Here is a 115,343-nt window from a genome sequence, read left to right as displayed (position 1 = left end):
CGCCGAGATCGGCGTGGTCGAGGGCGGCGCGACCCGGCACGGCTCGGAGTGGAACGCGCTGCGCGCCCTGGCCGCCGAGGTCGAGGACGGCGGCATCGACGTGATCGCGATCCACGACGGCGCCCGGCCGCTGGCGGGCCCCGACCTGTTCCGGGCCACCATCGCCGCGGCCCGGTCCCGGGGCGGGGCGATCCCGGTCGTGGCGCTGCGGGGCCTGCTGGCCCTGGACGGCCGGGCGCTGCCGGAGCTGGACGGCGTGCAGACGCCGCAGGCGTTCCGGGCGCGCGAGCTGGTCGCCGCCTACGCCCGGGCGGAGGCGGACGGGTTCGACGGCACCGACACCGCGACCTGCTGGGCCCGCTACACCGACCTGCCGGTGGTCGCCGTACCGAGCACGTCGCACAACCTGAAGGTCACGTTCCCGGAGGACCTGGCGGTCGCCGACCGCCTGCGGTGAGCGCCTCCAGCAGCCGGACGTCGTCCACCGACCCGACCCGGCGCGCCCCGGGCGGGGCCTCGACCAGCTCGACCGGGTGATCGCGGCGCAGTGCGGCGACCAGCTCGACCAGGTCGTGGGAGGGCAGCCCGTCGAGGGCCGCCACCACCGACGCCGGCAGCACGACCGGCGCGGCCACCGAGACCAGCGCGTCGCGGTCGACGGTCTCGCCGACGATCCCGTCGGCGACCACCGTGACCGTGTCGGTGACCGGCCGGACCCCCACCACCACGCTGCCGTCCTCGACGGCGCGCCGCACGCACGCCGCGACGAACTCCGGCGGCGTCATCGGGCAGAGCGGGTCGTGTACGACGAGCGGCTCGCCGGTGGCGACCACGGCCGACCACTCGACGCCGTCGTCGATGGGCAGCACGCCCGCCTCGCCGAGCGCCCACGCCGCGCAGGCGACCAGTGCCTCGCCGTGGATCAGCGCGAACGGCAGCGACCCGCGGCCGTCGACCAGCACGGTCCCGAGTGCCGGCGGGGCGTCGTACTCCGCGTCGTCATGCGTTGGGGTTGTCATCGCGACCACAACGTACGACGTCCCGGGCCCCGGGACGCAGCGAGGCCCCCGGGTCACACCCGGGGGCCTCGTCGCGTCGAACGACAGCTCAGGAAGCGAGTACCTCGTCGAGGAGGGCCTCGGCCTTGTCCTCGTTGGTGTGCTCGGCCAGCGCCAGCTCGGAGACCAGGATCTGGCGGGCCTTGGCCAGCATCCGCTTCTCACCGGCGGACAGGCCGCGGTCGCGCTCACGGCGCCACAGGTCGCGCACGACCTCGGAGACCTTCATGACGTCGCCGCTGTGGAGCTTCTCCAGGTTGGCCTTGTAGCGGCGCGACCAGTTGGTCGGCTCCTCGACGTGCGCGGCACGGAGGACGTCGAACACACGGTCCAGGCCCTCCTTGTCGACGACGTCACGCACCCCGACCAGGTCGAGGTTGCAGGCGGGCACTCTGACCACCAGGTCCTGCTGGGCGACGATACGGAGTACGAGGTACTGCCGGTCCTCTCCCTTGATCTTCCGCATCTCGATGTCCTCGATGACTGCGGCTCCGTGATTCGGGTAAACAACCGTTTCGCCGACGGTGAAAGTCATATGTCAAGTACCCCTTCCTAGGGGGCTATCTTAACACGCGCTGAGAAACCTCTCCGCGCTGTTTGCGCAGGTCAGGGGCACAATCGGGGCTTGACAGATCTGTGGCCCGTGTGGTGGCGGCCCGGGTCGGCCCGCCCGCGGACGCACCTGGGGACGCCGAATCCCTGCCCGGGAGCGGTCCCTGGCTGATACTGCGGGGTATGTCGCCGCCCCTCCGCCACCGCTTCCGTCGCGGTGCCGCCGCGGACCCCGACGAGCCGCCCGGGCCGGAGTCGGCGGCGGGCCCGACCCGCGAGCCCGCACCGGCGCCGGACCCCGCTCCCGCTCCCGAGCCGGATCCGGGCCGCGCGCCGACATCGGAGCCCCGGCGGCGCGCGGAGCGGCGCCGCACGCTCGCGCACCTGACGCCGGTGCTGCTGCTGCGCACCGCCCACCCGCGCCAGGCCCTGCTCACCGCGACCGGCCTCGCGGTGGCCGCGGCGATCAGCGGTCGGGCCGGGCGCGAGGTCGCCCTCGTGTTCGCGACCGTGCTCGTCGGCCAGGCCGTCCTCGGCTGGCACAACGACCTGGTCGACCGCCGCCGCGACGAGCGCCGGCTGCCGAGCGGCAAGCCGATCGCCGACGGCTACCTCGACCCGGGCACCGTCTGGTTCACGCTGGTCTGCGGCGTCCTGCTGCTGGTGCCGCTGGCCATCTCGAACGGCGTCACCTCCGGCAGCGTGTACCTCGCGACGATCGGCGTCGGACTGGTCGCCAACGTGGTGCTGCGCCGCAGCTGGTTCTCCTGGGTGCCGTGGGCGGTCGCGTACGCCGGCTACCCGGCGTTCCTGTCCTACGGCGGCTGGGGCGGCGAGGCGGACGGGGCGCCGCCCCAGGTCGCGATGGTGGTGCTGGCCGCCGCGCTGGGGGTCGGCGTACACGTGCTGTGCGCCCTGCCGGGCCTGGTCGCCGACCACGAGGACGGGCTGCGGCACCTGCCGCTGCGGGTCGCGCTCCGGATCGGGGCGACCCGCCTGCTCGTGCTCGCGCTGGCCTGGACGGTGCTCGCGCTGGCGGGCCTCCTGGTGGTCGGGAACAGCGTCGGCCTGAGCCGCTGACGCGAGGCCCGGACCGGCTCCCAGGGCGCCGTCACCGCAGCGAGCCAGACCGCTAGGCTGTGCCTCGCAACCCGCCGTAGACCCGTGAAGGCCAGAAGATGCAGCTTCGCATGTCCGCCCGCCTGCTCGCCTCCGCCGGCGCACTCACCCTCGCCGCGACCCTGTCCTCGTGTGGCTTCGACTACGCCACCGACCGCGAGTACACCCCCACCGCGGGCATCAACGACCGCGACGCGCAGGTCGACGTGCTCAGCGCCGTCGTCGTCGCCGACCACGAGGGCGAGGGCACGTTCGTGGCGTCCTTCGCGAACAACGACCAGCAGGACCCGATCACCGTCGAGTCGCTGGCCGGCGCCGGCGAGTCCACGCTGACCGCCACGGACTTCAGCCCCGTCGAGGTGGCCCCCGGCCAGCTGGTCAACCTGGCGACCGACGGCGGCGTCACGGTCACCGGCGACTTCGGGCCCGGCACGGTCGTGACGGTCAAGATCGGCTTCGACAACGGCGAGAACGTCGAGATGTCGGTCCCGGTCGTCGCCCCGTGCGACGAGTTCGAGGGCCTCGCCCCGTCCACCTCGGGGAGCTCCTCGGGCGAGAGCTACGAGTGCGACATCCCGGCCCCGGTCACCGGAGAGCACTGACCCGAACCTCGGCCGATCCCAGCTCCCGGACCCGACTTCTCGACCCGACCCCCAGACCCAGTTCAGCTCAGCTCAGCCCAGCCCAGAGGAAGGGACCTCATGGCCCACACGCTCATCCTGCTCCGCCACGGTGAGAGCGAGTGGAACGCGAAGAACCTCTTCACCGGGTGGGTCGACGTCAACCTCACCGAGAAGGGCCGCGCCGAGGCGGTCCACGGCGGCGAGCTGATGCGCGAGGCGGGCGTCCTGCCCGACGTGGTCCACACCTCGGTCCAGCGCCGGGCCATCAACACCGCCTGCCTGGCGCTCGACGCCGCCGACCGGCACTGGATCCCGGTGCGTCGCTCCTGGCGGCTCAACGAGCGTCACTACGGCGCGCTGCAGGGCAAGAACAAGAAGGAGACGCTGGCGGCGTACGGCGAGGAGCAGTTCATGCTCTGGCGGCGCTCCTTCGACGTCCCGCCGCCGCCGATCGAGGAGGACAGCGAGTTCTCCCAGTTCGGGCTCCCGCAGTACGCCGGCCTCGGCGCCGACATGCCGCACACCGAGTGCCTCAAGGACGTCATCGCCCGGTTCCTGCCGTACTGGGAGTCCGACATCGTCCCCGACCTTCGGGCCGGCCACACCGTGCTGATCGCCGCGCACGGCAACAGCCTGCGGGCGCTGGTCAAGCACCTGGACGGGATCAGCGACGAGGACATCGCGGGCCTGAACATCCCCACCGGCATGCCGCTGGTCTACGAGCTCGACGAGGACCTGCGCCCCACGGTCCCGCACGGCCGCTACCTCGACCCCGAGGCGGCCGCGGCCGCGGCGGCCGCCGTCGCCAACCAGGGTCGCTGACCACCCCGACCCGGGCGGCCACGCACCTGACGCTCCTGTCGTCGAAAGGGCCGCGGGACGACCGTTTCGTCAGGTGCGCGGCGGCGCCGCGGTGCGGGCGCCGGGCGGATGGTCGGCTCAGCCCTCGAGCGTGCGCGGGTTCTCGCCAGTGACGACGAACACCACCCGGTTGGCGACCGAGACCGCGTGGTCGGCGATCCGCTCGTAGTACCGGCCGAGCAGGGCGACGTCGACCGCGGCCTCGACGCCGTGGCTCCAGTCGGCCGACAGCATCTCGGCGAACGTCGTACGCCGCAGCTTGTCCATCTCCTCGTCCATGTGGACGAGGGCGCGGGCCGCCTCGACGTCGCGGTCGGCGATGATCCGCGAGACCCGCCGCACCATCTCCTCCGCGACGTGCGCCATCCGCTCGATGATCGGCGAGACGGCCCCGGGGACGGCGAGGTTCGGCACCCGCAGGCGCGCGATCTTGGCGACGTGCACCGACAGGTCGCCCATCCGCTCGAGCTCGCTGACCATCCGGAGCGCGGCGACCACGGTGCGCAGGTCGCTGGCGACCGGCTGCTGCAAGGAGAGCAGCAGGAACGCCGAGTCCTCGACGCGCTCGCGGGCCTGGTCGATCTCGGCATCGGCGGAGATCACGCCCTCGGCGATCGTGGCGTCGCCGGACAGCAGCGCCTCGGTGGCGAGCCGCACGGCGGTCTCGACGTTCTCGCAGATGCTCGCCAGGTCGCCGAACATCGCGTCGAGCTGTTCGTGGAATGCCTCTCGCATGCGGATCACCCTAGGTGGCCCAGGTTGCCGGCCGGGGCCGGAACGTGAACGAGGGATGAACATCGCGAAGCCGACGCTCCGCGGGCGAACCAGCGATGAAATGGCTCGTACGATTCAGGGGTGGATGCGACGACGCAGGCGTTCCTCGCCGCGCTCATCGGAGCCGTCGTCGCGGGCGGCGCGGTACTGGCGTGGCACCTCAGCGACCGCCAGCAGCACCACGTCCCGGCCGTGGAGGACCCGGTGGTGCCGATCGGGGTCGCCGCGGTGCTCTCCGTCCTGCGCAGCAGCGCGGTCGTCGTGGACGACGCCGACGTCGTCCTGAAGGCCTCCGCGCCGGCGTACGCCATGGGCCTGGTGCGCGGCACCTCGCTGCTCTCCGGCGACCTCGCCGACCTGGTCCACCAGGTGCGCCGCGACGGCCAGATCCGCGAGACCGAGCTGCTGATGAGCCGACCCGGCCTGCCGTCGCGCCACGTGACGGCGCGGGTCGCGCCGCTCGGCTCGCGGCTGGTGCTCGCGCTGGTCGAGGACCGGACCCGCGAGCGGCGGGTCGAGGCGGTACGCCGGGACTTCGTCGCCAACGTCAGCCACGAGCTGAAGACGCCGGTCGGCGCGATCCGGCTGCTGGCCGAGGCGGTCCACGACGCCGCGGAGGACCCGGAGGCGGTCAAGCGCTTCTCCGACCGGATGCTCACCGAGAGCGACCGGCTCTCCCGGCTCGTGCAGCAGGTGATCGAGCTGTCCCGGCTCCAGGGCGACGAGCCGCTGGAGCAGCCGATGCCCGTCGAGCTCGACGAGGTGATCAAGGTCGCGGTGGACACCAGCGCGATCGACGCCGACTCGAAGCGGATCTCGATCGTCACCGGCGGGGTCCCGCGCCTGCAGGTGCTCGGCAGCGAGGAGCAGGTCACCGCGGCGGTCGCGAACCTGGTGGCGAACGCGGTGTCGTACTCCGAGTCCGACGCCACCGTGCTGGTCTCGACGAAGGCCGACGACGAGACGGTGGAGATCTCCGTCGTCGACCAGGGCATCGGGATCCCGCCCGGCGAGATGGACCGGATCTTCGAGCGGTTCTACCGGGTCGACCCGGCCCGGCACCGCTCCACCGGTGGCACCGGCCTCGGCCTGTCCATCGTCAAGCACGTCGCGGCCACGCACGGCGGAGAGGTCCGGGTGTGGTCCGTGGAGGGGCAGGGGTCTACGTTCACCTTGACCCTCCCCCGACATGTCTCGGCCCGGAACACGTCGAACCAGGAGGCTGGCCAGTGACCCGTGTACTCGTCGTCGAGGACGAAGAGAGCTACAGCGACGCTCTCGCCTACATGCTGCGCAAGGAGGGCTTCGAGGTCGCGATCGCGGCGAACGGCAACGACGCGCTCGCCGAGTTCGACCGCAACGGCGCCGACATCGTGCTGCTCGACCTGATGCTGCCCGGGCTGCCCGGCACCGAGGTGTGCCGCCAGATCCGGCAGACGTCGAGCGTCCCGGTGATCATGGTCAGCGCCAAGGACGACGAGGTCGACAAGGTCGTCGGCCTCGAGCTCGGCGCCGACGACTACGTCACCAAGCCCTACTCGCCGCGCGAGCTGGTGGCCCGCATCCGCGCCGTACTCCGTCGCGGGCAGGAGCCCGAGCTGGCCCCGGCGACCCTCGAGGCCGGCCCGGTCCGGATGGACGTCGAACGGCACGTGGTGACCGTCGACGGCCAGGCGCAGCGGCTGCCGCTCAAGGAGTTCGAGCTGCTGGAGATGTTCCTGCGCAACCCCGGCCGGGTGCTCACCCGCGGCCAGCTCATCGACCGGGTCTGGGGCTCCGACTACGTCGGCGACACCAAGACCCTCGACGTCCACGTCAAGCGGCTGCGCGCCAAGATCGAGCCCGACCCCGGCGAGCCGAAGTACCTCGTCACCGTCCGCGGGCTGGGCTACAAGCTGGACCTCTGACGCAGCCGCGCCAGCGGCTCCGTCGACGGGGGTCGACCTGCGTGTCGAGACCGATCCGGCGCCCCGTTGGTTTCCCCGGGTACCCGGGGAAGTTGGCACTTATCGGCCGAAGTTTCGGCCTAGAAGTACTGGTTTCCCCGGGTACCCGGGGAAACCGCCGGCTGGCGGCATCTCGCGCATCGACGTCCGAAAACCGCGTGTCGGCGGTCGGTGGGGCTCTCTAGGCTGGGTCGGTGACGAGTACGACGGCCCCGACCACGCCCACCGAGGCCGGCGCTCCCGCCCCGTGGCTGCCGGTGGCGGCGGTGGCGGTGACCCTGGTGTTCTGGGCGTCGGCGTTCGTCGCGATCCGCCACCTCGGCCACGACTTCTCCCCCGGCGCGCTGTCGCTGGGCCGGCTGCTGGTCGGCACCCTCTGCCTGGGCGTGGTGGCGCTGAGCCGCGGCGTCCCGCGCCCCACCGGGCGCGACTGGGTGTCGATCGTCGCGATCGGCGTGCTCTGGTTCGGCGTCTACAACGTCGCCCTCAACGAGGGTGAGCACCGCGTCGACGCCGGCACGGCCGCGATGCTGATCCAGGTCTCGCCGGTGCTGATCGCGTTCCTGGCCGCGGCGTTCCTCGACGAGCGGTTCACGCTCTACCTCGGCGTCGGCCTCGCGCTCGCGTTCAGCGGCATCGGCCTGATCAGCCTGGCCACGTCCGAGGGCGGCGGCAGCGACGTGGTCGGCGTGCTCCTCTGCCTGGTCTCGGCGGCCGTCTACTCCGTCAGCCTGATCCTGCAGAAGCCGCTGGTCGCCCGGCTCTCCGCGATCCACGTGACGTGGCTGGCCTGCACCGTCGGCGCCGTGGTCTGCCTCCCGTTCCTGGGCCAGCTCCTCGACGAGACCGGCGACGCGCCCGCGTCCTCGATCCTGTGGGTCGCCTACCTCGGCGTCTTCCCGACGGCGATCGCGTTCACCACCTACGCCTACGCCCTGCGCCACATGTCGGCGAGCAGCCTCGGGGTGACGACGTACCTCGTGCCCCCGATCACGATCGTGATGGGCCTGGTGTTCCTCGACGAGGCACCGCCCGCGATGGCGTACGTCGGCGGTGCCCTCGCCCTGGTCGGCGTCGCCGTCGCCCGGCGCAAGCCGCGCACGCTCGCCGAGGAGGTCAGCCCGCCGGCCTAGGCCGGTCGTGCTGGTCACACCGGACGCACGCGTGCCGGGGCCGCCGATCGGGAACGGTGCGGCCATGATCTCCTCCTCGTCGGCGCCGCTGGCGCGCTACACGGCCCTGGCGCGGCTGCTGGTCCGGCACCGTCGCAGCGACCTCCTGTCCGGGATGGGCCTGGACGGCTTCCCGCGCGACGACGACGCCCCCGAGGGCGACGAGGCCCTCGCGGAGCGGTTCGCGGCCGACCTCGAGGAGCTCGGGCCGACGTTCATCAAGGTCGGCCAGCTCCTCTCGACCCGGTTCGACCTGCTGCCCCCGGCGTACACGACCGCGCTCGCACGCCTGCAGGACGACGCGGAGCCCGCAGACTTCGAGAGCCTCCGCGAGGTCGTCGAGGCCGAGCTCGGCGGCCGGATCGGCGACCTCTACGGCTCGTTCGACCGCGAGCCGCTGGCGGCTGCGTCGCTCGGCCAGGTGCACCGCGCGACGCTGCGCAACGGTCGCGAGGTCGTCGTCAAGGTGCAGCGCCCCGGCGTCCGGGAGCAGGCGCGCGAGGACATGGAGACCCTGGCGCGGCTCGCGGGCCTGGCCGACCGGCACACCGACACCGGGCGCCGGTTCGGCTTCGAGCAGCTGCTCGCGGAGTTCCGGCGGTCGTTGAGCGGCGAGCTCGACTACCGCCGCGAGGCGCGCAACCTGCGGCGGTTCCGTGAGCTCACCGCCGACTACGACCTGTTGGTGGTGCCCGCCCCGGTCGAGGAGCTGTCGACGTCGCGGGTGCTGACGATGGACCGGATCGACGGGCGCAAGGTGACCGACGTCGGCCCGCTCGGCCTGCTCGACCTCGACACCCGGCCGATGGTCGAGCAGCTGTTCGGCTGCTACCTGGACGCGATGCTGCGGCACGGGTTCCTGCACGCCGACCCGCACCCGGGCAACATGCTGGTCACCGACGACGACCGGCTGGCGCTGCTCGACCTCGGAATGGTCACCAACGTGTCGCCGCGGCTGCGCGACCAGGTCACCAAGCTGCTGCTCGCCCTGGGCGACGGGGACGGCGACGAGGCGGCAGCGGTGCTGGCCGCCCTCGGCCACCCGCTGCAGGACTTCGACGCCGCCGCGTTCCGCGCGGACGTCGGGCAGCTGGTCTCGGAGGCGACCAGCGCCGGGTCCGACGTGCAGGCCGGCTCGGCCCTGGTCCAGCTGAGCCAGGTCTCCGGACGGCACGGGCTGCGCCCCCCGGCGGAGATGTCGATGGTCGGCAAGGCGCTGCTGAACCTGGACCAGGTCACGCTGCACCTCGACCCGACGTTCGACCCGGCCGCCGCGGTGCGCGACAGCCTGGTGTCGCTGCTGCGCAGCGGCCTGAGCGTCAGTGCCGCCGGGGTGATGAGCGCGGCGCTGGAGGCGAAGGAGTTCACCGCGAACCTGCCGCGCCGCGGCAACCGGATCCTGGAGGCGCTCTCCGAGGGCGAGCTCAGCATCCGGGTGCACGCGGTCGACGAGGAGCGGCTGCACACGGTGCTGCACCGGGTCGCCAACCGGCTCACCTTCGGGATCGTGATCGCGGCGACCGTGATCGGGGCGGCGATGATGATGCGGGTGCCCACCGAGCACCGGGTGCTGGGCTACCCGGCGGTGGCGATGGTGTTCTTCGTGTTCGCGGTGCTCAGCGGCGGCGGGCTGATCGCGTGGGTGCTGCTCACCGACCGGCGGGTGGCCCGGGAGCGGCGTCAGGACCCGGGCTGATCGGACCCGGGCCGGCCCGACGCGGCGTCCGACCCGGCATCCGACTCGGCGTCCGACTCGAGCCAGCCGCGGAACGCCTCCAGGTTGTGGGTCGGCTCGCCGCGCAGCCTGCGCCACTCCCACTCCTTGCGGATCGAGGAGGCGAAGCCCAGCTCGAGGATCGCGTTGAACGACTCGTCGGCGTAGGTCAGCACCGAGCCGAGGAGCCGGTCCAGCTCGTCGGGGGTGACCATGCCGAGGGGCAGCCGCGCGTCGAGGTAGATGTCCCCCAGCGGATCCAGCGCGAAGGCGACGCCGTACATCCTCAGGTTGCGCTGGAGCAGCCAGCGGTAGACGCCCTCGTGGTTCTCGTCGGGGTTGCGGCACACGAACGCGTGCACGCCGAGCGCGTGGCCGCCGATGTCGAGGCGGACCGCGGTCTGCAGCTTCTTCTCGCCGGGCAGCGAGAACGAGAAGAGGCCGTCGGTGGCCTCGTCGACCTCGATGTCGTTCGCGGCGAGGTAGTCGCGCACGACCTGGCGGGGATCCGTGCCACCCGTGTTGCCCGTGCCGCCCGCGGCCGTCACACGGCCTCCCGGACCTCGGCGCGGGCCCGCCGGTACACGTCGAGCGTCTGCCGCGCGGTGTGCTCCCAGGAGAACAGCCGGGCCTGCTCGAGCGCGCCGGCGGCGAGCCGGTCGCGGAACGCGTCGTTCTCGACCACGCGGCGCAGGGCGTCGGCCCAGTCCCGCGGGTCGTGGGTGTCGACGAGCAGACCGCTGCGGCCGTGGCGGACCACGGTCGTCAGGCCGCCGACCGCGGCGGCGACGACGGGGGTGCCGGTGGCCTGAGCCTCGGCCGCGACCAGCCCGAAGGACTCGTTGTACGACGGCACCGCCACGAGGGTCGCGGCCGCGCACCAGCGGGCCAGCTCCTCCTGGGAGACCGGCGGCACGAAGCGCACCACGCCGTCGGTGCCGTCGGCGCCGTCGAGCCCGAGCTCGCCCGCGAGCTGGGCGAGCGACTCGGGGTGCTCGAGCCCGGTGCCCGAGGGTCCGCCGACGATCGGGACGACCAGGCGGGAGCGCAGCTCCGGGGTCTGGGCGAGCAGCTCGGCGACGGCGCGCAGCAGCACGTCCGGTGCCTTGAGCGGCTGGATCCGGCCGGCGAAGAGCAGGACAGCGGCGTCCGCCGGCAGCCCCAGCCGGGCCCGGGCGGCGGAGCGGTCCTGGGGCCGGAACACGCCGAGATCGACGCCGGGGTGCACGACCTCGACCCGGCCGGGGTCGGCGTCGTACAGGTTGATGAGCTGCTTGGCCTCGATGTCGGTGTTGGCGACGAGCATGTCGGCGGCCTCGACGACCTGCTCCTCGCCGATGATGCGGGCCGCGGGCTCGGGGGTGTCGCCCGCCGCGAGCGCGTCGTTCTTGACCTTGGCCATCGTGTGCATGGAGTGCACCAGCGGGACGCCCCACCGGTCGCGGGCCAGCGCGCCGACCTGCCCGGAGAGCCAGTAGTGGGAGTGCACGACGTCGTAGTGCCCGACCGGGTGCGCGGCCTCGGCGCGCAGCACCTCGCGGGCGAAGACGCATAGCTGGCCGGGGAGCTCGGACTTGGTGAGGCCCTCGAACGGGCCGGCGGGGATGTGGCGGACCTGTACGCCGTCGCAGGCCTGGACCAGCGGCGGGACGGCCGAGCTGGTGGCGCGCGTGAAGATGTCGACCGCGATGCCCTGGGCGGCCAGGCGCTTGGAGAGCTCGATCACGTACACGTTCATCCCGCCGGCATCACCCGTCCCCGGCTGGTCGAGGGGCGAGGTGTGCAGGCTGATCATCGCCACACGCCGGATCGGGTCCACTGCCACCTCGGGGTCATCGCGCTCGTCGGGTCCAACCACGGTGAACATGCCGGAGCCCGGATTGATTCCCCTCGTGCGGTGCCACTGCGGCTCAGCGGGCATGCGAGCCGCGGTTGCTCCGGGGCGGCGGCGCCGGGGCGGTACGGCGCCCGCGGGCGAGCAGGGCCGCCGCGACCACGACCGCGCCCGCACCGAACACCGCGTCCACGGTCACCGGGTCCCCACCCTCGCGCACCACCTCGAGCACGGAGCCCGCGAGCAGCGCGAAGCAGACCGCGACGAGCACCCGCAGCCAGGTGGCGCTGCGGCTGACCAGGCTGGCGCCGGCCACGAGGGTCGCCACGACGAGCAAGGCGACCCCGGCCCAGGTGAGCGCGTCGACGAGGCCGGCTCCGGCGCCGGCCGCGTCCGCGGCGTACGCACCGAGCCAGCAGAGCCCGCCGAGGAGACCGGCCACTGCGGCAGGTACGCGCATGCCACCATCCTCCCGACCGGCCTTCCTGGACGACAGGCCAGTGTGCCACCGTCCGAGGCCGGCCACCACGGCCGTCCGGCGACCGGCACAATGGCGCCGTGAGCCACCCCCGCACCGCCGTCGTCACCGGAGCCAGCAGCGGGATCGGCGCCGCCACGGCGCGCCGCCTCGCCGCCGAGGGCTTCCACGTGTTCTGCGCCGCCCGGCGGCGCGACCGGATCGAGGCGCTCGCCGCGGAGATCGGGGGTACGCCGGTCGAGTGCGACGTCACGTCCGCCGAGTCGGTCGCCGGCCTGGCGGCCGCGGTCGGCGAGCGGCTCGACGTACTCGTCAACGACGCCGGCGGCGCGTTCGGCTCCGGCCCGGTCGCCGAGGCGGACACCGAGGACTGGCGGCGGATGTACGAGGTCAACGTGATCGGCCTGATGCAGGTCACCCGTGCGCTGCTGCCGGCGCTGCTCGCCAGCGGCGCGGGCGCGATCCTCAACGTCGGTTCGACGGCCGGCCGGACCGCCTACGAGGGCGGGGCGGGCTACACGGCCGCCAAGCACGGCACCAAGGTCGTCACCGAGACGCTGCGGCTCGAGCTCTGGGACCAGCCGGTGCGGGTGATGGAGATCGCGCCGGGGATGGTGAAGACCGACGAGTTCGCGCTGGTGCGCTTCGAGGGGGACCGCGAGCGGGCCGACGCGGTGTACGCCGGGGTGGCCGAGCCGCTCACCGCGGAGGACATCGCCGACGCGATCGGCTGGATGGTCACCCGGCCGCCGCATGTGAACATCGACGAGCTGGTCATCAAGCCGCGCGCCCAGGCCGCCCAGCACAAGGTGCACCGCCAGGGCTGAGCGGCCCGACTCTCCACAGGCCAGGATCCGGGGCAGTTCGCCCTCGCCCCACCTCGATCCACGCCTGGCGCCCGTCCCACGGCTCCGAACTGCCCCGCCGGGTGGCCCCCCTAGCCGCCGATGAGCACCGGCCGGGCCGTCACGACCCGCAACGACTCCGCATGGCCCGGGATCGTCACCGTCCCGTCCACGTGCCGCCAGCCACCAGCACCGACCCGGAAGTCGGCCGCATACGTCGTGTCCACACTCACCGCCACCCGACCCTTCGCCAGGTACCGGTGGGTGATCTCCAGATCCGGATACGGCGACCCCGCACTACTGGTCCGCTCACTCGACCCGTCCCCGTAACGCCACGTGAACGTCTCCGGCCAGATCCGCAGCTCCACCCGCCGCCCCAGCAACCGCACCACCCGGGTCAGCTCCCCCCGCTCGGTGTAGAAGTTCGTCTCGAAGTTCACCAGCGTCCGGCCACCCGGCGGCTGCACCACCAGCTCGGACGCCGGCAACGGGATCCGCCGCAACGCCCGCAGCACCAGCCCCGGCGTCACCGCCGGCAAAGCGGCAGCGACTGCGTCGGCCGGACAGTTCGTGTGCTGGTTGAAGACCTCGCCGCTCGTCGTCTGAAACCAGGTCAGCGTCATAGCGGTGCCGTCGTCACACAACGCTGTCTCTCCGCATGTCTCAAGCCCGCCGATGCTGCAGACCACGACCTCATGAACTGCACCCGACACTCCGTTCGATGCGACGGCGACTCCGGCGCCCCCAGACGTCGGCGGCGACGCATGCGTTCCGTACGCGAGGAACCCGGTGTCACCCGTGACCACATCGTGGTCGTCCGCAGCGGCCGATGCGGGAAGCCCGACGAGGAGCAGGAGGACGACAAGGACGTGGCGTCTCATTCGTCGTTCCAGGAGCTCATCAGCCATGTGCCAGCATGCGGGATCAAGATCGCGCTCAGCCGCGTGACCCCGCCGGGATAGGACTCATCACGCCGATCGCCCGGATAGTCGACCCTTTGGCGTGTACTGCTCACGTCGAAGACCACGACAGCGTTCGATCGACCCTGGTCCTTGACGAAGCCGGTCGTTCTGACCCGGACCGTCGCCGCGCCGCCAGAGATCTCACCGCCGTCGCTGAATACACGTTCCAAATACGAGGTTCCCTCTCGGCATGCGGCACAAGACGCATCCGCCAGCGACTGCAAGCCGTCTAGGTCCCCCGTCGCCTGGGCGTAGTTGACCATCTCCCAGTAGAACCTCACGAACGCCTCAGCCGCGGCCGCATCGCTCCCCTTCGCGGCGGCCGGCATCGTCGGCTCGACCAGCCCGGAGACGGCCGTGGTGGACGGCGAGGTGGGCGCCGAGGTCGACGGCGGGGCGAAGCGGGGCTCGGGGTCGTCGCCGGAGCAGGCGCCGAGCGCCAGCACCGACACGACACACAGGGCGGCGATCACCGTCCGAGACCGGGTCACGGCGACGATCATTCCCCGTCCGGACGCGCAGCGAAACTGTCGTACCGCCATCTGTGGATGATCTGACAGGATGCGGCTCATGCAGACCATCGGACTCGTCGGCGGGATGAGCTGGGAGAGCAGCGCCGCCTACTACGAGGCACTCAACCACGGCGTCGAGGAGCGGGTCGGCGGGCTGGCGTCCGCGCGGACCGCGATGGTCTCGGTGGACTTCGCCGAGGTCACCGCGCTGCAGGAGCAGGAGCGCTGGGACGACGTCGCCGAGATCCTGGCCGGCGCCGCCCGCGGGGTCGAGGCGGCCGGGGCCGACTTCCTGCTGCTGTGCACCACCACGTTCCACCGGGTCGCCGACCAGGTGGCCGCGGCGGTGGACATCCCGCTGCTGCACCTCGCCGACGTGGTCGCCGACGCCTGCAAGGCCGAGCGCCTCGAGTCCGTGGGCTTCCTCGGGACGACGTTCGCGATGTCGCGCTCGTTCTTCACCGACCGGATCGCCGCGCACGGCCTGACCGTGCACATCCCCGAGACCCGCCACCACGAGACCCTCAACCGGGTGATCTACGACGAGCTCGTGCACGGCAAGGTGCTCGACAGCTCGCGGCGCACCGTCGTCGGCCTGATCGACGAGCTGTGGGACGCCGGCGCGGGCGGTGTGGTCCTCGGCTGCACCGAGCTCGAGCTGCTGGTCCACCAGGCCGACGCCGACATCCCGGTCTTCCCCTGCACCACCCTCCACGTCGCGGCCGCCCTCGACCGCGCGCTGGCCTGACCCGCCTGATCCGCCTGACCCCGACTGACCCCGCCTGACCCCGACTGGTCCGCCCGGGCATCGTCGTACCTGACGGATCCGCTGCGTGGGAGCGCGCCCAACCGCAGGTACGTCAGGTGCGAGGCCCGAGGAGCAGCTCGACCAGGCGCGCGAGCTCGGGGGTGAGGTGCTGCTCGGGCACGGTGGCGCAGGAGCCGCAGAGGTCGAAGGCGTAGACGTACCGGTCCGGGTGCGGGTCGCCCGAGCCCACGACGCCCAGGTCCACCCGGCCGACCAGGTCGGCGACCTCGCGGGCCCGCGGGTCGTCGCCGTCGAGGTCCAGCTCACCGGCGGCGCGCAGCCCGGCGAAGCCACCGGTACGCCGCACGCTGACCCACCGCGACCCGCCCGAGGCACCGCCACCGCCCGCGGCACCGCCCGCGGCAGCACCACCACCACCGACACCGGCAACGTCGACCGTCACGCCCACCTCCGCCCAGGCCCCGCGCACCGCCTCGGCGTGCGCACCGGCCGCGGCGACCGTGGCCGCCGCGAAGCCCGCGAAGCCCGTGTCCGCGCCGACCCCGCCGCCGGTGAGCGCGTCGTACCAGACCCGCCCGGCGCCCTCCCACGTCGAGCCGCCGACGGCGGTCGCGGCGAGCTGGAAGGCCCGGTTCGGGATGCCGGAGTTGATGTGCACGCCGCCGTTGTCCTCGGCGGTGTCGACGTAGTCGCGCAGGTGGCCGACCTGCGGGTCGCGGCCCAGCGCGGGGTCGTCGTACGCCGTGCCGGGAGCGGCCATGTCGCGCAGCGCGCGGGCGTGGATGCCGGGCAGGAAGATCCCCGCCCCGATCAGCCAGTCGGCCTCGGCGGCGGTCTGCCCGAGCAGCCGCTGCTTGAGGCAGGCCGCGAAGACGTCCGAGACGGACTCGTTGAGCGCCCCCGGCTGGTCGCGGTACCGCAGCCCGGCCGTGTGCTCGGTGACCGCGTGCGTGAGCTCGTGCCCGAGCACGTCCACCGGCCCGGTGAACCGCCCGAAGACCCGCGCGTCCCCGTCGCCGAAGACCAGCTGCGTGCCGTCCCAGAACGCGTTGTCGTAGTCGCGGCCGTAGTGCACCGTCAGGCTGACCGGCGCGCCCGCGCCGTCGTACGACGACCGGCCGTAGACCTCCGCGAACAGCGCGAGCGCCCCCGTGATCCCGGCGGCCGCCTCGTCGACGGCGGCGTCACCGGCCTCGGGCTCCCCCGCCGAGCGCACCGCGCGCCCCGGCAGCGTCGTGGTGTTGTCCGCGGTGTGCACCGTCCACGCCGGACCGCCCGCCGGCAGGACCGCCCGCCGGTCGGCGGCCGGCACCCTGCGGCGGGCCCGCAGCTGCTCGTCGACGAGCAGGCCCTCAGGCGCGATCCGGCGCAGCAGGTACGGCGGCACGAAGCGGCAGCTCATCCCGCCAGCGTGTCACCCGCCGGTCCGGTCCACCAGGATGCTGTAGCCGAAGATCATCGGGCTGGAGCCGAACCGCACGAACACCGACGACATCGCCGCGACCCCCGGCGTCGAGCGCAGCGTCCACGCGTAGGTGCACGACGGCGTCACCGGCATCGTCACCGCGGTGGCGAAGTCGAAGTCGTTCGAGATCGTGACCGACGTGACCCCGCTCGGCGCGACGACGCCGAGCACGACGTCCGCGGTCGTCACCCGGGTCGCGCCGTCGTTCACGCTCACCCCGATCTGCCCGACGCACGACTCGGTGCTCGCGCCGCCGCTCACCGCCACGCCCGGCGCGGCCACGGCCGCCTTGCCGTAGCCGTTCGCGACCACCACCACGCAGCGCAGGCTGGTGCCCGCGTCGGCGGCCACCACGTCGTACGTCGCCGCCGTCGCTCCGGACAGGGTGCTGCCGTTGCGCTGCCAGGCGATGGTGGTGACGAGCTCGGGGATGCCGGCCCAGGTCCCGGGGTCGCACGTGAGGGTCCCGCCGGGCGCCGCGGTGCCGGTCACCGCCGGCGGGGTGAGGTTGCTGGGCGCGTGGCCCGACGGCCCGCCGATCCCGAACCCGGCCGAGACCGCCTGCGCCGTGCCCTGGGCGTTGGTCGCAGTCACCGTGCAGGTCAGGGAGGCGCCGACGTCCTCGGAGAGGACCGTGTACGACGACCAGGTGGCCAGCGGGATCGCGACGTCGTCGCGCTTCCACACGTAGGTGTAGCTCAGCGCGCTGCCGGACCAGGCACCGGGCAGGCAGGCGAGCGTCTCGCCGACGTTGGCCGAGCCGGACACGATCGGCGGCACCGTGTTCACCGGCCCGGCGGCGGCCACCGTCACCGCCGCCGAGACCTGCGGCACGCTCCCCGCACTGTTGCTCGCGGTCACCGTGCAGGTCAGCGCCCGGCCGCTGTCCACCACGGCCACGACGTACGTCGTGCCGGTCGCCCCGGTGATGATCCCGCCGTCGCGCCGCCACTGGTAGCCGTAGCCGGTCGGGCTCCCCGACCAGGTCCCCTGCGAGCAGGACAGCGTCTGCCCCACCGCCGCCGTGCCGGAGATCGCCGGCGGCACCGTGTTCACCGGGCCGCCGGCGGCCACCGTCACCGCCGCCGAGACCTGCGGCACGCTCCCCGCACTGTTGCTCGCGGTCACCGTGCAGGTCAGCGCCCGGCCGCTGTCCGCCGCGACCACGACGTACGTCGTGCCGGTCGCCCCGGTGATGATCCCGCCGTCGCGCCGCCACTGGTAGCCATAGCCGGTCGGGCTCCCCGACCAGGTCCCCTGCGAGCAGGACAGCGTCTGCCCCACCGCCGCCGTGCCGGAGATCGCCGGCGGCACCGTGTTCACCGGGCCCGTGCCGGGGGTGGAGCCGCCGACGGTCACCGCCGGGGTGGTCGACCAGGCACTGGTGCCCGCGGCGTTCGTCGCCCGGATCCGGCAGGAGATCTGGGCCCCCGCGTCGGCGGCGGTGAGCAGGTACGACGTCCCGGTGGCGCCGGCGATCGCCGTGCCGTCGCGCAGCCAGTTCCGCTCGAAGGACTGCGGGCTGCCCGACCACGACCCGGTGTAGCAGGTCAGCTGGAAGCCGACCTCGGGCGGGCCGCTGAGCTGGGGCGGGGAGGTGTTCGCGGGCGGGCTCGTGGCACCGCCGCCACCGCCACCGTCGTTGCCGCCGCCGCCGCCACCGCCGCCGCCGTCGTCACCACCGCCGCCGCCACCACCACCGCCGCCACCACCACCGCTCCCGGAGCCGGGCCGGACGCCCTTCGTCCAGAACGTGTACCCGCTGGTGTTCCAGTGCTGGGCCCGGTTGTTGTCGGTGTCCGCGATGAACAGGTCGCCGGCCAGCGAGCCGCCGTCCTGGCCGTGCTGCGCGATCGCCGTGGGGTAGCTGAGCCGTCCGGCCGCCCGGCTGGCCCGCGGCGGGTGGCCGAGGGTCCGGTAGAGGGAGAAGTCGTGGTTGGTGTCGAACAGGTAGATCGCGTTGTTCGCCATGTCGGTGACGACCAGCTGGCCCCACTTGTCCACGGCGACGCCGCCCGGCTGCGGCTTCCGCCCGCCACCGGGACGGCGGATCGTGAAGGTCCGCGACGGCTTGGAGGAGCTGCGCAGGCCGGCGGCACGGTAGGAGAGGATCTGCCCGCGGTCGGGGACCGCGACGTACAGCGTGGCCGGGCGGCCGGCCTGCGGGCCGCCGTACGAGATGCCGCGGGGGTGGCTGTCTCCGGGCAGGTCGACGGTCGCCTCGAGGTGGCCGTTGCGGGCGTAGACCGAGATGCTGTCGTCGCAGCGGTTGGCGACGTAGGTCCGGTTGCCGTGCGCGGTGATGCCGCCGTACCGGTGCGCCGGCGAGCCGCTGCCGCACGAGCGTGCCGGGACGTGGTCGTAGTGGACGATCAGTCGACCGGCGTCGTTGAACAGCGACATCCCGGTCTCGTAGTCGACCCAGATGTCGTCGCCGGTGGTCACGAAGATCCCGTCGACGGCCTCGTCCTGGTCGAGTGGGATCGACGGCTTGAGCTTGCCGGAGACCGAGATCCGTTGCAGCTCGCCGCCGCTGGCGAAGCCGACGTACGTCGTGCCGGTGGAGCTCACCCCGATCGCCGTGGGGCCGTCCGCGCTCGCCGCGTGAGCGGTCTCGGCGGTCGCCAAGGTCGCGGTCCCGAGCCCCGCGATGACCATAGCCAGGCCGAGGAAGCGGCCCAGGGGGGCGAAGCCGCGCACGGGTCGACCCTAGACCGGGGCCGGCCCGCGCGGCCGGGTCACCACGGGCCGGACTGGACCGCCGGACTGGACCGGTGGCCGCGTGCCCAGCCGGCAGGGCTCAGCCGGCGGGGGCGCGGTCCGGCGGGAACCCGCCGGTGGCGATCGGGCCCCAGGAGTCGACGGTGATGCGGATCAGGGACTTGCCCTGCCGCCGCATCGCGGCGCGGTACTCCGCCCAGTCGGGGTGCTCGCCGGCGATGCAGCGGTAGTACTCGACCAGCCCGTCCTCGGCCTCCGGCGCGGGCATGTCCAGCACCTCGGCGGTGCCGTCGACCTGGACCCACGCGTCGTCCCACTCCTCGGAGAGCACCAGCACGGTGGCCGCGGGCTGGCGGCGCAGGTTCACCGCCTTCGCGCGGTCGGGGTACGTCGAGACCACGATCCGTCCGTCCGGGTCCACGCCGCCGGACACCGGCGAGAGCTGAGGGCGGCCGTTCGCGCGGGTGGTGACGAGCACCAGGTGGTGGCGGCTCCGGACGAAGTCGAGGAGCTGGTCGAGGTCGACCCGGTCGGTCGTGGCGATCCTGGGCATGGGCCCACGGTAGTCCGGTGGGCGGCGCGCGAGTTTCGTCGGCCGGCCGACAAAGCTCGACCCTGGACGATGAAGCTGCGTCGTCCAGGCACGGGTTTCATCGGCCGGCCGATGAAACTGGACGGGCCCACCCTCAGCGCCGGGGCACGACCGCCGCGGAGCCGGCCTGGTCCGACCCGGCCGGGTTGGTGCCGGTGACCAGGCAGGTGAGCCGCTGCCCGCGGTCGTCGCCGAGCACCTCGTAGCGGTCCTTCTCCGACCCGCCGAGCGCGGCCCCGTCGCGGCGCCACACGTAGGAGAGCACGGGGGCGTTCCGCCACCGCCCGGGGTCGCAGTACAGCACCGCCCCGACCTTGGCGCGCCCGACGATCCGCGGCCGCGCGGTGTTCGCCGGCGGGCCGACGTGGCCACCGCTGCCGCCGTCGTCCACGGCCACCGGGTCGCTGAGCGCGACCTTGCCGGCGCCGTTCCGGTTCACCGCGGCGACCCGGCAGGTCAGCTCGTGGTAGCGGTCGTTGTCGGTGACGAGGTACTCCGGTGCGTTGGTCCCGGGCAGCAGCTGGCCGTCGCGGAGCCAGCCGCGCAGGTACGACGTGGGCCGGCCGGTCCAGGTCCCGTTGCCGCACCGCAGGATCGCGCCGGAGCTCGGGTTGCCGGTGATCACCGGGCGGTCGAGGACGTACGGCGGCGAGTGCGGGCCCGGGATCGCGAACACCTCGCTGGCGGTGGGCGCCGAGCTCTCGCCGCCGGCGGCCAGGGCCGTCACCGCGCAGGTCAGCCCGGCCGCGACGTCGCGGGAGGTGACGGTGTGGGTGGGGCCGTCGGCGCCGGGGATCGGCAGCCCGTCGCGCTGCCAGGCCAGCCGGTACGACGCCACCGCGCCCTCCCAGGTCCCGGGCTCGCAGTCGAGCTCCCGCCCGGCGTACGGCGCTCCGGTGATCCGCGGGAGCGCGACGTTGACCGGCGCCCCGGGGTCGCCGGGCGGCGGTGCGTCGGCCATCCAGTCGGTGGTGCCGAGGTGGTCCCAGTGCTGGATCCGGCCGTTGCCGGTGTCGGCGACCCAGAAGCCGTCGCGGAAGCTGCCGTCGGCGTTGTCGAAGGCGGTCGGCTGGTCGAGGAACCCGCGGTCCGAGGCCGGGTCCGGCGGGTGGCCGAGCGTGCGGTAGTACCAGTAGCTCTCCGGGCCGTTGTAGAAGTGCACCGCGTTGTTGGCGACGTCGACGACGGCGAGCTGGCCCTTCTCGTCGGCGGCCAGCGGCCCGGGCGCGGGCCTGCGGTAGCCGAAGAACCGCTCGATCACCAGGGTCCGGGCCGGCTTCGGGTCCGCGCGCAGCCCGGCGGTGTTGTACGCGTAGACCTTCCCGGCGTCCGGCACCGACACGTACATCCGCGCGGGCAGGGTCCTGGCCGCCGGCGCGAGGACGACGTCACCGGGGAAGGCGCGCCCCGGGAGGTCGACGCTGGCCAGCAGCTCGCCGTCGGGCCGGTAGATCCCGACCGTCGCGGCGCAGCGCCCGGCGACGTACACCGCGTCCCGGGTCACCTCGAGGCCGCCGTACCGTGCCGGGTCGTGCGCGCGGTCGACCGGGCAGTCCCCGTCGGACCGGACCGGGAAGTGGGCGAGCACGGTCCCGTCGGGCGCGAGCTCGGACACGCTGGCGCCGTAGTCGACCCAGACCGTGCCGTCGGGGCCTGCGTCGAGGGCGGTCACCGGTGCGTCCTGGTCCAGCGGCACCGAGCCCGTGACCGCGCCGGCGGCGTCAAGCCGGAGCAGCCGGTGGCCGGAGGCATAGCCGACGTACGACGTGCCGTCGTCGGCCGCGGCCACCGCGATCGGCCGCCCGGTGCTCACCGCGGCCGCGGGCCCGAGGGGCAGCGCGACGAGGCCGCCCACGACCACCGCGGTCGCCAGCCCCCCAGTCAGCGCAGCACGAAGCGCTCCCCCCACCTCTCGAGGCTAGCCGTCGATGCGGGCCGGAGGGGCCGAAATCGGTAGACTCGATCCTCGTGCCTACTACCGCCCGCACCGACCTCCGCAACGTGGCGATCGTCGCCCACGTCGACCACGGCAAGACGACGCTCGTGGATGCGATGCTGCGCCAGGGCGGTGCATTCACCGAGCACCAGGCCGAGGGCGTCGCCGAGCGGGTGATGGACTCCGGTGACCTCGAGCGCGAGAAGGGCATCACGATCCTCGCCAAGAACACCGCGATCCACTACGCGGGCGCGGCGGCCGAGGGCAAGCCGATGACGATCAACATCATCGACACCCCGGGCCACGCGGACTTCGGCGGCGAGGTCGAGCGCGGGCTGTCGATGGTCGACGGGATCGTGCTGCTCGTCGACGCGTCGGAGGGCCCGCTGCCGCAGACCCGGTTCGTGCTGCGCAAGGCGCTCAACGCCGACATGCCGGTCGTGCTCGTGGTCAACAAGGTCGACCGCGGCGACGCGCGCATCGAGGAGGTCGTCGACGAGACCTACGAGCTGTTCATGGACCTGCTCGACGACCACCACAGCCAGGACGCCCTGGACTTCCCCGTCGTCTACGCCTCCGCGAAGGCCGGCCGGGCCTCGCTGACGATGCCAGAGAACGGCGGCCTCCCGGACTCCCCCGACCTCGAGCCGCTGTTCAAGACGATCCTCGAGACGATCCCCGCGCCGACGTACACCGAGGACGCGCCGCTGCAGGCGCACGTGACCAACCTCGACGCCTCACCGTTCCTCGGCCGGCTCGCGCTGGTGCGCGTCCACGAGGGGACGCTGCGCAAGGGCCAGCAGGTGGCCTGGCTGAAGCGCGACGGCTCGACCAAGAACGTGAAGATCACCGAGCTGCTGATCACCGAGGGCCTCGAGCGCAAGTCCGGCGAGTCCGCCGGGCCGGGCGACATCGTCGCGGTGGCCGGCATCCCCGACATCACCATCGGCGAGACGCTGGCCGACCTCGAGAACCCGGTCGCGCTGCCGCTGATCCACGTCGACGAGCCGGCGATCTCGATGACGATCGGCACCAACACCTCGCCGCTGGTCGGCAAGGGCGGCAAGGGCCACAAGGTCACCGCCCGGCTGGTCAAGGACCGTCTCGACACCGAGCTGGTCGGCAACGTGTCGCTCAAGGTACTGCCGACCGAGCGCCCCGACGCGTGGGAGGTGCAGGGCCGCGGCGAGCTGGCGCTGGCGATCCTCGTCGAGCAGATGCGCCGCGAGGGCTTCGAGCTGACCGTCGGCAAGCCGCAGGTGGTCACCAAGGAGATCAACGGCAAGGTCCACGAACCCGTGGAGCGGCTGACGATCGACGCCCCCGAGGAGTACCTCGGCACGATCACCGAGCTGCTCGCCTCGCGCAAGGGCCGCATGGAGCAGATGACCAACCACGGCACCGGCTGGGTGCGGATGGAGTTCCTGGTGCCGGCGCGCGGGCTGATCGGCTTCCGCACCGAGTTCCTCACCGACACCCGCGGCACCGGCATCGCGCACCACATCTCGGAGGGCTACGAGCCCTGGGCCGGGGAGATCCGCTCGCGCAACAACGGCTCCCTGGTCGCCGACCGCCCGGGCGCCGCGACGGCGTACGCGATGACGAACCTGCAGGAGCGCGGCGTGCTGTTCGTCGAGCCCACCACCGAGGTCTACGAGGGCATGATCGTCGGCGAGAACTCCCGCGCCGACGACATGGACGTCAACATCACCAAGGAGAAGCAGCAGACCAACATCCGGTCCGCCACCTCCGACAACTTCGAGAAGCTGGTCCCGCCGCGCCGGCTCTCGCTCGAGCAGTGCCTGGAGTTCTGCCGCGAGGACGAGTGCGTCGAGGTCACCCCCGAGACCGTGCGGATCCGGAAGGTCGTCCTCGACCAGAACGCCCGCGCCAAGACCGCGAGCCGCGCGCGTAAGGCCGGGAGCTGACCCCCGACGTGACATCGCGTCGCGCGTGACCGTCCGGGGGTCATTCCCCGGCTTGCTGCGGGGGGAGCTGTCGCGCGACGAAGGAGCGCCGACCGCGAGCCGGGCGCGCCAGGCGAGCAGCTAGCCGCCGGCGGGGCGCGCGACCCGTCCTCAGCCGGGCGGGCTGTGACAGGATGCACGTCACTGTCACACGCGAAGGAGACCCATGCGCGCGCACCGGTCAGGGTCCCCGCTGGTGCTGCTGGTCGGCGTCCTAGGGGTCGCTCATCATCGATCAACTCACCGATCTGGTCGAGGAGGCGGTGCTGGTCGAGTTCGACCGCATCTCCGAGCGCGGCGGCGTGCTCGGAGCGATGGAGACGGGATACCAGCGCGGCCGGATCCAGGACGAGTCGATGCTCTACGAGCACCGCAAGCACGACGGCTCGCTGCCGATCATCGGGGTCAACACGTTCCGTGCACCTGACGCCACCACGGCCAGGGGATCGATCGCGCTCGCGCGGGCCACCGAGGCGGAGAAGCGCTCGCAGCTCGACCGCGTCCGCCGGTTCCAGGCCGAGCACAGTGAGGAGGCACAGGACGCACTGGCGCGCCTTCGCCAGGCGGCCACGTCGGGCGAGAACATCTTCGCGGTCCTGATGGACGCAGCCCGCGTCTGCTCGCTCGGACAGGTGACCGACGCGTTCTGCGAGGTCGGCGGCCAGTATCGTCGCAACGTGTGAAGCCAATCCACCCGACCTATGACCAGCTCGTCGGCCTGCCGGCGTACGCCGAGCAGCCGGTGCCGGTGGCCTTCGAGGACGTCAACGGGCACCTCAACGTGCGCCACTACACCGGCATCGCCAGCGAGGGCCTCGACGAGTCGCTGGTCGAGCTGGGGATCCCCCAGAACTGGCCGGCCGCGGACGGGCACGCCTGCTTCTCCGCCGAGCACCACCTGACCTACCTCACCGAGCTGCGCACCGGCGACCGGATGTCGGCGCGGGTGCGGCTGCTCGGCCGATCGCAGCGGGCGGCGCACGCGCTGGTCTACCTGCTCGACGACACCCACCAGCAGCTGAGCTACGTGATGGAGGAGGTCTTCCTCCACATCCTGATGGACACCCGGCGTACCGCGCCCTGGCCCGACGACGTGGCCGCCAACCTGGACAAGCGGATCGCCGAGGACGCCGACCTGCCGTGGGCGGCGGCGACCTCGGGCTGCCTGGCGCTGCGCTGACCCGACCCGACGAACGCGAGGACCGTGCGCTCGTCGCCGTGGATCGAGACTCGTCGACGATGGTGGTCAGACCCGGCTCGCTGCCAAGCGCAGTCGCGAGGCTGCGTCACCACTCGAAGTGGATGCAGCCGCGGCGTTCCGGCCGCGTCGCGTCGCGTCGCGTCGCGTCGCGTCGCAGGGCAGGGTCGAGACCGACGGTGTCCCGGCACATCACCTGCGCCATGTAGGACGCGGTGCGGCGTAAGACGTCGGTGGTCGTGCCGAGGGGAAGCATCGAACGGGTCTCCGCGATGGCCTCTTGCTCGCCCGCTCGCAGGACGACACGAGCGCGTGGAGACACGGCGCTGGCGGCGACTGCGGCCGCGATGTTGTCCAGCTCGTTGGAGCCGACGGGCGAGCGCCAAGGAGCGGTCGAGCCGGACACGTGGACGTCCCTGCGCACCGGCAACTCCACGACCGGTCAGCCCTTCGCCGGGTACGGCATGTTCTGGACCCTGGCCAACGCCTACGACGCCGCGAAGCTCGAGGTGGTCACCGGCTCCGGGACGACGACCCTCGCGACCTGGTCCAACCTGAACAAGGCTCCGGGCTACCAGCTGAGGACGTTCAACCTGGCGTCGCACCAAGGCTCCTCGATCACGCTGCGATTCACTGGCGTCGAGGACTACTCACTCCAGACGTCGTTCGTGGTCGACGACGTCACGCTCAACGTGTCCTAGCGATCCAGGACCGACAGACCGCCGAGAGGGGCGGCGCCGGGCCCAGCGGCCAGCACCGCCCTCTCGGCGTCCCAGCAGGCGCCAGTGCCCCCACCGCCCTCAGCCAGCGGGTACCCCACCCCGGCCATATCTTTGTGATGTGAAGGCGCGCAGGTCGCCCACCGTCGCATCAATGTCCGCCGCGGCGTAGTGCTCGGGATCCCACGCCGCATAGATGGTCACGGTCAACGGGTCCCCGTTCACCAGGACCAGCGCCTTCGACAAGCCGTACCGCGGATCGTCAGAAGTGACACATACGCCCCGCCCCGCCGCGGCCAGGGCCTGCCCCAGGCGCGGCGCCCGGGTCTGGGCCACCGAGTCGTAGGTGAGGCCGCGGCTAGATGCCGCGGCGTCGAACGCCCTGCGCACCGCGTGCGCCGCGTCGAGGTGGACCAGCGGGTACCGAACCAGGTCCACCAGATCGACGTGCGGCGAGTCGGTCAGCTCGTGATCAGGGGGCATCTGCGCCCACACGTCGACATGGATCAGGACCTCGGCGTGCAACGACCGCATCGGCACCGACGTGCCAAGGCCGAAGTCGGCGTCGCCCCTGGTCACCGCCCGGTACACATCTGCCGGCAGTGTCTCGACCACGTTCGCCACCGAGACGCGACCGCCGGTGGCGATGAACGGCGCCACGATGTCGTTGATCGTCGTCGTCGGCGCGGCAACGACCAGATCCGGAGCGCTACCAGCGCGGATGGCTGCGGCCATCGTCTCCGCCTGAGCGGCACGTGCCAGGAGATCACGAGCGATGGGAACGAACTGTCGCCCGGCCGTGGTGAGCACCAGTCGCCGGTCCAAGCGGCTGAAGAGCTGCACGCCCAGGTCGGTCTCGAACCGGCGCAGCTGCCGCGACAGAGACGGCTGTGCGACGAACAGCTGCTTGGACGCCGCGGTCACCGACCCGGTGTCGACGATCGCGAGGAAGTACCGGAGCAGGCGCAGATCCACAATGCCTCCCAGGCATGACCAAACGGACTTCTCAAGTATTGGACTGCATGTGACGCGGACCCCAGAATGACGGTCACGCAAGTCCTGCACAAGGGAGACCCCGTGAAGAACCGACGCATCGTCGCAGCCCTCATCTCGGCCGTGGGCCTGCTTTCAGTAGCTGCATGTTCGGGTGGGAGTTCGGCGGACAACGGGGACGGAACGGAGAGCACAGCCGTGCTCACCGTCGCCTCCTCGGCCTCCGTGACGACCTGGGACCCGGTCAAGTCCTTCTCGACCGAGGCCATGTACATGGGCAATCTCTACGAGCCACTGCTGTGGAAGAACCCGGCGGGAAGCGCCGAGGAGTACACGCCGGCCCTGGCCACCGACTGGAAGGTCTCCGGCGACGGCCTGACCTGGACCTTCAGCATCCGCGACGGCGTGACGTTCCACACCGGGGAGGCCCTCGACGCCGAGGCGGTGAAGAACAGTCTCGAGGCCGCCAAGGACCACGGCGGCGCATCCTTCATCTGGGCGCCAGTCAAGAGCATCGCGGCTCCAACGAAGGACCGAGTCGTCTTCGAGCTCGAGTACGCCGCCCCGGTCGACCTGATCGTCTCCTCCACCTATGGCGCGTGGATCGTCGCGCCGTCCGCACTCAAGGCTGTGGGCCAGGACGACAAGTACTTCGAATCCGGGGTCGACGCCGGCACCGGCCCGTACACCCTGGAGTCCTACACGCCCGGCGAGAAGGTCGTGCTGAAGAAGTTCGACGACTACTGGAACTCCGACGAGCCAGCCACGTACGAGACCGTCGACATCGCCATCACCGCCGACGCCGTGACCGCGCAGCAGATGCTCACCGCGGGCGAGGTCAAGTACTCCACCCAGATCCCGCTGGAGAACATCGAGTCATTCGAGAACGACTCGAGCTACACCGTGAACGTCTCGAAGTCCCCGTTCAACTTCGTGGCCTTGTTCAACACCACCCGGCCGCCCCTCGACGACCCTGCCGTCCGGCAGGCCCTGTCCTACGCCATCCCCTACGACGACATCATCGCCGTCGGCGCCCAGGGCTACGGAACGCAGAGCCACGGCCCGGTGCCGGACGGCATCTTCCCCTACTCCGCCGACGTCCCGCAGTACACCCAGGACCTCGACAAGGCCCGCGAGCTGCTGGCCGGCGCCGGCCACCCCGACGGCGGCTTCGCACTGACCTTGACCTACGCCTCCGAGAACTCCGCCGAGAAGCGGTTCGTTCCGCTGATCAAGGATGCGTTCGCCCAGGTCGGGGTCGAGGTCAAGGTCAAGAGTCAGCTGTTCAACCAGCAGTGGGAGGAGGCCAAGGCCGACCCGGCGAACGCCCAGGACATCTTCGTCCTCTACTACTGGCCGACCTACAGCGACGCCGGGTCCGACAACCTCTACTCGCTGTTCCACTCCTCCGACGAGCCGTTCTTCAACCTCAGCTACTGGAAGAACGACCAGTACGACCAGCTCATCGACGAGGCAGGAACGTACACCGCGACCGACCGGGACAAGGCCCAGAGCATGTACGAAGAGGCTATGGGCATGTTGTACGACCAAGCCCCCGGCGTGTTCCTCTACGACGCCCAGGCCGTCAGCGTCGTGCCCCACGGTCTCGAAGTCCCCGCGGCCAACGAGAACTACCCGTTCACCACTTTCTTCTCGCGCTTCAAGCCATCCTGACCCTGACGTGGCGGGCGTCGGCACCCCTGATGGAGGCCGACGCCCACCATGGTCAGGTACGCGCAGCCACCAGAAAGAGCTCATGACCAAGTTCATTGCCAAGCGGGTCTTCGCCTCGGCCGTCGTCATGCTCACGATCACGGTGCTGACCTTCCTGATGGCGCGCGTCGTGCCTTCCAACCCCGCCGTCATCTACGCCGGCCCCAAGGCCTCGCCCGAGACACTCGACCGGATCCAGTCCGAGCTCGGACTCGACAAGCCCCTGCTCGTGCAGTTCTTCGACTACCTCGGCGGCCTGCTCCACGGCGACTTCGGCGATTCCCTCGCAACCAAGCAGTCGGTCCTCCCCGACCTGCTCGAGCGTCTGCCAGCCACACTCGAGCTCATCGCCACCGCAATGACCATCGCCACCGTCCTCGGCGTCGCGCTCGGAGTCCTGGCGGCACGTCGCCGCAGCGGCGCGCTCGATGGCAGCATCCGCTTTCTGTGCATCGGCGGAATCTCGATGCCCGCGTTCTGGCTCGGTCTCATCCTGCAGGTGATCTTCGTCGGCAAGCTCGGCGTCCTGCCCGCAACCGGCCAGTTCAGCACAGAGATCACCTACTCGAACCCGCTCGAGACCATCACGCACTTCGCCCTCCTCGACTGTGTCCTGACCGGAAACTGGGTCGCGCTCCAAGATGGTCTCGAGCACCTCGTCCTCCCGGCGGTCACCCTGGCCGCCTACCCACTCGGGCTGATCGCCCGCATGACGAGGGCATCGATGTTGGAGTCCCTCGACCAGGACTACGCCCTCACCGCCCGGGCCTACGGCTTGAGCCCTCGGAGCATCGTCTGGAGACTGACCTTGAAGAACGCCCTCTCCGCGCCGTTGACGATCATCGGGCTCTCGGTCGCCTACATGCTCACCGGAACCTTCTTCGTCGAGGTCGTCTTCAACTGGCCCGGTCTCGGTCAGTACGCCACGCAGGCGATGCTGGCCGTCGACTACCCGGTGATCATGGCCATCACCCTCCTCGGTGCGGCCGGATACCTGCTCACCAACTTCGCCGTCGACCTCCTCCAAGCGAAGCTCGACCCCCGGACCCGGAGCTGACCATGGCCCACGTGCTCATCGATCCGCCAGCCGCGTCGCCGTTGCCGCCGACGCCGCGGCACTCGCTGCTGCGCACGCTCCTCCGCGACCGTCTCGCTCTGCTCGGCGTGGTACTCGTGGTCGCTCTGGTCCTCGTCGCCATCCTCGCGCCCTGGCTCGCGCCCTATCCCGGCGAGGGCCGCGGCACCGCCAACGTCGATGCCGCCGATCTGGCACCCAGTGCCGCCCACCCGTTCGGCACCGACGAGCTCGGACGGGACATGCTCAGCCGGATCCTCATGGGCACCCGGCCCGCACTACTGATCTCGATCTCCGTCGTCGCCGTCGCCGCTCTCATCGGGGTGCCGCTCGGCGCCATCGCCGGCTACCGCGGTGGCTGGATCGACGAGGCGCTGATGCGAGTCACCGAGGTCTTCCAGTCGTTCCCACCCCTCCTGCTCGCGATGGTCGTCGTCGCGCTCCTCGGCCCGGACCTCAAGAACGCGGCCCTCGCCCTCGCCGTCTCGTGGTGGCCCTGGTATGCCCGACTGGTCCGCGGCGAGGCGAGATCCCTCAGGGAGCGCCCCTTCGTCGCCGCAGCCGAGGCGATCGGAGTCCCGTCCCGGACCATCCTCCACCGCCACATCATCAAGAACTCGATGACTCCCGTTCTCGTGCAGGCGACCGTCGACGTCGGCACGGTGGTCCTCGCTGCCGGCTCGCTCGCCTTCATCGGCCTCGGCGCCCAGCCACCGGCACCCGACTGGGGGCTGATGGTCGCTGAGGGCCGCAGTCAGCTGTTCACCTCCTGGTGGGTGTCGACCTTCGCCGGGCTGGCGATCTTCGTGACCGTCCTGGCGTTCAACCTGCTCGGTGACTCGCTGCGCGACATCCTGGACCCCCGGAAGGCGGAGCGGTGACGACGGCACCGGCACTCCTCCAGGTGCGCGACCTCCAGATCGAGTTCACCGACCGCGGCCGCGTCACCAACCGGCCCGTGCGCGGCGTGCAGCTCGAGATCGGCAGCCGGGAGGTCCTCGGCGTGGTCGGAGAGACCGGGTGCGGCAAGTCGATCACCGCGAACGCCATCCTGGGCACCCTCCCCGAGCAAGCCCGTGCGACCGGCCGCATCGAGTTCGCCGGCGTCGAGCAGCTCTCCCTGCCGGAGAGGGAACGAGCCGTGAACCGCGGTGACGCCATCAGCATTGTGTTCCAGAACCCGGGCACCGCGTTCAACCCGGTGTTCCGCCTCGGCAACCAGATGCGCATGGTCCTGAGACGCCACCGCGGGCTTCGCGGCAGGGCGGCAACGGCGATCATCGCGGAGCGGCTCAGCGATGTCGGGCTGACCGATACCCAGCGCGTGATGAACGCCTACCCCCACGAGCTGTCCGGCGGGATGCTGCAGCGAGTCATGATCGCCATGGCGCTGCTGTGCGAGCCACGACTGCTGATCCTCGACGAGCCCACCACCGCGCTCGATGTCACCGTCGCGCGCCAGATCCTGCTGCTGATCCTCCGACTCCAGCACGCACTCGGGTTCAGCGTCCTGCTGATCACCCACGACCTGGGCGTGGTGAAGGCGACCTGCGATCGCGTCGCCGTCCTGTACGCCGGGCGCGTGGTGGAGACGGGTCCTGCCGACGCGGTCCTCAAGACGCCAAAGCATCCCTACACGCAGGGCCTCGTCGGCGCCCTGCCCGGGCAATCGGGTGGCCGACTCCGCTCGATCGAGGGCCAGGTCCCGGCCAACTTCCTGGGGATCCAGGGCTGTGCCTTCGCCGACCGGTGCTATGCGGCCATCGACACCTGCCGTCAGGTCGACCCCGACCTCCGACCGGTCTCGACGACCCACGAGGTGGCCTGTATCCGAGGAGGCGAGCTGTGAGCGCCCTGGTCTCGACGAGCAGCCTCGTGCACGAGTTCACGTCGCACCGTTCCTCGCACGTAGCACTCGATCACGTGACCGTGGAGATCGAGAAGGGTACCTCACTCGGGGTCGTCGGAGAGTCCGGCTCCGGGAAGACCACTCTGGTCCGGTGCATCCTCGGCCTGCTCCGCCCTACTGGCGGCTCCGTCAGGTTCGACGGCGCCGAGGTGGCGCGGATGTCCACCAAGGAGCTCCGAGCGATGCGCCGACGCGTCGGGATGGTCTTCCAGAACCCGGTCATGGCCCTCGACCCGCGGATGACGGTCGAGGAGAGCATCGCTGAGCCGCTTCGCGTGCACACGCGCCTGCGCGGGGCCGACCTGCAGCGTGCGATCGGGGAGGCCCTGGACGCGGTGGCCCTCCCCCAGGCGCACCGAACCCGCCTGCCCCACCAGCTGTCGGGCGGTCAGTGCCAACGGGTCGGGATCGCGCGTGCGCTCGCCACCCACCCCGAGCTGGTGATCCTCGACGAGCCGACGTCGGCTCTCGACGTGTCCGTTCAAGCACAGATCCTGAACCTGCTGACCGACCTGAGGGTCGAGCGCGACCTCACGTTCGTGATGATCTCCCACTCCCTCGACGTCGTCCGATATCTCTCCGACGACGTGGTGGTGATGCTTCAGGGCCGGATCGTCGAGGAGGGCACGGCCGCCGAGGTCCTCGCAGCGCCTCAGCACGAGTACACGCAGAACCTCGTTGCCGCCTGTCCAACGGTGGAGAGCGACAGTCTGCGCTTCGCACTACAGAGTCGAGAGGAAACCAGCAAGTGAGCCGCATCCCCGGCTACGGCGTGGACCGAGCGTTCGCGCCTGGAGAGGTCAACCTCAGCAACTGGCAGGACCCGCCCTGGAACACGTGGGGATTCGGGCACATCTCCGAGATCGTGCCCACGGCGGTCGTGTCGCGGGTCGCCGAGGCGGACCGAGTGGCCGACGCCCCGATGGAGTGCTCCGCCGAGCCGGTGTTCGCCGAGCTCGCCGGCGCGACGGCTGCCCGATCTGTCGTCGTCCTGCGACAGGGCAGCCTCGTGGGCGAGTGGTACGGGCCCGGGATGGGTCCGACCTCCCGGCACGCCCTCATGTCGGTGTCGAAGAGTCTGTGCGGGCTCCTGATCGGCCAGTTGGTCGGACAGGGGCTCCTGCAGGAAGACTCGCTCATCGGCGACCTCGTGCCGCGGTTGAAGTCCTCGGCGTTCAAGGACGCCACGGTCCGGGACGCCCTGGACATGAAGGTCGCCGTCGACTACGACGAGACCTACCACGACCCCGCGGCCCACGTCGCACAGCAGGACCGGGTCGCCGGGTGGCGGCCTCGGCACGCCGGCGACCCGGCCGACACCTATGAGTTCCTGACGACCCTGCGCCAGGCCGGCGACCACGGGCAACGGTTGCAGTACTGCTCGGCCACCACGGACGCCCTGGCTTGGGTCGTCGAGTCGGTCACCGGCCAGCGATACCACCAGGTCCTCTCATCGCAGCTGTGGTCGCGGCTGCCGACCGAAGACGATGCCGGAATCACCGTCGACCCGGGCGGCTTCGCGTTCGCGAACGGCGGCGTCACGTGTACGTCGCGTGACCTCGCGCGCTTGGGCCAGCTCGTCCTCGACCGCGGTGCCGTGGACGGCCGACAGGTGGTACCGGAGTCGTTCGTGGCCGACCTCTTGGCGGGCGGCGACACCGAGGCCGCGGCCGGCAGTCACTTCCAGGCGGTCCATCCCCGCGGGAGCTACCGAAGCCAGTGGTGGGTCACCGGAGACGACCACGGCGCGATCTACGGCGCGGGCATTCACGGACAGTACCTGTGGGTCGACCCCTCCGCGGACGTCGTGATCGCGAAGTTCGGCGCCCACCCCGAGGCCGTCTCAGCCGAGGCACTGGAACGGAACTCGGCGTTCATGCGGTGGCTCGTGTCGCAGCATCGGAGGTGACCCCGCACGCGACGCGGCCGCCCGGTCCGGTCAGCCGGGCCAGTCGACGCTGAGGTACTGCATCTCCTGGAACTCGCGCATGCCTTCGCGTGCGCCCTCGCGGCCCAGGCCGCTCTGCTTCACGCCGCCGAACGGTGCCGACGGGTCCGAGACCAACCCGCGGTTGACGGCGACCATGCCGGCCTCGACCCGCTCGCCGAGCGCGATTGCCCGGCCGAGATCGCCGGCGAAGACGTAGGCCGCAAGCCCGTACTCGCTGTCGTTGACCTGGCGCATCACCTCGTCCTCGTCGCGCCACACCACGACCGGGGCGACCGGGCCGAAGATCTCCTCGCGCAGGATGGTCGCGTCAAGGGCGACCCCGGCCAGGACGGTGGGCGGGTAGAAGTAGCCCGGCAGGTCCGGTGCCGACGCCTGGTGGGAGACGCGTGCGCCTTCGCGGACGGCCAGGTCGACCGCCTCGGTGACCCGGTGGAGCGCGCTCGCGCTGATGAGCGGACCGATCGCGGCCCCATCCAGTGCCCGGCCCACTGACAGCTTCTCGACCTCGGCACCGAATCGCGCCAGGAAGTCGAACGCGACGTCTGCGTGCACGTAGATCCGGTTCGCTGCCGTGCACGCCTGCCCGCCGTTGCGGAACTTCGCGACCATGGCCCCAGGGACTGCCACATCGAGGTCGGCGTCCGCGGTGATGACCACGGGCGCGTTTCCTCCCAGCTCCAGGGAGGAGTTGAGAACCCGGCCGGCCGCCTGCCGAAGGAGGGTCCGACCGACGGCCGTGGACCCGGCGAACGAGACCTTCCGGATGCGTGGGTCCTCCAGCCACGCCGAGACGACGCCGGCGGCGTCGGTGGTCGTGACCACCTCGACCGCGCCATCAGGTGCTCCGGCGTCGGCGAGCAGCCTCGCGACAGCGAGTGCGGTCAGCGGAGTCTCGGCGGCCGGCTTGAGGACGGCGGTGCACCCGGCCGCCAGCGCCGGCGCGATCTTGCGCGTCGCCATGGCCGCAGGGAAGTTCCACGGCGTCACGAGCGCGGCCACCCCGACGGGACGGTGCGTGACCAGGGTGCGGACCCCGCCGCCCGGCGCCTCGCCGTACTCGCCCCCCGGCCGCACCGCTTCCTCGGAGAACCACCGGAAGAACTCCGCGGCGTAGACGACCTCGGCGGTAGCGTCCGTCAGCGACTTGCCGTTCTCGCGCGCGATCAGCTCGGCGAGCTCCTCCTGGTCACGCAGCATCAGCTCGTGCGCCCGGCGCAGGACGGACGAGCGCTCGCGGGGCGCGGTCCGCGACCAGGCCGGCAACGCGGCGGCAGCCCGATCGACAGCGGCCCGAGCCTCGGCGACCCCCAGGTCGGGTACCTGGGCGATGGCCTCGAGGGTGGCCGGGTCCTCGACCGTGAACGTGGGGCCGGCGGCGGTGGATGCAGCGGTCACGGATAGAGCCCTCTCTGTCGGTGAGCCTCGGCGACGCGTCGTACGGCCAGGCAGGTGGCAGCGGCACGCAGCTGGAGGCGTCGTTCGTCGGCCTCGGTGAGTACGTGCTGCCAGGCGTCGGTCATCCGCTCGGTCAGCCGTGCCTCGACCTCCGCCTGGCTCCACCAATAGGCCTGGTTGGCCTGCACCCACTCGAAGTAGGAGACGACCACGCCACCCGCGTTCGCGAGGATGTCCGGCACGACCAGGACGCCTCGCTCCTGCAGGATGCGGTCGGCCTCGGTGGTCGTCGGGCCGTTGGCACCTTCGACCACCAGCTGGGCCCGGACCGCACCCGCATTTCCGGCATGCAGGACGCCTTCGACTGCGGCCGGCACGAGCAGGTCGACATCGAGCGCGAGGAGAGTGTCGTTGTCGATCACGGTCCCGCCGCTGAAGCCGGCGACGGTGCCCGCCCGGTCGACGTGCGTCTCGAGCGCCGAGATGTCGAGGCCGTCAGGCTGCCAGACCGCCCCATGTTCGTCGCTCGTGGCCAGTACCTGCACTCCGTTCTCGGCGAGGTAGCGGGCGGCGCCCCGCCCGACCTTGCCGAAGCCCTGCACGGCTGCGGTGGACCCGACGGGGTCGAGCCGGAGGTGACGCAGCGCCTCCAGGGCCACATGGACGACGCCGAGCGACGTGGCGGTTGCCCGGCCGTGCGAACCGCCGAGGCTGACGGGCTTGCCGGTCACCGCCCCTAGCACCGTGTGCCCGTTCGCGACGGAGTAGGTGTCCATCATCCAGGCCATGGTGTTCTCGTCGGTCCCGATGTCCGGGGCGGGGATGTCGCGCGTCGGACCGATCAGCGGGAGGATCTCGGAGGTGTAGCGGCGGGTGACCCGCTCGAGCTCGGCCGACGAGTAGCGGCTCGGGTCGATCGTGACTCCACCCTTCGCGCCGCCGTACGGCAGATCCATCAGCGCGCACTTCCAGGTCATCCACATGGCCAGGGCACGGACCTCGTCGAGGTCTACGTGCGGACTGAATCGCAGTCCCCCCTTCGCCGGGCCGCGCGAGAGGTTGTGCTGGACGCGGTGGCCGGTGAGCACCTCGACCGAGCCGTCGTCACGACGAAGCGGAATGCTGACCGTGACTTCGCGCCGCGGCGCCGCGAGCAGCTGTTCGGTGCCCTCGTCGTAGCCCAGGATCTGGCACACCTCGGCAAGCTGTTCGATCGCGTCGTCGAGCGGGCCCCGCGTCGTCGAACGCGCCTCCCCGGCCAGCGTCATCGCACGCCTGCCAATGCTGCCGCCAGCACGTCCAGCCCGTCGTGAAGGAGAGCATCGGAGATGGCCAACGGAGGCAGGAGGCGCAGCACGTTGCCGTAAGTGCCACACGTCAGGACGATCACGCCCTGCTGGTGCGAGGCTGCGGCGACGGCCTTCGCCAGCTCCGGGTCGGGTACGTCGGTGCCGGCGTGGACGAGCTCGACGGCGATCATGGCGCCCCGCCCACGGACGTCGCCCACGCGGCTGTCCCGCCCTTGGATATCGCGCAGCCGGGCGAGCATCAGGTCCTCGATCTCACGGGCGCGGCCCACCATGCCTTCGGCCTCGATGGTCTCGATGGCGGCCAGGGCGGCGGCGCAGGCGAGGGGGTTCCCGCCGTACGTACCGCCCAGCCCGCCGATGTGGACGGCGTCCATGATCTCGGCACGGCCGGTGACCGCGGACAGCGGCAGTCCGCCGGCAATGCCCTTGGCGGTGACGATCAGGTCGGGAACCACGCCTTCTCGATCGCACGCGAACAGGTCACCCGTGCGGGCGAAGCCGGTCTGCACCTCGTCCGCCACGAACACCGCGCCGTTCTCGCGGCACCAGGTGGCGAGCGCGGGCAGGAAGCCACCCGCGGGCTCGATGAAGCCACCTTCACCCTGGATGGGCTCGATGACGACCGCGGCCACGTGAGCGGCACCGACCTGCTTCTCGATGATGTCGATCGCCTGGAGCGCGGCGAGCACCCCGTCCCTGTTCCCGTCGCGGAACGGGTAGGACAGAGGAGCGCGGTACACCTCGCTCGCGAACGGCCCGAAGCCGTGCTTGTACGGCATGTTCTTGGCGGTCATCGCCATCGTGAGGTTGGTGCGCCCGTGGTAGGCGTGGTCGAAGACGACGACCGCCTGGCGCCCGGTGTGCACCCGGGCGATCTTGACCGCGTTCTCGACCGCCTCGGCTCCGGAGTTGAACAACGCGGTGCGTTTGGGATGACGCCCCGGGGTGACCCGGTTGAGCGCCTCGGCGACGGCGACGTACCCCTCGTAGGGGGTGACCATGAAGCAGGTGTGCGTGAACGCTGCAGCCTGCTCCTGTACCGCCGCGACGACCCGCGGCGCACTCGCGCCAACGGTGGTGACCGCGATTCCGGAGCCCAGGTCGATGAACTGGTTGCCGTCGACGTCGACGACGATCCCGCCGCCGGCGCGTTCGGCGAACACAGGCATCGTCGTACCGACACCCGCGGCCACGGCCCCCAGCTTCCGGGACATCAGCTCGAGCGAACGGGGTCCAGGGATCGAGGTGGCCAACAAGCGTTGCTGGGACAGCGGCTGCCGGTTGGCCAGCTCGGAGGCGAAGGCGCTCATGCGCCCAGTGTCGGGAGCCCCAAGATATGCTGTCCAATACCTATTTTGCGCAAAACCAATGCATCGGAGGCATAGTGCAGCTGCGGCATCTCCGCTACTTCGTCGCCGTCGCCGACGCTGGAAGCGTGAGCGCGGCCGCCGTGCGGGTCCACGTGACTCAACCAGCGCTGTCGCGCCAGCTCCGTCAGCTCGAACGGGATCTCGGAGTCGTCCTCTTCGACCGCAGCGCCGGCAGGCTCACGCTCAGCCGAACGGGACGGGCCCTGCTGCCGGCCGCCCGCGAGCTCCTCGGCTCGGCCACCGCGCTGGAGGACCGGGCGCTGTTCCACGCCCGAGGCGGTCTCGAGAGGCTCACGATCGCCGCGCCGACCGTCACGCTGACCGATGTGGTCTCGCCGTTCGTGGCGACGATGGCCGCCGATGACCCGGTGATCGACGTCCGGCCCGGCGACGGACAGACGACTGCGGCGATGCTGGCGGACGGTGCAGATCTCGCCATCGGGACGCAGACGCCGCGCGCGCCGCTGGCTCACCGAGTCCTCGCCACCTTGCCGGTCTGGGCCTACGTCCGAGCCGACGACGAGTGGGCGCGACGCGATCGCGTCTCGCTCTCCGCGCTCCTGGACCGGCCCTTGGTGAGCGTCCCCACGACGTTCTCCGCACGCGAAGCGCTCGACACGGCGGTTGCCGCACAGGGCGCGTCCTACTCCGCGCTCGTCGAGGCCGCCAACGGCACGATCGCACAGGCCCTCGCTGCCACCGGCCGCGGAGTCGCCGTCGTCTCCGACGATCCTCGGTTCGACCTGACGCCGATCGCGGTCGACGTCGCCGACGACGTGCTCGCCTTTCGACTCGTCGCCGCGTGGGATGCTCGCGTCGCGGCCGCGGACTCGTTGGCGGACCTCGCCGAGCGGTTGAATGCGTGGATCGCTGAGCGATACCAGCCACCAGCGACGCACGTGCGGGGCTGAGCCTGCCGTGCCGTCCCGCCCTTGGAGCCACCGACGCGACGCGAGCTGGCTCGGCGGCTACCAGGTCGAGAGTGCCTAGCGCCGCCCTTCACCAGGGCCGAGCCTGCGGGCGGGTCGGCGCGCCCACCCGGGCAGGTCCGCCAGGATGGCGGCATGCTGCTCGACGTCCAGCTCGACGCCCGTCCCGACCGGGCCGCCGAGCGCGCCCGTGAGCTGACCGGGGCGGGGGCGGCCGGGCTGTTCACGTTCGAGGGTCCGCACGACGTGTTCCTGCCGCTCGCGGCCGCCGCGGGGGCGGTCGAGACCGACCTGATGACCAACGTCGCGATCGCGATCCCGCGCAGCCCGATGCACCTCGCGCACACGGCGTACGACCTGCAGCTGCTCTCCCGTGGCCGCTTCCGCCTCGGGCTGGGCTCGCAGGTCCGCCCGCACATCGAGCGGCGGTACGGCGCGACCTGGAGCCGGCCGGCCGCGCGGATGCGCGAGACCGTGCTCGCGGTCCAGGCGATCCTGCGGTCCTGGCAGGACGGCACGCCGCTGGACTTCCGCGGCGAGTTCACCCAGCACACGCTGATGCCACCGACGTTCGTGCCCGGCCCGAACCCGTACGGCGTGCCGTCGGTGCTGCTCGGCGCGCTCGGGCCGGTGATGACCCGGACGGCCGCGGAGGTCGCCGACGGGCTGCTGGTGATGCCGTTCCACAGCCACCGGCACTTCCGCGAGCGCACCCTGCCCGCCGTCGACGAGGGGCTCGCTCGTGCGGGACGCAGCCGCGCGGACCTCGCGATCCTGCCGCAGGCGATCGTCGCGATGGGCCGCACCGACGAGGAGCTGGCTGCGGCGACCTCGGGGGTGCGTGGGCTGCTCGCGTTCTACGGCTCGACCCCGGCGTACCTCCCCGTCCTCGAGGTCGAGGGCTGGTCCGACGTCCAGCCCGAGCTCAACCGGCTCTCCAAGCAGGGCGAGTGGGCGGCGATGGTCGGGCTGGTGACCGACGAGATGCTCGAGACGCTGGCCGTGCGGGGCACGCCCGAGGAGTGCGCCGCGGAGATCCGCCGCCGCTTCGGCGACGTCGCCGAGCGGGTGTGCTGCTACTTCCCGGGGTACGACGCGCCGCTCGACCAGGTGGCCGACCTGGCCGCGGCGCTCGCCTGAGCCCCGCGCTGGTGGGCGGGCCAGCGGTGGCCAGGCAACCGAAACCGACCCACCCACGGTTGCTGGCACACCGCCCGCCCGCCCGACCGGCCACGCCGCGACGTCAGTGCGGCCGGTGCTGCCGCTGCGGCGACGCGGCGTGGATCGCGACGCCCGCGAACCCGATGAGGAGGAGCAGGATCGTCGCCTTCGAGAGGTACTCCGGCAGGACGCCGGAGATCGGGAACGACAGCGCATGCAGGATCAGCGCGGCCGGGATCCAGCGGGGGACGGTGCCGGCGCGCAAGAGGGCCAGGCCGAGCAGCATCTCGCCCAGGTACAGGCCCGCGATCCAGGTGTAGAGGAAGACCGCGAGGCCGGCCTCGTGGGCGATGTCGTCGATGTTCTGGCCCCGGAGCGCGTCGCTGATGACCAGCGACCGGAAGAACGCCATCAGCATCGCGAAGCCCGCGGTGCCGATGAACCCGATCTCGAGCACGATCCCGCTGATCATGCCGAGCACCCAGCCGCGCCGGTCGAACAGCGACAGGACCGCCGGCAGCCCGAGGGTCAGGCCGATCGAGGAGATGAAGAAGATCACCGCTGCGGCCAGCCACTGGCCGCCCTGCTGCTGGACGATGCGCAGGGTGTCGGAGGTGTCCTCGGACGCCGGCAGCAGGAACGCGCCCAGGCAGAGCGCCAGCGCCCCGGTCACCAGCAGCGCTGCCGAGACCGGCAGCCAGTCCATCCGCACGAGCACACCGTAGGGCCTCCGGCCCGCCGCAGCTCCCGAACGTCCACAGCGGCCCCGACAATCACCCGATCAGGTGAGCGACCCGGTGCACCTGGTCCAGGTCGGAGCCGGTCGGGATCAGCTGCACCTCGTCCGCACCGAGGTCCGCGATCCGCCGCAGCGTCTGCCGCAGCTGGTCCGGCGTCCCGGCGAAGCCGGCGGTGGCGGCCATGGCGTCGACGATCTCGACCGGGATCCAGTTCAGGTAGTGACGCAGGTGCCGGTGCACCTGCTCGCGCGCGCTCCCGTCCCCATCGTCGAGCGCGAACCAGAACGACGTCGTCAGCCGCGGCGCGGGCCGCCCCGCCTCGCGCCACGCGTCCCGGGTCAGGGCGAAGACCCGCTCCATCTCGGCGAGGTCGACGTCCAGCGACATCCCGGCGAGGCCGTCGGCCCAGGCGGCGGCGCTGCGGATGGTGCGCGGACCGAGCGTCCCGACGAGGAGCTCCGGCCCACCGGGCCGGACCGGCGGCGGCCCGACGGGTCGTACGGCGTCCACCACGCGCTCACCGCCCCACACCCGGCGCAGCACCGCGACCCGGTCGGCCAGCTCGGCCATGGTCCGGGTGCCGAGCTCCGCGCCCGCCGCCCGGTAGTCCTCCTCGCGCCCGCCGACCCCGAGCCCCACGGTGAGCCGCCCGCCGCAGAGCCGGTCGCCGGTGGCCAGCGCCTTGGCGAGCGGGACCGGCTCGTGCAGCTGGGGCACCACGACGGTCGTGACGACCCGGACCCGCGATGTCCAGGCCGCGACCGCGCCCAGCAGCGTCAGCGCGTCCGGGTTGTCGAAGGCCATCCGCTCGCCGAAGCACACCGAGGAGTACGGGCCCTCGTCGATCGCCCGGGCCCACTCCGCCAGCGTCTGCGCGCCTTCGGCGTCCCACAGGTCCGGCTCCATCACCGGCAGCGTCATGCCGACGTCCACCCGCCCACCTCCGTCCTGGCTCGAGTCCCCCTGCCGACCCTTCCGGCGCACCTGACGTACCCGTTGCGTGGGAGCGGTCCCAGACCGCGCGAGCGTCAGGGACGATGCAGCTAGCGGATCCGGAAGGAGTGGTCGCTGAGGTCGAAGAAGTAGTTGCCGACCGCCTCGATCTTCAGCCGGGCCTTGCCGGTGCGCACGTTCGGGATGCGGACCCTGGCCCGGCCGTCGTTGGCGGTCGTGGCGAGCACGTTGCGCCAGGTCCGGCCGTTGTTGGTGGACAGCACGATCCGGACCTTCCCGGCCAGCTTCTTCGTGCCGTTGACCTGCCAGGTGATCGCCTTCCTCCTGCCGCCGTCGACCGTGCCGCCCGTCGCGAAGGAGGTCACCAGGAACGGCCCGGCGGTGCGGTCCACCTGGAGGGTGACCTCGTCGAAGCCGATCCCGCCGCCGCCCGCGACCTGGTCGCGCGCGGTGAGCCGGAAGTGCATCGGGCCGCGGTAGTCGGAGGTCGGCAGGAACTCCGAGTAGCAGTCCCGCGGCCGCGGCCTGACCGGGACGTAGCTGTCGGGGTCGGCGGCCGGGACCGAGGGGCACCGGCCGCTCTTGGCGTTGGTGTTGCCGGCCAGGATCTGCGCGAGGTCGGGGAAGGTGCGGGTCCGGCCGGCCGCCGTGGCGGTGTTCTCCCCCGGCGAGTGGTACTGGAGCGTGCCGCGGTCGGTGACGTTCGCGAACGTGCCGAACACCCGGAACAGCGGCCCCCACGGCTTCCGGTTGCTGACCAGGGCGGTGCCCGCGTGGCCGCCGGCGTCGTCGTTCTGCTCCCAGATGTAGACGAGCGGGTCACCGTCGGGGTCGGTGCCCGAGCCGGTGAGCGTGAACGGCGTGCGGGTCGGGATGGTCCGGCTCGCGGGCGCGGTCACCACCGGGTCGTGGTTGTCGGTCGGGTTGATCGCGAAGCCGTGGTTGCCGGGCGCGCCGCCCTTCGCGGTCTCCCCGACGAACGCCGTCACGCCCGCCGACGGCGTGGTGACCTGCAGGTCGTCCATGTCCGCACGGTCGCTGTCCGCCGTGTACGGGTCGGCGTCGGCGGCGAAGATCACCTGGAAGCCGGTGTCGTCCGGCGCCGTCAGCGGCGCCGGATAGGTCGCGCTGCTGGCGTACGGGTCGTAGCCCCAGCCGGTGACCGTGACGTTCTCGCCGGTCAGGCCCTCGACGGCCGCCTCGATGTTCGCCGCGGTGTACGTCGAGCCGCGGGTCAGCGTGACCGGCGCGCCGCCGCCCGGGTAGCCGATCATGATCGACTCGCCGTCGGTGTCGAAGCCGGTGAGCGAGATGTTCTGCACCTCGACGGGCGCGGGCGCCGTACCCCCGGTGTAGGCGTTCACCTCGTCCAGCGTGCGCTGGGAGAAGTACGGGTCGGTGTGCGGCTGCAGGTCGTCCTGCAGGCAGATGCCGGCGTAGGCCATCACCGAGGAGCCGGAGCCCGGCTCGACCGACGTGCCGGCGTTGCGGTTGCCGCCCGAGCAGGCGTTCTGGACGCCGTTGAACGTGTGGTTGCCGCCGAACTGGTGGCCCATCTCGTGCGCGACGTAGTCGATGGCCATGAAGTCGCCGGTCGGGTCGGGCAGGCCGGTGCAGCCCAGGCCCTTCTCGATGCTGCCGACGACGCCGAGGCCGGCGAGGCCGCCGCCGTTGACGCCGAGCATCAGGTGCCCGATGTCGTAGTTGGAGGCGCCGATGAGCTGGCCGAGCACGGTCTGGTTGCGCACCAGGCCGGGGACGTCGCAGTACTCGAGCTGGCCGGGGACGTAGTCCGGCGAGCCGGGGTCACCGGACGGCGGGTCGAAGCACGGGTGTGCGCCGCACGGGCCGTTCGGGCCGGACGCCTTCGCCTCGGTGTCGAGGTTGAGGTCGTCGGTGCCGTCGACCAGGACCATGTTGACCGCGAGGTCGTCGTTGTAGATCTGGTTCACGCGGTTCATCAGCGTGACCTTCTCGGCGGTCACGTTGGCGCTGCCGAAGTACGACGCGTACGTCGGGTCGCTGACCAGCGCGAGCCGGTAGACCCGCTGCTCGACGCTGTCACCGCCCGCCCGGCGCTGGCTGCCCCGCTGGGCGATCGACCGCTGGACGTCCGGCAGCTCCCGTTCGGCGACCCGCTCGGTCTCGCGGGGCAGGCTGCCGCCGTAGTAGCTGAGGTGCTCGGTGGTGCCGGGCCGGTTGTACGCCGGGTCGACGTACCACGCCGTCTGCCCGCCGGACCGCACCGAGGCGTGGAAGCCCATCGGCGTCACGTCCATCGCGATGGTGGTGCCGGGGTGGTCGAGCGACCGGCCGGCCCAGGTGGCGATCTCCGGGTGTGCGGCCGCCAGCCCGGCCTGCATCAGCTGGGTGCGCTGGACGGCGAACCGCTCGGTGCCGCCGGCCGGGGTCGGCACCGAGAAGACCGTCGCGCCGGCCGCGCCGGCCTGCGGGGCGCCGCGCAGTGCCGCGCGCACCAGGCCGGTGTCGACGCGGACGGCGGCGTAGTGGTCGGGATCGACCCGCACCCGCGGCCCGGTCGGCTCGAACCCGCGCAACGACCGGTAGATCGCGTCGTTCGGCGCGGCGGTCGCCGGGGCGAAGGCCATCGGCAGCACCGCCGCGCCCAGGGCGAGCGCGAAGAGAGCGGCGAGGATCCGGGACGGGCGCGGCATGGGAATCTCCCTCGGTGAACCGCGACCCCTGGGCAGGTGCGGTTTCCCGCAGCCTAAAGGACTCCGGCCGGTCAGGTGAGCCAGCGGGCGAGGAGGGTGTCCTCGTCCTCCAGGAGCAGGTGCAGCCGCAGGGGTACGTCGATGGGCGGGCCCTGGACGATCCGCGGGTGCTCGCCGGCCACCAGCCGCGGGACGGTGGTCGTGCACAGCTCGTCGGCGACGCCGGCGGCGAGCAGGTCGCGCAGCAGGTGCGGGCCGCCCTCGCAGAGCTGGCTGGTCCAGCCGCGATCGACCAGCACCTGCTTGAGCAGCGGCAGGTCGACCCGGTGCGACCCGAGCACCAGCACCTGGTCGGCGCCGAGCACATCGCGGGCCCGGTCGATGTGCTCGGCGGCGCCGCAGGTCGCCATCAGTACCGAGCCGGGCGGCGCGTCGCGCAGCCCCTCGGGTACGTCGCCCCGGCGGCTGACGAGCACCAGCGGCCGGTCGGCGACGTGGTAGCCCTCGGCCCGGGCCGTCCCGGCACCGACGACGATCACGTCGGCCGCCGCGCGGAGCTGGTCGAAGACCTGCTTGTCCACGGCGTTGTTGATCGAGCCACTGGTGCCGGTCTCCCCGGTGGCGGCGCCGTCCACGGTGCCGACCATGTTGACCCGCAGCCACGGCGTGCGCGGAACGGCGTACAGCTCGGCGAGGCCGGCCTCCGCGATGGCGTCCCCGCTGCCGGGACCGACGAGCACCCTCATGTCTGCCACCTCAGCACCCAGTACTGCACCCCGAACGGGTCGTCGTCGTAGTCGACCTGAGCCGGGCCGAGGTCGCCGAGGTCGGCCATCCGCTCGATCCCGGTGACGCTGGCCCAGAGCTCGGCGGCGAGCCGGGCGTCGACCTCCGGCCGGCCGGCGCGCAGCGAGGCCCCCAGCGCCTCGTCGAACGCGGTCGCGCGCCCGTCGAGGAACCCGGGCGCCTTCTCGGTGCGCCTGGCGCTGCCGTTGCCGACGACGAGGACCCGGGCCGGCGGTGCGCCGGCAACCACTCCACCCCCGGATCCGGTTGCCGGCGCACCGCCGGCCTGCGCCTGCGTCAGCAGCGCCCGGGCCACCCGCTCCCCCTGCGGGTCGGCGAGCACCACCGGGTCGGCGCCGAGCCAGCCCACGGCCGCCACGCAGGCGGCGCGCAGCTCGGCGACCGGGTCCTCGAGGCCGGCGTACTCCGGCAGCAGCGCGAGGACGCCGGGGACGAGCACGACTCTCATTGCAGCCCCCTGATGGCGCGCTTGGGCGGGCGGCGGCCGGCGATCGTGTCGACCATGTCGACGGTGTGCCGGGTCTCGACGACCTCGTGCACGCGGTAGATCCGGGCGCCGGCGAGGGCGCAGACGGCGGTAGCGGCCAGGGTGCCGGTGAGCCGCTCGCCGACCGGCAGGTCGAGGCTCTCGCCGACGAAGTCCTTGTTGGAGAGGGAGACCAGGACCGGGTACCCGGTCGCGACCAGCTCCCCGAGCCGGCGGGTGACCTCGAGGGAGTGGAAGGTGTTCTTGCCGAAGTCGTGGGCCGGGTCGACGACGACCGAGGCCGGGTCGACGCCGGCGGCGATCGCCCGCTCGGCGTACGCGACCGTGTCGGCGATCGCGGCGGCGACCACGTCGTCGTACTCCATCCGGTACGGACGGGTCCGCGGCGTGACGCCGCCGGTGTGGGTGCACACGATCGCGGCGCCGGCCTCGGCGGCGGCGTCGACGAGCTCGGGGTCCGCGCCGCCCCAGGCGTCGTTGATCAGGTCGGCGCCGGCGGCGCAGACGGCGCTGCCGACCTCGGCGCGCCAGGTGTCGACCGAGATCACCAGGTCCGGGAACGACTCGCGGACCCGGGCGACGAAGTCGACGACGCGGGAGCGCTCCTCGGCGACGCCGATCTCGACGCCCGGCGCGGCCTTGATGCCGCCGATGTCGACGATCTCGGCGCCCTGGGCGGCGACCAGCGCGACCCGCTCGAAGGCCTTGTCCTCCGCCCAGGTCGCGCCCTTGTCGTAGAAGGAGTCGGGGGTGCGGTTGACGATCGCCATCATCAGCGTGGCGGTGTCGGGGAACTCGTGGCGGCCGAGCCTGAGCGTCATCGCAGGCTCACCGCCGGCGGTCGCTCCTCGGCCGGGCCGGTGCCGGCGGCGGTGGGGGTGCCGACCCGGGCCAGGGCGGCCGCGAGGATCTGGGTGGCCATCCCGCTGAGGTCGCGCAGCGACTGGTGCCGGTGGGCGCGGGTCCCGAGGTCGACCTGGGCGACCGCGTCGAGGCCCCGGCTGCGCAGGGTGTCGACGAGGGCGGCGAGCTCGACTGCGTATCCGGTCGGGACGCTGAGCTGCTCGAACAGCTCGCGTCGTACCGCCCACTCGCCCGCCAGCGGCTGGTGCAGACCGGCCAACTCGGGGAACAGCAGCCGGATCAGCGGCCGGGCGACCAGCTCGGTGACCCGGCCGCCCTCGAACGGCACGGCGGAGTCCCCGGAGAGCATCGGGCGCTCGTAGAAGCCCTTGACCAGCGCGACCTCGGGACGCGTGAGCAGCGGGCCGAGCAGGCCGGGCACGAAGTGGGTGTCCCAGTCGAGCAGGTCGGCGTCCATGAACACGATCACGTCGCCGGCGGTGACGAACTGCGCCTTCCACATCGCCTCACCCTTGCCGGGGACGCTGCCCAGGTCGGGGCGGATCTCCGCGGCGCGGTACACCACGGCGCCGGCGTCGGTGGCGACCTCGTAGGTGTCGTCGGTGGAGTCGGAGTCGATCACGACGATCTCGTCGAGCAGGGCCACGGTGTCGACCAGCGCCTCGCGGACCCGGGTCACCACGTCGCCGACGGTCGCGGCCTCGTTGCGGGCGGGGACCACGAGGCTGACCGGGTGCCGCTTGGCGGCCATCAGGTCGGCGAGGGTCCAGTCGTCCCAGTGATGGGTGTTCCTCTCGCCCCAGGCCGACACGTGGTCGAGAGTAGCGACCGTCGGCGATCTGCCCCCGACGGGCCGCTTTGTGATGTTCAATCAGCCATGTCCACACCACAGGGGGAGATCCGCCGGGGCCGCGGTCGGCCACGGACCCCCGGCGCCGAGAAGAGGATCATCGACGCCGCGCTCGAGGAGTACGGCGAGCACGGCTGGTCGGGCTTCACGATGGACGGGGTCGCGCGCCGGGCCGGTGTCGGCAAGTCCACCGTCTACCTGCGCTGGCAGGACAAGGACAGCCTGCTCACCGATGCCGTGAGCAGCCACAGCGGGGACATCGGGGGCGTCGACACCGGGAGCCTGCGCGGCGACCTGCACGACCTGGCCGTCAACCTGTTCAGCCACTACCGCGACCCGGCCGGCTGGGCGGCGCTCCGGGTCCTGGTCGACGCCGCGGGGGCGCCGCACCAGCTGGGCAGGTTCGTCGAGACGGTCGCCGACGTGCAGGTGCGGTTCATCGACCAGATCGCAGCCCGGGCGATCGAGCGGGGCGAGGTGCCGGCGGACCTGCCGGCCCGGGAGATCGGCCAGTGCGTCTACGGCTCGGTCACCATGCAGACCCTGGGCGTGCGCCTCGAGGGCCGGGAGTTCGACGACGCCGAGATCGAGGAGCGGGCCACGGTCCTGGTCGACGTCGTGCTCCCGCAGGCCCTCCGCCCCTGAGCGTCAACCGACCAGGTCGACGAGCACCCCGCGCACGTACGCCGGGTCGAACATGACGTCCTCCCAGGTGAACCGCACGACGCGGTAGCCGAGCCGCACGAACGCGGTGTACCGGTGGACGTCGCGCCGCAGGCTCGCCCGGTCGGAGTGGAACTCGAACGACTCCGCCTCGATGACCAGACGCCGTCCGACGTCCATGAGATCCACCCGCCCCACGTCCGCGACCCACTGCTGGGGCTCGACCACGAGGCCCGGTACGTCGAGCGCGATCGCCCGGAGCGCCGATTCGAACGGGTTGTCCGCCCGCGGATCGGCAGCCTCCGCGACCCGAACCGCGCGCCGCCGGCCGGTGCGCGGTGCCCGGAGGGCCGCGGCAACCAGGTCGGCACGGTCGATCCCCGACCGCAGGGCCGAGTCGGCCACGCAGAGCGCGACGTCGAAGGGGTAGGCACGCGCGCAGTCGACGACCGTCAGCAGCGGGTCGGTGACGCCGCGGCTGACGTCGAGCAGCCCCAGGTCGGCCCAGTGCACCTCGAGGTCGTCGGCCTCGAGGTGGCAGCTGCGCCGGGGCACGGTCACGCAGGGCTTCTCGGGCGGCGCCTCGATCTTCCAGCCCCAGTCCTGGGCGGCGCTCAGGTGCGAGACGACGCCGCCGACCCGCGCGGCCGCCGCCCGCGCGACGTCGGCGTCGGGCAGCCGGTAGCGGCCGTGCCGCTCACGGACCATCGTCTGCGCGGCGAGCGCGGCGCGCAGTCGGCGGCGGCTGGTGCAGCACAGCAGCTCCTGGGCGGTGGCCACCCCGCCCAGCATGGCCAGGGCCTCGGGTGCGTCCATGACCGGGCTCCTACCCGCTGACGGCCGGGTGCCCGCGGTTGTCCACAGGACCGTTCGCGGGGCAGTTCGGCCGGCGCCGCCGTACCCGCCCGCTCACACGTAGGGGCCTCCGGGCGAACTGCCCCGGGATCGGACCGGGGTCAGCGGAGGAAGGCGCGGACGGCGCCGGTGAGGGCGCGGGCGTACGTCGCACGTCCGGCGGGGGTGGTCATCCGGTGGGCGTCGCGGCGGTTGCGCATGTTGCCGAGCTCGACCATCACGGTGGGCACGTCGGAGAGGTTGAGGGTGCCGAGGTCGGCGCGGAAGTCCAGCCCGTCGCCGCCGGCGATGTAGTTGGCGACCGGCACGCCCCGGCGACGCAGCGCCGCGCGGGTGTCGACGGCGAGCCGCTTGGAGGAGCGGTAGATGTCGTGGGTCCACGGCCGCCGGTCGGTCGGGGCGATCACGTGGAAGCCGTGGGCGCCGACGGCGTACGAGCCGTCGCCGTGCACGCTGATCTTGAGGTCGGCCCCGACCCGGTTGCCGGCCCGACCGCGCTCGTCGACGCACGGGCCCCAGCGGTCCTGGCGGTTGCTGCCGCGGGTCAGCCTCACCTGCGCGCCGAGCCGCTCGAGCCGGGCCTGCAGCAGCCGGGTCACCCGCCAGGCCAGGGTGGCCTCCGGGTAGCCGCCGTTGGTCGCGGTGCCGGTGGTGTTGCAGTCCTTCTTGAAGCCGCCCGCCGGCACCTGCCGGCTGATCTTGCGCGGGAAGTTGTGGTTGCCGAGCTGGTGGCCGGGATCGAGCACCACGACCCGCCCCGCGAGCGGCGTCGCGGCCCGCGCGGCCGCGCCCGTGACGTCGGCCCGCCCGGCGTACGACGGGGCGGGCGCGAGCAGGAGGACCGCCAGCAGCAGGCCGAGCGCGCGCATCACTCGTAGCCCAGGATCTCCTGGCGCTTCGCGCCCCACGCCAGCGCCGAGGCGATGGCGTCCTCCATGGAGAGCTCGGTGCGCCAGTCGAGCAGCCGGCCGGAGCGGTCGACGTTCGCGAACGCCCCCACCGCGTCGCCGGGCCGCGGCGGCGCCTCGGTGACCGGCACCTTGGAGCCGAAGACGGTCTCGAAGGACTGCACGAGCTCGCGCACGGTCACGCCGGAGCCGGTGCCGACGTTGATGATCACGCTGGGCGCGCCGGCGGCGTCGATCACCTCGTCGAACCGCTCGACCGCGCGGACGTGCGCGCGGGCCAGGTCCCAGACGTGGATGTAGTCGCGGATGCCGGTGCCGTCGCGGGTGGGGTGGTCGGTGCCGGTGATCGTGAACGAGTCCTTCTGGCCGCGCGCGGCCATCACCAGCTGGCCGAGCACGTGCGAGGGCTCCTTGGCGTAGATGCCGGACTCCAGGTCGGGGTCGGAGCCGATCGGGTTGAAGTAGCGCAGGATGATCGCGCGCAGGCCGGTCGCGGCCGACATGTCCTGGAGGACCTCCTCCATCATCCGCTTGGTGCGGGCGTACGGCGAGGTCGGCTCGAGGCGGTCGCCCTCGGAGACCTCGAAGTCGTCCTTGAGGGCGTAGATCGAGGCCGAGGAGGAGAACAGCACCCGCCCCTTGCCGAGGGTGTTCAGCTCGTCGAAGAGCTCCAGGGACTTGGCGACGTTGTCGCGGTAGTACTCGTAGGGCTTCTCGACCGACTCGGGCACCACGATCCGGGCGGCCATGTGGATGGTCGCGTCGATGTCGGGGTGCTCGTCGAAGACCCGGCGGACCAGCGCCCGGTCGGCGATGTCGCCCTCGTAGAAGATCCGGTCGCGCACGAAGGCCAGCGGGCCGGTGAGCAGCGAGTCCAGGATCACCGGCGTGTGGCCGGCCTCCTCGAGCGCCTTCGCAGTGGTCGAGCCGATGTAGCCGGCGCCGCCGGTGACGAGAACCTTCATGGCGTTCACCCTAAGGCGTGGCACCGGTCTGGACCGGGTCGGTAGGCACCTCAGTCGGCCCTCGGAAGAGCCGATAACAGGGACATGACGAAGCCCCTACCGGAGTCGTGGCGGCGCACCGACCGCGACGGATCGGACCGCCTGACCCTGGTCGAGACCTGGTGCGACGTCATCGAGCTGCACCCTGAGGGGCGGCGCGCCTGGATCTTCGAGTCGGCCTGGTCCCCGGAAGACCCGGTCGCCTGACCGGACGCGCCCCCTCGGGGTGCCAGCCACCCCCGGGACATGGGGCCCGGAGGTAGCGTGCCCGCACGGCGACCGGGCCGACGCCACGGCTCGACGCCGGCGTCGCCCGTGCGCCCACGACTGCCCGGTTCCGACGCGGTTCCGAACCCCGGGGCGCGCGGGACGTCGTACGGACCAACAGGTGACACCGTACGACGTCCGCGGCGATCAGCAGTCGAGGTCGCGGGCGACCCGGCGGTGGGCCTCCCAGATCTCCTCGGGCAGGCCGTCGAACTGGGCGAGGTGGGTCTCGCGGAAGCCCATCTCCTGGCACCAGCGGTCCTTGTCGATGGAGAGGATCCGCTCCTTGTCGGCCTCGGGCAGCTCGAGGTCGGAGAGGTGCAGCTCGTCCTCCTTGGGCAGGATGCCGACCGCGGTCGGCACCCCGGTCACCGAGCCCTCCTTGAGCCTGGCCAGCCACAGCAGCGCGCGCAGGTTCTCGCGGTAGCCGGGCCACAGGAAGTGGCCGTCCTCCGGGTCGCGCTGGAACCAGTTCACGTGCGCGAAGATCGGCTGGTCGCTCGCGCGGCCGACCAGCTCGAGCCAGTGGGCGGCGTAGCGGGCCTCGGGGTAGGACATGAACGGCCGCATCGACATCGGGTCGTAGCGCAGCTGCCCGTCCACCCCGTCGGCGGCGAAGGTCGCCTCGGCGCCCAGCGTGAGGCCGTCGTACACGCCCTCGGCGAGGTCGGTGATCGCCCGCACCAGCGGCTCCCGGTCGCGGGTCCGGCCGCCGAAGATGATCGCGTCGATCGGGACGCCGCGCGGCTCCTCGAAGTCGGCGGCCACGTTCGGCACGTTCGCCAGCGTCGTGGTGAACCGGCTGTTGGGGTGCGCCCAGGGCGAGTCGTCGCCGGGCTCGCGCGCGGCGATCGGCTGGCCCTTCCAGTCCAGCCAGCCCTCGAGGTCCGACGGCGGCGCCGGCGTGCGCCCCTCCCACCACACCTCCTGGGTGCGCGGGTTGTAGGCGACGTTGGTGAAGATCGCGCCAGCCCCGGCCTGCACCGAGTCCAGCGCGGTCGGGTTGGTCCTCTCGTTGGTGTCCTTGGCGACGCCGAAGACCCCGAACTCGGGGTTCATGCCGTAGAGCCGCCCGTCGTCGGGGTCGATCCACAGCCAGGTGATGTCGTCGCCGTAGAACTCCACCCGGTAGCGGTCGCCGAGCGCCTCGGGGGCCAGCGTCATCGCGAGGTTCGTCTTGCCGGAGGCGCTGGGGAAGCCGCCGGCGACGTGGTAGCGCCGGCCGGTCTCGTTGTCGACGATCCCGAGGAGCATGAACTGCTCGGCGAGGAACTCCCCGGACGCCTGCCCGTCGTACGCCGCCTGCCGCAGGCCGTGGGCGATCTTGCCGAGCAGCGCGTTGCCGCCGTACGACGAGCCGTAGTGGAGGATGGTCCGCTCGTCCGCGACGGTCACGAAGTACCGCTGGTCGTCGGGCGTGCCCTGGCCGAGGTTCTCCAGGTCGCCGGTCACGTGCACCGCGCGCACGAAGCTGCTCGGGTCCGTGAGGTCGTTGATGTGGTGCACGCCGACCCGCGACATCCGGATCATGTGCAGCGTGACCGGGCGGCAGTCGGTGAGCTGGACGCCGGCTGCGAACCGCTCCATCGGGGAGCCCGGAGGCGCCATCAGGTAGGGGATCACGTACATCGTCTTGCCGGCCGAGGCGCCGCGCATCAGCCCCTCGAGCAGCTCCTTCATCTCACCGGCGGGCCGCCAGTTGTTGTAGGTGCCCTTGTCGGCCGGGTCGCTGGTCGCGACGATGGTCCGCTCCTCGGAGCGGGCCGTGTCCTTGTAGTAGCTGCGCGAGTAGTAGCAGTCCTCGCCGACCGGCTGCAGCTCGCCGGCCGCGAGCGCCTCGCTCACCAGCCGGGCGTCGTCGGACGCATCGACCACCTCGACGCGCTCGGCGCCGGTGATCCCGGCCCAGTGGGCGACGTACTCCCGCACGTGCGGGTTCGTCAGCCCGGCCGCGTCCAGGACGCTCTCCAGGTCCATCACCACATCAACCACCAGGTCCTCCGTTGTCCTCGACTGGATCCATGCTCGCATCCCGGATGGCCCGGGGCGCTACGCGACTTGAAGAAGTGCGCAACTTGTGTTGTCTTCCGGCCCCTGGGGAGGGACGCCACACCGGTGGGGGTACCGCTGTGCTGGTGCCGATCGTCGCGACCCACGGCACCCCCGAGACCCCCGAGACGCACAGCGCTCACCACGCCTGAACCGCCCAGCTGCGGTCGCCCTGCTCGCCCGCGGCGCGACTGAACGCGCGCATCGCCTCGAGCGCGCCGACCCGCTCGCCGGGCGTGAGCCGGCCCAGCAGCCGGCGTACCTCGTCGCGGCGCTGCCGGTCGACCGCGTCGACCAGCGAGCGCCCGGCGTCGGTGACCCGGACCCGCACCACCCGGCCGTCCGAGCGGGACCGGCGGCGGGCCAGCAGGCCGAGCCGCTGGAGCCGGTCGCAGTGCCGGCTGGCGTTGGACTGGGCGATCCCGAGGTGCGCGGCGACGTCGCCGACGGTCCGCTCCCCCGACGCGGCGAGCAGCACCAGGAGCCGGAACTGCGCGACGGTCACCTGGGGCGCGCCGACCCCGATCGCGTGCACGGCCAGGCCGACGAGGGCGCGCGAGGCGGTGAGGAAGGCGTCGGCGAGCTCGCCGTCCGCCTGATCTCCCGGCTCGTCCGTGGGCGCCATCCCCGCAATATATGCGCAAGCGCATGAATCGTGGTCGGCGGGGCACCGCTTCGTGGTGACTGCGAACGCCACCGACGCGAACACCGGCCCCCAGCCCGGCTCCGGCACCGACCGCACCCGCGACATCTGGGGCGAGCGCACCCCGCACCCCCGCGGGACCCCGTGGCCGACCCGCGTGGACCTGCACCTCGAGGACGGCCTGGCCGAGGACCAGGTGGACTCCTGGGTCTCCTCGGCGTGCCTGCTGTGCAGCAACGGCTGCGGCTGCGACATCGCGGTCAAGGACGGCCGGATGGTCGGCATCCGCGGCCGGGAGACCGACCGGGTCAACCACGGCCGGCTCGGGCCCAAGGGCCTCTACGGGAGTACGCCGTGGTCGCACTCGCCCGACCGGCTGACCCGGCCCCTGGTCCGCGAGGGCGGCGAGCTGGTCGAGACCGACTGGGACACCGCGATGGGCCGGGTCGTCGCCCGCTCGAAGCAGCTGCTCGAGGAGCAGGGCCCGCTCAGCCACGGCTTCTACACCAGCGGCCAGCTGTTCCTGGAGGAGTACTACACGCTCGCGGTGATCGGGAAGGCCGGGCTCGGCACCCCGCACATGGATGGGAACACCCGGCTGTGCACGGCGACCGCCGCGGCCGCGCTCAAGGAGTCCTTCGGCGCCGACGGCCAGCCCGGGTCGTATGCGGACATCGAGCACTGCGACGCGCTGTTCCTCTACGGCCACAACATGGCCGAGACCCAGACCGTGCTCTGGTCGCGGATCCTGGACCGCACCCGCGGCGAGGACCCGCCGAAGGTCGTCTGCGTGGACCCGCGCCGCACCGCGGTCGCGGCCGAGGCCGAGGCCACCGGCGGCGTCCACCTGGCCCCCACGGTGGGCACCAACCTGGCGCTGATGAACGCGCTGACCCGCGAGCTGCTCGAGCACGACGAGTGGGTCGACCACGCCTGGGTGGACGCGCACACGATCGGGCTCGAGGGCCTGCGCGCCGCGGTCGCGCCGTACACCCCGGAGAAGGCGGCGGAGATCTGCGGCGTCGACGCCGACGCGGTACGGCGCGCCGCGCGGATCTTCGGGGAGTCCGAGGCGGTGCTCTCCACGGTGCTGCAGGGCTTCTACCAGTCCCACCAGGCGACGGCCGCGTCCGTCGCGGTCAACAACCTGCACCTGCTGCGCGGCCAGATCGGCCGCCCCGGCTGCGGGCTGCTGCAGATGAACGGCCAGCCGACCGCGCAGAACAACCGCGAGACCGGCGCCGACGGCGACCTGACCGGGTTCCGCAACTGGGACAACCCGCAGCACGTCCAGGAGCTCGCCGACCACTGGAACGTCGACCCGATGACGATCCCGCACTGGGCGCCGCCCACGCACGCGATGCAGATCTTCTCCTACGCCGAGGCCGGCACCGTCGGGCTGCTGTGGATCTCCGCGACCAACCCGGCGGTCTCGATGCCGGAGTCGGAGCGGATCAAGCGGATCCTGGCCGGCGACCAGTGCTTCGTGGTGGTCCAGGACCTGTTCCTCACCGAGACCGCGCGGCTCGCCGACGTGGTGCTGCCCGCGGCCGGGTGGGGCGAGAAGACCGGCTGCTTCACCAACGTCGACCGCACCGTGCACCTGTCCCGGCAGGCCGTCGACCCGCCCGGCGAGGCGCGCAGCGACCTGGACATCCTGCTGGCCTACGCCGACGCCATGGGGTTCACCGACAAGGACGGCGGCCCGCTGATCACCTGGCGCACCCCCGAGGAGGCGTACCAGCACTGGTCGGCGGCGACCCGCGGCCGCCCCTGCGACTACACCGGCATCACCTACGAGGTGCTGAGCGGGCCCACCGGCGTGCAGTGGCCCCAGGGCGTCGAGCGGCTGTACGCCGACGCCCGGTTCCCCACCCACACCGAGCAGTGCGAGACGTTCGGCCACGACCTGACGACCGGCGCGACCGTGACCGAGCAGGAGCACCGCGCCCAGGCCCCGGCGGGCCGGGCCTTCCTCAAGGGCGCGCCGTACTCCCCGCCGCACGAGGAGCCGAGCGAGGCCTACCCGTTCCGGCTGACCACCGGCCGCACCGTCTACCACTTCCACACCCGCACCAAGACCGCCCGGTCCCGGCCGCTCGACGAGCGGGCGCCGCACGCCTGGGTCGAGCTCGCGCCGGGCGACTCCCAGCGGCTCGGCGTCACCGACGGCGACCTGGTCCGGCTGGAGCCCCCGCGCGGCAGCGTCGACGTGCCCGCGCGGATCGGCGAGGTCACGGAGGTCCCCGAGGGCACCGTGTTCGTGCCGTTCCACTACGGCGACCACCCGGCCAACGAGCTGACGATGACCGTGTGGGACCCGGTGTCCAAGCAGCCGACGTTCAAGACCGCCGCGTGCCGGGTCACCCGCCTCGGCGCCGGCAACCCCACCGACCAGGGAGAGGAGGGCTGAGATGCCGCACCTGGCGACCTACGTCGGCCTGGCCGACCACAGCGAGCAGACCCTCGCCGACTCGTTCCGCGCGATCGCGGAGGGCCACGCGCACGTGGCCGACGTGTTCCACACCTGCCGGCTGCTGGCCGGCTGGTGCGACCGGCACCGGGAGGCGCTCGCGCCGGTCGTGGACCGGTACGGCGAGCAGGGGCCCGGCCAGGAGGGCGTCGACGAGCCCGAGCGGCTGCACGCGGCCGGCCTGGCCCAGGCCCGTGAGGGCGAGGTCGGGCTGCTGCGCGACCTGCAGGACCTGCACGTGCTGGCCTCGCTCGTGCAGTCGACCTGGATGGTGATCGCCCAGGGCGCGCAGGGGCTGCGCGACCGCGAGCTGTTCCAGATCGCCCAGGACAACGGCACCGAGACGTCCCGCCAGATCGCCTGGCTCGACACCCGGATGAAGGTCGCGGCCCCGCAGGCCCTCATCGTGGCGCCATGACCGGCCGCGTGGTCGTCGTGACCGGCGCGAGCGGCGGGGTCGGCCGGGCCTGCGCCCGGGCGTTCGCGGCCCGCGGCGACGACGTGGCGCTGCTGGCCCGCGGCGAGACCGGGCTGCAGGCGGCCGCGCACGAGGCGATCGAGGCCGGCGTCCGGGCGCTGCCGATCCAGGTCGACACGGCCGACGCCCGGGCCGTCGACGAGGCGGCCGGACGGGTCGAGGCCGAGCTGGGCCCGATCGACGTGTGGGTCAACGTCGCGTTCACCTCGGTGTTCGCGCGGTTCGTGGACATCGAGCCCGAGGAGTTCGCCCGGGTGACCGAGGTCAGCTACCTCGGCTACGTCAACGGCACCCGCAGCGCGCTGCGCCGGATGACCGAGCGCGACCGCGGCACGATCGTCCAGGTCGGCTCCGCGCTCGCCTACCGGGGCATCCCGCTGCAGTCGGCGTACTGCGGCGCGAAGCACGCGATCCAGGGCTTCCACGAGTCGCTGCGCACCGAGCTGATGCACGACGGCAGCGGCGTGCACGTGACGATGGTGCAGCTGCCGGCGGTGAACACCCCGCAGTTCGACTGGGTGCGCTCCCGGCTGCCGCGGCACGCGCGGCCGGTGCCGCCGATCTACCAGCCCGAGCTGGCCGCCGACGCGATCGTGCACGCCGCCGACCACCCGCGGCGGCGCGAGTACTGGGTCGGGGAGACCACCGCGCTCACCCTGATCGCGAACGCCGTCGCCCCCGGGCTGCTGGACCGCTACCTGGCGCGCACCGGCTTCACGTCCCAGCAGACCGACGAGCCGACCGACCCCGACCAGCCCGAGAACCTGTGGTCGCCGGCCGACGGCGCGGCCGGCGAGGACTTCGGCGCGCACGGCGACTTCGACGCCCGCTCGCACCGACGCTCGCCGCAGGTGTGGGCCTCCCAGCACCACGGGCTGCTGGGGGCCGCCGGCGCCGCCGGCGCGATGGCGCTCGCCGGGGCGCTGGCCCGCCGGCGGGCGTCGTGACGGCCACGGCCGTCCCCGACCTCGGCCGGGCGGCGGTGACCCTGCAGGAGCGGGTCGACGGCGAGGTCCGCTTCGACGCGGGCAGCCGGGCGGCGTACTCCACCGACGCCTCGAACTTCCGCCAGGTGCCGCTCGGCGTGGTCCTCCCCCGCACCATCGAGGCGGCGATCGAGACGGTCGCGGTCTGCCACGAGCTCGGGCTGCCGGTCGTCTCCCGCGGCGGCGGCACCAGCCTGGCCGGGCAGTGCACGAACGCCGCGGTCGTCATCGACTTCTCCAAGTACTGCCACCGGCTGCTGTCGGTCGACGCCGAGAGCCGGCGCTGCGTGGTCGAGCCCGGCATCGTCCTCGACGACCTGAACCGGCAGCTGGCGCCCACCGGGCTGCGGTTCGGCCCGGAGCCGGCGACCCACCCCAACTGCACGCTCGGCGGGATGATCGGCAACAACTCCTGCGGCGCCACCGCGCAGCGCACCGGCAAGGTCGTCGACAACATCGCCTCGCTCGACGTGCTGCTCCACGACGGCACCCGGTTCGTCGCCGCGCCCCTCGACGACGAGCAGTACGCCGAGGCCGCGGCGCGGCCCGGCCGGGTCGGGGAGATCCACCGGCGGCTGCGCCGGCTCCGCGACGACCACGCGGACCTGATCCGGGAGCGCTACCCCGACATCCCGCGCCGGGTCTCCGGCTACAACCTCGACTCGCTGCTGCCCGAGCACGGCTTCGACGTGGCCGGCCTGCTGGTCGGCAGCGAGGCGACGCTGGTGATCGTGCTGCGCGCCGAGCTGGAGCTGGTGCCGGTGGTGCCGGCGCGCACCCTGGTGGTGCTGGGCTACCCCGGCATCGCCGCGGCCGCGGACGCCGTCCCGGCGGTCGTCGAGCACGACCCGATCGCGCTCGAGGGCGTCGACGACTTCCTGCTGCGCGACCAGCAGCTCAAGGGGATGAACCCCGAGGCGCTCGACATGCTGCCGAAGGGCAGCGGCTTCCTGATGGTGCAGATGGGCGGGGCCGACACCGACGAGTCCGACCGCCGTGCCGAGGAGATGCTCGCGGCGCTCGGCAAGACCGACCACGCCCCGGACGTCGCGTTCTACGACGACCCCGAGCGCGAGCACGAGCTGTGGCTGGTCCGCGAGTCCGGGCTCGGCGCGACCGCGCACGTGCCGCACCGGCCGGACACGTTCGAGGGCTGGGAGGACGCCGCCGTACCCGTCGACCGGCTCGGCGACTACCTGCGCGACGTGCGCCGGCTCTACGAGGAGTTCGGCTACGCCAGCGACGTCGGCCCCAGCCTGTACGGCCACTTCGGCCAGGGCTGCGTGCACACCCGGATCCCGTTCGACCTCTACACGACCGAGGGGGTCGCGACCTACCGGCGGTTCCTGGAGCGCTCCGCCGACCTGGTGGTCTCGTACGGCGGCTCCCTGTCCGGCGAGCACGGCGACGGGCAGACCCGCGGCGAGCTGCTGCCCAAGATGTTCGGGTCCGAGGTGGTCGGGCTGTTCGAGGAGGTCAAGGCGCTGTTCGACCCCGACGACCTGATGAACCCCGGCAAGGTCGTCCACCCCGCCCCGCTGGACGCGCACCTGCGGCTGGGCGGCCACTGGGAGCCGCGGCGGCTGCTGCCGCTGGCGTTCGGGTTCCCCGAGGACGGCCACTCCTTCGCCCAGGCGGCCAACCGCTGCGTCGGCGTCGGCAAGTGCCGCCAGCTCACCCACGACGGCGGCACGGTGATGTGCCCGTCGTACCAGGCGACCCGCGAGGAGCAGCACTCCACGCGGGGCCGGGCCCGGCTGCTCTTCGAGATGCTGGACGGCCACCGCGACGGCACGATCACCGACGGCTGGCGCTCCACCGAGGTCCGCGACGCGCTCGACCTGTGCCTGTCCTGCAAGGGCTGCAAGTCCGACTGCCCGGCGCACGTGGACATGGCGACCTACAAGGCGGAGTTCCTCTACCACCACTACCGGCACCGGCTGCGCCCGCGCGCCGACTACGCCACCGGCTGGCTGCCGACCGCGGCGATGCTGGTCGACCGGCTCCGGCTGGCCCCGGCCGTCAACGCCGCCGCGAAGGTGCGGCCGCTGCGCCGGCTCGGCACCCGGCTGGCCGGCCTGGAGGACCGGGAGGTGCCGCGGTTCGCGCGGCAGTCGCTGCAACGCTGGCTCGCCGGACACACTCCCGCGCCCGGCGCCGGCGCCCGCGGCACCGTGCTGCTCTGGCCGGACACGTTCACCAACCACTTCCACCCCGAGGTCGGCATCGCCGCCGTGCAGGTGCTGGAGAGCGCCGGCTGGGGCGTCACGATGCCGCAGCGCCCGGTGTGCTGCGGGCTGACCTGGATCTCGACCGGCCAGCTCGGCGTGGCCCGGATGCGGGTGCGGCACACGATGGCCGAGCTCGCGCCGCACGTGCGCAACGGCGGCCTGGTGCTCGGCCTGGAGCCCAGCTGCACCTCGGTGCTGCGCTCGGACGCCGTCGAGCTGATGCCCGGCGACCTGGACGCCAAGCGGGTGCGCGACCACACCGTCACGCTGGCCGAGCTGCTCACCGAGCACACCGACGGCTGGGAGCCGCCCGACGCCGCGGGCGTGACCGCGCTCGCCCAGGTGCACTGCCACCAGCACGCCGTGCTCGGCTGGGACGCCGACCGCACCCTGCTCGAGCGCGCCGGCGCCGACGTCGAGCGGCTCGAGTCGGGCTGCTGCGGCCTGGCCGGCAACTTCGGCTTCACCGCCGGCCACGGCGAGGTCAGCGAGGCCTGCGCCGAGCAGGTGCTGCTGCCCCGGCTCCGCGAGGTCGACCCCCGCGACCCGGGCACCGTCGTGCTCGCCGACGGCTTCTCGTGCCGCACCCAGATCCACGAGCTCGACAGCGGGGGCAACGAGGGCGTCCACCTCGCCCAGCTGCTCGCGGGACTCCCCGCCCGCCCCCCGACCCGGACCGACCGCACCACACCCGAAGGATCACCCGAAGGGAGCACCAGATGACGACGACCGTGGCCGACCAGCTGCTCGCCCGCCTGCGCGAGTGGGGGGTGGAGCAGGTCTTCGGCTATCCCGGCGACGGGATCAACGGGATCCTCGGCGCGTTCTCCCGCGCCGACGACCAGCCGCGCTTCATCCAGTCCCGCCACGAGGAGATGAGCGCGTTCCAGGCCGTGGGCTACGCGAAGTTCTCCGGGCGCCCCGGCATCTGCCTGGCGACCTCGGGGCCCGGCGCGATCCACCTGCTCAACGGGCTGTACGACGCGAAGCTCGACCACGTCCCGGTGGTCGCGATCGTCGGGCAGACCAACCGCACCGCGATGGGCGGCAGCTACCAGCAGGAGGTCGACCTGCTCAGCCTGTTCAAGGACGTGGCCAGCGACTACGTGCAGATGGTGACCGTCCCCGAGCAGCTGCCGAACGTGCTGGACCGGGCGATCCGGGTCGCGACCGCCCGCCGGGCGCCGACCGCGATCATCGTGCCCAACGACGTCCAGGAGCTGGAGTACGCCGCTCCGGGGCACGCGTTCAAGATGGTGCCCTCCAGCCTCACCCCGACCCAGCGGCCCACGGTCACCCCGGACCCCGCCGCGCTGCGCCAGGCCGCGGACGTGCTGAACGCCGGCCGCAAGGTCGCGCTGCTGGTCGGCCAGGGCGCCCGGGGCGCGGACGCCGAGATCGCCGAGGTGGTCGACCTGCTCGGCGCCGGGGTCGCGAAGGCGCTGCTCGGCAAGGACGTGCTCAGCGACGAGCTGCCCTGGGTGACCGGCTCGATCGGCCTGCTCGGCACCCGCCCCAGCTACGAGATGATGATGGGCTGCGACACGCTGCTCACCGTCGGCTCGAGCTTCCCGTACACGCAGTTCCTGCCGGAGCTGGACCAGGCGCGCGCCGTCCAGATCGACCTGGACGGCACCATGATCGGGATGCGCTACCCCTACGAGGTCAACCTCGTGGGCGACGCGCAGGCGACGCTGCGCGCGCTGATCCCGCTGCTGGAGAAGCAGCAGGACCGCTCCTGGCACGACGACCTGTGCGCGAAGGTCGCCGACTGGTGGGAGGTGATGGACGCCGAGGCGCACGTCTCGGCGAACCCGGTCAACCCGATGCGGATCTTCCACGAGTTCTCCAAGGTCGCACCGACCGACGCGATCATCGCCTCCGACAGCGGCTCGGCCGCGAACTGGTACGCCCGACACGTCAAGATGCGCGGCCGGATGCGCGGCTCGCTGTCCGGCACGCTCGCGACGATGGGCCCGGCGGTGCCGTACGCGATCGGCGCGAAGTTCGCCCACCCCGACCGGCCGGCGATCGCGTTCGAGGGCGACGGCGCGATGCAGATGAACGGGCTGGCCGAGCTGCTCACGATCGCCCGCTACTGGCAGGACTGGTCCGACCCGCGGCTGGTGGTCGCCGTGCTGCACAACAACGACCTGAACCAGGTCACCTGGGAGCTGCGCGCGATGGGCGGCACCCCGACGTTCGTGGAGTCGCAGGCCCTGCCGGACGTCTCGTACGCCGACTTCGCGCGCTCCTGCGGCCTCGGGGCGACCACGGTCACCGACCCCGACCAGCTCGCCGACGCCTGGCAGGTCGCGCTGTCCGCGGACCGGCCGCACCTGCTCGACGTGCACTGCGACCCGGACGTGCCGCCGATCCCGCCGCACGCGACGCTCGAGCAGATGACCTCGATGGCCAAGGCGCTGATCAAGGGCGACACCAGCCGCTGGGGCGTGATGAAGGAGGGCATCAAGACCAAGGCCCAGGAGCTGCTCCATTGATCGACCCGCAGGAGGACGGCCGCGCCCGGGACGCGCTGTGCGTCACGGCCCTCGAGGCCGCGGCGTACACGGTCCCGACCGACGCCCCGGAGGGCGACGGCACCCTGGCCTGGGACCGCACCACGATGGTGGTCGTGCACGCCCGGGCCGGCGGCCGGGTCGGCACCGGCTGGACCTGGGCCCCCGCTGCCGCGGCGGCGGTCGTCGACGAGCTGCTCTCCCCGGTGGTGCTCGGCCGCGACGCGCTCGCGCCGGCCGCCGCGCAGGAGGCGATGCTGCGCGCGGTCCGCAACGCGGGCCGCGGCGGCCTGGTCGCGATGGCGGTCTCCGCGGTCGACATCGCGCTGTGGGACCTGGGCGCCCGGCTGCTCGACCTGCCGCTGCCCCGCTGGTGGGGTGACGCGGCCCGGCCGGTGCCGGTGTACGGCAGCGGCGGCTTCACGACGTACGACGACGACCACCTGCGCAGCCAGCTGCGCGGCTGGCTGGCGCTCGGGCTGGGCGCGGTGAAGATCAAGGTGGGCGAGTCCTGGGGGCGCTGCGAGCGCCGCGACCTGGAGCGCACCGCCCTGGTCCGCGACCTCGCCGCGGAGAGCACCGAGGTGTTCGTCGACGCCAACGGCGCCTACTCCCCCGGCCAGGCGCGCCGCGTGGGCCGCGACCTGGACGCCCTCGGGGTCACCTGGTTCGAGGAGCCGGTCAGCTCCGAGGACCTCCCCGGGCTCGGCTCGGTGCGAGCCGCGGTCGACGCGGACGTCGCCGCCGGTGAGTACGGCGACGACCCGGCCGCGTTCGCCCGGCTGCTCCCGGTCGTGGACTGCCTCCAGGTCGACGTGACCCGCTGCGGCGGCTACACGGGGTGGCGGCAGGCGACGGCGCTGGCCGCCGCGCACGGCGTGGACGTCTCGGGCCACTGCGCGCCGTACCTCAGCCTCCCGGTCGCCGCCGTGACCCCGCGGCTGCGGCACCTGGAGTGGTTCCACGACCACGTCCGGATCGTGCGCGAGCTGGTCGAGGGGTACGCCGAGCCGGTCGGCGGCACGCTCACCGCCCCCGACGGGCCGGGCCACGGCCTGCGGCTGCGCACCGCGCCCGCCGAGCGCTACCGGGTCGCCTGACCCGCGGAAGGAGCAGCACCGATGCGCGCACTCACCGTGCGACCCGGGACCGCCGGGACGCTGGCCGTCGAGACGATCCCCGACCCCGAGCCGGGCCCCGCCGAGCTGCTCGTCGAGGGCCTGGCGATCGGGGTGTGCGGGACCGACAAGGAGATCGTCCGCGGTGAGTACGGCTGGGCCCCCGAGGCGCCGGACGCCGAGGGTCGGCTGGTGCTCGGCCACGAGTCGCTCGGCCGGGTGCTCCGGGCGCCCGACGGCAGCGGCTTCGGCGCCGGCGACCTGGTCGCGGGCGTGGTCCGGCGGCCGGACCCCGAGCCGTGCGGGGCGTGCGCGCACGACGAGTGGGACATGTGCCGCAACGGCCGCTACACCGAGCGCGGGATCAAGGAGCTCGACGGCTACGGCAGCGAGCGGTGGACGGTGCCGGCGAAGTACGCCGTGCGGGTCGCCGACCACCTGGGACTGGCCGGGGTGCTGATGGAGCCGACCAGCGTGGTCGCCAAGGCCTGGGAGCAGGTGGACCGGGTCGGCGAGCGGGCCTGGTTCGAGCCGCGGACCGCCCTGGTGACCGGCGCCGGGCCGATCGGGCTGCTGGCCGCGATGATCGGCGTCCAGCGCGGGCTGGACGTGCACGTGCTGGACCTGGTCGCCGACGGGCCGAAGCCGGACCTGGTCCGCGACCTGGGGGCGACGTACCACCACACCAGCGTCGAGGAGATCGCGCGCACCGCCCGGCCGGACGTGGTGCTGGAGGCGACCGGCGTCGGCAAGCTGGTCTTCGAGGCGATGGCCGCGACCTCGGCGTACGGCGTGGTCTGCCTGACCGGCGTGTCCTCGGGCGGCCGGCAGCTCCCGATCGACGCCGGCGCGCTGAACCGCGAGCTGGTGCTCGAGAACGACGCGGTGGTCGGCTCGGTGAACGCGAACCTGCGGCACTACCGCGCGGCCGCGGACGCACTGGCCGCCGCCGACCTGGCGTGGCTGGAGCGGCTGATCACCCGGCGGGTGCCGCTGCAGCAGGCCGCGAGCGCGTTCGAGGCCGGTCCCACGGACGTCAAGGTCGTGATCGAGCTCGCCGACCCCGGGTCCGAGGCGGGTGCAACGTGAGCAACCGGATCGACGACTACGCCCTGATCGGGGACCTGCAGACCGCGGCGCTGGTCGGCCGCGACGGCTCGATCGACTGGCTGTGCCTGCCGCGCTTCGACTCCGCCGCGTGCTTCGCGGCGCTGCTGCACGACGAGGACGCGGGGCACTGGCGGATCGCGCCCGCCGGCGCGGCCGCGGCGACGTCGCGGTGCTACCGCGAGCACACGCTGGTCCTCGAGACCACCTGGGAGACCGAGGACGGCACCGTGCGAGTGGTCGACCTGATGCCGCCGCGCGGCGAGGCCCCGGACGTGGTCCGGATCGTCGAGGGCGTCTCCGGCAGCGTCCCGGTGGAGATGGCGCTGCGGCTGCGCTTCGACTACGGGCGGGTCCGGCCATGGGTGCGGGTGCAGCGCTCGGAGGCGTCGGCGATCGCCGGCCCGGACGCGGTGTGGCTGAGCGCCTCGGTGCCGCTGACCCACGACGGAGACGTGCTGCGGGCCGAGTTCACCCTCGCCGCCGGCGACCGGGCCTGGTTCGTGCTCACCTACCAGGCCGCGCACCTGCCCCGCCCCGACCCGGTCGACGCCGAGCGGGCGCTGGCCGACACGACGTCGTACTGGACCGACTGGGTCGACCGCGGCTGTTACGAGGGCAGGTGGGCCGAGGAGGTGGAGCGCTCGTTGGTGCTGCTCAAGGCGCTCACCTACGCGCCGACCGGCGGCATCGTGGCGGCCGCGACCACCTCGCTGCCCGAGGACCTCGGCGGGGTGCGCAACTGGGACTACCGCTACTGCTGGCTGCGCGACGCGACGTTCACCCTCCAGGCGCTGCTTGGCACCGGCTACACCGAGGAGGCCCGCGCCTGGCGCGAGTGGCTGGTCCGCGCGGTCGCCGGCGACCCCGACAAGCTGCAGATCATGTACGCCCTGGACGGCACCCAGCGGCTCCCGGAGACCACGCTCGACTGGCTGGCCGGCTTCGACGGGTCCGCGCCGGTGCGGGTCGGCAACGCGGCGGCCGGGCAGTTCCAGCTCGACGTGTGGGGCGAGCTGCTCGACGGCCTGCACCTGGCCCGCAACGCCGGCCTGGAGCTGACCGACCCGGCCTGGGACGTGCAGCGCGCGCTGCTGGACTGGCTGGAGGGCAACTGGCAGCACCCCGACAACGGGCTGTGGGAGGTGCGCGGCCCGCAGCGGCAGTTCGTGCACTCCAAGGTGATGGCCTGGGTGGGTGCGGACCGCGCGGTCCGCACCGTCGAGCGGCTCGACCTGGACGGCCCGGTCGACGACTGGCGCAAGCTCGCCGCACGGATCCACGCGGACGTCTGCGAGCACGGGTACGACGCGGACCGCCGCACCTTCACCCAGTTCTACGGCTCCGAGGGCCTGGACGCCGCGCTGCTCCTGCTGCCCCGGGTCGGCTTCCTGCCCTGGGACGACGAGCGCGTCATCGGCACCGTCGAGGCCGTGCAGCGCGACCTGTGCCGCGAGGGCTTCCTGCTGCGCTACGACACGCAAGCCGACGGCGGCTCCGACGGGCTGCCCGGCACCGAGGGCGCGTTCCTGGCGTGCAGCTTCTGGCTCGCCGACGCCCTGCACGGCATCGGCCGCACCGACGAGGCCGAGGAACTGTTCACCCGGCTGTTGGCACTGCGCAACGATGTGGGCATGCTGAGTGAGGAGTGCGACCCCCGGAGCGGCGAGCACCTCGGCAACACTCCTCAGGCGTTCAGCCTGGTCGGGCTGGTCAACACCGCCCGCCACCTCGGCGGCACGACGCACGCCACCACCGAGACCCCGACGAGAGGAGACCGCGCATGACGCTCCACCCGAGCGACCCGCTGGACGACCTGCTGCGCTGGGAGCAGGCGGGCGGCAGCTGGCGGCTCCTGGACCGCGGCGGCGACGGCGTCACCGTCTCGTTGTGCCGCTGCGACGGCGGAGAGGAGGTCGACCGGATCGTCTCGACCGACCCCGAGCTCGCGGTCTACGTCAATGCCCGCCCGAGCAGCGAGGACTGAACCTTCTCCCCTGCCGGCGCCACGGGGGCCGGTCGCGGGCGCGAAAGGCGTCACCCCGGGTCGTGGCCGGCGTGACCTCGTCGGTGCCCTAAGGTTGGCGCGTCGCATGCGAGCCTCGACAAACCGTCGAAAGACCGGCACTGTGTCGTGGGCCGCCAGTGTTTTACAGCGGCCAATCGGGGGATTGGACTGACAAGATGACACTGCTCTCGGTGAAGCACACCCATGTCGGAGGACCAGCCAGTCGGGCCCTGCGATACCTCCCCGTCTCAGCGCTGATCCTGGACCTGGTGATCATCACGGGGGTCGTGGTCGTCGCCACCTGGGGCCGTCGGCGCCTCGGCGTCTTCGACAACCCCGCCGACGTGTCCGGTTCGCTCTCCGTGGCCGGCCCGCTCATCGTCGTCGGCTGGATCTTGGCGATCACCCTCCTGGGCGGTCACCGCCAGGATCTGTTCGGGGCCGGGACCGACGAGTACGTGTGCGTCATGAACGCCGGCCTGCTCGCGGCGGGCCTCCTGGGCGTCGGGTCCTACATGGCGAAGTTCGAGCTGTCTCGCGGGTTCTTCCTGTTGCTGTTCGCGATCGGGATCCCCGCGCTGATCCTGGGACGCTTCCTGCTGCGCCGGGCGCTCTACAAGGCGCGTCGACAGGGCAGGCTGCAGAACCGGGTACTGATCGCCGGCGCGATGTCCCACGTCGACGAGATCGCCGACGTGCTGCGTCGCGAGTCCTGGCTCGGCTACCACGTCGTGGGTGCACTGCTGCCGTCGGTCGACCACCACGCGGAGACCCGAGCCGGCATCCCGGTCGTCGGCACCTGCGAGCGGGTGACGGAGGTCGTCCAGCACTCCGAGGCGGACATCATCTTCTTCGCCGGAGGCGCACTCACCTCCCCCGGCCAGCTCCGGCGGATCGCGTGGGATCTGGAGCAGGCTGACGTCCAGGTCGTGGTCGCCCCGAGCGTCACCGACGTCTCGGCGGAGCGCGTGCGGGTGCGTCCGGTCGGTGGGCTGCCGCTCATGCACATCGACGCCCCGCGGGCGACCGACGCGCTGCGTGTCGGCAAACGGCTCTTCGACCTGGTCGGCTCCATTGCGTTCCTCATCGGGTTCTCCCCGTTCTTGCTGCTCGCAGCGGCGCAGATCAAGCTGGCCGATGGTGGCCCCGTGCTCTTCCGGCAGACCCGCGTCGGGCGGGATGGCAAGGAGTTCGCGTGCTTGAAGCTCCGCACGATGCGGGTGGACGCCGAAGAACGGCTCCCCGACCTGCACGCTGCGATCGGCCACGACGTAGGACTCTTCAAGATCAAAGACGACCCTCGGGTCACCCGGCCCGGCCGCTGGCTGCGCCGCTTCTCGATCGACGAGCTGCCCCAGCTGGTCAACGTGCTCCGTGGCGAGATGAGCCTCGTCGGCCCGCGTCCGCCGCTACCGAGCGAGGTCGCCGGCTACGGCTCCGACGGGTATCGCCGTCTGCGCGTGCGGCCGGGCATGACCGGCCTGTGGCAGGTCTCTGGACGCTCCGACCTGACCTGGGACGAGGCCGTCCGCCTGGATCTGTACTACGTGGACAACTGGTCGGTGCTCCAGGACCTCAACATCCTGGTCAAGACGGTCGGCGCCGTCCTGCGCGCCCGCGGCGCGTACTGAGCCGCGTCCCGCTCAGAGCCTCGAGTCGACCAGCCGCCCGACCGACTCGATGATGACGCCTGCGCGTCCGTAGTCGTCCTCGAGGCGCACGATGTCGTCCTCACCGGTGTAGAGCCCACGCTGGACCTCGATGACGACGAGCGGCTCGTCGTGCTCGTTCATCAGCCGGTGCGCCGCCCCGACCGGCACGTCGACGTAGTCCCCGGCTCGAGCCTGACGAACCACGCCGTTGATCACGCAGGTCGCCCGGCCACTGACCACAACCCAGTGCTCGGCACGGTAGGCATGGGTCTGGTACGAGAGCCGCTGGTGCGGCCGTACGACGAGTCGCTTCGCCTTGTAGCCGAGACCTTCGTCGAGGACCTCCCACGATCCCCACGGACGTGCGTCCGACTCACCCATGACTTCCCCCCAGTCGTCGATCGGTGACCACACGCTAGGACGCGACGACCGTCGCCGACTCGAACTCGGACCGAACTTGAGGGAACCTGGAGGAAGAACCCCTCAGGTCGGTCAGCGGCGGGTCAACGACGCCAGCGCCGGCCGCACGTCGGCGAGGTACACGAGAGCCGCGATCGTGAAGACCAGGCTGATCAGCCCGATCGTCCCGCCCAGAACCAGCTGCACCGCCACCCCGAGCCCGAGGATGATCGTCCAGGCCGGCTTGGTGAGCTTGTTCGCAGCGTCGTAGGCCTGAGCGGAGTACACCAGCGAGTTCACGAACGCGAAGATCTTCACGACGAGCAGCACCAGCTCCATGATCATCATGAGAGTCATCTCGGCCTGGAGCACGTGCAGCACCCGCTCAGCCTACGGGAGCGTCCCCACCCGGCAGGAACAAGCGTCCCGCGTTGCCCACGGTCTCGACAGGCTCGACCACCGGTGACGCCCGCGTTGCCGGTGGTCGAGCAGCGAGCGCTAGCCAGCGAGCATCGTCGAGACCCCCGTGAGCGAAGGCAGGGCCTCGACCGCCGACCAGACCAGACGAGGCCCCCGAGGGCTCATGCCTCCCGGGGGCCTCGCGGTCCAGACGATCAGAACAGCGTCAGCTGTCCGTCAGTCACCCACCTTCGACGCGGCGTCGCTGGCGGCCTCGGCAGCGTTGGCGACGGTCTTCTTGGCCGCGGTGGCGGTGGCCTTCGCGCTGCTCTTCGGCGCGGTGGACGACTTCCTCGCGGTCGTCGAGGCCTTCTTCGCGGTCTTCTTGGCGGTGGTCTTCGTGGCCTTGGTCGCCTGGGTCTTCGTGGTCTTCGCCTTGGCCGAGGTGGTCTTGGCGGAGGTCACGGTCTTCTTGGTCGACTGCTGGCGACGGATCCGGTCGACGAGCGTCTCACCCCGCTTCGCGAGGTCGGCGTAGGCCTCGTTGACCGACTCCATGTTCTCGTCGATCAGGTGCTGCACCCGGGTCGGGATCTCCTTGGCATCCGCTCGGAGCTCCTCCACGCGAGCCTCGATGGCCGCACGGCGGGCCTTGGCGTCCTTGGTCAGCGCCTCGACGCGCTCGTTGACGAACGTGACGGTCTGCTTGCGCAGCGCCTCCGGCTCGAACTCGAGGTCGTTCACGCGAGCCTGGACGTCCTTCTGCATCTCGGCGAAGCGCTTCTGCATATCGGTGACGTACTCACGCATGCGCTCCACGGCGAGGTCGGTGACGCCGACGCCGGCGTAGATCGGGCGGGTCGCCTCGGACTTGATGTCGAACTTGGCCTTGGCCATGTCCTGCTCCTTCGGGTTGGGGGTGGCCCGGCGCGGCACCGGGCATGGAGTTCAGTTCGCCGGCTCGTCGCCGCTCGCACCGTTGACGGCGAGGAACGACGCGTAGACGTCCAGCAGTGACTGCTTCTGGCGCTCGGTAAGCTTGGCGTCGCCGAGGATCGCGAGCTCGACCGAGCTGCCGGCACCGGCGTGGGGATCCACGATCCCGGCCCGGATGTAGAGCTGCTCGGCAGAGATCCGCAGCGCCTTCGCGATCTGCTGGAGAACCTCCGCCGAGGGGCGGCGCAGACCGCGCTCGATCTGGCTCAGGTACGGATTGGAGACGCCTGCCTGCTCGGCGAGCTGCCGGAGGGACAACTGGGCCGACACCCGCTGCTCCTTCAGGTACTCGCCGAGAGACTCGACGGTCTTGCCGACCTTGCCCTTCGCCATACCTCTATCGTGCTAGGCGTTGCTAGCAAGAGCAAGCACTTCGGGTGTGCATTGGTTCACATCGACTGTCACCTGCCATGGAAACAAGGGCAATCTCAACGTGCGAACTGCTTGCATGAGCAATCAAATCGCGCTGGTGCGACCGTCGCTCACCAGCAGGACCGGATCTCCCCGACCGGCCTCCCACCGCCGAACAGGGGCGCGAGCCCGGTACGCCGCAGCGCCTCGCCGTCGACGCCCGCCTCACGATCGACACCTGCGCGCGCGAGCGCAGCCGCCATCAGCACCGGCCGCACCCGGGCGGCCCCGTCATCGGTCTTCAACGCGAACGCTCGTCCGTCGGGCAGCGCCACCACGTAGCACGACTCCGCACCCGCCTTGCCGATCGCGCCCGGGATCGTGGTGAGCAGGGCACGCTCGTCGCGACGGGTGCCGGACACCATCTCGGGGTGCTTCCGTATTGCCGTCGCGATCCGAGCGGCCCCCTCGTCCGGCCGCCCGTCCCCGTCCACCCCCAGGGCCAGGCGACGGAAGGCGGTCGCGAGCCCGACCAGTGACGTCGAGAGCAGTGGGGCGCCACATCCGTCGACGGCCACGTAGGCCTGCTCCCCGGTGAGCTCCTCGAACGTCTTCCGGATGCCGATCTGGAGCGGGTGGTCAGGATCGAGGTACGTCGCCGTGTCCCAGCCGTTGAGCACGCACGTGGCGAGCATGGCGGCGTGCTTGCCCGAACAGTTCATCTGCATCGGCGTACGACCGCCTCCCGCACGCAGGATCGCGTCGCGCTCCTCGTCGTCCAGCGGGTAGTCGGGCGGCGTCAGCAGAGCGGACTCTTCGAGGCCGGCACCCGCCAGGATGCGCCGCACTCCATCGAGGTGGAACGGCTCACCGGAGTGCGAGGCGCATGCCAGAGCCAACAGGTCGGGCGGCAGGTCGAGACCGTGGCGCACGAGGCCGAGCCCCTGCACCGGCTTGTTGCACGAGCGCGGCAGGATCGGCGCCGCGACGTCGCCGACCGCCCACGCGGTGGTCCCGTCGGCGGCAAGACCGACCAGCATTCCGTAGTGGTGACCCTCCACGAACCCGGACCGGACGACCTCTGCGACGACGGGAGAAGACATGCCCGCAGGCTAGCCTTCCGCCCCGCTGCCAGAAGTGCTGCCTCCTTTGGGAGGATGGCCCCCATGTCGCACGCCGTTGACCACGACCTGGCCGGGCACTAGATGCAACGCTCAGATCGCCAGGACCCCGGCCACCAGCACTCCGACCACCAGCATTCAGGCCACCAGCACTCCGGTCGCCAGGACCCTGCTCGCACGGGCTCTCGCCGACGGCGCGTCGTGGCGATGGTCGTGCTCGGCATGATCCTCGTCGTGGCGGCGCTCGCCCTGCTCGCGATTCCGATGGCCAGGGTGCCCGGCGAGGCCCGAGCCGCGAAGGAGGATCTGACCGAGGCCAAGGACGCGCTCGCGGACGGGCACCTGTCCCGGGCCCGCGAGCTCGTCGCTAGCGCCAGGGACCATGTCGACACGGCCCAGGGCCGCGTCAACGGGTTCGGGTCCGACGCCTGGGACGTCGTCCCGATGGCGGGAACCGCGGTGGAGGACGCACGCCACCTCGTCGACGCACTCGACGAAGCGACCTCCGTGGCCGAGATCGGCGTCGACCTCTATCCCGTGACGGCCGGCCCGCACGCCACCCTCTTCCGGCACAAGCAGATCGACGAGGCGACGTTGCAGCAGGTCATCGAGGGCGGCCTGCGCGCGGCCGGACACCTGGCCGCCGCGGAGACGGCCCTGCAGGAGGTCCAAGGCACCACCCCCCTCGTCGGCACCATGCTGGCGGCTCGTCGGGACGAGGCTGCGGCCAAGGTGGATCCGCTGGCCGAGACCGTCGACGACCTCGCGCCGATGTTGGAGCGGCTCCCCGACGCGTTCGGTTTCGACGGCGAGCGGAACTATCTGATCGCACTCCTCAACCCCGCCGAGCTCCGGTACTCCGGAGGGGCGACGCTCAAGTTCGCACCCCTCTCCTTCGACCAGGGCAAGGTCGACCTGGGGAAGTCGCTCCAGCCCACCGGCGACCCCACGATGGTCACGCCGGTCTCGTGGCGACCCGTGCCCTTCAACCGCTTCCACCACCCCGGCAGGAATCTCTTGACGAGCGCGACGTTCGCTCCCTCCTGGTCGGTCTCGGGGGAGGAGCTCCTGAGGGCGTGGGGCAAGGTCCGGCACCAGCGCGAGGACGGGGTGATCGCCGTCGACGTCGTCGCACTGGCGCAGCTGCTCGATGTCACCGGTCCCATCGAGGTCGCCGGCTACGGCGAGCTCACCTCCGCCAACCTGGTGCACACGCTGATCGGGAACTACGACCAGTACTACCCGGATCCCACGGTGCAGGACGCCCTGAGCGACGAGCTCATCCCGGCCTTCGAGAGCAAGTTCTTCGGGGGCGGCGACTTCGTAGCCAAGGCCGAGTCGCTGGCGTCGGCCGCCGACAGCCGCCACTTCGCCCTGTACTTCCGCGATCGCACTGTCCAGGAGGGCTTCGCCGCGCTGGGCCTCGACGGCGACCTGACCGAGCCGCAGGGCGACTACATCGGCGCCTTCACGCAGAACACCAACGGCTCCAAGGTCGACTACTACCAGCGCCGCAGCATCGCCCTCCACGTCGAGCTGCAGACCGACGGCTCCGCACGCGACGCGGTCGAGGTGGTCGTGGACAACGACACCCCGCCGTACGCCGTGCCGGAACCCGATCCCCAGAGCTGGTACTTCACCCGGTGGGCGGGTCTGGCGATGGGCGTCTTCGTCCCCAGGACCGCGCAGCTGGAGCACTCCTCCGTCCTCGGAGAGCCCGCAGACCTGCACCTGCGGAAGTTCTACGACCAAGCGTTCGTCGCGCCGAAGATGCTGCTCCCTCCGTCGAGCAAGGGCCGGTTCGACATGCGCTATCGCGTCGCCGACGCGGCCACGATCGACGACGACGGCGAGCTGACCTACCGGCTGGCGTACGACCCGCAGGGCACAGTCCGGCCTCAGTCGGTCACCGTTGAGCTGCAGCTGCCGGAGGGCTATACCGCGAAGAGTCTTCCGTCCGGGTGGTCCGCCGACGGTCGCATGGTCACCTTCCCGATCCAGGAGCTGAGCACCAGCCAGGAGTGGGAGATCGTGGGCGAGCCGAGCGACTAGTCACGCCGCGCGCGCGAGACCTCGGCGAGGAGGGCCCGGGCCCGGTCGTGGAAGGACAGCGGTGGCCGGGGCAAGTCCGCTGCCCGAACGGTTCGCCGGAACTCGGCGACCGCGTGCGCGAGCTCGTCGGCGTCCCGCGCGACCACGACGTCGCGAGGGTCGAACACGTCGTGGATCCCCACCACGTCGTCGCAGATCACCCGGGCACCGGACGCGACCGAGTCGAAGACGCGGTTGGCGATGAAGCCGTGTCGGGCCATGTCGGGCCAGTGGTCGGCGAGGACGATCCCGTGCCGGTTGTAGAGATCGGGCAGACGGCGGTTGTCGACGTAGTCACCCTGCCAGACCCCGTCGGGCAGGTCGTGCCAGCCACGACCGTAGACGACCAGAGGGACGCCGGCGTCCACCGCCATCCGCACCAGCGGCCGGCTGCGGCCGCCCCCGGCGTTCCCCACGAAGACCACCCCGAGGTCGTGCGCACGGTCCGGCTCGATGGCCTCCTCCGCCGGGTGCTCGAAGTGTGAAGCCTGGAGAAGCGGCAGCACCGTGCGCCCGGTGCCGGCCGAGAGAGCAGCACTCCACGGGCCGGAGGCGGCGAACACGTGGTCGTAGCCCTCGAGCTCGGCCGGATCGACGTCATCGGGGTGGCTGATCACCCACAGCACGTTCGTCTGCCCAGGCGTCGGCGGGATGGGATGCAGCCCGCGCAAGGCCAGGGAGACGTCGTCGAGCCAGGTCGGACCGGCTGCGTCGGCTCCTCGGCGATAGGTGACCACTTCTTCTCCGAGGTCGCGCAAGGCCCCGGACAGCGCCTCCGCGAAATGCGTGTCACCCCAGAGGTCACCTGCCGGTCCAGGGGTCGACGGCAGCTTGATCGACCACCGCCGGCGGCGCTGCGGCGGTCGACGTCCGGTGGCCTGGACATCGCCGGTCGGCCCGCTCGCAGGTGGTTCCTCCGCGCCGATGACCGACCCGATCCGTTCGTGGAGCGCCGGGTCCTGCGAGGGCACGGAGTGAGCCGGAGGAGTGTGAACGACCGCCGCCTCCAGCACCGTGGCACGGGCTGCGGGAGCGACCCGGAAGCCCCCCGGGCGAAGGCCGCGCAGACGCGCACCCAGCTCGAGCGCCGCCGCCGACCGTGGCCGATCCGCCGGCAACCCGCCGAGCGCCGCCAGATCCTTCACACGCAGAACCATGACCTCCGGCGAGATGGCAACCAGCGGGTGGCCCTCGAGTCGTCGGGCGTCGTCCGCGGGATGGCCGACCAGCAGAGGCACCGGCGCCGCATCTTCGGCCGCGATTGTCAGCCCCGCGGAGACGATCGTGTCGTGCGGACCGAGCAGCACGGGCTGCACGCCGGCGATCGCGGAGTCGTCGAGGAGGGCCAGCATGGAGTCGATCGCGCCGCGGCGCAGCACGATGTGCGGCTCAAGGAGCAGGACGATCTCTCCGGCCGACCGCGAGACTCCCACGTTCACCCCGGTCGACGCGTGAACCGTCGCGGGCAGCCGGATCAGGTCCACCTCCGGATGCTCCTGGAGGGCCGCCTGGAGGCCGAGGGCCACGTGGGCCGGTGAGCCGCAGTCGACGACCAGCACCTGCACGTCGCCGTCGGTGGCGTCCAGGGCGCTGCGCACCGTGCGGGTCGTGTCGCCCACCTTGGCGGCGACCAGGACGACCGACGTGAGGTCCGGCCGGCGGGTCCGTGCTGCGACGGCGGCCCAGTCGACGTACGGCGGCTCGCTCGGCCCACTCGTACCCTCCCTGCCGAGCTGTCGTGCCAGCGCCACGAGCCCGGCCCGCGCGGCCGGGTCGCGCGAGGCGGCGACGTGCGGGGCCGGTGCGGGCTCCGCCCCCACATCCGCCAGCACCCGGGCCACCCTGCCGCGCCGCCACGCCCCGCGGGTCTGCGGTGACAGGTCGACGAAGTTCAAGAAGGGGTGCGGGCTGAGCCGTTGCTGCATGCCGTGCTCGACGAAGTCCTCGGCGGCCTCGGCGGCATCGCGGAACTGCCGGCCTCTCAACGCCTCGTAGAACTCGACGTCGAGCCAGCCCGACGCCAGCCACCGCGTGGCCCGGGAGCGCGGTGAGCGAGCCCCCACGTCAACGCACCCGGTCGGCCGAGCGGCTCGGGCGTCGCGGACCAGCCGCCACGTCCCGCGGCAGCAGGTCGACCTGGGGGGTGTCGCGCACGGGCCCAATCTACGGGCCCGACACCGCACCGGCGACCGCCGTCGGGGCATTCGCTCCTCGCAAGTTCGTGCCGCCGTCGCCGCGATCACCACGTGGCCGAGATGACGGCGGTCGATCCGGTCACCTCGAACTGGCTCAGTCGTCAAGGAGGCCGATCAGGTAGTGGCCGTAGCCGCTCTTCGTGAGCGGTTCCGCCAGGGCAACCAGGTCGTCGTCGCTGATGAAGCCCATCCGCCAGGCGACCTCCTCGGGCGCGCCGATCTTGGTCCCCTGCCGGTGCTCGATCGCCCGGACGAAGTTGCTGGCCTCGTTCAGCTCGTCGAACGTGCCGGTGTCGAGCCACGCCGAGCCGCGAGGCAGCACCTCGACGTGCAGCTCCCCCGCCTCGAGGTACAGCCTGTTCAGGTCGGTGATCTCGAGCTCGCCGCGCGCCGACGGCTTCAGCGAGGCGGCCCGCTCCACGACCGTCTCGTCGTAGAAGTAGAGGCCGGGGACGGCGTAACTGCTCCGCGGCTTCGCGGGCTTCTCCTCCAGGGACAGCGCGCGACCGTCGTCGTCGAACTCGACGACGCCGTACGCCGTCGGGTCCGCGACCCGGTAGCCGAACACCGCCGCCCCGGTCAGCGACTGGAACCGTTGCAGCCGGCTGCCCAGGCCGGTGCCGTAGAAGAGGTTGTCACCCAGCACCAGGGCGGACGGCTCGCCGGCGATGTGGTCGGCACCGATCAGGAAGGCCTGGGCCAGGCCGTCCGGGTTGGCTTGCACGGCCCACGAGATCTCGATGCCGAACTGGCTGCCGTCGCCCAGCAGCCGACGGAACTGCTCGGCCTCGTGCGGCGTGGTGATGACCAGGACCTCGCGGATGCCGGCGACCATCAGCGTCGAGAGCGGGTAGTAGATCATCGGCTTGTCGTAGACCGGCATCAGCTGCTTGCTCACCGCGTGCGTGATCGGGTGGAGTCGCGAGCCGGTGCCGCCGGCGAGGATGATGCCGCGCATCCGGCCATCGTACGGACGGGAATCGTCGGGGCGGGGCGGGGTACTCATGGAGGAGCGAGCGACCGATCGCCCCTAGGATGGGGCGGCGCCATCGCCTGCACGCCCCCTGGGAGGCCCGGAAAGGAAGCATGGACCCGCACGACCGAGAGACCCGCACCGTCGCCGTGATCGGGACGCGCGGCTACCCCAGCTTCTACGGCGGGTTCGAGACCGCCGTACGCCGGATCGCGCCCGGGCTCGCCGACCGTGGCTGGCGCGTCCGGGTCTACGGACGCAGGGGCGGGGTGGATGCAACGGCCGAGGCGGATCCCCGCGTGCACAGCATCCTCACGCCGGGGCTGGACACGACCTGGTTCAGCACGCTCAGCTACGGGCTGACGGCGGTCCTCCACAGCCTCCTCAGGAAGCCGGACGTCGCCCTGGTGATGAACGTCGCGAACGGGTTCTGGCTGCCGCTGCTCAGGCTGCGAGGCATCCCCACCGTCGTGAACGTCGACGGCCTCGAGTGGGAGCGCGACAAGTGGAACCCCCTCGGCAAGGCGGTGTTCCGATGGGGAGCGCGGCTCACGGCCCGGTTCGCCGACGAGCTGATCTTCGACGCCGAGGCGATCGGCGACTACTGGCGGCGCGAGCTCGGCCGCAGCGGGACGTTCGTGCCGTACGGCGGCGACCCCGCGCCCGCCCTGCCCGTGGATGCGGGCGTGGAGCCCGGCCGGTACGTCCTGCTCGTGGCGCGCTTCGTCCAGGAGAACACCGTGCCGGGGTTCCTCGCGGCCGCGCCCGCGATCGTGGAGAAGGCCGACGTCGACGTGGTGGTCGTCGGGTCCGCGCCAGCGGACGACCCCATCCAGCAGACGGCGGACGCCTTGGCCGCGTCCCATCCCCGCATCAAGGTCCTCGGCCATCTGAACGACGACTGGCGGCTGCACTCGCTGTGGCAGCACGCGGGGGTCTACTTCCACGGGCACACGGTCGGTGGGACGAATCCCGCCCTGGTGCAGGCGATGGCCCTCGGCGCGCGGGTCGTCGCGCGCGACACGGTCTACAACCGCGAGGTGCTCGCCGACGCCGGCGTCTACTGCGACGGCGACGAGGAGTCGATCGTCCAGGCGGTCGTCGCCACGCTCTGCGACGACCGGCCGCTGGGCGAGCTGGCCGCAACCCGGGCCGCCCGTCACTACTCGTGGGAGCTGGTGGTCGACGGGTACGCCCGCGTCCTCGATGCGACGCGCCGGGCACGACGAGAGCAACGCGCCCGAGCCTCCACGGCCGGAGAGGACGAGACGTGGATCGCATCCTCGTGACCGGTGGAGCCGGCTTCATCGGCTCCAACTTCGTCCACCACCTGGTCGCCGCGACCGACGCCCAGGTGACGGTGCTCGACAAGCTCACCTACGCCGCGAGCAGGGCGACGCTCGCGGGCCTGCCCGAGAGCCGGGTGCGGCTGGTCGTGGGCGACATCGCCGACGCTGGCGTCGTCGAACCGTTGGTCGCCGAGCACGACGCCGTGGTCCACTTCGCGGCCGAGTCGCACAACGACAACTCGCTGCGCGATCCGTCCCCGTTCGTGCAGACGAACCTCGTGGGCACCTTCACCCTGCTCGAGGCGGTGCGCAAGGCCGGGGCCCGCTTCCACCACGTCTCCACCGACGAGGTGTACGGCGATCTCGAGCTCGACGACCCGGAGCGGTTCACCGAGGCGTCGCCGTACGACCCGTCCAGCCCGTACTCCTCCACGAAGGCCGGCTCGGACCTGCTGGTCCGCGCGTGGGTGCGCAGCTTCGGCGTGCAGGCGACAATCTCCAACTGCTCCAACAACTACGGTCCGTGGCAGCACGTCGAGAAGTTCATCCCGCGCCAGATCACCAACGTCGTCGCCGGCGGCCGGCCCAAGCTCTACGGCGCCGGGCTCAACGTGCGGGACTGGATCCACACCGAGGACCACTCGTCGGCGGTGCTCACGATCCTGCGCAGCGGGAAGATCGGCGAGACCTACCTGATCGGCGCCGACGGCGAGCGCAACAACCTCGAGGTCGTCCAACTGATCCTGCGGCACTTCGGTCGCCCCGAGGACGACTTCGACCACGTGACCGACCGGGCCGGGCACGACCTGCGCTACGCGATCGACGCCACCAAGCTGCGCACCGAGCTCGGCTGGAAGCCGGTGTACTGCGACTTCGAGAGCGGGCTCGCCGCGACCATCGACTGGTACGTCGCGCACGAGGACTGGTGGCGCCCGCACAAGGAGGCTGTCGAGGCCGCCTACGCGGCGAAGGGCCAGTGATGGAGCCGAGCCCGGAGCTCACGCTGGAGACCACGCCCATCCCGGGCCTCCTGCTCCTGCGGCTCCCCGTGCACGAGGACGGCAGGGGCTGGTTCAAGGAGAACTGGCAGCGGGAGAAGATGGTCGCTCTCGGGCTGCCCGACTTCGGCCCCGTGCAGAACAACGTCTCCCACAACGCGCGCCGGGGCGTGACTCGCGGGATCCATGCCGAGCCGTGGGACAAGCTGGTCTCGGTCACCACCGGCCGGGTCTTCGCCGCCTGGGTCGATCTGCGCCGGGGCGACTCGTTCGGCTCGACGTTCCACGTCGAGGTCGACCCGTCGGTGTCCGTGTTCGTCCCCCGCGGGGTCGGCAACTCCTACCAGGCACTCGAGGACGGCACCAGCTACAGCTACCTCGTCAACGACCACTGGCGCGCGGGTGTCACGTACCCGGCCGTCCACCTCGGTGACCCCGACGTCGCCGTTCCCTGGCCGATCCCCCTCGACGAGGCCGATGTCTCGGAGAAGGACCGGGCCAACCCACTGCTCGCCGACGTCGTGCCGATGGAGCCGCACCGCACGCTGATCATCGGTGCGAACGGTCAGCTCGGCCGCGCGCTGAGCGTCGACTTCCCCGAGGCGGACCGGGCGGACCTGGCCGGCGCCGACCGCGTCCTCGACGTCACCGACCCGGCCGGCGTCGCCGCCTGGCCCTGGCAGGAGTACGACCTGGTGCTCAACGCCGCGGCGTACACCGCCGTCGACGACGCCGAGGCCCCCGAGGGCCGCCGTACCTGCTGGGCGGCCAACGCGCAGGCGCCCGCGACCCTGGCCCGCCTGGCCCGAGACCACCATTTCACCCTCGTGCACTACTCCACCGACTACGTGTTCGACGGCACCGCCGAGTCGCACACCGAGGCCGAGCCGTTCTCCCCGCTCGGCGTCTACGGCCAATCGAAGGCCGCCGGAGACCTCGCGGTCGGGTCCGCCCCGCGGCACTACCTGCTCCGGACGTCCTGGGTCATCGGCGACGGGCACAACTTCGTCCGCACCATGCAGTCACTCGCCGAGCGCGGGGTCTCGCCCTCGGTCGTCGACGACCAGGTGGGCCGCCTGACGTTCACCGGGGAGCTGTCCCGGGCCACGCGGCACCTGGTGGAGACCGGCGCCGCCTACGGGACGTACAACGTCACCAACGACGGCCCGCCCACCTCGTGGGCGGACCTGGCCCGCGAGGTGTTCCGGCTCGCGGGGCGCGATTCCGAGGACGTGGTGCGGGTCAGCACCGAGGAGTACGCCGCCGGCAAGTCGCTGGCCCCCCGGCCGGCCTGCAGCGTGCTGGGCCTGGAGAAGCTGATCGGCACTGGGTTCGTCCCCGAGGACGCGCTGACGGCGCTTGCCCGCTACTGCCGACGCGAGAGCGGAGCCGATCGCACCGCGTGAGCCGACACGGCCTCACGCCGGCCGCACCACCATCACGGGAGATGGGCCGACCGGCACCCGGCACGACGTACGGCAGCGGCTGACCGCACCGTCCGCGTCGCTCCAGGACGTCGCGTCCGTGGCGGTGAACCGGGTGGCGGGGCCGCGTGGCTTCCACCAGAACGTCCGGACCTCGCCGTCTCGGTGCGCCACGCACTCCCAGACGCCGGGGGCCGCGTCACCGAGGGTGCAGCCGTCGACGCGGGTGCCATCGAGCCAGTCGCGTACGACGTCGAAGGACCGTCCCGCGAGCGTCTCGGTGGTGAGGTCCTCCTCGGTCAGGTAGGTGTTGGCGATCCGGCCGATGTTCCAGCTGTACCAATAGACCCGCTGCAGGCCGAGCCCGGCATCGAGCAGGTAGGTGCGCATCAGGAAGGCCCGTTGCAGCTCGGCGGAGATCGGCGGTGGCTCGGGTCCACCCTGGAGTCCGAAGTTGATCTCCGTGTTCCACACCGGCAGGTCGATCCCGTGCTCGGACAGCACCTTCCGGGCCGCAGCGAGCAGCGCCGCCTGGTACTCGGGCAGGCCGTCCGCGGGCGGGTAGAGGTGGACGGCCACCGCGTCGACGGCACCGGCCAGGTCCACGCGGGGAGACTGCAGTGACCAGTAGGCGGCGAAGTACGCCTGCTGGCTCGGGAGCCGTAGGGGGAAGGACGGAGCCACGATCGTCGCCCTCGGCACGACGTTGCGGATGGCCGCGGACGCGACCAGGGTGAGCCGGGCCATCTGCTCAGGTGTCCCGGTCCAGTACTGGATCACGTTCGGCTCGTTCCAGACCTGGTAGTCGATCCGGTCGCCGTAGCGCTGCGCCACCGCGGTGACGTAGCGCCGCCAGGCGGCGAGGTCGGGCATCGAGGCGGCACCCGCGCCGTACGGCGCCTCCTCCCTCGGCCTCGACGCATGGAAGGTAGGCGTCTGGCCGAGCACCAGCAGCGGCCGCGCACCTATTCCCGCAGCGGTCGTCAGGGCCGTGTCCAGCGTGGTCCAGGTGAACTCACCGGGGCGGGTCTCGAGGTCCCGCCAGCTCGTTCCCGAGTCCCACAGGCGCAGGGCACCGATCGGCACGTCCGGCGTGATGCCCTGGCTGACCAGCCCGTCGTGCATGCCGAAGAAGGTGTCCTGGATCCGTTGCCCCGATGGCGCAGGCGGCTGTGCCGGGCTCGTGGCACTCGGTGCGGGCGTCGACGTCATCGGCGCGCCGGGACTGGGCCCGGGACCATCCCCCTCGCTAGAGGGACTGCTCGTGCTGCACCCGACGCCGAGCGCGGCCAGGATGGCGCAGACCAGGCACGCCACGACGCGGCGGGATCGGAACGACATCGTCCTCCAACCGTTCGGATTGGGGCGCGGGCAGGACTGACCGCACCTCGGCGGCGCCCACACCGCGGCCACCGGGCCGCGGTGTGGGTCGCCATCTGGGGCGCGTCAGTTCAGCGACGAAACCATCACTGGCGCGTTGTTGACCGTGAGGGTGAGTGGGCCGACGTGGGTCGTGGTGGCGCCGTCGAGGTCGGTCCAGGAGGTCGTCGTGTTCGAGGTCGTGACCGGAACGGCGCCACCGGTGGGCTTCCAGTAGATCCGCCGGACCTCGTCCGCGCCGACGCGCGCGGTGCAGGTGTAGAGGCCCTTGAGCTGCCCTCTCGCGGTGACCGCGCACGTGACGTCGGTGTCGACGATCCAGCCTCGGACCACCTGCCAGGCGCGGCCAGCTCGGGTGAGTGTGGTGCCGTCGTCCTCGACGAGGTGCGTGTTGGCGATGCCGTTGATCCGCCAGCTGTACCAGTACATCCGCTTGATCGAGCCGCCGGCGTTGAGGAGGAGGGTGCGGGCGACGTACGCCGCCTGCGTCGCCTCCGGGATCCGCTTGGCGGTGTCGCCGCCGAGCAGCCCGTAGTTGATCTCGGTGTTCCAGAGCGGCTTGCGTCGCGCCTGCTGAGGGAGGACCCGCTTGGCGAACGCGAGCAGCTTCATCGAGGCTTCGGGGCCCTGATCGGCCAGCGGGTAGGGGTTGGCCGAGACCACGTCGACCATCCTGGCCACGCTCTTGCCGCCGACCTTGGCAGCCCAGTACTTCTTGAACCACTTCTGCTGGCTCTTGAGCCGCAGCGGGAAGGACGGCGCGACGATGGTCGCCTTGCGCCCGGCGGCCTTGTTGATGGCCACGCTGCCGGTCGCCGTGAGCTTCGCCATCTGGCCGACCGTGCCGCTCCAGAAACCGATCACGTTCGGCTCGTTCCAGATCTGGTAGTCGACGGAGGTCTTGTAGCGCTTCGCAACCTTGGTGACGTAGCGCTTCCAGGCGGAGACATTCTTCGGCATGCTGGAGGCGCCGGCGCCGTACCACCCCGCGGCCTTCGGCTTCGAGGCGTAGAAGCGCGGCGTCTGGCCGAGGACGACCATCGGCCGCAGGCCGGCGTTGAGTGCGGTGTTGACGGCGGTGTCGAGCGCCCTGAAGTCGAACCGGCCCGGCCTCTTCTCGATCTGGCGCCACGCGGTGCCCGTGTCCCACAGCCGGACCGAGCCGACCGTCACTGCTGGGAGCGACCCGCCGGCGATGTTGGCGTCGTGCATCCCGAAGAAGCTCGGGGAGACTCGCTGTGCCTGGGCGGGCGACGACACGAGCAACGTACCGATCATCAGCAGCGGGACCAGTCCGAGGACGAGCGCCCGCAAGCCGGATCGGGGAGTTGGCAGTGACATGGTCGGACCTCCGAGGCAGGCGAGAAGAGTTCGGCGCGATCCCCCCACGGGAACGTGCGCGGGTCTGACCCTACGTCAGGGCGGCGGGTTGTGGCGAAGCTTTGCGGCCCGTCCTCCGACTCACCCCGAGGGCGGGCCCCGACCAACGGCTGCGGCCTTCCGTACGATGGCCGGCGAGCGAGAAGGGGGACGGATGCATCGGTTGCTCGGTGAGACGCGCAAGTACGCCTGGGGGTCCCGGACGCTGCTCCCGCGCTTCCTCGGCACCTCCCCCGACGGCGACCCGCAGGCCGAGCTGTGGCTGGGGGCGCACCCGGGCGCGCCGGCACGGACACCCGACGGCCGGACCCTGATCGACCTCATCGCGGCGGATCCGCCCCGCGTCCTCGGGACCACGGTGGCCGAACGGTTCGGTCGCCGTCTGCCGTTCCTCATGAAGGCGCTCGCCGCGGCCGAGCCGCTGTCGCTCCAGGTCCACCCGACCGCCGAGAGGGCTCGCGAGGGCTTCGAGCGCGAGAACGCCGCCGGGATCGCCGTCGGCTCTCCGACACGCAACTATCAGGACGCCTCCCACAAGCCCGAGCTGCTCTACGCCGTGACGCGCTTCGAGGGGATGGCCGGCTTTCGCGACGTGGCGAGGTCGGCCGAAATCCTGCGGATGCTCGAGCTGCCCTGGGCCGACGAGATGGCCGGCGAGCTGCTACGTGGCGGCGCCGACGAGGCGCTGCACCGCGTGGTCACCGAGGTGCTCGCGCTCGGCCACGGCGAGCTGACGGAGATGCTCGAGGGCCTCACCAAGGCCGCTCGGATCGCGGAGGAGCGGTCGCACGCCCGGCGACCGCCCACCTCCCGGTGGCACCGCAACCGGACCGCGGTCGGACGCGAGGCGGCGCGGCTGTACGCGCAGACGGCGGCGCTCGCCGAGCGCTACCCACGCGACCCCGGGGTCCTGGTCACCCTGCTGCTCAACCACGTCGTGCTCGCGCCGGGAGAGGCGGTGTTCCTGGACGCCGGGATGGTGCACGCCTACACGTCCGGGTTCGGGATCGAGATCATGGCCGCCTCCGACAACGTGGTCCGGGCCGGGCTGACGTCGAAGCACGTGGACATCCCCGAGCTACTCGAGGTCGCCGACTTCAGGCCGGTGGACCCGCCCCTGTGCGCTCCGGACCGGGTCGACGCAGGGCTCGTGCGGTTCCGACCCGGGGTCGAGGACTTCGTCCTCTACGTCGGTGACGCGCCCACCGACCGCCTGCCCGCCACCGGACCTCGCATCCTGCTCGTGCTGGACGGTCACGTCGAGGTCGGCACGGACCGCGACCGCGACCGCGCCGTGCTCGAACGCGGCGCCTCGGTGTTCGTCGGTGCCGACGAGGGCGCGCTACAGGTCACCGGCGACGGGCGAGTGGCCGTCGGGACAGTCGGCGGCTGACCTGCTGCCCGGCGCGTCGATCCAGGGGCGACCCTCGTTTGCGAGCAGCCGGATGTCGGCGTCGACCATGATCCGGACGAGTTCGCGCGCCGTCACGCGCGGCTCCCACCCCAGGACCCGTCTCGCCTTGGAGGCGTCCCCGAGGAGCGTGGCGGTCTCGGTCGGGCGGACGTACCGCTCGTCGAGGCGTACGTGCTTCTCCCAGTCGAGCCCGGCATGCTCGAAGGCGGCGACCACGAAGTCGTGGACCGAGTAGCTGGCGCCCGTGGCCAGCACGAAGTCCTCTGGCTCGTCGGCCTGGAGCATCTGCCACATCCCCTCGACGTACTCGGGCGCGTAGCCCCAGTCGCGGCACGGGTCGAGGTTGCCCATGTAGAGGTAGTCCTCCAGGCCGGCCTGAATCCGCGCCACCGCTCGGCTGATCTTGCGGGTCACGAACGTCTCCCCGCGCCGGGGGGACTCGTGGTTGAAGAGGATGCCGCTCACCGCGAACATCCCGTACCCCTCGCGGTACATCACGGTGGACCAGTGGGCGTGCAGCTTGGCGGCGCCGTAGGGCGAGACCGGACGGAACGGCGAGCCCTCGTCCTGGGCGCCGTCGGCGTTGCCGAACATCGCGGAGCTCGACGCCTGGTAGAAGCGGCAGTCGATCCCGGCGGTGCGGATGGCTTCGAGCAACGTGACCGCCCCGACGCCGGTCGTCAGCGCGGTGTACTCCGGCTCGTCGAAGCTCACGCCGACGTGGGACTGCCCGGCGAGGTTGTAGACCTCGTCGGGCTGGATCCGGTGCAACAGCCGGATCAGCCGCGCGCTGTCCGAGAGATCGGCGTAGTGCAGGAAGAACCGTGCGTGCTCGTCGTGCGGGTCCTGGTAGAGGTGCTCGATGCGGCCGCTGTTGAACGAGGACGAGCGGCGCCGCAGCCCATGGACCTCGTAGCCCTTGGCCAACAGCAGCTCGGCCAGGTAGGAGCCGTCCTGCCCGGTGACTCCGGTGATCAGCGCGCGCTTGCTCACGGTCCCTCCTCGTTCGCTGCTGACCAGATCGTGACACACCACCAGACGGACGCCGCCACAGCCCGCGGGCGGCTATCCCCCAGCGTCGGGGCGGCGTGACCGTGCTCCGGTGACCTGCCGCACCGTCTCCAGGTTGGCCCGCCCGAACCGGCCGTCCGGCTCGAGGCAGGCGCCTTCCGCCCACTCGTTCCAGGCGTTGACGAAGACGAGGGACTCACCGCCCGCGGCCGCGGCGGCATCAACGGCTCGTGAGAGCCACCGCCGGAACGACACCGGGTTGCCGCGGTGGAACGCGTAGGCCGCCGACCCGCGCCGAGGGGTGTTGTCCCACCCCGGCATCACCCCCGGGTGGACGCGCAGGCCGTGCGGCCCGGTGGTCCGCAGGTCGGCACCGTCGACCGCGGCGTCGTAGGAGTAGATGTCACCGGAGTGGCCGGGATCGAGGTCGGGGGCGAGGTCACGAAGGGACTGGAGCCCGATCCCGGAGCCCGGCGGGAAGTGGACGAGCCCGTCGACAGCGTCCGCCGCGGTGCCCGAAAGCCCCTCGAAGTCGCGTGAGGGGATCACCGCGAGGACGTGGAGCCCGCCGAGGCCGTCCTCCTCGGCGCGTGCTCGCCACCGCGCGATCGTCTGCGCGGCGTCGGGGAGCTGCCCGATGCGATAGACGACGAGCAGGGGCTTGCCGTCGACCCGGAGGTAGCGGTGGTCCTTCAGCGCCGGCAGGAGGTTGTCGTAGAACGCGTCCTCCCAGCCAGGGGGGTAGGTCTGGGCGATCAGGACGTCCTGGTCGAGGCCGTCCCACCGCCGGGTCCAGGACTCGTTGGCCCAGCAGAGCGCGAACGGGAAGTCGACCGTCGGGTCGGCGAGCAGGTTCCGCAGCGGGGTGTCCAGCAGGGCGCGTCCGTCGAACCAGTAGTGGTACATCACGAACCCGTCGACGCCGTGGTCGGCGGCGAGCTCGGCCTGCTGCTGCATGACCTTCACGTCGGAGAGGTCGTAGCGCCCCAGCTCACCGGGCTCGACGGGCTGGGCATGCCCGCGGTAGAGCGGCTTGGCGCGGGCGACGTTAACCCAGTCGGTGAAGCCCTCGCCCCACCACTGGTCGTTCTCCGGGATCCGGTGGTACTGCGGCAGGTAGAACGCCAGCACCCGCGGTGGGGCCGTGGCCGGGGTGGTGGCTCGACGGGCCTGGTGGAGACGCGAGGGCACTTCGTCGGTCTCCAGCTGCGCCAGGCCCGCCGCGGTCGCCATGACGCCGACGAACCTCTCGATGGCGTGCGCGGTGGACCCGTCGAGGTGTCCGGCCTCGGACTCGAAGTGCTCCTGCCCCAGCACCAGGTCGGCCAGCCGTTGCAGCAGCCACGGGCGCGCCCAGTACATGGAGCCGGCGGGGTACCGCAGGGCGTCGGGGTCGAACGCGAACGGCACCCGGGCGGCGAGCGCCTCGACGAGCTCGTGGTTCGACCCCCAGGTCTCCGGTCCCTTGAGGTGACCGGTGGGCACGACGACACCGACGTCCTTGTCGCGTCGCATCAGGTCGACGATCCGCCGGATGCCCTCGGGGGAAGGGAGGAGCCCGTCCAGCAGCTCGATGCGCCACGCGTCCCCGTCGATGCGGTGCACGGACCGCTTGGTGTGGACCTTGAGGACGGCGTCGTACCCCTCGAAGGCACCGAGCCGGGCGAGGTCGACGAGCGGCCAGCTGTCCCGGCCGACGTTCGCGACGCGATGGATCCGGGCTCGGGGGAAGCGCCCGCTGATGCGGCCTTCGAGGCTCTCGGCGGGGCCTTCTGCCAGCGTGACGATCAGGTCGAAGTCCTCCGGCATCCGCGCGAGCCGGTCCTCAATGTCCGGCCAGACCTCGGGGTAGAACACGTGGGCGACGACGAGGATCCCCGCCTGTTCTGGCGGCGGCTCCAGCATCAGTCGCGCCTGCCGAGCACCGTGCACGAGCGGCCGCTCGAGCAGCGGGGAGGGATGGGGCGTGCCGGACGTGGCCCTGCGGCGCGCCGGGGCGAAGAGGCCGGCGGTGGGCGTGACCGGGTGACGATCGCGACCGGCCAGTCGTCTCGGCATCGACCGGGCCCGTGTCTTCAAGAGGCGGAGCTTCCCGGCCGAGGCACGCAGGGGTGCGGAGACCCGCCAGGACGCCGACGTGAGCACCGCGGTCATCTGCCGCCGGTACTCCTCTGCCGCGGCCTCGAGCACCGAGATCCGCGCTCGCAGCTCGTCGTTCTCCGCCCGGAGCGCCTCCAGGAGGTCGTCCGGATCCCGTTGGTCCACCGCGAGAATCCCCTGTCTGATCGTCGGCGCCTCATCCTACGGGTGCACGGTCAGTCAGCCCCTCACCGCTCTCGGCCGGTAACATGCCGACCCATGACCTCTGGGGGACTCACGGGCGTGCTGCAGGACCGGGCCCCCGGCCCGCTGAGGACGGAGGAGGCGGCCGCGTTTCAGGGCGCCACGCAGCGGATCGCCGAGGCCGTCAACGGCTTCCTCCAGGGCAAGGCCGAGGTCGTGCACCTGGCTCTGACCTGCCTGCTCGCCGAAGGCCACCTCCTTCTCGAGGACGTCCCGGGCGTCGGCAAGACCTCGCTTGCGCGCGCCCTCGCCTCCGCGCTCGGAGCGCCGTGGCAGCGGATCCAGTTCACTCCTGACCTCCTGCCGGGCGACGTCACCGGGGTGTCGGTCTTCCACCAGGACACCAGCACATTCAACTTCCACCCCGGCCCCATCTTCTCCAACGTGGTGCTGGCCGACGAGATCAACCGGGCGGCACCGCGAACCCAGTCGGCTCTCCTCGAAGTCATGGAGGAGCGGCAGGTGACCGTCGACGGCCGGGCCTATCCGGTGCCGAGGCCGTTCCTTGTCATGGCCACGCAGAACCCGGTGGAGATGGATGGCACGTACCCACTGCCGGAGGCCCAGCTCGACCGGTTCCTGGTGAAGACCACCGTCGGCTACCCCGACCACGCGGCCGAGGTCCGGGTGCTGCAGGCCGAGCACGCGGGCTTGGGCGTGGGGCACGTCCCTCAGGTGAGCTCGCCGGACGAGATCGCCTCGCTGGTGACGGCCGCGCGCACCGTGCACGTCGCACCCGCGGTGTTCGACTACGTCGCCTCGCTGGTCGGCCATACCCGGACGATGCCGCAGCTGCGGCTCGGCTCCTCGCCTCGCGGTGCGATCGGGCTGCTGCGGACCTCGCGGGTGCGCGCGGCGCTCGACGGTCGGCACTTCGTGGTGCCGAGTGACGTGCAGGCACTGGCCGGCCCCGTGCTCGGACACCGGATGCTGCTGAGCCCGTCCTTCGAGGCATCCGGCGGCTCCGCAGCCGATGCGGTGGCCGAGACTGTGCAGGCAGTGCCGCCGCCGCCAGGGGACGGACAGCGATGACACGTCGCGGCGCCGCTCTGCTGCTGGCCGCCGCGGGACTCGCCCTCTGGGGGTGGCGGGCCAACTGGCCGGAGTTGATGGGGCTGGGTGCCGGTGCCGTCGTCCTCGTGATCTTCGCCCTCCTGGCCACTCTGCGAACACCGCGCGGGACCGTGCGCCCGGACCAGGCATCGGTGCAGGTGGTCCGCGGCCAGCCGGCGGAGGTCCGGCTCACTGTCGACCTCCGGGGCCCACACCGCTGGCTGCGCGTCGTTGACGGTCCCGTGCGCGCGCCGCTCCGTTCGGTGCGGCTGCCGCGGTCGGCGCGCCGGACCACCGCTTCATTGCTGATGCCGGTCGACACCCGCGAGCGGGGTCAGCGGGCGCTCGGGCCGTACTCGCTCGTGCACGGCGACCCGTGGGGCATCGTCCGCCGGGTCGTCGCCTCCGCGGACGGCGGCGTCCTCACGGTGCGGCCCAGGTCGTTCCGGATGCGCCGGTCCCTGACGACGGCGTTCCGCGAGGGCGAGTCGGACGCTGCGAGCCGCCGGACCGGGGACCAGCACTTCCATGCGTTGCGCGACTACGTGCTCGGCGACGAGCCTCGCTCGGTGCACTGGCGCTCGTCGGCCCGGGCGGGCAAGCTCGTCGTGCGGCAGCAGGTCTCGGAGGCCTCGACCGGCACCACGATCGTGCTCGATGTCGACGGCTCCGCCTATGCGACGAGCGGCCGCTTCAGCACGAACTGGGACGCGGACCGGTTCGAGGCAGCGGTCGAGGTCGCGGCGTCGCTCGCGACGAGCCAGCTGGGGCGGACCGAGCAGGTGCACCTTCTAACCACCGCGCGTGGTGCGCGGGTGACGAGTGCGTCTGCGGGTGCCGCGGGGAGCCTCCTCGACGCACTCGCGGTCGTGAGGCTGCTGCCCCCCGTCGACACGGCGGCCGACGAACTACCTGCGGTCGTCGCTCGGACCAGGGCCGCCCACACGATCGTCGTCACCTCCGCCCCCGACCTGCGCACGGCCGGCGCGCTGCGCCGACTTGCCACCGTCGCCCCGCTCACGGTCGTCCGGGTGGGCGCAGGTGCCACGACGGCCGGCCTGCCGGGGGCTCGCGTGGTGGACGTGCCGGACGCCGTCAGCCTGGGCGAGCTGTGATCGCCAGGACGCGGGTGGCTGCGGTGGGCATGTGCTGCGCGGTGGCATCGCTGTCCTACTCAGGTGCTGTATCGCTGGTCGCGCTGCTCGCGTTCGTCCTCCCAGCAGTGGTCGTCGTCGTGCTCGTGACGGCAGGGGTCGCACGGCTCTCACTCCGGCTCGCCGCCGCCTCCGGTCTCGCCACGGCGCTGGGTGTCGCCGAGGTCGTCAACCTGGTGTCGGGGACTGCCCATGGCCCGGCCGCACGGTCGACGTTCGCCGCGGCCGCCTTCACTGCGCTCGCGGTGGCTGCCGTGCGCGGGCCCGCGCCGGCGCTCTTCGCCGCAGCGATCGTCGGCGTCGTCGTCGGCGCGCTCGGCCTGGGAGCGGGCGCGGAGGTGGCGCCCGTGGCGGTGGCAACCGTGGTGGTGACCGTGGTCGCGCTCGCCGTCGTGGAGGCGCAGGACCGACACTGGACGCGGCGGCCACCCCAGCTCCTGACGGTCGCCGCCTTCGCCCTCCTCGTGGGTGCTCTCTCGGCGACCGTCGCGCTGCAGGCCAACCGTCAGCTCGAGGGCGAGCCGACGGTCCTGGCTCCTGGCGCCGTGCAACCGACCATCCGACCGCCCGGGGCGCTGGGCGACCCGGGCGCGACGGTGGGTCGCACGCCCACCGCCAGCCCGACGTCCGAGGCCGATACCGCCGCCCCTCCGCCTAGCGAGCCGGCCGTGCCGCTGCGGACCATTTGGCTCGTGGTGCTCATGGTCGTGCTCGTCCTGGTCCTGGGAGCCGCGGCCAGAGTCGTCTGGGTCGCCCTCGCCTGGCGGTTGTTGCGACGGCGACTGCGGCGCGGGTCGGGGCCCGACCAGGTCGCGGGTGCTTGGCTGTGGTCCACCCGCCGGCTGCGCGCTGCTGGGTGGCCGATCCCACTGTCGCTGCCCGCCGACGCTGTGGCCGCGGTCCTCGCAGGGCTGCCCCGACCCGTCCGGGCCGCCCTGCGACAGGTGGCGGAACACACCGTTGCCGCCATCTACGCACCGCCGGAAGCGACGCACGATCCCCAGGTCGCGTGGGCGGCCGCCGATGAGGTCGGCCGCGGCGCCGTCCGTGCCCTCCCCGCCCCGGGCCGTCTCGTGTTCGCTGTCCGGTCGGTAAACTCGCGCCCGTCCCGTTCTGCGGCGCTTGCGCCGGCAACACTCGAGGAGAGTCGCCCGTGAGTGCTCGGCACGCGCGCACCGCAGCCCGCCCGGGCTGGAGGTCGCCTACCCTCAACTGGCACGGCTACGCACCCCTCGACGCCTCCATCGGTGCTCAGTTCAATGCGGCCGCGGGTGACGTGGCCGAGGGCATCCGACGGTGGCGGTCCTGGACCTATCTCGCGATCGAGCAGGTGAAGAATCAGTACCGGCGCACGGTCATTGGCCCGTGGTGGCTCACCCTCCAGACTGCGGCGATGGTCTCCGGGCTGGCGGTCCTCTTCGGTTCGATCTTCGGGCAGCCGCTGCACGACTTCCTGCCTTACATCGGTGGCGGCTTCATCGGGTTCTGGCTGCTGAGCGGTCTAACCGGCCAAGGCGCCGGTGTCTTCGTCAACAACGCGTCGACCCTCACGAGCACCCGTCAGCCACTGTCCGCCCTGGTGTTCCACGCCGTCACGTTCGAACTGCTGCAGTTCGGTCACAACCTGGTGATCATCGCATCCCTTGCAGCGTTAGGCCTGGTGCCACTGGGTGTCGAGATTCTGCTAGTCGCTCCAGCAGTGTTGATCATCCTCCTGAACGGGCTGGCAGTCGGGCTATGGCTCGGCCCGACGGTGGCGCGATTCCGCGACGTCGGACCATTGGTCGCGTCGATCATGCAGATGATGATGTTCTTCACGCCGGTCTTCTGGAGCGTCGACGACGTCGACGGCAGCGGCCGCAACGCCCTAGTCGCCTGGAATCCATTCGCCTACCTGCTGGATCTCTTCCGCGATCCACTACTTGGCGAGTTCCCCTCCGCGGCGACCTGGACCGGCGTCGCGGGTGTCACAGCCGTCAATGTCGCTCTGGCCGTCTGGGTGTTCAGTCGGGCCCGGTCGCGCTTGCCATACTGGGTGTCCTGATGCCCTCGGTCGAGCTACGCAGTGTCCATGTGGAGTACCAGTTGCTTTCGGTGCGGGACTACAACCTCAAGAATCGCGTCGTCCAGACTGCCCGCAGGAAGTTCCAAGAGCCCGTCGTCATCGACGCGCTGAGGACGATCGACCTTGACATCGCGGAGGGCTCGAGGGTCGGTCTCGTCGGGCCTAACGGTGCCGGCAAATCCACCCTTCTGTCAGTCATGGGCGGTCTGCTACCACCGACCCGCGGCACGGTTCGGGTGGCGGGTCGCGTCCTGGCACTCCTCGGTGGCTCCGGCGCGGGTCTGGATCAGGAGGCTAGTGGCCGCGACAACGTTGTGAGCATGGGTGTCCAGCTCGGGGAATCGCCGCGGGACATGCGGCGTCGCATTGACGACATCACCGAGTTCTCCGGACTCGGCGAACGGATCCTGCACCCGGTGTACTCCTACTCCAGCGGCATGCAGACCCGACTTCGATTCTCGATCCTCACCTCATTGCGACCGGATGTGCTCCTGCTCGACGAGGGTCTTGGCACAGCAGACGCTGAGTTCACAGCGCGCGCGAACGAACGGCTCAATCAGTTCATGTCATCAGCAGGAATTCTTGTATTCGCAAGCCACGGGGACGCTCTACTACGGGAGCAGTGCGACGAGGCTGTCTGGCTCGACTTGGGTGCCATAAGGCAGCTGGGGCCAATCGACGAGGTCCTCAAGTCCTATCACGCGAGTCACTCTCGGGAGGATGCATGTTGAGTCCGGCGAGTAGGGAATGACGCGTCCTGACCGACATCAATATTGGAAGGCCTGGAGGTTAGGCAGATGAATTTCGGCGACATTGCGGAGGATGCCGCCGTGGATCGGCATGATGCCCCAACGCTCGACCCCAGAGCTGCCGGGCTGGTGGCCCCTCCCCACCAAGGGGCACCGGGTCCGTCCCCGGCACGGCCGCAACTTGCGGAAAGCCGGCTACATGGTGAGCGGTACAACTTGTTCTGCGCCGCCAAGTACGAAGGTCGGGCGGCATGAGGCCGCGTCGACTGCTCAACAAGTCTTCTCAGGATCGGTCGAAGGGAGGAGGCCGAGTCCAAGGAAACTTCGATCGGGTGACCGGCGGGATGGCGTCCGGTTGGCTGCACTGTCCACGATGCACAACGACGTCCTACATCAGATTGGACGCAACGACTTGGGCTTCTCCGCTGATCGTTCCGCAGGACTTCCCGCGACTCGATGCGCCCGGGAAGGCCGGATTCTGGGCGCGGTTTCTTTCTCCCCTCGGTGCGGGTCAGGTGACAGCCAGGTGCGTCGTGCACCTAGCTGAGCCGATCGTCGGCGGCGCACCAACCCATGAACCACTACAGGGAGTAGGCGAGGTCGCCAACCTCACGCCGTACACCGCGTCGGGATGGTTCCATCCTGGCGCCTGCGATTGCGCCGACACGGACCTCTTCCTCGAGATCGATGGGTCTGCGCGGATGCCCGTTACCGCAGCGCGGAGGTCGCCAGGGTCCGCGCTCCTTGGCTGGTCTGCAGACTTCGTGGACGGTCTGGGTTATGCGGTCTCCCATGGGAGCCGGGTCGAACTGATCCACCCGTGTTCGCCATCACCCATCGACTCGCAAACCATGAACGGCTCTGCGTACCAGGTCCCTGTCGGCGAGCCATGCGATCTTGGGTCGCGCGCAGCTGCGGAACATGGCGATGTCGCGAGGAGGCGGGTAAGAAGTGGGTCGGAGGACGCGCTCAGGGCACTGATCCGCGGCCACGGCTCGACAAACGGCGGTAGCGCCGCCGGGCAGACGCTCGACATCGATGCGTTCGTGAGGATGCTTGACCAGTACGCAGGCGGAGAGGCGATTCTCACGTTGCCGCTTGGATCTGCTGAACTCGGTCTGCTCAACGAACCCGTCGCCTGGGATGCGGACCCGGGTGACTACGAATGCGCGGACTTCCGTCTAACCCGGCTTCAGGGTGCGTTCGCCTCGGTCCTGAATCTCCCTAAGGGAGGCGGACAAGAGCAGTACGAGGAGCTTCTCCGCCAATTCGTGTACTGGGCGCGTCACGTAGACGACAGCGCATCCTTCCTGCTCTCCGACCAATTGTCGTGGCTGGCCAATCGGATAGAAAATGCTCGAACAGCCCCTTCGCACCCGTTCGTCCCCTTAGGTCCGCCGTCCGACCAGGACCACGGCCAAGACCCGGGCCCGGAGGGAGACGTCCTTCGGATCCTTCGCGAAGCTCGCGCGACCGGTCCGACCCGTCGACCCGGAGTCGACGCACCGGTCCGCGCAAGAACGGCAGCGAAGGGGGAGGTCTGTGTCGCTGGACTGGTCGGCCATCCTTCCGGGATCGGACTCAGCGCCACGCAATCGGTCTCAGCCCTCGCGCCAGTCGCCAGCCATCTATGTACCTACAATCTTCACCCGGGCGGCAAGACTGCCAGGTCTCGCGACCTCGCAACGACTGGCGAGCCGCACGGTCACCGCGTAGTGCTGCACCTGCCCATGGACAAAGTGGCCGAGACGTACCTCTTTCAACCACGCCTCTGGAATGGGCGGGGCGTGGCCGGGCTCTTCCTCTGGGAGACAGATGTTGTCCCAGATCGACTTCAGCCCGCCCTGGAGTTAGTCGAGGAGGTGTGGACAGCTTCCACGTTTATCGCGAATGCGTTTACACGAGCTTCTGGAACTCGTGTCACCGTTGTCGGCCATGCCGTGACGGTCGATCACAGGTCGGCATTGACCCGGGAACGTCTGGGCCTGGACGAGCGCGACTTCGTCGTTCATTTCGCGTTTGATGCGCATTCAACGGCCGCCCGGAAAAATCCGGTCGCTTGCGTACGCGCGTTCACGCGCGCCTTCCCGGACGACCCGACGGCGAAACTTGTCATTAAGGTGCGCAATTGGTCCCACTTGGTCTCTATGGCGTACTCAGGATGCCGTGCGTCACGAGCATTTCTTCGCGAGGCCAGCATCGACACTCGAGTGATCGTCCTAACGGACGAGTGGTCGCGAGACGACACGCTCGCCTTGATCGGACTGTCCGATTGCTACCTCAGCCTCCATCGGTCCGAAGGATTCGGCTACACCATTGCGGAGGCAATGGCACTCGGCGTCCCCGTCGTAGTCACCGGCTATTCGGGAAACATGGACTTCTGCTCAGATCGGACGGCCCGCCTTGTGAACTACGAACTCATTCCGGTGGAGGCCGGCGAGTACTTCTACGACTCCATTGGTCGCTGGGCCGATCCGAACGTATCCGACGCCGTCACACATCTGCGCGAGGTGAGGGCTGAAGGACCATCTGCCACCCGGACCACGGAGGCTCGACGATTGGTCGAATCTAGATTGTCCGTACACCAACTCACCAGACGGTACGTCTCCGCCCTTGCCGCGCTTGACCGGCATTGTCGCAACTAGCGCATCATCCAGGCCCGCCGAAACTTCCGGTTCCCCACGTCCTCCATTGTCAAAGGGCCGGATTACCCGGTCGACGCTGCAGCCCGCCGAGCCGCGTCAGCGTGTGCCTGAACAAGCTCGAAGACTGCCGGGTCGTAAAAGCGGAAGTCCTGCACCCTGCGCGTATTCACGACACCCGCGTTGGCCGTCCACACCTCTCCCGCCGAGGTAACCGCCTGCGCCTGTTCAGAGCGAACCACTTCTTCCAACACGTGTCGGTCAACCGAGCCACCAGAGAACGTCACGGCGCGGCCCAGCCACGTGACCGGATCGCGCGTCAGGTCCTCGTAGTGAATGACGAGCCGCTCGCCGGAGAAATCAGTATCGACCCACTTGGCGACAAATTCCCCCCACATACCAGCTTTCGTTGTGGCGAACTTACGAAAGGCTGTTGCCGTATCGGGTTTGCCGCTGAGCACGAAAAGTTCAAAATCGGAAACCACGGCCGGCAAGAACTCTCGATACTGGACAAGTTGCGGGACGTCAGCTTCTGCATCCGCCCCACCACCAAAGTCGTGATTCTTCGAGAATGTCACGCCGTCTCGAACGCATGGAAACGTTCGACAGCAGTCTCTTTCCGGAGGATAAAAGTCACAGTACATGAAACCTGCCTCCGTTCGGTCGAAGTATCTACCCAGCAGTCGCGCCAGCAGATGATGGCCACTTCGGGGCAAACTGATCCCGGCAACGTAGCGCAATGGCATGAGCAGGACCTTTCCGACCTAAGGTCGGCGGCAAACACCGTTGCCCAGACCCTGGTCTCTTGTATTCGGAATTAGCGGAAACTCCAGATGTAGGATAGCGCCCTCGTCTTCCGCCTAGGGACGACCAATCACAGCGTCGGCCAATAAGAGGGGGTCGATGACTCGGCCTGGGCGATTCAGTCTCCGACGATCTCGATCTCGGGCAAGGGAAAGATGAGCCGACCGCCCCGTTCGAGAAAGGCCCGCTCCCTCTCGACGATCCCCTGCCGAAAGTGCCATGGCAAGACAACGAAGTAGTCGGGTTCCTCAGCGCGCGCCTCAGATTCGGAGACAATCGGAATTCCGGTGCCAGGCGTGACCCTACCGAACTTGTCGGGGTTCACTTCAGCAATCGCTTGGATGTCGTCAGGCCCGAAGCCGCAGAATTGAAGGAGAACGTTCCCTTTCGTGGATGCCCCCAGGCCGAACACCCGATTGCCCCCCGCGCGAAGCCGTCGAATCAGGTCCACAAGGTCGTGCCTATGCTGGAACACCCTGGATTCGAATTCCCTAAAGGGACTTGGGGTGTCCAGACCCATCCGCCGCTCCTGGTCCTCGAACCACGCCAGCAGTTCAGTCGGACCCTGGAAATGCGAATCCTCGTGCACAGCCGAGACCGCGAAGCTTCCGCCGTTCACGCTATTGAAGCGGACGTCATAAACCCTTAGCCCGGCGCGGCGCAGAATTGAAGTGACGGTACTTAGCGAATAGTACTCCAAGTGCTCGTGACAGATCGTGTCATAGGACGTGGTACGCAGCATCGACGGCATGTAGGACTGTTCCAGATGCCACACGCCATCGACAGCGAGGCATTCAGCTACCTGCGCAGCAAAGGCTACCGGATCCTCAAGGTCGTAGAACATGCTGATCGTGGTGACAATTCGAGCGGGACTTTCAGATACACCCCTGAAGGCGTCCGCCGAAAAGAAGTCCGCCACCACTTCAACCCCAGGCGAATAGAACTCTCTGAATTTCTCGGCGGTCGGATCGATACCAATGCGACGCAAACCGTCTGCGGAATAGTGGGAGAGTAGGGTCCCGTCGTTACTGCCGATGTCGAGCACCGTATCGCCTTCTTGCAGCGACACCGCGGCCTGCAACAAACGTGTCTTGTTCGCCAGATGGTGGACCATCGAACCGTTGAGCCCCGATCGATAGCCGTAATTCTCGCCATACATCTCATCCAACGGATAGGTCGCACCCAGTTGCACCAAGTTACAGTCGCGGCACCAAAGGAGTTCCAGCGGACCACGCAACACATCGTCTTCGACCGAGGCGGGGAAGACGCCGGTGAGTTGCTGTTGTCCGAGGTCGAGAACGCTGACGAGTCCCGTTGAACCGCACGCCCGACAAGCGGTAATCGATGTAACGCTGCTCACGGCTTCCTCATCTCTCACTGGCGACGGCAAAGCGCCGCCTCGACTGGTGCCTGGTGGATTGTGTTGGCGACCCAAGAGCTCATGGCTTCGTAGAAGTCGCGCCATACGGGGAGGTCCAACGAGTCGATCTGTCGGCGCAGCGCCCGATTGACGCGGGGCACGGCGATGTCTGTCAACGCCTCTGCCAGAGCCTGTGGCGTCATCTCTGGAAGCCTGACCTGGCCCCCGGCCGACAGTCCCTCCAACGCTGGCAGCTGCGCGGCCGCAATGACCGGCACCCCAAGGGAGAGCGCCTCGAGTGGCGGCAGTCCGAACCCCTCGTGCTCGCTGGCGAAGACAAGCGCAGTAGCTCCCTCAACTGTCCGCTTAACCAGATCGTCGTCACCAGCCTCGAACCACGTGACGCGACTGTCAGTAGCCGCGATCTTCCGAAACTCATCGAGGAATGCGTCCCCCTCCCGCCCCGGAGCCCCGATCAACGTCAACCGGTGCTGCCCGCCCCCAGCCCATAGCGTGCGCATGGCTTCGAGAAGCATAGGGATGTTCTTGCGCGGTTCAACGGTCCCGATGGTCACGAACATCGGCTGCAAGGGCGCCTGGCGCTGGCGAGTGCGTCCAAGGCCATCGGCGCCCAGCGGCAGGATTACGCCATTGGTTACGGCGCCGCGCCTCAATCTGGTCTCGATGTCACGGCCCACCTGGGCACTGATGTATGCGACGTTCTCAGCCGAAGCTAACAGCCTGAAGTAGCCGTCCGTGCGCATTTGGTGTCGACCATGCAAGAGCCAAGGTTCCGAAATGGGGATGATGTCGTATGCGAGCAATAGAACCGGGATGATCGCACGATCGCGCAGCGCTTCTGCGACGGCCAATATTTGGGGGACGTAAGTTGGCTCCGGGAGGAAATAGGCGTCGAAGAGGAGGTCGATCTCACCCGGTCGGCAGTCAAACAATTTCGCTTCCCTGAATCGCGAGTTCACGAGTGCGCGTCGTCCATCAAGGGGTCGGGGGGCTGCGAAGACTTCGCCGATAGCGCTCGCGGCAGCGTCGAGGTGGACGACGTCAACGCATTCTCCGCGTAGCACGCCTACATATGCGTCGAGGGGGCTCCGTCTGAGCCCTTCAAGCACATGCAAAAGAACTCTTTGGACGCCCGAGGCAGCGGGAAACGCAATGAACTGGCTTAGGTCTACGAGAACACGTGGACTAATCATCGCTCAGGCCCCAGGCCGAGTGCCGACATCAGGCCAGCGGCGTACGCCTCTCCGCTGCGTTCCTTGAGGTACATCACTCGTTGCTGCTCGAGGCTGTCCGAACGGCCGTCAGCCACCACCTCGGCGATCGCCTCCGCGACGATGAGTGGCGTGGCTTTGCTGGAAACGGCGCGAACGAATGCAGGAGCGGACATCTCTATCGCCAGCTCCTCGGTGGCGACCGTTGGGATGCCGAAGGCGATGCAATCAGCCAACGCTCCACTCAGGGAAAGGACGCTGCTCGTCCTGAGTTGAACGGCGGCGTCGACCGCGGCCAACATGGTTGAGAGCGTTCCAGGGTCCACGCGTCCATGCATATGAAGTCTTCCGTCCATGCCAACTTCCCGTGCCGCGCCGAGAAGCTGGAGGCGCGTGTGCTCAGGCACCGAGCCGACAAAGTGCAGCTCCAAGTTCAGGCCCCACATCTTGCACCATCCCGCTGCGGCCAACACCAAGTCCACTCCCTTGTAGCGAATGTCGACGTGGCCGAACGTCGCCACGTGACACCGTCCCTCCGTGAAGCCAACTTGACGCCGCGCCTGCTCACGGGTGCCAATGCCTCGGCTTGGCGGCAGGTTGTACGGAACAAATGGCACGACTATGGGGGTGACCCCCCGCTCCTCATGCAAACGGGCCGCCAGGCCATGGGCGTGCACGATCAGCGGGTCAGCCCAGCGCACAATGTCACCGAACGCGAGGTCTGGCAGCGTGTCCAAGTCAGCAAGGAAGCCCGGGATCTCCTCTCCAAAGATAGGGCGATCAGCCCGAGAGAGCAGGCGGGCGGTAGCGTCATTACCCTTCCACCACGCGTACAGATCAAGCATTCGGTTATCGTGCGCTATACAGGCGCCTCCGTATTGTTGCAAATACTCGATCATCGGGATGTGGAAGTGACTGTTACCGATTACGGACAGCACGGCATCGAAACTTCGGTCGAGATATGGTTGCGCCGACAGCGGCTCCACGTGGACACCAGTCGGCGGCTTCGCATCCTTTGTTTCCGAGAAAATCGTGACATCGGCATGTTCGGCTAAGTACCGGGCTGTAAATGCGGTGTAATCGGCTACACCTGAATGCTGGGGCGGAAACGGGCTGAGAATAGCCAGCTTGGGCTTTGCGGGACGCAGCAAAACTGGTGGCGCAGGGGAGGAATCATCCTCACCTTTGAGCCGCTCGAACACCGCTCGCAGCCTCTCACGAACAGCCGCCGGACTAGCGAGATTCGAAATCGACGTGCACTGCTCGGTGCTCATGTCACCAGGAGCCAAAGCTGCTCGTAACATGGCTCGGCCGATTGCCTCGATATCGGTGGGCGGCACTAGCCACCATCCATCTCCCAGCAATTCACGATGGGCCGGGATGTCAGAGGCCACCACCGGCGTGCCGCGCAAGACACCCTCGGCCACAGGGATGGAGAATCCCTCGCAGAACGACGGCACCACGACCACCGAGGCAAAGGCGTAGAGGTTGGCCAGTTCAGTATCGCCAACTCCTGAAAGGACAGTGACATCACCGGCAGACAACTTGGCCTGCTCTGCGAAGGACTCCAGTTCTTGCGTCAGTTCCCTGCTCAAGCCACCCACCACGACCAGCCGCATTTGCGTCTGCCTGAGTTCCTTGCAGCGGGCGAAACCGGCCACCGCCGCCAAAAGATTCTTGCGAGGGTCTCCTCCCGTCGGAGCCAAGATAAAGTCATCGGCAGGTGGGGTCGCGGAGGCACTGACTGCGAAGGACGCCAACGGGTCGGCAACGCCGCTTACAAGCAACCGCTCCGGCGACCAGTCGAGCAACGCAGCTGCCTCATCGGAGGTAGCCGAAGAAATCGCAATGCCCAAATCGTAGCGACTCAGGGCGAGAAGTCGCGCTGCGTAACTGAGGCGGGCGCTGTCACTCCGAAGATATGCGGCGGGTCGATCGTGGGGTATGAAGTCGTAAATGATCGCGATGCAATGGATACGGTTCGAGGCCAGCAGCGGTGCCACAGGACCTACATCAGCAGTCATGGGGGAGAGTTGCACGAACCCGCTCACCCTCGCGATGTCCAGGTCGGATGCCCGCGAGGCAGTCGCGTCGAGTAGTTCTTGCGCGTCCGGCCCGAGCGGGGGCAGGTCGGGGTCAAGTAGGCCCACGAGCCGCGTCTCAGCAAGGACCGAGCGCATTTCTGAAAGCACACATCGGGCGTGCCTGCCGACACCGCGAGTGCGGTAGGCGGGATCTTGCAGACAGCGCACATCGATGACCACGTCTCCGCCCCCCGGACGATCGATATTGCGTCGCCCGGTGATGAGAGCGGCCGCTTCCGCTTCAGCAACCGCCATGCGCAAGCTGGGGTCCCAGAGCCCTTCCTTGACAAGGAGCTCTCGAAAGGCCGCCACAGCAGGCTGTGGCCCATTCTTGCTTGTACGAGCAGAGTTCAACTGAGCGAGGAGCGAGTCGGCGTCACTTGGCGAGATATCAGCCTCGGCGTCCAAAGCTGGGAACCACCACGGGGCGCCCTCACGGGTGGCGCTGAGATAGAGTTCCTCTAGGTCCGGGACCTCAGGCAACAGCGCCTGGGCTTCAGGCAACAGGGCCTGGGCCTCAGGCAACAGTCCCAAGGTCTCAGGCAACGCCTGCTGCGTAGACGTCAACTGTTGTACCTGCGAATCCTCGGCCTCCAATGTCGGTGGCACCGCCGCATCGGTGGTGGAAGAGACTCGTCCACTCCGCCGTGATCGGAGGGGGTGAACGACCCGTCTGACTGCGACGCCGAGCCGCATCGCCTTCGATTCACGCAACGCTCGATTGTCCGCGTACGCGGCTTCGATCTGCCTTCCGAGGTGTCGGATGTGTTCCTGAAGGACATCAACTGCTGTTTCCAACTCACGCATCTGAGACTCGGAAACCGTACGCGCATGAACTGCGCTGGCCAATTGCGCTCGGAGATCTTCCGTGTCTGCATGAGTATCGCCGAGCTGGACGGCGGGCACCGCGGCCGAAGCGCCCGACGCTTGGGATGAGGCAAGTCGACGCTCTGCGTGTGCCTCACCCAGTTTGGCTTGCCAAAGACGGTCACGAAGATCGCGTGTTTGCGCTTCGACGTCAGTTGCCGTGGCTGAATCCGCCCCCGACGCGAGCGCAGTGACGACGTCATCCACAGGGTTTGTTGGATGACTTGCTGGGGGCGTCGTCATGGTTCGCTCCTCTGACTAACTAGCTTCTTCTGGGAAGGCAAGTGCGCTGCGCTCGCCGGGATCCTACCGCCGGTGTTGCCGGCCAGCTTGAGCTCGCAAAGCTGAGCCTTGGTCGACCGCAGCCACGTGACGCCGCTCCAGGACCACAGTTGGGTCGACGCGATCGGTTGCCGTGCTGGCCTTCTGACCGGCCCCGAAGGGACGGCACCTAGCCGTGGGAGCTGACCGGGCTATCATCGGGCGGCACGCGATCAGACTGCTCATCAGCGCGTGCTCGGAAGGGACAATGAGAGGCCCCGAAGTGACGGACACGGCCCGACGGGCTCTGGTGACCGGTGTCACCGGACAGGACGGCGGGCACCTGGCCGAGTTGCTGCACAGCAAGGGATACGAGGTCTTCGGCCTGATACGCGGCCAGCGGAACGCACGCAGGGAGGCCCTCGAGCGGGAGTTCCCGTTCGTTCGGCTGATCGAGGCCGACCTCACAGACCAGACCTCCCTGATTCACGCTGTGGCCACCTCGCAGCCGCACGAGATCTACAACCTCGGTGCAATCAGCCATGTGGGCTACTCATTCCGTAACCCTCAGCTCACCGCAGATATCACTGCGAAGGGCGTTCTGAACCTGTTGGAGGCAGTGCGCGTGTCGGGACTCTCTGACTCGACTCGCTTCTACCAGGCATCAACCTCGGAGATGTTCGGAGGCTTGGACTACAATCGGCCGGGGGCCGGTTACAACGAGAACTCCCTCTTTCACCCGCGAAGCCCCTACGGCGTCGCCAAGCTCTACGCACACTGGATCGCGCGCAACTACCGAGAGAGCTACGGGATGTTCGTGTCCACGGGCATCCTCTTCAACCACGAGGGCGAGCGTCGCGGCCTCGAGTTCGTGACCCGCAAGATCACGAACGCGGTGGCTGCCATCCACCTCGGGCTCCAGGACCATCTCGCTCTGGGCGACCTCTGGCCCAAGCGGGACTGGGGATATGCCGGTGACTACGTCCGCGGCATGTGGCAGATGCTGCAGCACCACGAGCCCGATGACTTCGTCTTGGCCACGGGTGAAACCCACTCGATCGAGGAGTTCCTGACCCTCGCGTTCGCGGCGATCGGCGAGACTGACTGGAAGCCGTACGTCCGGCAGGACCCCCAGTTCCGACGTCCAGCCGAGGTCGACATCCTGCTCGGTGACCCGTCGAAGGCAGAGCGGGTCCTTGGCTGGGAGCGGACTGTGGACTTCCCGGGCCTCGTGAGCTTGATGGTCCAGCATGACATCCAGGTTCTCAGCCGCCATGCCTAGCAGGCGTGCTTCCCAGCGCCGTGCAGTGATCACTGGTGTGAACGGTTTCGTGGGACGGCATGTAGCGCAGAGCTTGACCGACGCGGACTGGTCCGTCGTTGGCATCGGACATGACGATCAGCCGACGGAGCACGTGGGGAAGTTTGTAGACGACTACGTCAGCGCTGACCTGACTCGCGAGTGGCCATCGATCCTGGCTCCCGACGCAGTCATCCACCTTGCCGGATTGAGTGCCCTCACGCCGTCGTTCGCTGCACCTCAGACGTACATCACCGTCAACAGCTCGATGGTGACGCACATGGGCGAGTGGCTGCTGGAGCGCGAATCGCCCACTCGCGTGCTAATCGTGAGCAGCGGCGCGGTCTACGACACGCGCGAACAGACGCCGATCGACGAAGACCGACGGACCCGAACGGTCTCGCCGTACGCCGTGAGCAAGGTCCTCGTCGAGAAGCAGGCTGAGTACTACGCCGCCCGAGGGCTCGACATGGTGGTCGCACGTCCGTTCAACCACATCGGTCCCGGACAGACCACGGGGTTTCTTCTGCCGGACCTGCTTGCCGGTGTTCAAGCATCCGGCGAGAGACCGATGGTCGTCGGCGACCTCGGGACCCGCCGGGATTACACCGACGTCCGCGACGTTGCGAATGCCTATCGGCTGTTGGTGGAGAGCGACCTCGGTGACGACCGGGTGTTCAACGTCTGTTCGGGCCGTCCTGTCGCGGGCTCGGAGTTGCTCGAGGAACTGCTTCGGGCGCTCGGGCGCGGCCCTATCGACCTCATCGTCGACGAGGACCGCTTCCGTCCTACTGACCCGCGCGAAGTGCGAGGCGACGCCGGGCTGCTCCGCGCTCGTACCGGATGGTCCCCCACCATCAGTCTCGAGCAGACCGTCAGGGACTTCGTGGCGGCGGCTCTGACCGAGTGACAGCACCGGCGCCTACCGGACCTGACGCATCGCCCCGATCGCTGCTCGAGCGTCAGCGACCCCGCCCGGCCTCCTTCACGGCCGCCTCGGCGTCCACCAGGCCCCAGCCGTAGGAGTCGTCGCGCCCGGGGCTGCCCATGTCTCGCGCCGTACGGCGCAGGATCCGCTCGGCAGCCGCAGAGGTCAGGCGTGGTCGCGCGGACTTCATCAGCGCCACCACGCCCGTCACCATCGGAGTCGCGAGGGACGTGCCCTCGTAGTAGCTCAGCGTGTCGAACGGGTCGCAGGAGAGGACGCGGGTGCCCGGCGCCACGACGTCGACGTACTCCCCCTCGTTCGAGAACGCCGCCCGCTGGAGGTTCGGGCGGACCGCACCGACGGCGATCACGCCCGGGTAGGCCGCCGGATACTGCGGCGGGCTCCCGACGTCGCCTTCGTTGCCCGCGCCGGCGACCACGATCACCCCTCGCTGGAGCGCATAGCGGATCGCGAACCGCAGCACCGGCTTGTCGTGGTCCTCGAAGCTGGCGTTGATGATGTCGGCGCCGTGGTCGACCGCCCACCGGATGCCTTGGGCGACCCGGGTGGCGGGGGCGATGCCGGAGGCGCCGAAGATGCGCACCGACATCAGGTCGACCTCGGGCGCGACCCCCGTGACGCCCTTCCAGCCGGGCCGGTCCGGGCGGGCTGCGATCACGCAGGAGACCGCGGTGCCGTGGTCGTGCAGGTCGATCCGCTTCCCGGTCGGACCCGCGAGGTTCACGGTGCGCCGGACCTGCCCGTCGAGCTCCCGGGTGGGGCCGATCCCGGAGTCGACGACCGCCACGGTGACGCCGCGACCGCGGCTGGTCTTCCAGGACTGCCGGGCATGGATCGCGCCGAGGGCCCACTGGTGCTGGTGCTTGCGCGCCGCGACCTTGCCGACGTCGTGGTAGTAGATGTAGGGCGTGTCCGGGTCGGCCGCCGCGCCGGAGCCCACAACGGACAAGGCGACGGCGACGCTCAGGGCAATCGCGAGTCTCCGGGGCCGCATACCCAAGATGTCGACCGCACGCGGTCGATCCTGAGACGGATGCCGCGGATTTTGCCGGGCTGCACCGGCTCATGAGGCGGCGCCGCCGACTCGCAGGCCGTCGAATGGCACGATGAACCCGTGTCCATGCCACCCGTCCCGCAGTACTGCCCCACGCCCCGCGAACTCGACGACCTCGAGCTCCTGGTCAGCGGCGCCCTGGTCCCGACGGTGGCCTTCAACGAGCCCGGCAGCCCGGTCACGCTGACCCTGCCCGACGGCGTGGCGGCGGCCGCGAGCGCAGCGGGTGCGGTCGAGCTGGTCGACCCCGAGGGACTCCCCCTGGCGATCGTAGAGGTGCCGCGCGGCACCATCGAGCCGCTCACGCACGTCCAGTACGGGCCGTTCCGGCACCGCTACCTGACGCCCGCCCGGAGCCGTGAGCTGTACGCCGGGCGCACGTTCGTCCCGGTCGTCGACGCCCTCACCGAGGCCCAGCTCGCCGTCCTGGCGGGCATCGGCCCGCTGGTGCTGCTGCCGCTGGTCGGACACGGCACTCCCGAGCTGTCACCGGTAGCACTGATCCGGGCGACCCTCGCGGCGGCGGCCCACCTGCCGGCGGCCGACGTGGTGGCGATCCCGCTGCCCAGCCACGGGGACGCGGATCTCGACCACGACCTCGGCCACCAGGTCACCGCCAACTACGCGGGCGAGGACCCGCTGGTCGCTGTCACCGACGACCCGACCGGCGACTACCCGCCCGAGATCGCCGAGATCGTCGCGTTCGACCACCCCGCCCCCGACGACCAGGGCCTGGTGGTGTTCTTCACCGGTCTGTCCGGCAGCGGCAAGTCGACGCTGGCGCGAGCGCTGATGGACCGGCTCCACGAGCACGGTAGCCGCACGCTGACCAGCCTCGACGGCGACGTCGTACGACGCAACCTCTCCGCCGGCCTGACGTTCTCCAAGGAGGACCGGGAGACCAACATCCGCCGGATTGGCTGGGTCGCTGCGGAGATCTCCCGCCACGGCGGGGTCGCGGTGTGCAGCCCGATCGCGCCGTTCGACGAGACCCGCCAGCAGGTCCGCGGGATGGTAGGCGAGGCCGGCGGGGCGTTCTTCCTGGTGCACGTCGCAACGCCACTCGAGGAGTGTGAGCGCCGCGACCGCAAGGGGCTCTACGCCAAGGCGCGGCGCGGTGAGATCCCCGAGTTCACCGGCATCTCCTCGCCGTACGAGGCCCCGGACGACGCAGACGTCCGGGTCGACACCACCGGCCGCAGCATCGAGGAGGCACTCGACGACGTCCTCATCGCGCTTCGCGCCTCCGGCCACCTCGACCTCACCGACGACCCCCTGGGCGAGAACGGCATGCCGCCGCCCGGCTCCGGGCCGGCGCAGCCCGCGGCGGCCCGAAAGTGACCGCCGGCGCGGACCGGCCACGGCACGCGGCACTCGACAGCGCGACCGAGACGTGCGCCACCTCGGGCGCGGCGCTTCTGCGCGTCGTGCCTCGCGTGCCGAACGGATCCAGGAAGATCTCCCTATGACCGCCGGGCACCGACCGCTGGACAGCACGCGACTCGTCCGGGCCACCGCATGAGCGACCTGATCACGACGACCTTCTTCTCGATCCTGGCGGCCGGCTTCATCGTCGGCATCGTTGTCGGCCTGACCGGGATGGGCGGTGGCGCGCTGATGACGCCCGCCTTGATCTTCCTCGGCGTCGGTGACGCCGCCACGGTCGTGACCGCCGACCTCACCGCGGCCGCGGTCTACAAGACCGGCGGTGCCATCGTGCACTCCCGCGAGGGCTCACCCAACTTCTCCCTGGCCAAGTGGCTGATCATCGGGTCGGTGCCGATGGCACTGCTCGGACCCTGGCTGATCCATCAGGTCGCCGGCGAGGAACCGGAGTCGGTCGACACCCTGCTCAAGGAGGCCATCGGGTTCGCGCTGCTGCTGGCGGCCGCGACCTACGCGCTGCGGCTGTACATCAACCTGCGTCGGGTCCGCGGCGGTGCCGCGAACGCGGACCCGAACCCGCCGATCCGGCCGCTGATCACCCTGGCTGTCGGTGCCCTCGGCGGGCTGCTGGTCGGCGTGACGAGCGTCGGCTCCGGCTCGGTGATCATGATCGCGCTGCTGATGCTCTACCCGGGCCTGTCGGCGGTGAAGCTGGTCGGAACCGACCTCGTCCAGGCCGTCCCACTGGTCCTGGCCGCGGCGATCTCGAACATCATCATCAACGGGCTTGACTGGGAGATCCTGATCCCGCTGGTGATCGGCTCCGTGCCCGGCACCATCATCGGCAGCCGGATCGCCCCGCGAGTTCCCCAGTCGGTGATCCGGCGCGGCATCGTGATCGTGCTGACCATGTCCGGGGTCGCCCTCCTCGACAAGTCCGGCTGGGCGCCGCTCGGCAAGGACGACACCCACCCGGTGCTGATCGCCGTGATCGGACTGGTGCTGCTGGTCTCGCTGCCGCTCATCTGGGGCATCCTCCGCAAGGGGCAGGGCCTCCCCATGTTCGGGGCGCCGACGGTCGCCGAGCTGGACGACGCCAACTTCCGTCGACCGCGGACCTGACGAGAGTGACCTGAACCACTCGATTTTGTCCGGTTTGAGGTCACCCGGCCGGCGACGGCTACGATGTGGGCTGCTGTCCCGACGAGAGGTCCCCAGTCAGTCATGACCGAAACCCACGCCGACTACCAGCTGAGTCAGCTCGACCAGCTGGAGGCGGAGTCGATCCACATCTTCCGTGAGGTCGCCGCCGAGTTCGAGAAGCCCGTGCTGATGTTCTCGGGCGGCAAGGACTCGATCGTGATGCTCCGGCTCGCCGAGAAGGCGTTCTACCCCGCGAAGATCCCCTTCCCCGTGCTCCAGGTGGACACCGGCTACGACTTCCCCGAGGTGATCGCCTGCCGCGACAAGTGGGTCAGCCGGCTCGGCGTGCGCCTCATCGTCGCGAGCGTCGAGCAGGCGATCGCGGACGGAATCGTCGTCGACGACGGCAAGACCAGTCGCAACCGGCTCCAGATCGGCACCCTGCTCAACGCGCTTGAGGAGGGCAGCTTCACCGCCGCCTTCGGCGGCGGCCGCCGCGACGAGGAGAAGGCCCGCGCCAAGGAGCGCGTCTACTCCCACCGCGACGAGTTCGGCCAGTGGGACCCCAAGATGCAGCGCCCCGAGCTGTGGAGCCTCTACAACGGCCGGATCCACGAGGGCGAGCACATGCGGATCTTCCCGATCTCCAACTGGACCGAGCTGGACATCTGGCACTACATCGGCCGCGAGGGCATCGAGATCCCCGCGATCTACTTCTCCCACCAGCGCCGGGTCTTCCAACGCGACGGGATGCTCCTGACCGAGTCGGACTTCAACCCGCTGCGCACCGGGGAGTCCGCCGAGGAGCGCACCGTGCGGTTCCGCACCGTCGGCGACCTGACGCTGACCGGGTGCGTCGAGTCCGAGGCTGACACCATCGACAAGATCATCGACGAGATCGCCATCGCCCGCGTCACCGAGCGCGGCGCCACCCGTGGCGACGACCGGTTCTCCGAGGCAGCGATGGAGGACCGGAAGAAGGAAGGCTACTTCTGATGAGCGACTCCCCCACGGGTCTCACCCAGGCCCAGAAGGCTGAGCAGGTCCGCTCCATGGATCTGCTGCGCTTCGCGACCGCCGGCTCGGTCGACGACGGCAAGTCGACGCTGATCGGGCGGCTGCTGCTGGACTCCAAGTCGATCTTCGAGGACCAGCTCGAGGCCGTCGAGGCGACCAGCCAGTCCAAGGGCTACGACTACACCGACCTGGCGCTGCTCACCGACGGCCTCCGCTCCGAGCGCGAGCAGGGCATCACGATCGACGTGGCCTACCGCTACTTCGCGACGCCCACCCGCAAGTTCATCATCGCTGACACCCCGGGCCACGTGCAGTACACCCGCAACATGGTCACCGGCGCCTCGACGGCCGACCTCGGGCTCGTCCTGGTCGACGCCCGCCAGGGCCTGACCGAGCAGTCCCGCCGGCACGCGGTGATCCTCTCGCTGCTCCGCGTCCCCCACCTGGTGCTGGCCGTGAACAAGATGGACCTCGTCGACTTCTCCCAGGAGATCTACGAGAAGATCCACGCCGAGTTCACCCAGTTCGCGACCAAGCTGAACATCCCCGACCTCGAGGTCATCCCGATCTCCGCGCTTCAGGGCGACAACGTCGTCACGCGCTCGGAGAAGATGCCCTGGTACTCCGGTCCCACGCTGATGCACCACCTCGAGCACGTCCACGTCGCGTCCGATCGGGACCTGGTCGACGTCCGCTTCCCGGTGCAGTACGTCGTACGCCCCAAGTCCGACGAGCACCACGACTACCGCGGCTACGGCGGCATGGTCGCCGGCGGCGTCCTCAAGCCCGGCGACGAGGTCGTCGTGCTCCCCTCCGGCATGACCTCCAAGATCGCCGGCATCGATTTGTTCGACCAGGAGGTCAGCGAGGCGTTCCCGCCGATGTCGGTGACAGTCCGCCTCGAGGACGACGTCGACGTGTCCCGGGGCGACATGATCGCCCGCCCGGCGAACGCCCCGAAGCCCTCGCAGGACATCGACGCGATGGTCTGCTGGATGACCAACGAGCCGCTGCGCCCGCGCCAGAAGCTCGCGATCAAGCACACCACTCGCTCGGCGCGCGCCCTGGTCAAGGACATCCAGTACCGCCTGGACGTCAACACCCTGCACCGCGACCAGGACACCAAGGAGCTCGGCCTCAACGAGATCGGCCGCGTCCAGCTGCGCACGACCGTGCCGCTGCTGTGCGACCCGTACTCGAAGAACCGGGCGACCGGGTCGTTCATCCTCATCGACGAGGCCACCGGCGTCACCGTCGGCGGCGGCATGATCAACAGCGCCAGCTAAGCCTCGCAAGCACCAGACAGCCAGAAGGGCCCTGCCATGGCAGGGCCCTTCTGTCTTGGCTCGTGCTCAGCCCTGAACGGGAATGGCAGTCACGTAGCTCGTGCCCGTGAAGTCACCACTGTTGTCAGCGGATTCCCCTTCGATGTCGTAACCGAAGCCGAAGACCAGAATGTCGGTCGCCGCGCTAAAGGTGACAACCCTGGTGGTGGAGCAGGTGTAGTCCCGGCCCTTCCAGGTTCCGGTCGTCGTGAAGCAGGTGCCGACGTCGACCCCCCACGTGGACCCATCTGCCACACGCAGAGCCAACTGCATCTCACCCGGTTGCGGATTTCCGTCGCTGTCGGCCGTGAAGAAGCCATTGCCGGTCAGGATGTACTTGCCTGGCGGGACCGACACCGTGTCGATCAGGGTCGCATTCGGGCTGGCGATCGAGCCCCACGAGCCACCGGTCTTGACGATGGTCGTCGGGCCGCTCACCTGGTAGATCGGGGCAACGACGCCGTCCGCGCCGTCCGCGCCGTCCGCGCCGTCCGCGCCGTCCGCGCCGTCCGCGCCGTCCGCGCCGTCCGCGCCGTTCGCGCCGTCGGCCCCGTCTGCGCCGTCAAGGCCCGGCAGGCCTTGCGCACCGGTCGCTCCCGTCGGGCCGGCCGGTCCGGCGGGTCCTGCCTCACCTGCGGGACCCTGCTCGCCTGCGGGACCCTGCTCGCCCGCAGGACCCTGCTCGCCCTGCTCGCCCTGCTCGCCCTGGAGGCCGTCGAGGACACCGTCCCTGATCTGGGCCCTGCCCACGCTGTTCGGCGCGAGTTCGCGCGAGCCGATCGCGTTCGAGGTGAGCTTCTCACCACTGATGCTGGCGTCCTTGATCCGGCTGCCGTCGATCATCTTCGCGGCAACCGCACCGGTGGTTCCGCCAACGACCAGCAGCCCCGCTGCAGCCATCACGGCGATCCCTGACTTGTACCTGTCCTTCATGGAATGTCCCCCGACTTCCCCTAGGTGTGAATGGGCACGTGCCCTCGGAGGTTAGGACCCAGCCGAGACCCTCGAAGGAGAACCCGACAAGACCTGGGCGCGTTCGACCAGGCCGGACCGACGGCTCTTCGGCAGGTATCGGGTCGAAAAAGACTCACGAATTTCGGGGAAAGCCCTCAACTGTGGGCTTCTGGGTGCCGATAACACTCCGGAAGACTGTCCACAGACCGGCTCCGAACGCGTCCTCCTCCGTTCCTATCGGCCTACACCGGTCTAGACCCATGCCAGGATTTCCGCGCGCTCTCACACCGAGACCGGCCCGCGATGCTCCCGGATGCGTGCCCAGATCGCAGCGGACGTCGAGGCTACGGCCGTACGCCGAGCAGGGTGCGGGCCTCGTCCGGCGTCATCGCGCGACGCTGGGCCACCCTCCCGGCGGCGACCGCGCGCTCGACGAGCTGCGCGTTGCGCTCGACCGGGACGCCCTTCGCCAAGGTGAGCACGTCCTCCATGCCGACCCGCAGGTGCCCGCCCATCGACAGGGCGGCGAGCATCACCGGCAGGGTGCTGCGGCCGATGCCGGTCGCCGACCAGCTGGTCACCTCACCGGGAAGGAGCGCGACGCCGGCGACCAGGGCCGGCGCGGTGCCGGGCATGCCACCCGGGACGCCCATGACGAAGTCGCAGTGCACCTTGCCGCCGTACGGCAGGCCGAACTTGTCGATCAGGCGGCGCAGGGCGTGTACGTGGCCGAGGTCGAAGAGCTCGAACTCGGGTACCACCTGGCGCTCCTGGCTGAGCTGGTAGAGCTCGCACACGAACGGCCACGGGTTGGAGAACACGTCGTCGCCGAAGTTCGTCGTACCCATCGTCAGGCTGCAGGAGTCCGGCTCAGCGTCGAGGACCTTCAGGCGGGACTCGAGCGGGTCGTGCACCGAGCCGCCGGTGGAGAGCTGGACGACCAGGCCGGTGCCCTCGCGCAACGCCTGAACGGTGTCGCGCAGCCGGGACTGGTCCAGGGTCGGATGGTGGTCGGCGTCGCGGATGTGGACGTGGATCATCGCCGCGCCCGCGGCCTCGCACTCCTGCGCGGTCTGCACGAGCTCCTCGAGGGTGGTCGGGAGCTGGGGGCAGTCCTGCTTGGTGGTCTCCGCCCCGGTGGGGGCGACGGCGATCAGGATCTGGTCGGGTGACGTCGTCGGCACGATCGCATCGTGCCAGAGCGGGTTCGGTGTGGGTGGTGCGGGCCCTGCGTCGCTGCGGGGGTCTCGACGGGCGCTCAGGCCCTCAGCGGGCCTTCGCTGCTCGACCACCGGAGGGCGGGGGCTTCGCTGCTCGACCACCGGAGGGCGGGGTCGTGGGGGCGGTGAGCTGGTCGGGCCGCGAAGGGGGGACTTCGCGGCCCGACCAGCCTGGTCGAGTGGGGTCTCAGCCAGCCGCGGGGAGGGTCAGCACACAGGCGCTCTCGCCGTGCTCGAGGCAGATGCCGCCAGCGGCGCGAGCGCCGCTGATGCACGACTCGACGGCCGGGAGCGAGGAACGGGGACCCAGGCCGAGCAGGTCGTCCCAGGAGATCTGCCCCAGCTGTCCACCGCGACCCGTCATCGATGCCCTCCCTCAGGTGTGTCCGCGCGGCGGCAGGGGACGCCCACCCGCGAACTCTTGATGGACGTATCGGCCCCCGCGGAGCCGACCTGAGGGTGGTACGGACCAGTCGCTTCGCCGACCGCTTCGGCACACTGGGCGGGTGCGAGCGGTGGTGCAGCGCGCCGACGGGGCGCGGGTGGTGGTCGACGGTGCGGTCGTGGGCGGCTTCGAGGGCGAGGGGCTGGTCGTCTACCTCGGCATCACCCACGGCGACGGCCCGGCCGAGATCGCGTGGATGGCGCGGAAGATCTGGGACGTGCGGGTGCTCCGCTCGGAGCGGTCGGCGTCGGATGTCGGAGCGCCGGTGCTGGTGGTCAGCCAGTTCACGCTGTACGGCGACGCCCGGAAGAGCCGCCGGCCCACGTGGCAGGCCGCGGCACCCGGGCCGGTCAGCGAGCCGGTGTACGACGCCGTCTGTGCCGAGCTCGATCGGCTGGGCGCGCGGGTCGAGCGCGGGGTGTTCGGCGCGGACATGCGGGTGGAGTCGGTCAACGACGGGCCGGTCACGCTGATCCTGGAGCGGTAGCGGCGGGATGGTTATTGGTTGGGCGGGGCCCTGCGCGGGTGCGGGGGTCTCGACGGGCGCTCAGGCGCCAGGGCGCCTTCGCTGCTCGACCACCCGGCGCTCGACCCGGGCAACCGGCCGTGGTCCGCGGACACGCGGCTCGGCCTGCGATGTGCGCCGATCAGTCGGCGACGGTCTCGGTGACGGGGACGGCGAGCGCGTTGGTCCACAGCCGGGTCAGGGTCGCCAACGCCTTCTCCTCCTCGAACGGCTCGCCGAGCACGAACCAGAGGTAGCTGAAGTTGTCGATCATGCTCACCAGGGCGTGCGCCGCCACCACGGGGTCGATCGCAGGATCGAACCAGCCGTCCTCCGACCAGCGCTCGAAGTTGGCCACGTTGCGCTCCACGAACACGTCGCGGATGCGCCGGCGCAGGCCGCGGAAGTCCGGATACAGCGCGGCGGCCTGGTCGATGATCATCAGGATCGCGGCATGCTCGCGGTAGGAGCGCAGGAACTGCCGCAGACCGGAGTCGATGCGCGCGACGAGGTCCTCGCCATAGGCGCGGGCACGGGACGCATTCTCGCGGTACATCTCGTTGGCAACGTCGACGGCCAGCTCGTAGAAGAGCTGCTCCTTGGTGTCGAAGTAGGTGTAGAAGGTGCCGTAGGCGCACCCGGTCTCCTCCACGATGTCGCTGATCCTCGTGTCGGCGTAGGAGCCGGACTTCTCGAAGGCCCGGCGAGCGCCGTCGATCAGACGCTGGCGGGTCCGCAGGCCCTTCGGCGACAGTGCCGACAGGGCGTCCTCCGAGCGTGAGGGCGGCAGCTCGGGGTCGGTCAGGAGGGGTGACGGCCGTGCCTCGGCAGACTCAGGCTCGGCGCCCTCGGCTTGTGGCATCGGCACTGCGGTTCGCCCCCTTACGCACCTCGAGTTCGTTGATGAAGTTCAGCCTAGTGTGTCGGCGCTCCCGGACCGGTCAGCGCGGCGGCGAGCACCCGAGGCCGGCTCACAGGGTCACGGCCAGGCGGTGCGCCGACTCGAGCAGCGGGGCCACCGCCTGGCCCGCGGTGTCGAAGCCCGCGCCCCGGGTCGCGCCCACGCGGTAGCGGTGGTCGATCCCGGCCGCGATCACCGCGAGCTTGAAGTAGCCGAGCGCGAGGTGGAAGTCCCAGTCCGTGAGGGGTACGCCGCCGGCCGCCTCGTACGCCGCCGCGAGCCCATCCGCGTCCGCGATCCGGTCGCTCGTCCAGGCGCTGGGCGCGCCCAGCACGAGGTCGAGCGCGGGGCTCCGGTAGACGCACATGAGCGCGACGTCGGCGACCGGGTCACCCAGCGTGGACAGCTCCCAATCGACGACCGCGGCCACCCGCACGCCACCGTCGAGCCGCAGGATCGTGTTGTCGATGCGGTAGTCGCCGTGCACGATGCCGCTCGACCGCTGCTCGGGCACGGCGCCGGCGAGACGGCGTCCGGTCTCGACCGCCAGCGACTTGAGGTCGGGCACGCCGACGATCTCCCACTGCCCTGACCATCGGCGAACCTGGCGCTCGGCGTACCCGTCCCGTCGGCCGAAATCCTCCAGGCCGACCGTCTCCGGGCGCACGGCGTGCAGGGCAGCGAGGGTCTGGATCAGGCGCTCGCCGCACTCGTGCACGACCGCGTCCGTCAGCTCGTCGAGGTCGGCGCGTGACTGCACGCAGGTGCCGTCCACGAACTCGGCGACCGTGAACGGCGAACCGAGCACGTCGTCCTCCAGGTGCAGCAGCACCGCGGGCGGCACCGGAACGCCGGTGCCCCGCAGGGCGCGGGTCACGCGGAACTCGCGCGCGACGTCGTGCGCCGACGGTGTCCGGCCGGAACGCGGCGCCGTGCGCAGCACCCAGCGCCCCTCGCCGTCGGTCAACCGGAACGTCAGGTTCGACCGTCCCCCGACGATAGGCCGGGCCGCCAGCGGCCCCACCAGCGGCACCCCAGCTGCCGCCATCGCCTCGGCGACCGCGGTCAGCTCGGCTGCGCTCAGATCGGTCATCCGAGGTACGGCGGTGTGCGCCGCAACTCGTCCCGCGCGATCGACCGGCGGTGCA

At 70.9% G+C, this 115,343-nt stretch carries 101 protein-coding genes and 1 pseudogene (1 of these 102 running past the window's edge); 52 read left to right on the top strand and 50 right to left on the bottom strand.

Annotated features, from left to right (window positions below):
• Nucleotides 1-457, top strand: partial view of a 2-C-methyl-D-erythritol 4-phosphate cytidylyltransferase gene (locus QMC84_RS14110; RefSeq protein WP_300375576.1) — the 3' portion only. It extends 212 nt beyond the left edge of the window; 457 of the gene's 669 nt are visible here — the last part of the coding sequence; its start codon lies off the left edge, out of view; its stop codon occupies nt 455-457.
• Here the strand turns inward: QMC84_RS14110 and QMC84_RS14105 are convergent.
• Nucleotides 414-1,019 (bottom strand): 2-C-methyl-D-erythritol 4-phosphate cytidylyltransferase, encoded by a 606-nt coding sequence (locus QMC84_RS14105; protein ID WP_300375574.1) that lies wholly within the window; start codon nt 1,017-1,019, stop codon nt 414-416. The two genes, QMC84_RS14110 and QMC84_RS14105, sit on opposite strands and share 44 nt — an antisense overlap.
• A gap of 88 nt (nt 1,020-1,107) precedes the next feature.
• Nucleotides 1,108-1,593, bottom strand: coding sequence for a CarD family transcriptional regulator (locus tag QMC84_RS14100; protein WP_300375572.1), 486 nt, complete (start codon nt 1,591-1,593; stop codon nt 1,108-1,110).
• Between the two features lie 200 nt (nt 1,594-1,793).
• Between QMC84_RS14100 and QMC84_RS14095 the strand changes: the two genes are divergently transcribed.
• The 3 genes from QMC84_RS14095 (at nt 1,794) to QMC84_RS14085 (ending at nt 4,174) form a co-directional block, all read left to right on the top strand.
• Complete coding sequence (locus tag QMC84_RS14095; RefSeq protein ID WP_300375570.1) at nt 1,794-2,690, top strand: UbiA family prenyltransferase; 897 nt, start codon at nt 1,794-1,796, stop codon at nt 2,688-2,690.
• A 98-nt stretch (nt 2,691-2,788) separates the two neighbouring features.
• Nucleotides 2,789-3,331 carry a hypothetical protein gene (locus QMC84_RS14090; RefSeq protein ID WP_300375568.1) on the top strand — a complete coding sequence of 181 codons (543 nt, stop codon included), beginning with the start codon at nt 2,789-2,791 and terminating at the stop codon, nt 3,329-3,331.
• A 99-nt stretch (nt 3,332-3,430) separates the two neighbouring features.
• Nucleotides 3,431-4,174: a phosphoglyceromutase gene (locus QMC84_RS14085; RefSeq protein WP_300375566.1), complete on the top strand. Its 744-nt coding sequence runs from the start codon at nt 3,431-3,433 to the stop codon at nt 4,172-4,174.
• A 117-nt stretch (nt 4,175-4,291) separates the two neighbouring features.
• Here the strand turns inward: QMC84_RS14085 and phoU are convergent, their stop codons facing one another.
• Nucleotides 4,292-4,948 carry a phosphate signaling complex protein PhoU gene (phoU, locus tag QMC84_RS14080; protein ID WP_300375564.1) on the bottom strand — a complete coding sequence of 219 codons (657 nt, stop codon included), beginning with the start codon at nt 4,946-4,948 and terminating at the stop codon, nt 4,292-4,294.
• Nucleotides 4,949-5,068: 120 nt separating this feature from the next.
• Between phoU and QMC84_RS14075 the strand changes: the two genes are divergently transcribed.
• The 4 genes from QMC84_RS14075 to QMC84_RS14060 all read left to right on the top strand — a co-directional run bounded on the left by QMC84_RS14075 (nt 5,069) and on the right by QMC84_RS14060 (nt 9,801).
• The gene (locus tag QMC84_RS14075) at nt 5,069-6,220 is read left to right on the top strand and encodes an ATP-binding protein (RefSeq protein WP_300375562.1); all 1,152 of its coding nucleotides are present in this window, start codon (nt 5,069-5,071) and stop codon (nt 6,218-6,220) included.
• Nucleotides 6,217-6,894 carry a response regulator transcription factor gene (locus tag QMC84_RS14070; RefSeq protein WP_300375560.1) on the top strand — a complete coding sequence of 226 codons (678 nt, stop codon included), beginning with the start codon at nt 6,217-6,219 and terminating at the stop codon, nt 6,892-6,894. The genes QMC84_RS14075 and QMC84_RS14070 overlap by 4 nt, the downstream gene beginning before the upstream one ends.
• 233 nt (nt 6,895-7,127) lie before the next feature.
• The gene (locus tag QMC84_RS14065; RefSeq protein WP_300375558.1) at nt 7,128-8,066 is read left to right on the top strand and encodes a DMT family transporter; all 939 of its coding nucleotides are present in this window, start codon (nt 7,128-7,130) and stop codon (nt 8,064-8,066) included.
• 64 nt (nt 8,067-8,130) lie between these two features.
• Nucleotides 8,131-9,801 (top strand): AarF/UbiB family protein, encoded by a 1,671-nt coding sequence (locus QMC84_RS14060; RefSeq protein WP_300375555.1) that lies wholly within the window; start codon nt 8,131-8,133, stop codon nt 9,799-9,801.
• On the opposite strand, the gene QMC84_RS14055 is transcribed toward QMC84_RS14060, so the two are convergent.
• Genes QMC84_RS14055 through QMC84_RS14045 form a run of 3 tightly spaced genes read right to left on the bottom strand, consistent with a single transcriptional unit; the run spans nt 9,786 to nt 12,113 of the window.
• Nucleotides 9,786-10,367: a YbjN domain-containing protein gene (locus QMC84_RS14055; protein WP_300375553.1), complete on the bottom strand. Its 582-nt coding sequence runs from the start codon at nt 10,365-10,367 to the stop codon at nt 9,786-9,788. The genes QMC84_RS14060 and QMC84_RS14055 overlap by 16 nt on opposite strands.
• Nucleotides 10,364-11,686, bottom strand: a complete 1,323-nt coding sequence (mshA, locus tag QMC84_RS14050; protein WP_300375551.1) for a D-inositol-3-phosphate glycosyltransferase — start codon at nt 11,684-11,686, stop codon at nt 10,364-10,366. Before mshA ends, QMC84_RS14055 begins: the two co-directional genes overlap by 4 nt.
• 43 nt (nt 11,687-11,729) lie before the next feature.
• On the bottom strand, nt 11,730-12,113 hold the full coding sequence (locus QMC84_RS14045) for a hypothetical protein (protein WP_300375549.1): 384 nt from the start codon (nt 12,111-12,113) through the stop codon (nt 11,730-11,732).
• A 98-nt stretch (nt 12,114-12,211) separates the two neighbouring features.
• Between QMC84_RS14045 and QMC84_RS14040 the strand changes: the two genes are divergently transcribed.
• Entirely contained in the window at nt 12,212-12,958 is a 747-nt protein-coding gene (locus QMC84_RS14040) for an SDR family NAD(P)-dependent oxidoreductase (protein WP_300375547.1), read from the top strand.
• Nucleotides 12,959-13,068: 110 nt separating this feature from the next.
• On the opposite strand, the gene QMC84_RS14035 is transcribed toward QMC84_RS14040, so the two are convergent.
• Together QMC84_RS14035 and QMC84_RS14030 are read right to left on the bottom strand one after the other, a co-directional pair.
• Nucleotides 13,069-13,884 carry a hypothetical protein gene (locus tag QMC84_RS14035; protein ID WP_300375545.1) on the bottom strand — a complete coding sequence of 272 codons (816 nt, stop codon included), beginning with the start codon at nt 13,882-13,884 and terminating at the stop codon, nt 13,069-13,071.
• On the bottom strand, nt 13,854-14,510 hold the full coding sequence (locus tag QMC84_RS14030; RefSeq protein WP_300375542.1) for a DUF6318 family protein: 657 nt from the start codon (nt 14,508-14,510) through the stop codon (nt 13,854-13,856). Before QMC84_RS14030 ends, QMC84_RS14035 begins: the two co-directional genes overlap by 31 nt.
• On the opposite strand from QMC84_RS14030, the gene QMC84_RS14025 reads away from it, so the two are divergent.
• On the top strand, nt 14,509-15,198 hold the full coding sequence (locus QMC84_RS14025; RefSeq protein ID WP_300375540.1) for an amino acid racemase: 690 nt from the start codon (nt 14,509-14,511) through the stop codon (nt 15,196-15,198). The genes QMC84_RS14030 and QMC84_RS14025 overlap by 2 nt on opposite strands.
• A 112-nt stretch (nt 15,199-15,310) precedes the next feature.
• Here the strand turns inward: QMC84_RS14025 and QMC84_RS14020 are convergent, their stop codons facing one another.
• The 4 genes from QMC84_RS14020 to QMC84_RS14005 form a co-directional block, all read right to left on the bottom strand.
• Entirely contained in the window at nt 15,311-16,621 is a 1,311-nt protein-coding gene (locus QMC84_RS14020; RefSeq protein WP_300375538.1) for a protealysin inhibitor emfourin, read from the bottom strand.
• A 12-nt stretch (nt 16,622-16,633) separates the two neighbouring features.
• Nucleotides 16,634-19,384 (bottom strand): immunoglobulin domain-containing protein, encoded by a 2,751-nt coding sequence (locus tag QMC84_RS14015; protein ID WP_300375535.1) that lies wholly within the window; start codon nt 19,382-19,384, stop codon nt 16,634-16,636.
• A 100-nt stretch (nt 19,385-19,484) separates the two neighbouring features.
• Nucleotides 19,485-19,958 carry a PPOX class F420-dependent oxidoreductase gene (locus QMC84_RS14010; RefSeq protein ID WP_300375532.1) on the bottom strand — a complete coding sequence of 158 codons (474 nt, stop codon included), beginning with the start codon at nt 19,956-19,958 and terminating at the stop codon, nt 19,485-19,487.
• Nucleotides 19,959-20,091: 133 nt separating this feature from the next.
• On the bottom strand, nt 20,092-21,906 hold the full coding sequence (locus tag QMC84_RS14005; RefSeq protein ID WP_300375529.1) for a hypothetical protein: 1,815 nt from the start codon (nt 21,904-21,906) through the stop codon (nt 20,092-20,094).
• Between the two features lie 59 nt (nt 21,907-21,965).
• Here QMC84_RS14005 and typA point away from each other — a divergent pair, with 59 nt between their 5' ends.
• The 3 genes and pseudogenes from typA to QMC84_RS13990 all read left to right on the top strand — a co-directional run bounded on the left by typA (nt 21,966) and on the right by QMC84_RS13990 (nt 25,080).
• Entirely contained in the window at nt 21,966-23,861 is a 1,896-nt protein-coding gene (gene typA / locus QMC84_RS14000) for a translational GTPase TypA (protein WP_300375526.1), read from the top strand.
• 257 nt (nt 23,862-24,118) lie between these two features.
• Nucleotides 24,119-24,583: pseudogene (locus QMC84_RS13995) on the top strand (methylmalonyl-CoA mutase family protein); the annotation flags it as partial.
• Nucleotides 24,580-25,080, top strand: a complete 501-nt coding sequence (locus QMC84_RS13990) for a thioesterase family protein (protein WP_300375523.1) — start codon at nt 24,580-24,582, stop codon at nt 25,078-25,080. The pseudogene QMC84_RS13995 and the gene QMC84_RS13990, both read left to right, overlap by 4 nt.
• Before the next feature lie 106 nt (nt 25,081-25,186).
• On the opposite strand, the gene QMC84_RS13985 is transcribed toward QMC84_RS13990, so the two are convergent.
• The gene (locus QMC84_RS13985; protein WP_300375521.1) at nt 25,187-25,354 is read right to left on the bottom strand and encodes a hypothetical protein; all 168 of its coding nucleotides are present in this window, start codon (nt 25,352-25,354) and stop codon (nt 25,187-25,189) included.
• 91 nt (nt 25,355-25,445) lie between these two features.
• On the opposite strand from QMC84_RS13985, the gene QMC84_RS13980 reads away from it, so the two are divergent.
• Nucleotides 25,446-25,799 (top strand): hypothetical protein, encoded by a 354-nt coding sequence (locus QMC84_RS13980; RefSeq protein WP_300375519.1) that lies wholly within the window; start codon nt 25,446-25,448, stop codon nt 25,797-25,799.
• Nucleotides 25,800-25,898: 99 nt separating this feature from the next.
• Here QMC84_RS13980 and QMC84_RS13975 read toward each other — a convergent pair whose 3' ends face one another.
• Entirely contained in the window at nt 25,899-26,792 is an 894-nt protein-coding gene (locus QMC84_RS13975; protein WP_300375742.1) for a LysR family transcriptional regulator, read from the bottom strand.
• Between the two features lie 216 nt (nt 26,793-27,008).
• Between QMC84_RS13975 and QMC84_RS13970 the strand changes: the two genes are divergently transcribed.
• From QMC84_RS13970 to QMC84_RS13945, 6 genes are all read left to right on the top strand, one after another.
• Nucleotides 27,009-28,484, top strand: coding sequence for an ABC transporter substrate-binding protein (locus QMC84_RS13970; RefSeq protein WP_300375517.1), 1,476 nt, complete (start codon nt 27,009-27,011; stop codon nt 28,482-28,484).
• Nucleotides 28,485-28,566: 82 nt separating this feature from the next.
• On the top strand, nt 28,567-29,580 hold the full coding sequence (locus QMC84_RS13965; RefSeq protein ID WP_300375515.1) for an ABC transporter permease: 1,014 nt from the start codon (nt 28,567-28,569) through the stop codon (nt 29,578-29,580).
• Nucleotides 29,581-29,582: 2 nt separating this feature from the next.
• Nucleotides 29,583-30,479, top strand: a complete 897-nt coding sequence (locus QMC84_RS13960; RefSeq protein ID WP_300375513.1) for an ABC transporter permease — start codon at nt 29,583-29,585, stop codon at nt 30,477-30,479.
• A complete protein-coding gene (locus tag QMC84_RS13955; protein WP_300375511.1) occupies nt 30,476-31,447 on the top strand; it encodes an ABC transporter ATP-binding protein in 972 nt (323 codons plus the stop codon). The genes QMC84_RS13960 and QMC84_RS13955 overlap by 4 nt, the downstream gene beginning before the upstream one ends.
• Nucleotides 31,444-32,259 (top strand): ABC transporter ATP-binding protein, encoded by an 816-nt coding sequence (locus tag QMC84_RS13950; RefSeq protein WP_300375509.1) that lies wholly within the window; start codon nt 31,444-31,446, stop codon nt 32,257-32,259. The genes QMC84_RS13955 and QMC84_RS13950 overlap by 4 nt, the downstream gene beginning before the upstream one ends.
• A complete protein-coding gene (locus QMC84_RS13945) occupies nt 32,256-33,416 on the top strand; it encodes a serine hydrolase (protein ID WP_300375507.1) in 1,161 nt (386 codons plus the stop codon). Before QMC84_RS13950 ends, QMC84_RS13945 begins: the two co-directional genes overlap by 4 nt.
• A gap of 30 nt (nt 33,417-33,446) precedes the next feature.
• On the opposite strand, the gene QMC84_RS13940 is transcribed toward QMC84_RS13945, so the two are convergent.
• The 3 genes from QMC84_RS13940 to gabT are packed head-to-tail and all read right to left on the bottom strand — an operon-like array spanning nt 33,447 to nt 37,473.
• Nucleotides 33,447-34,853: an NAD-dependent succinate-semialdehyde dehydrogenase gene (locus QMC84_RS13940; RefSeq protein ID WP_300375505.1), complete on the bottom strand. Its 1,407-nt coding sequence runs from the start codon at nt 34,851-34,853 to the stop codon at nt 33,447-33,449.
• Nucleotides 34,850-36,121 carry a Glu/Leu/Phe/Val dehydrogenase gene (locus QMC84_RS13935; RefSeq protein WP_300375503.1) on the bottom strand — a complete coding sequence of 424 codons (1,272 nt, stop codon included), beginning with the start codon at nt 36,119-36,121 and terminating at the stop codon, nt 34,850-34,852. The genes QMC84_RS13940 and QMC84_RS13935 overlap by 4 nt, the downstream gene beginning before the upstream one ends.
• Entirely contained in the window at nt 36,118-37,473 is a 1,356-nt protein-coding gene (gene gabT, locus QMC84_RS13930; RefSeq protein WP_300375501.1) for a 4-aminobutyrate--2-oxoglutarate transaminase, read from the bottom strand. The genes QMC84_RS13935 and gabT overlap by 4 nt, the downstream gene beginning before the upstream one ends.
• A 74-nt stretch (nt 37,474-37,547) precedes the next feature.
• On the opposite strand from gabT, the gene QMC84_RS13925 reads away from it, so the two are divergent.
• Nucleotides 37,548-38,444: a LysR family transcriptional regulator gene (locus QMC84_RS13925; protein WP_300375499.1), complete on the top strand. Its 897-nt coding sequence runs from the start codon at nt 37,548-37,550 to the stop codon at nt 38,442-38,444.
• 153 nt (nt 38,445-38,597) lie between these two features.
• Nucleotides 38,598-39,602: a TIGR03617 family F420-dependent LLM class oxidoreductase gene (locus tag QMC84_RS13920; RefSeq protein WP_300375497.1), complete on the top strand. Its 1,005-nt coding sequence runs from the start codon at nt 38,598-38,600 to the stop codon at nt 39,600-39,602.
• A 103-nt stretch (nt 39,603-39,705) separates the two neighbouring features.
• On the opposite strand, the gene QMC84_RS13915 is transcribed toward QMC84_RS13920, so the two are convergent.
• From QMC84_RS13915 to QMC84_RS13885, 7 genes are all read right to left on the bottom strand, one after another.
• Complete coding sequence (locus QMC84_RS13915) at nt 39,706-40,335, bottom strand: hypothetical protein (RefSeq protein ID WP_300375495.1); 630 nt, start codon at nt 40,333-40,335, stop codon at nt 39,706-39,708.
• 61 nt (nt 40,336-40,396) lie between these two features.
• Nucleotides 40,397-41,296 (bottom strand): LLM class flavin-dependent oxidoreductase, encoded by a 900-nt coding sequence (locus QMC84_RS13910; RefSeq protein WP_300375493.1) that lies wholly within the window; start codon nt 41,294-41,296, stop codon nt 40,397-40,399.
• A gap of 110 nt (nt 41,297-41,406) precedes the next feature.
• Nucleotides 41,407-43,992, bottom strand: a complete 2,586-nt coding sequence (locus tag QMC84_RS13905; protein WP_300375491.1) for a M12 family metallo-peptidase — start codon at nt 43,990-43,992, stop codon at nt 41,407-41,409.
• Between the two features lie 71 nt (nt 43,993-44,063).
• Nucleotides 44,064-44,738, bottom strand: a complete 675-nt coding sequence (locus QMC84_RS13900) for a dihydrofolate reductase family protein (RefSeq protein WP_300375489.1) — start codon at nt 44,736-44,738, stop codon at nt 44,064-44,066.
• Nucleotides 44,735-45,247 (bottom strand): hypothetical protein, encoded by a 513-nt coding sequence (locus QMC84_RS13895; RefSeq protein ID WP_300375487.1) that lies wholly within the window; start codon nt 45,245-45,247, stop codon nt 44,735-44,737. Before QMC84_RS13895 ends, QMC84_RS13900 begins: the two co-directional genes overlap by 4 nt.
• Complete coding sequence (gene folP / locus QMC84_RS13890; protein WP_300375485.1) at nt 45,244-46,107, bottom strand: dihydropteroate synthase; 864 nt, start codon at nt 46,105-46,107, stop codon at nt 45,244-45,246. The genes QMC84_RS13895 and folP overlap by 4 nt, the downstream gene beginning before the upstream one ends.
• Complete coding sequence (locus tag QMC84_RS13885) at nt 46,104-46,961, bottom strand: glucosyl-3-phosphoglycerate synthase (protein ID WP_300375483.1); 858 nt, start codon at nt 46,959-46,961, stop codon at nt 46,104-46,106. Before QMC84_RS13885 ends, folP begins: the two co-directional genes overlap by 4 nt.
• A gap of 66 nt (nt 46,962-47,027) precedes the next feature.
• On the opposite strand from QMC84_RS13885, the gene QMC84_RS13880 reads away from it, so the two are divergent.
• The gene (locus tag QMC84_RS13880) at nt 47,028-47,645 is read left to right on the top strand and encodes a TetR/AcrR family transcriptional regulator (protein ID WP_300375480.1); all 618 of its coding nucleotides are present in this window, start codon (nt 47,028-47,030) and stop codon (nt 47,643-47,645) included.
• A 3-nt stretch (nt 47,646-47,648) separates the two neighbouring features.
• Here QMC84_RS13880 and QMC84_RS13875 read toward each other — a convergent pair whose 3' ends face one another.
• From QMC84_RS13875 to galE, 3 genes are all read right to left on the bottom strand, one after another.
• A complete protein-coding gene (locus tag QMC84_RS13875; protein WP_300375478.1) occupies nt 47,649-48,479 on the bottom strand; it encodes a DUF559 domain-containing protein in 831 nt (276 codons plus the stop codon).
• 140 nt (nt 48,480-48,619) lie between these two features.
• Nucleotides 48,620-49,387: an N-acetylmuramoyl-L-alanine amidase gene (locus QMC84_RS13870; protein ID WP_300375476.1), complete on the bottom strand. Its 768-nt coding sequence runs from the start codon at nt 49,385-49,387 to the stop codon at nt 48,620-48,622.
• On the bottom strand, nt 49,387-50,391 hold the full coding sequence (galE, locus tag QMC84_RS13865; protein ID WP_300375474.1) for a UDP-glucose 4-epimerase GalE: 1,005 nt from the start codon (nt 50,389-50,391) through the stop codon (nt 49,387-49,389). Before galE ends, QMC84_RS13870 begins: the two co-directional genes overlap by 1 nt.
• Nucleotides 50,392-50,475: 84 nt before the next feature.
• Between galE and QMC84_RS13860 the strand changes: the two genes are divergently transcribed.
• Nucleotides 50,476-50,637 (top strand): hypothetical protein, encoded by a 162-nt coding sequence (locus QMC84_RS13860; protein WP_300375472.1) that lies wholly within the window; start codon nt 50,476-50,478, stop codon nt 50,635-50,637.
• 207 nt (nt 50,638-50,844) lie between these two features.
• Here the strand turns inward: QMC84_RS13860 and QMC84_RS13855 are convergent, their stop codons facing one another.
• Nucleotides 50,845-52,689: a phosphoenolpyruvate carboxykinase (GTP) gene (locus QMC84_RS13855; protein ID WP_300375470.1), complete on the bottom strand. Its 1,845-nt coding sequence runs from the start codon at nt 52,687-52,689 to the stop codon at nt 50,845-50,847.
• Nucleotides 52,690-52,885: 196 nt separating this feature from the next.
• Nucleotides 52,886-53,371, bottom strand: coding sequence for a MarR family winged helix-turn-helix transcriptional regulator (locus tag QMC84_RS13850; RefSeq protein ID WP_300375468.1), 486 nt, complete (start codon nt 53,369-53,371; stop codon nt 52,886-52,888).
• Between the two features lie 55 nt (nt 53,372-53,426).
• Here QMC84_RS13850 and QMC84_RS13845 point away from each other — a divergent pair, with 55 nt between their 5' ends.
• The 10 genes from QMC84_RS13845 to QMC84_RS13800 all read left to right on the top strand — a co-directional run bounded on the left by QMC84_RS13845 (nt 53,427) and on the right by QMC84_RS13800 (nt 67,940).
• Complete coding sequence (locus QMC84_RS13845) at nt 53,427-55,802, top strand: molybdopterin oxidoreductase family protein (RefSeq protein ID WP_300375466.1); 2,376 nt, start codon at nt 53,427-53,429, stop codon at nt 55,800-55,802.
• A 1-nt stretch (nt 55,803) separates the two neighbouring features.
• Nucleotides 55,804-56,280, top strand: coding sequence for a hypothetical protein (locus tag QMC84_RS13840; protein ID WP_300375464.1), 477 nt, complete (start codon nt 55,804-55,806; stop codon nt 56,278-56,280).
• Nucleotides 56,277-57,287, top strand: a complete 1,011-nt coding sequence (locus tag QMC84_RS13835; RefSeq protein ID WP_300375462.1) for an SDR family oxidoreductase — start codon at nt 56,277-56,279, stop codon at nt 57,285-57,287. Before QMC84_RS13840 ends, QMC84_RS13835 begins: the two co-directional genes overlap by 4 nt.
• The gene (locus QMC84_RS13830) at nt 57,284-60,280 is read left to right on the top strand and encodes an FAD-binding and (Fe-S)-binding domain-containing protein (RefSeq protein WP_300375460.1); all 2,997 of its coding nucleotides are present in this window, start codon (nt 57,284-57,286) and stop codon (nt 60,278-60,280) included. Before QMC84_RS13835 ends, QMC84_RS13830 begins: the two co-directional genes overlap by 4 nt.
• Nucleotides 60,277-62,058, top strand: coding sequence for a thiamine pyrophosphate-requiring protein (locus QMC84_RS13825; RefSeq protein WP_300375458.1), 1,782 nt, complete (start codon nt 60,277-60,279; stop codon nt 62,056-62,058). Before QMC84_RS13830 ends, QMC84_RS13825 begins: the two co-directional genes overlap by 4 nt.
• A complete protein-coding gene (locus QMC84_RS13820) occupies nt 62,055-63,176 on the top strand; it encodes an enolase C-terminal domain-like protein (RefSeq protein ID WP_300375456.1) in 1,122 nt (373 codons plus the stop codon). Before QMC84_RS13825 ends, QMC84_RS13820 begins: the two co-directional genes overlap by 4 nt.
• 21 nt (nt 63,177-63,197) lie before the next feature.
• On the top strand, nt 63,198-64,283 hold the full coding sequence (locus QMC84_RS13815; RefSeq protein WP_300375454.1) for a glucose 1-dehydrogenase: 1,086 nt from the start codon (nt 63,198-63,200) through the stop codon (nt 64,281-64,283).
• The gene (locus tag QMC84_RS13810) at nt 64,280-66,088 is read left to right on the top strand and encodes a glycoside hydrolase family 15 protein (RefSeq protein WP_300375452.1); all 1,809 of its coding nucleotides are present in this window, start codon (nt 64,280-64,282) and stop codon (nt 66,086-66,088) included. The genes QMC84_RS13815 and QMC84_RS13810 overlap by 4 nt, the downstream gene beginning before the upstream one ends.
• Nucleotides 66,085-66,288: a hypothetical protein gene (locus QMC84_RS13805; RefSeq protein WP_300375450.1), complete on the top strand. Its 204-nt coding sequence runs from the start codon at nt 66,085-66,087 to the stop codon at nt 66,286-66,288. The genes QMC84_RS13810 and QMC84_RS13805 overlap by 4 nt, the downstream gene beginning before the upstream one ends.
• Before the next feature lie 197 nt (nt 66,289-66,485).
• Nucleotides 66,486-67,940 (top strand): sugar transferase, encoded by a 1,455-nt coding sequence (locus tag QMC84_RS13800; protein ID WP_300375448.1) that lies wholly within the window; start codon nt 66,486-66,488, stop codon nt 67,938-67,940.
• Between the two features lie 12 nt (nt 67,941-67,952).
• Here the strand turns inward: QMC84_RS13800 and QMC84_RS13795 are convergent, their stop codons facing one another.
• From QMC84_RS13795 to QMC84_RS13775, 5 genes are all read right to left on the bottom strand, one after another.
• The gene (locus tag QMC84_RS13795; protein WP_300375446.1) at nt 67,953-68,342 is read right to left on the bottom strand and encodes a phosphomannose isomerase type II C-terminal cupin domain; all 390 of its coding nucleotides are present in this window, start codon (nt 68,340-68,342) and stop codon (nt 67,953-67,955) included.
• A gap of 111 nt (nt 68,343-68,453) precedes the next feature.
• Nucleotides 68,454-68,741, bottom strand: a complete 288-nt coding sequence (locus QMC84_RS13790) for a DUF2516 family protein (RefSeq protein ID WP_300375443.1) — start codon at nt 68,739-68,741, stop codon at nt 68,454-68,456.
• Nucleotides 68,742-68,996: 255 nt separating this feature from the next.
• Nucleotides 68,997-69,656 carry a hypothetical protein gene (locus QMC84_RS13785; RefSeq protein ID WP_300375441.1) on the bottom strand — a complete coding sequence of 220 codons (660 nt, stop codon included), beginning with the start codon at nt 69,654-69,656 and terminating at the stop codon, nt 68,997-68,999.
• A 51-nt stretch (nt 69,657-69,707) separates the two neighbouring features.
• Nucleotides 69,708-70,088: a helix-turn-helix transcriptional regulator gene (locus tag QMC84_RS13780; RefSeq protein WP_300375439.1), complete on the bottom strand. Its 381-nt coding sequence runs from the start codon at nt 70,086-70,088 to the stop codon at nt 69,708-69,710.
• Nucleotides 70,089-70,237: 149 nt separating this feature from the next.
• A complete protein-coding gene (locus tag QMC84_RS13775; protein WP_300375437.1) occupies nt 70,238-71,209 on the bottom strand; it encodes an asparaginase in 972 nt (323 codons plus the stop codon).
• A gap of 225 nt (nt 71,210-71,434) precedes the next feature.
• Here QMC84_RS13775 and QMC84_RS13770 point away from each other — a divergent pair, with 225 nt between their 5' ends.
• Entirely contained in the window at nt 71,435-73,279 is a 1,845-nt protein-coding gene (locus tag QMC84_RS13770) for a DUF4012 domain-containing protein (protein WP_300375740.1), read from the top strand.
• Here the strand turns inward: QMC84_RS13770 and QMC84_RS13765 are convergent.
• The gene (locus QMC84_RS13765; protein ID WP_300375435.1) at nt 73,276-75,381 is read right to left on the bottom strand and encodes a glycosyltransferase; all 2,106 of its coding nucleotides are present in this window, start codon (nt 75,379-75,381) and stop codon (nt 73,276-73,278) included. The two genes, QMC84_RS13770 and QMC84_RS13765, sit on opposite strands and share 4 nt — an antisense overlap.
• 226 nt (nt 75,382-75,607) lie before the next feature.
• Nucleotides 75,608-76,471, bottom strand: coding sequence for a glucose-1-phosphate thymidylyltransferase RfbA (rfbA, locus tag QMC84_RS13760; RefSeq protein WP_300375433.1), 864 nt, complete (start codon nt 76,469-76,471; stop codon nt 75,608-75,610).
• Between the two features lie 128 nt (nt 76,472-76,599).
• Here rfbA and QMC84_RS13755 point away from each other — a divergent pair, with 128 nt between their 5' ends.
• Genes QMC84_RS13755 through QMC84_RS13745 form a run of 3 tightly spaced genes read left to right on the top strand, consistent with a single transcriptional unit; the run spans nt 76,600 to nt 80,179 of the window.
• Nucleotides 76,600-77,775: a glycosyltransferase gene (locus QMC84_RS13755; protein WP_300375431.1), complete on the top strand. Its 1,176-nt coding sequence runs from the start codon at nt 76,600-76,602 to the stop codon at nt 77,773-77,775.
• Nucleotides 77,757-78,755, top strand: coding sequence for a dTDP-glucose 4,6-dehydratase (gene rfbB, locus QMC84_RS13750; protein ID WP_300375429.1), 999 nt, complete (start codon nt 77,757-77,759; stop codon nt 78,753-78,755). Before QMC84_RS13755 ends, rfbB begins: the two co-directional genes overlap by 19 nt.
• Nucleotides 78,755-80,179, top strand: coding sequence for a bifunctional dTDP-4-dehydrorhamnose 3,5-epimerase family protein/NAD(P)-dependent oxidoreductase (locus QMC84_RS13745; protein ID WP_300375427.1), 1,425 nt, complete (start codon nt 78,755-78,757; stop codon nt 80,177-80,179). Before rfbB ends, QMC84_RS13745 begins: the two co-directional genes overlap by 1 nt.
• Nucleotides 80,180-80,191: 12 nt before the next feature.
• Here the strand turns inward: QMC84_RS13745 and QMC84_RS13740 are convergent, their stop codons facing one another.
• Entirely contained in the window at nt 80,192-81,322 is a 1,131-nt protein-coding gene (locus QMC84_RS13740; protein WP_300375425.1) for a hypothetical protein, read from the bottom strand.
• A 321-nt stretch (nt 81,323-81,643) separates the two neighbouring features.
• Nucleotides 81,644-82,918, bottom strand: a complete 1,275-nt coding sequence (locus QMC84_RS13735) for a hypothetical protein (protein ID WP_300375423.1) — start codon at nt 82,916-82,918, stop codon at nt 81,644-81,646.
• Nucleotides 82,919-83,111: 193 nt separating this feature from the next.
• Between QMC84_RS13735 and manA the strand changes: the two genes are divergently transcribed.
• Nucleotides 83,112-84,350, top strand: a complete 1,239-nt coding sequence (manA, locus tag QMC84_RS13730; protein WP_300375421.1) for a mannose-6-phosphate isomerase, class I — start codon at nt 83,112-83,114, stop codon at nt 84,348-84,350.
• Here the strand turns inward: manA and gmd are convergent.
• Together gmd and QMC84_RS13720 are read right to left on the bottom strand one after the other, a co-directional pair.
• Nucleotides 84,300-85,364: a GDP-mannose 4,6-dehydratase gene (gmd, locus tag QMC84_RS13725; RefSeq protein WP_300375419.1), complete on the bottom strand. Its 1,065-nt coding sequence runs from the start codon at nt 85,362-85,364 to the stop codon at nt 84,300-84,302. The genes manA and gmd overlap by 51 nt on opposite strands.
• Nucleotides 85,365-85,436: 72 nt before the next feature.
• On the bottom strand, nt 85,437-87,647 hold the full coding sequence (locus tag QMC84_RS13720; protein ID WP_300375417.1) for a glycoside hydrolase family 99-like domain-containing protein: 2,211 nt from the start codon (nt 87,645-87,647) through the stop codon (nt 85,437-85,439).
• Nucleotides 87,648-87,740: 93 nt separating this feature from the next.
• Between QMC84_RS13720 and QMC84_RS13715 the strand changes: the two genes are divergently transcribed.
• From QMC84_RS13715 to QMC84_RS13690, 6 genes are all read left to right on the top strand, one after another.
• Nucleotides 87,741-88,757 (top strand): MoxR family ATPase, encoded by a 1,017-nt coding sequence (locus tag QMC84_RS13715; protein WP_300375415.1) that lies wholly within the window; start codon nt 87,741-87,743, stop codon nt 88,755-88,757.
• Nucleotides 88,754-89,893, top strand: coding sequence for a DUF58 domain-containing protein (locus QMC84_RS13710; RefSeq protein ID WP_300375413.1), 1,140 nt, complete (start codon nt 88,754-88,756; stop codon nt 89,891-89,893). Before QMC84_RS13715 ends, QMC84_RS13710 begins: the two co-directional genes overlap by 4 nt.
• A complete protein-coding gene (locus QMC84_RS13705) occupies nt 89,890-91,089 on the top strand; it encodes a hypothetical protein (protein ID WP_300375410.1) in 1,200 nt (399 codons plus the stop codon). Before QMC84_RS13710 ends, QMC84_RS13705 begins: the two co-directional genes overlap by 4 nt.
• Nucleotides 91,086-91,976 carry an ABC transporter permease gene (locus QMC84_RS13700; protein ID WP_300375408.1) on the top strand — a complete coding sequence of 297 codons (891 nt, stop codon included), beginning with the start codon at nt 91,086-91,088 and terminating at the stop codon, nt 91,974-91,976. Before QMC84_RS13705 ends, QMC84_RS13700 begins: the two co-directional genes overlap by 4 nt.
• Nucleotides 91,976-92,728, top strand: a complete 753-nt coding sequence (locus QMC84_RS13695; RefSeq protein ID WP_300375405.1) for an ATP-binding cassette domain-containing protein — start codon at nt 91,976-91,978, stop codon at nt 92,726-92,728. The genes QMC84_RS13700 and QMC84_RS13695 overlap by 1 nt, the downstream gene beginning before the upstream one ends.
• 869 nt (nt 92,729-93,597) lie before the next feature.
• On the top strand, nt 93,598-95,391 hold the full coding sequence (locus QMC84_RS13690; protein WP_300375402.1) for a glycosyltransferase: 1,794 nt from the start codon (nt 93,598-93,600) through the stop codon (nt 95,389-95,391).
• A 62-nt stretch (nt 95,392-95,453) separates the two neighbouring features.
• Here the strand turns inward: QMC84_RS13690 and QMC84_RS13685 are convergent, their stop codons facing one another.
• The 4 genes from QMC84_RS13685 to QMC84_RS13670 form a co-directional block, all read right to left on the bottom strand.
• Nucleotides 95,454-95,966 (bottom strand): sulfotransferase domain-containing protein, encoded by a 513-nt coding sequence (locus QMC84_RS13685; protein ID WP_300375399.1) that lies wholly within the window; start codon nt 95,964-95,966, stop codon nt 95,454-95,456.
• A gap of 344 nt (nt 95,967-96,310) precedes the next feature.
• Nucleotides 96,311-97,552 carry a class I SAM-dependent methyltransferase gene (locus tag QMC84_RS13680; RefSeq protein WP_300375397.1) on the bottom strand — a complete coding sequence of 414 codons (1,242 nt, stop codon included), beginning with the start codon at nt 97,550-97,552 and terminating at the stop codon, nt 96,311-96,313.
• Between the two features lie 14 nt (nt 97,553-97,566).
• Complete coding sequence (locus QMC84_RS13675) at nt 97,567-98,532, bottom strand: glycosyltransferase (RefSeq protein ID WP_300375393.1); 966 nt, start codon at nt 98,530-98,532, stop codon at nt 97,567-97,569.
• Between the two features lie 230 nt (nt 98,533-98,762).
• Entirely contained in the window at nt 98,763-101,978 is a 3,216-nt protein-coding gene (locus QMC84_RS13670) for a glycosyltransferase (RefSeq protein WP_300375391.1), read from the bottom strand.
• 328 nt (nt 101,979-102,306) lie between these two features.
• Here QMC84_RS13670 and QMC84_RS13665 point away from each other — a divergent pair, with 328 nt between their 5' ends.
• Both QMC84_RS13665 and QMC84_RS13660 read left to right on the top strand, forming a co-directional pair.
• Nucleotides 102,307-103,278, top strand: a complete 972-nt coding sequence (locus QMC84_RS13665) for a GDP-mannose 4,6-dehydratase (RefSeq protein ID WP_300375388.1) — start codon at nt 102,307-102,309, stop codon at nt 103,276-103,278.
• Entirely contained in the window at nt 103,247-104,206 is a 960-nt protein-coding gene (locus tag QMC84_RS13660; protein ID WP_366145754.1) for an NAD-dependent epimerase/dehydratase family protein, read from the top strand. The genes QMC84_RS13665 and QMC84_RS13660 overlap by 32 nt, the downstream gene beginning before the upstream one ends.
• A 52-nt stretch (nt 104,207-104,258) precedes the next feature.
• Here the strand turns inward: QMC84_RS13660 and QMC84_RS13655 are convergent, their stop codons facing one another.
• Nucleotides 104,259-105,185 carry a S8 family serine peptidase gene (locus tag QMC84_RS13655; protein ID WP_300375736.1) on the bottom strand — a complete coding sequence of 309 codons (927 nt, stop codon included), beginning with the start codon at nt 105,183-105,185 and terminating at the stop codon, nt 104,259-104,261.
• A gap of 180 nt (nt 105,186-105,365) precedes the next feature.
• Here QMC84_RS13655 and cysC point away from each other — a divergent pair, with 180 nt between their 5' ends.
• The 4 genes from cysC to cysN all read left to right on the top strand — a co-directional run bounded on the left by cysC (nt 105,366) and on the right by cysN (nt 110,131).
• Nucleotides 105,366-106,640 carry an adenylyl-sulfate kinase gene (gene cysC / locus QMC84_RS13650; RefSeq protein ID WP_300375734.1) on the top strand — a complete coding sequence of 425 codons (1,275 nt, stop codon included), beginning with the start codon at nt 105,366-105,368 and terminating at the stop codon, nt 106,638-106,640.
• A gap of 177 nt (nt 106,641-106,817) precedes the next feature.
• Nucleotides 106,818-107,807 carry a sulfite exporter TauE/SafE family protein gene (locus tag QMC84_RS13645; protein WP_300375385.1) on the top strand — a complete coding sequence of 330 codons (990 nt, stop codon included), beginning with the start codon at nt 106,818-106,820 and terminating at the stop codon, nt 107,805-107,807.
• Between the two features lie 102 nt (nt 107,808-107,909).
• Nucleotides 107,910-108,824: a sulfate adenylyltransferase subunit CysD gene (gene cysD, locus QMC84_RS13640; RefSeq protein WP_300375382.1), complete on the top strand. Its 915-nt coding sequence runs from the start codon at nt 107,910-107,912 to the stop codon at nt 108,822-108,824.
• Nucleotides 108,824-110,131: a sulfate adenylyltransferase subunit CysN gene (gene cysN, locus QMC84_RS13635; protein ID WP_300375379.1), complete on the top strand. Its 1,308-nt coding sequence runs from the start codon at nt 108,824-108,826 to the stop codon at nt 110,129-110,131. Before cysD ends, cysN begins: the two co-directional genes overlap by 1 nt.
• 66 nt (nt 110,132-110,197) lie before the next feature.
• Here the strand turns inward: cysN and QMC84_RS13630 are convergent, their stop codons facing one another.
• The 3 genes from QMC84_RS13630 to QMC84_RS13620 form a co-directional block, all read right to left on the bottom strand.
• Entirely contained in the window at nt 110,198-111,103 is a 906-nt protein-coding gene (locus QMC84_RS13630) for a hypothetical protein (protein ID WP_300375377.1), read from the bottom strand.
• Nucleotides 111,104-111,468: 365 nt separating this feature from the next.
• Nucleotides 111,469-112,308 carry a 3-keto-5-aminohexanoate cleavage protein gene (locus tag QMC84_RS13625; RefSeq protein ID WP_300375375.1) on the bottom strand — a complete coding sequence of 280 codons (840 nt, stop codon included), beginning with the start codon at nt 112,306-112,308 and terminating at the stop codon, nt 111,469-111,471.
• Nucleotides 112,309-112,531: 223 nt separating this feature from the next.
• A complete protein-coding gene (locus QMC84_RS13620) occupies nt 112,532-112,708 on the bottom strand; it encodes a hypothetical protein (RefSeq protein WP_300375361.1) in 177 nt (58 codons plus the stop codon).
• A 142-nt stretch (nt 112,709-112,850) separates the two neighbouring features.
• On the opposite strand from QMC84_RS13620, the gene dtd reads away from it, so the two are divergent.
• Nucleotides 112,851-113,276, top strand: a complete 426-nt coding sequence (gene dtd / locus QMC84_RS13615; protein WP_300375360.1) for a D-aminoacyl-tRNA deacylase — start codon at nt 112,851-112,853, stop codon at nt 113,274-113,276.
• Nucleotides 113,277-113,436: 160 nt separating this feature from the next.
• Here the strand turns inward: dtd and QMC84_RS13610 are convergent, their stop codons facing one another.
• Together QMC84_RS13610 and QMC84_RS13605 are read right to left on the bottom strand one after the other, a co-directional pair.
• Nucleotides 113,437-114,156, bottom strand: coding sequence for a TetR/AcrR family transcriptional regulator (locus QMC84_RS13610; protein WP_300375359.1), 720 nt, complete (start codon nt 114,154-114,156; stop codon nt 113,437-113,439).
• A gap of 109 nt (nt 114,157-114,265) precedes the next feature.
• Nucleotides 114,266-115,343: phosphotransferase family protein (locus QMC84_RS13605; protein WP_366145753.1), on the bottom strand; the 1,078-nt coding region annotated here is incomplete at its 5' end.

This window comes from Nocardioides sp. (genome assembly GCF_030019515.1).
Lineage (GTDB): Bacteria > Actinomycetota > Actinomycetes > Propionibacteriales > Nocardioidaceae > Nocardioides.
Note: the sequence above shows the minus strand (reverse complement) of the source record. Positions and strands in the feature narration are given on the sequence as shown.

Excerpts from the sequence above, each read along its gene's own strand:
- QMC84_RS14105 (WP_300375574.1), bottom strand. The coding sequence starts at position 1,019 with ATGACAACCCCAACGCATGACGACGCGGAGTACGACGCCCCGCCGGCA.
- QMC84_RS14100 (WP_300375572.1), bottom strand. The coding sequence starts at position 1,593 with ATGACTTTCACCGTCGGCGAAACGGTTGTTTACCCGAATCACGGAGCC.
- QMC84_RS14095 (WP_300375570.1), top strand. The coding sequence starts at position 1,794 with ATGTCGCCGCCCCTCCGCCACCGCTTCCGTCGCGGTGCCGCCGCGGAC.
- QMC84_RS14090 (WP_300375568.1), top strand. The coding sequence starts at position 2,789 with ATGCAGCTTCGCATGTCCGCCCGCCTGCTCGCCTCCGCCGGCGCACTC.
- QMC84_RS14085 (WP_300375566.1), top strand. The coding sequence starts at position 3,431 with ATGGCCCACACGCTCATCCTGCTCCGCCACGGTGAGAGCGAGTGGAAC.
- phoU (WP_300375564.1), bottom strand. The coding sequence starts at position 4,948 with ATGCGAGAGGCATTCCACGAACAGCTCGACGCGATGTTCGGCGACCTG.
- QMC84_RS14060 (WP_300375555.1), top strand. The coding sequence starts at position 8,131 with ATGATCTCCTCCTCGTCGGCGCCGCTGGCGCGCTACACGGCCCTGGCG.
- mshA (WP_300375551.1), bottom strand. The coding sequence starts at position 11,686 with ATGTTCACCGTGGTTGGACCCGACGAGCGCGATGACCCCGAGGTGGCA.
- QMC84_RS14045 (WP_300375549.1), bottom strand. The coding sequence starts at position 12,113 with ATGCGCGTACCTGCCGCAGTGGCCGGTCTCCTCGGCGGGCTCTGCTGG.
- QMC84_RS14035 (WP_300375545.1), bottom strand. The coding sequence starts at position 13,884 with ATGGCTGATGAGCTCCTGGAACGACGAATGAGACGCCACGTCCTTGTC.
- QMC84_RS14025 (WP_300375540.1), top strand. The coding sequence starts at position 14,509 with ATGCAGACCATCGGACTCGTCGGCGGGATGAGCTGGGAGAGCAGCGCC.
- QMC84_RS14030 (WP_300375542.1), bottom strand. The coding sequence starts at position 14,510 with ATGAGCCGCATCCTGTCAGATCATCCACAGATGGCGGTACGACAGTTT.
- QMC84_RS14020 (WP_300375538.1), bottom strand. The coding sequence starts at position 16,621 with ATGAGCTGCCGCTTCGTGCCGCCGTACCTGCTGCGCCGGATCGCGCCT.
- QMC84_RS14010 (WP_300375532.1), bottom strand. The coding sequence starts at position 19,958 with ATGCCCAGGATCGCCACGACCGACCGGGTCGACCTCGACCAGCTCCTC.
- QMC84_RS13985 (WP_300375521.1), bottom strand. The coding sequence starts at position 25,354 with ATGCTTCCCCTCGGCACGACCACCGACGTCTTACGCCGCACCGCGTCC.
- QMC84_RS13980 (WP_300375519.1), top strand. The coding sequence starts at position 25,446 with ATGTTGTCCAGCTCGTTGGAGCCGACGGGCGAGCGCCAAGGAGCGGTC.
- QMC84_RS13965 (WP_300375515.1), top strand. The coding sequence starts at position 28,567 with ATGACCAAGTTCATTGCCAAGCGGGTCTTCGCCTCGGCCGTCGTCATG.
- QMC84_RS13960 (WP_300375513.1), top strand. The coding sequence starts at position 29,583 with ATGGCCCACGTGCTCATCGATCCGCCAGCCGCGTCGCCGTTGCCGCCG.
- QMC84_RS13935 (WP_300375503.1), bottom strand. The coding sequence starts at position 36,121 with ATGACGCTGGCCGGGGAGGCGCGTTCGACGACGCGGGGCCCGCTCGAC.
- gabT (WP_300375501.1), bottom strand. The coding sequence starts at position 37,473 with ATGAGCGCCTTCGCCTCCGAGCTGGCCAACCGGCAGCCGCTGTCCCAG.
- QMC84_RS13920 (WP_300375497.1), top strand. The coding sequence starts at position 38,598 with ATGCTGCTCGACGTCCAGCTCGACGCCCGTCCCGACCGGGCCGCCGAG.
- QMC84_RS13905 (WP_300375491.1), bottom strand. The coding sequence starts at position 43,992 with ATGCCGCGCCCGTCCCGGATCCTCGCCGCTCTCTTCGCGCTCGCCCTG.
- QMC84_RS13900 (WP_300375489.1), bottom strand. The coding sequence starts at position 44,738 with ATGAGGGTGCTCGTCGGTCCCGGCAGCGGGGACGCCATCGCGGAGGCC.
- QMC84_RS13895 (WP_300375487.1), bottom strand. The coding sequence starts at position 45,247 with ATGAGAGTCGTGCTCGTCCCCGGCGTCCTCGCGCTGCTGCCGGAGTAC.
- folP (WP_300375485.1), bottom strand. The coding sequence starts at position 46,107 with ATGACGCTCAGGCTCGGCCGCCACGAGTTCCCCGACACCGCCACGCTG.
- QMC84_RS13880 (WP_300375480.1), top strand. The coding sequence starts at position 47,028 with ATGTCCACACCACAGGGGGAGATCCGCCGGGGCCGCGGTCGGCCACGG.
- QMC84_RS13875 (WP_300375478.1), bottom strand. The coding sequence starts at position 48,479 with ATGGACGCACCCGAGGCCCTGGCCATGCTGGGCGGGGTGGCCACCGCC.
- QMC84_RS13870 (WP_300375476.1), bottom strand. The coding sequence starts at position 49,387 with ATGCGCGCGCTCGGCCTGCTGCTGGCGGTCCTCCTGCTCGCGCCCGCC.
- galE (WP_300375474.1), bottom strand. The coding sequence starts at position 50,391 with ATGAAGGTTCTCGTCACCGGCGGCGCCGGCTACATCGGCTCGACCACT.
- QMC84_RS13860 (WP_300375472.1), top strand. The coding sequence starts at position 50,476 with ATGACGAAGCCCCTACCGGAGTCGTGGCGGCGCACCGACCGCGACGGA.
- QMC84_RS13850 (WP_300375468.1), bottom strand. The coding sequence starts at position 53,371 with ATGGCGCCCACGGACGAGCCGGGAGATCAGGCGGACGGCGAGCTCGCC.
- QMC84_RS13840 (WP_300375464.1), top strand. The coding sequence starts at position 55,804 with ATGCCGCACCTGGCGACCTACGTCGGCCTGGCCGACCACAGCGAGCAG.
- QMC84_RS13835 (WP_300375462.1), top strand. The coding sequence starts at position 56,277 with ATGACCGGCCGCGTGGTCGTCGTGACCGGCGCGAGCGGCGGGGTCGGC.
- QMC84_RS13825 (WP_300375458.1), top strand. The coding sequence starts at position 60,277 with ATGACGACGACCGTGGCCGACCAGCTGCTCGCCCGCCTGCGCGAGTGG.
- QMC84_RS13815 (WP_300375454.1), top strand. The coding sequence starts at position 63,198 with ATGCGCGCACTCACCGTGCGACCCGGGACCGCCGGGACGCTGGCCGTC.
- QMC84_RS13805 (WP_300375450.1), top strand. The coding sequence starts at position 66,085 with ATGACGCTCCACCCGAGCGACCCGCTGGACGACCTGCTGCGCTGGGAG.
- QMC84_RS13800 (WP_300375448.1), top strand. The coding sequence starts at position 66,486 with ATGACACTGCTCTCGGTGAAGCACACCCATGTCGGAGGACCAGCCAGT.
- QMC84_RS13795 (WP_300375446.1), bottom strand. The coding sequence starts at position 68,342 with ATGGGTGAGTCGGACGCACGTCCGTGGGGATCGTGGGAGGTCCTCGAC.
- QMC84_RS13785 (WP_300375441.1), bottom strand. The coding sequence starts at position 69,656 with ATGGCCAAGGCCAAGTTCGACATCAAGTCCGAGGCGACCCGCCCGATC.
- QMC84_RS13780 (WP_300375439.1), bottom strand. The coding sequence starts at position 70,088 with ATGGCGAAGGGCAAGGTCGGCAAGACCGTCGAGTCTCTCGGCGAGTAC.
- QMC84_RS13775 (WP_300375437.1), bottom strand. The coding sequence starts at position 71,209 with ATGTCTTCTCCCGTCGTCGCAGAGGTCGTCCGGTCCGGGTTCGTGGAG.
- QMC84_RS13770 (WP_300375740.1), top strand. The coding sequence starts at position 71,435 with ATGGTCGTGCTCGGCATGATCCTCGTCGTGGCGGCGCTCGCCCTGCTC.
- rfbA (WP_300375433.1), bottom strand. The coding sequence starts at position 76,471 with ATGCGCGGCATCATCCTCGCCGGCGGCACCGGCTCGCGACTCCACCCG.
- QMC84_RS13755 (WP_300375431.1), top strand. The coding sequence starts at position 76,600 with ATGGACCCGCACGACCGAGAGACCCGCACCGTCGCCGTGATCGGGACG.
- QMC84_RS13745 (WP_300375427.1), top strand. The coding sequence starts at position 78,755 with ATGGAGCCGAGCCCGGAGCTCACGCTGGAGACCACGCCCATCCCGGGC.
- QMC84_RS13740 (WP_300375425.1), bottom strand. The coding sequence starts at position 81,322 with ATGCACGACGGGCTGGTCAGCCAGGGCATCACGCCGGACGTGCCGATC.
- QMC84_RS13735 (WP_300375423.1), bottom strand. The coding sequence starts at position 82,918 with ATGTCACTGCCAACTCCCCGATCCGGCTTGCGGGCGCTCGTCCTCGGA.
- manA (WP_300375421.1), top strand. The coding sequence starts at position 83,112 with ATGCATCGGTTGCTCGGTGAGACGCGCAAGTACGCCTGGGGGTCCCGG.
- QMC84_RS13715 (WP_300375415.1), top strand. The coding sequence starts at position 87,741 with ATGACCTCTGGGGGACTCACGGGCGTGCTGCAGGACCGGGCCCCCGGC.
- QMC84_RS13710 (WP_300375413.1), top strand. The coding sequence starts at position 88,754 with ATGACACGTCGCGGCGCCGCTCTGCTGCTGGCCGCCGCGGGACTCGCC.
- QMC84_RS13695 (WP_300375405.1), top strand. The coding sequence starts at position 91,976 with ATGCCCTCGGTCGAGCTACGCAGTGTCCATGTGGAGTACCAGTTGCTT.
- QMC84_RS13690 (WP_300375402.1), top strand. The coding sequence starts at position 93,598 with ATGAACGGCTCTGCGTACCAGGTCCCTGTCGGCGAGCCATGCGATCTT.
- QMC84_RS13670 (WP_300375391.1), bottom strand. The coding sequence starts at position 101,978 with ATGACGACGCCCCCAGCAAGTCATCCAACAAACCCTGTGGATGACGTC.
- QMC84_RS13660 (WP_366145754.1), top strand. The coding sequence starts at position 103,247 with ATGACATCCAGGTTCTCAGCCGCCATGCCTAGCAGGCGTGCTTCCCAG.
- cysC (WP_300375734.1), top strand. The coding sequence starts at position 105,366 with ATGCCACCCGTCCCGCAGTACTGCCCCACGCCCCGCGAACTCGACGAC.
- QMC84_RS13645 (WP_300375385.1), top strand. The coding sequence starts at position 106,818 with ATGAGCGACCTGATCACGACGACCTTCTTCTCGATCCTGGCGGCCGGC.
- cysD (WP_300375382.1), top strand. The coding sequence starts at position 107,910 with ATGACCGAAACCCACGCCGACTACCAGCTGAGTCAGCTCGACCAGCTG.
- cysN (WP_300375379.1), top strand. The coding sequence starts at position 108,824 with ATGAGCGACTCCCCCACGGGTCTCACCCAGGCCCAGAAGGCTGAGCAG.
- QMC84_RS13630 (WP_300375377.1), bottom strand. The coding sequence starts at position 111,103 with ATGAAGGACAGGTACAAGTCAGGGATCGCCGTGATGGCTGCAGCGGGG.
- QMC84_RS13620 (WP_300375361.1), bottom strand. The coding sequence starts at position 112,708 with ATGACGGGTCGCGGTGGACAGCTGGGGCAGATCTCCTGGGACGACCTG.
- QMC84_RS13610 (WP_300375359.1), bottom strand. The coding sequence starts at position 114,156 with ATGCCACAAGCCGAGGGCGCCGAGCCTGAGTCTGCCGAGGCACGGCCG.